This is a genomic window from Nocardia sp. NPDC056541 (assembly GCF_042794235.1).
Classification (GTDB): domain Bacteria; phylum Actinomycetota; class Actinomycetes; order Mycobacteriales; family Mycobacteriaceae; genus Nocardia.
This window is the reverse complement of record NZ_JBHTUD010000021.1, coordinates 1-107,010: the sequence shown is the minus strand read 5'-3', so window position 1 is coordinate 107,010 and position 107,010 is coordinate 1. Positions and strand designations below refer to the sequence as shown.

General features: G+C 67.7%; 97 protein-coding genes. 59 read left to right on the top strand and 38 right to left on the bottom strand.

Features of this window, described 5'->3' with window-relative positions:
* Positions 1-196 precede the first annotated feature (196 nt).
* The gene (locus ACFQ9R_RS29540; protein ID WP_378995177.1) at positions 197-616 is read right to left on the bottom strand and encodes an SRPBCC family protein; all 420 of its coding nucleotides are present in this window, start codon (positions 614-616) and stop codon (positions 197-199) included.
* A gap of 115 nt (positions 617-731) precedes the next feature.
* On the opposite strand from ACFQ9R_RS29540, the gene steA reads away from it, so the two are divergent.
* The 11 genes from steA to der all read left to right on the top strand — a co-directional run bounded on the left by steA (position 732) and on the right by der (position 12,534).
* Positions 732-1,931 (top strand): putative cytokinetic ring protein SteA, encoded by a 1,200-nt coding sequence (gene steA / locus ACFQ9R_RS29535; protein ID WP_378995175.1) that lies wholly within the window; start codon positions 732-734, stop codon positions 1,929-1,931.
* Entirely contained in the window at positions 1,928-2,869 is a 942-nt protein-coding gene (locus ACFQ9R_RS29530; RefSeq protein ID WP_378995186.1) for a copper transporter, read from the top strand. The genes steA and ACFQ9R_RS29530 overlap by 4 nt, the downstream gene beginning before the upstream one ends.
* A 91-nt stretch (positions 2,870-2,960) precedes the next feature.
* A complete protein-coding gene (locus tag ACFQ9R_RS29525; protein ID WP_378630070.1) occupies positions 2,961-4,685 on the top strand; it encodes a CTP synthase in 1,725 nt (574 codons plus the stop codon).
* Positions 4,686-4,706: 21 nt separating this feature from the next.
* Complete coding sequence (locus ACFQ9R_RS29520; protein WP_378995173.1) at positions 4,707-5,366, top strand: NUDIX domain-containing protein; 660 nt, start codon at positions 4,707-4,709, stop codon at positions 5,364-5,366.
* 38 nt (positions 5,367-5,404) lie between these two features.
* Complete coding sequence (gene xerD / locus ACFQ9R_RS29515) at positions 5,405-6,337, top strand: site-specific tyrosine recombinase XerD (RefSeq protein ID WP_378995171.1); 933 nt, start codon at positions 5,405-5,407, stop codon at positions 6,335-6,337.
* A gap of 250 nt (positions 6,338-6,587) precedes the next feature.
* Positions 6,588-7,421 (top strand): ParA family protein, encoded by an 834-nt coding sequence (locus ACFQ9R_RS29510; protein WP_101463778.1) that lies wholly within the window; start codon positions 6,588-6,590, stop codon positions 7,419-7,421.
* A gap of 17 nt (positions 7,422-7,438) precedes the next feature.
* Positions 7,439-8,302: a segregation and condensation protein A gene (locus ACFQ9R_RS29505; protein WP_378995169.1), complete on the top strand. Its 864-nt coding sequence runs from the start codon at positions 7,439-7,441 to the stop codon at positions 8,300-8,302.
* The gene (scpB, locus tag ACFQ9R_RS29500; protein ID WP_101463266.1) at positions 8,299-8,955 is read left to right on the top strand and encodes an SMC-Scp complex subunit ScpB; all 657 of its coding nucleotides are present in this window, start codon (positions 8,299-8,301) and stop codon (positions 8,953-8,955) included. The genes ACFQ9R_RS29505 and scpB overlap by 4 nt, the downstream gene beginning before the upstream one ends.
* Before the next feature lie 8 nt (positions 8,956-8,963).
* Complete coding sequence (locus ACFQ9R_RS29495) at positions 8,964-10,379, top strand: pseudouridine synthase (protein ID WP_378995167.1); 1,416 nt, start codon at positions 8,964-8,966, stop codon at positions 10,377-10,379.
* A gap of 38 nt (positions 10,380-10,417) precedes the next feature.
* The gene (cmk, locus tag ACFQ9R_RS29490) at positions 10,418-11,122 is read left to right on the top strand and encodes a (d)CMP kinase (RefSeq protein ID WP_378995183.1); all 705 of its coding nucleotides are present in this window, start codon (positions 10,418-10,420) and stop codon (positions 11,120-11,122) included.
* Entirely contained in the window at positions 11,119-12,534 is a 1,416-nt protein-coding gene (der, locus tag ACFQ9R_RS29485) for a ribosome biogenesis GTPase Der (RefSeq protein ID WP_378995165.1), read from the top strand. The genes cmk and der overlap by 4 nt, the downstream gene beginning before the upstream one ends.
* 53 nt (positions 12,535-12,587) lie before the next feature.
* Here der and ACFQ9R_RS29480 read toward each other — a convergent pair whose 3' ends face one another.
* Positions 12,588-13,184, bottom strand: coding sequence for a TetR/AcrR family transcriptional regulator (locus ACFQ9R_RS29480; protein ID WP_378995163.1), 597 nt, complete (start codon positions 13,182-13,184; stop codon positions 12,588-12,590).
* A 90-nt stretch (positions 13,185-13,274) separates the two neighbouring features.
* Between ACFQ9R_RS29480 and ACFQ9R_RS29475 the strand changes: the two genes are divergently transcribed.
* The 3 genes from ACFQ9R_RS29475 to ACFQ9R_RS29465 all read left to right on the top strand — a co-directional run bounded on the left by ACFQ9R_RS29475 (position 13,275) and on the right by ACFQ9R_RS29465 (position 15,185).
* Positions 13,275-14,162, top strand: coding sequence for an alpha/beta fold hydrolase (locus ACFQ9R_RS29475; protein ID WP_378995161.1), 888 nt, complete (start codon positions 13,275-13,277; stop codon positions 14,160-14,162).
* Positions 14,163-14,339: 177 nt separating this feature from the next.
* Complete coding sequence (locus ACFQ9R_RS29470; protein ID WP_378995159.1) at positions 14,340-14,615, top strand: YggT family protein; 276 nt, start codon at positions 14,340-14,342, stop codon at positions 14,613-14,615.
* A 159-nt stretch (positions 14,616-14,774) separates the two neighbouring features.
* Positions 14,775-15,185, top strand: coding sequence for a hypothetical protein (locus ACFQ9R_RS29465; RefSeq protein ID WP_378995157.1), 411 nt, complete (start codon positions 14,775-14,777; stop codon positions 15,183-15,185).
* Positions 15,186-15,340: 155 nt separating this feature from the next.
* Here ACFQ9R_RS29465 and ACFQ9R_RS29460 read toward each other — a convergent pair whose 3' ends face one another.
* Complete coding sequence (locus ACFQ9R_RS29460) at positions 15,341-15,475, bottom strand: hypothetical protein (RefSeq protein ID WP_378995155.1); 135 nt, start codon at positions 15,473-15,475, stop codon at positions 15,341-15,343.
* Between the two features lie 112 nt (positions 15,476-15,587).
* On the opposite strand from ACFQ9R_RS29460, the gene ACFQ9R_RS29455 reads away from it, so the two are divergent.
* Both ACFQ9R_RS29455 and ACFQ9R_RS29450 read left to right on the top strand, forming a co-directional pair.
* Complete coding sequence (locus tag ACFQ9R_RS29455) at positions 15,588-16,844, top strand: aspartate kinase (RefSeq protein ID WP_378630092.1); 1,257 nt, start codon at positions 15,588-15,590, stop codon at positions 16,842-16,844.
* A 69-nt stretch (positions 16,845-16,913) separates the two neighbouring features.
* Positions 16,914-17,759 carry an alpha/beta fold hydrolase gene (locus ACFQ9R_RS29450; protein WP_378995153.1) on the top strand — a complete coding sequence of 282 codons (846 nt, stop codon included), beginning with the start codon at positions 16,914-16,916 and terminating at the stop codon, positions 17,757-17,759.
* Between the two features lie 4 nt (positions 17,760-17,763).
* Here the strand turns inward: ACFQ9R_RS29450 and ACFQ9R_RS29445 are convergent, their stop codons facing one another.
* Positions 17,764-18,486 carry a GNAT family N-acetyltransferase gene (locus tag ACFQ9R_RS29445; RefSeq protein ID WP_378995151.1) on the bottom strand — a complete coding sequence of 241 codons (723 nt, stop codon included), beginning with the start codon at positions 18,484-18,486 and terminating at the stop codon, positions 17,764-17,766.
* A gap of 199 nt (positions 18,487-18,685) precedes the next feature.
* Entirely contained in the window at positions 18,686-19,501 is an 816-nt protein-coding gene (locus ACFQ9R_RS29440) for an SAM-dependent methyltransferase (protein WP_378995149.1), read from the bottom strand.
* Positions 19,502-20,086: 585 nt separating this feature from the next.
* Here ACFQ9R_RS29440 and ACFQ9R_RS29435 point away from each other — a divergent pair.
* Together ACFQ9R_RS29435 and ACFQ9R_RS29430 are read left to right on the top strand one after the other, a co-directional pair.
* Positions 20,087-20,377 carry a hypothetical protein gene (locus tag ACFQ9R_RS29435; protein ID WP_378995146.1) on the top strand — a complete coding sequence of 97 codons (291 nt, stop codon included), beginning with the start codon at positions 20,087-20,089 and terminating at the stop codon, positions 20,375-20,377.
* Positions 20,378-20,694: 317 nt separating this feature from the next.
* Positions 20,695-22,269, top strand: a complete 1,575-nt coding sequence (locus ACFQ9R_RS29430; RefSeq protein ID WP_378995144.1) for a sugar porter family MFS transporter — start codon at positions 20,695-20,697, stop codon at positions 22,267-22,269.
* Between the two features lie 19 nt (positions 22,270-22,288).
* Here the strand turns inward: ACFQ9R_RS29430 and ACFQ9R_RS29425 are convergent, their stop codons facing one another.
* Entirely contained in the window at positions 22,289-23,218 is a 930-nt protein-coding gene (locus ACFQ9R_RS29425) for a TetR family transcriptional regulator (RefSeq protein ID WP_378995142.1), read from the bottom strand.
* Between the two features lie 129 nt (positions 23,219-23,347).
* Between ACFQ9R_RS29425 and ACFQ9R_RS29420 the strand changes: the two genes are divergently transcribed.
* Together ACFQ9R_RS29420 and ACFQ9R_RS29415 are read left to right on the top strand one after the other, a co-directional pair.
* Positions 23,348-24,556, top strand: coding sequence for an acyl-CoA dehydrogenase family protein (locus ACFQ9R_RS29420; RefSeq protein WP_378995140.1), 1,209 nt, complete (start codon positions 23,348-23,350; stop codon positions 24,554-24,556).
* A gap of 11 nt (positions 24,557-24,567) precedes the next feature.
* Positions 24,568-25,572, top strand: a complete 1,005-nt coding sequence (locus ACFQ9R_RS29415; protein ID WP_378995138.1) for a phosphotransferase family protein — start codon at positions 24,568-24,570, stop codon at positions 25,570-25,572.
* 37 nt (positions 25,573-25,609) lie between these two features.
* Here ACFQ9R_RS29415 and ACFQ9R_RS29410 read toward each other — a convergent pair whose 3' ends face one another.
* The gene (locus ACFQ9R_RS29410) at positions 25,610-26,257 is read right to left on the bottom strand and encodes a TetR/AcrR family transcriptional regulator (protein WP_378995136.1); all 648 of its coding nucleotides are present in this window, start codon (positions 26,255-26,257) and stop codon (positions 25,610-25,612) included.
* Between the two features lie 102 nt (positions 26,258-26,359).
* Here ACFQ9R_RS29410 and ACFQ9R_RS29405 point away from each other — a divergent pair, with 102 nt between their 5' ends.
* The 4 genes from ACFQ9R_RS29405 to ACFQ9R_RS29390 are packed head-to-tail and all read left to right on the top strand — an operon-like array spanning position 26,360 to position 30,172.
* Entirely contained in the window at positions 26,360-27,196 is an 837-nt protein-coding gene (locus ACFQ9R_RS29405) for an SDR family NAD(P)-dependent oxidoreductase (RefSeq protein WP_378995134.1), read from the top strand.
* 23 nt (positions 27,197-27,219) lie between these two features.
* Positions 27,220-28,146, top strand: a complete 927-nt coding sequence (locus tag ACFQ9R_RS29400) for a ferritin-like domain-containing protein (protein ID WP_378995132.1) — start codon at positions 27,220-27,222, stop codon at positions 28,144-28,146.
* Positions 28,143-28,691: an NAD(P)/FAD-dependent oxidoreductase gene (locus ACFQ9R_RS29395; RefSeq protein ID WP_378995130.1), complete on the top strand. Its 549-nt coding sequence runs from the start codon at positions 28,143-28,145 to the stop codon at positions 28,689-28,691. The genes ACFQ9R_RS29400 and ACFQ9R_RS29395 overlap by 4 nt, the downstream gene beginning before the upstream one ends.
* The gene (locus tag ACFQ9R_RS29390) at positions 28,688-30,172 is read left to right on the top strand and encodes a flavin-containing monooxygenase (RefSeq protein WP_378995128.1); all 1,485 of its coding nucleotides are present in this window, start codon (positions 28,688-28,690) and stop codon (positions 30,170-30,172) included. The genes ACFQ9R_RS29395 and ACFQ9R_RS29390 overlap by 4 nt, the downstream gene beginning before the upstream one ends.
* Before the next feature lie 36 nt (positions 30,173-30,208).
* On the opposite strand, the gene ACFQ9R_RS29385 is transcribed toward ACFQ9R_RS29390, so the two are convergent.
* Positions 30,209-32,200: a BTAD domain-containing putative transcriptional regulator gene (locus ACFQ9R_RS29385; protein WP_378995126.1), complete on the bottom strand. Its 1,992-nt coding sequence runs from the start codon at positions 32,198-32,200 to the stop codon at positions 30,209-30,211.
* Positions 32,201-32,310: 110 nt separating this feature from the next.
* Between ACFQ9R_RS29385 and ACFQ9R_RS29380 the strand changes: the two genes are divergently transcribed.
* Complete coding sequence (locus tag ACFQ9R_RS29380) at positions 32,311-33,189, top strand: alpha/beta fold hydrolase (protein WP_378995124.1); 879 nt, start codon at positions 32,311-32,313, stop codon at positions 33,187-33,189.
* Positions 33,190-33,206: 17 nt separating this feature from the next.
* Here the strand turns inward: ACFQ9R_RS29380 and ACFQ9R_RS29375 are convergent, their stop codons facing one another.
* Both ACFQ9R_RS29375 and ACFQ9R_RS29370 read right to left on the bottom strand, forming a co-directional pair.
* Positions 33,207-34,676, bottom strand: coding sequence for an alpha/beta fold hydrolase (locus ACFQ9R_RS29375; protein WP_378995122.1), 1,470 nt, complete (start codon positions 34,674-34,676; stop codon positions 33,207-33,209).
* A 128-nt stretch (positions 34,677-34,804) separates the two neighbouring features.
* The gene (locus ACFQ9R_RS29370; RefSeq protein WP_378995120.1) at positions 34,805-35,359 is read right to left on the bottom strand and encodes a TetR/AcrR family transcriptional regulator; all 555 of its coding nucleotides are present in this window, start codon (positions 35,357-35,359) and stop codon (positions 34,805-34,807) included.
* A 74-nt stretch (positions 35,360-35,433) separates the two neighbouring features.
* Between ACFQ9R_RS29370 and ACFQ9R_RS29365 the strand changes: the two genes are divergently transcribed.
* Positions 35,434-36,858, top strand: coding sequence for an MFS transporter (locus ACFQ9R_RS29365; protein ID WP_378995118.1), 1,425 nt, complete (start codon positions 35,434-35,436; stop codon positions 36,856-36,858).
* Between the two features lie 44 nt (positions 36,859-36,902).
* On the opposite strand, the gene ACFQ9R_RS29360 is transcribed toward ACFQ9R_RS29365, so the two are convergent.
* From ACFQ9R_RS29360 to ACFQ9R_RS29350, 3 genes are read right to left on the bottom strand one after another with little or no spacing between them, the layout of a single operon-like run.
* Positions 36,903-37,664 (bottom strand): MerR family DNA-binding transcriptional regulator, encoded by a 762-nt coding sequence (locus tag ACFQ9R_RS29360; protein WP_378995116.1) that lies wholly within the window; start codon positions 37,662-37,664, stop codon positions 36,903-36,905.
* Positions 37,636-38,541: an alpha/beta fold hydrolase gene (locus ACFQ9R_RS29355; protein ID WP_378995114.1), complete on the bottom strand. Its 906-nt coding sequence runs from the start codon at positions 38,539-38,541 to the stop codon at positions 37,636-37,638. Before ACFQ9R_RS29355 ends, ACFQ9R_RS29360 begins: the two co-directional genes overlap by 29 nt.
* A gap of 50 nt (positions 38,542-38,591) precedes the next feature.
* Complete coding sequence (locus ACFQ9R_RS29350; RefSeq protein ID WP_378995112.1) at positions 38,592-40,001, bottom strand: PLP-dependent aminotransferase family protein; 1,410 nt, start codon at positions 39,999-40,001, stop codon at positions 38,592-38,594.
* Positions 40,002-40,080: 79 nt separating this feature from the next.
* On the opposite strand from ACFQ9R_RS29350, the gene ACFQ9R_RS29345 reads away from it, so the two are divergent.
* Positions 40,081-40,419: a cupin domain-containing protein gene (locus ACFQ9R_RS29345; RefSeq protein ID WP_378995110.1), complete on the top strand. Its 339-nt coding sequence runs from the start codon at positions 40,081-40,083 to the stop codon at positions 40,417-40,419.
* A 14-nt stretch (positions 40,420-40,433) separates the two neighbouring features.
* Here ACFQ9R_RS29345 and ACFQ9R_RS29340 read toward each other — a convergent pair whose 3' ends face one another.
* Entirely contained in the window at positions 40,434-41,084 is a 651-nt protein-coding gene (locus ACFQ9R_RS29340) for a hypothetical protein (RefSeq protein ID WP_378995108.1), read from the bottom strand.
* Positions 41,085-41,176: 92 nt separating this feature from the next.
* Positions 41,177-41,794 carry an SgcJ/EcaC family oxidoreductase gene (locus tag ACFQ9R_RS29335; protein ID WP_378995106.1) on the bottom strand — a complete coding sequence of 206 codons (618 nt, stop codon included), beginning with the start codon at positions 41,792-41,794 and terminating at the stop codon, positions 41,177-41,179.
* A 169-nt stretch (positions 41,795-41,963) separates the two neighbouring features.
* Here ACFQ9R_RS29335 and ACFQ9R_RS29330 point away from each other — a divergent pair, with 169 nt between their 5' ends.
* Positions 41,964-43,310 (top strand): lipase family protein, encoded by a 1,347-nt coding sequence (locus tag ACFQ9R_RS29330; RefSeq protein WP_378995104.1) that lies wholly within the window; start codon positions 41,964-41,966, stop codon positions 43,308-43,310.
* Between the two features lie 59 nt (positions 43,311-43,369).
* On the opposite strand, the gene ACFQ9R_RS29325 is transcribed toward ACFQ9R_RS29330, so the two are convergent.
* The 3 genes from ACFQ9R_RS29325 to ACFQ9R_RS29315 all read right to left on the bottom strand — a co-directional run bounded on the left by ACFQ9R_RS29325 (position 43,370) and on the right by ACFQ9R_RS29315 (position 45,721).
* Complete coding sequence (locus tag ACFQ9R_RS29325; protein ID WP_378630144.1) at positions 43,370-43,720, bottom strand: Lsr2 family protein; 351 nt, start codon at positions 43,718-43,720, stop codon at positions 43,370-43,372.
* Positions 43,721-43,808: 88 nt separating this feature from the next.
* A complete protein-coding gene (locus ACFQ9R_RS29320) occupies positions 43,809-44,783 on the bottom strand; it encodes a diiron oxygenase (RefSeq protein WP_378995102.1) in 975 nt (324 codons plus the stop codon).
* Positions 44,784-44,872: 89 nt separating this feature from the next.
* Positions 44,873-45,721 carry an SDR family NAD(P)-dependent oxidoreductase gene (locus ACFQ9R_RS29315; RefSeq protein WP_378995100.1) on the bottom strand — a complete coding sequence of 283 codons (849 nt, stop codon included), beginning with the start codon at positions 45,719-45,721 and terminating at the stop codon, positions 44,873-44,875.
* 90 nt (positions 45,722-45,811) lie between these two features.
* On the opposite strand from ACFQ9R_RS29315, the gene ACFQ9R_RS29310 reads away from it, so the two are divergent.
* The 9 genes from ACFQ9R_RS29310 (at position 45,812) to ACFQ9R_RS29270 (ending at position 54,414) form a co-directional block, all read left to right on the top strand.
* Positions 45,812-46,753: an alpha/beta fold hydrolase gene (locus tag ACFQ9R_RS29310; RefSeq protein WP_378995181.1), complete on the top strand. Its 942-nt coding sequence runs from the start codon at positions 45,812-45,814 to the stop codon at positions 46,751-46,753.
* A 155-nt stretch (positions 46,754-46,908) separates the two neighbouring features.
* The gene (locus ACFQ9R_RS29305; RefSeq protein WP_378995098.1) at positions 46,909-49,104 is read left to right on the top strand and encodes an MMPL family transporter; all 2,196 of its coding nucleotides are present in this window, start codon (positions 46,909-46,911) and stop codon (positions 49,102-49,104) included.
* Positions 49,105-49,152: 48 nt separating this feature from the next.
* Positions 49,153-49,614 carry a VOC family protein gene (locus ACFQ9R_RS29300; protein ID WP_378995096.1) on the top strand — a complete coding sequence of 154 codons (462 nt, stop codon included), beginning with the start codon at positions 49,153-49,155 and terminating at the stop codon, positions 49,612-49,614.
* 48 nt (positions 49,615-49,662) lie between these two features.
* Positions 49,663-50,175: an anthrone oxygenase family protein gene (locus tag ACFQ9R_RS29295; RefSeq protein ID WP_378995094.1), complete on the top strand. Its 513-nt coding sequence runs from the start codon at positions 49,663-49,665 to the stop codon at positions 50,173-50,175.
* Between the two features lie 46 nt (positions 50,176-50,221).
* Complete coding sequence (locus ACFQ9R_RS29290) at positions 50,222-51,058, top strand: alpha/beta fold hydrolase (protein ID WP_378995090.1); 837 nt, start codon at positions 50,222-50,224, stop codon at positions 51,056-51,058.
* Between the two features lie 111 nt (positions 51,059-51,169).
* The gene (locus tag ACFQ9R_RS29285; RefSeq protein WP_378995088.1) at positions 51,170-51,832 is read left to right on the top strand and encodes a hypothetical protein; all 663 of its coding nucleotides are present in this window, start codon (positions 51,170-51,172) and stop codon (positions 51,830-51,832) included.
* Positions 51,833-51,882: 50 nt separating this feature from the next.
* Complete coding sequence (locus ACFQ9R_RS29280) at positions 51,883-52,548, top strand: GNAT family N-acetyltransferase (RefSeq protein ID WP_378995086.1); 666 nt, start codon at positions 51,883-51,885, stop codon at positions 52,546-52,548.
* A 183-nt stretch (positions 52,549-52,731) separates the two neighbouring features.
* A complete protein-coding gene (locus ACFQ9R_RS29275) occupies positions 52,732-52,899 on the top strand; it encodes a hypothetical protein (protein WP_378995084.1) in 168 nt (55 codons plus the stop codon).
* A 243-nt stretch (positions 52,900-53,142) separates the two neighbouring features.
* On the top strand, positions 53,143-54,414 hold the full coding sequence (locus ACFQ9R_RS29270) for a PucR family transcriptional regulator (RefSeq protein ID WP_378995082.1): 1,272 nt from the start codon (positions 53,143-53,145) through the stop codon (positions 54,412-54,414).
* On the opposite strand, the gene ACFQ9R_RS29265 is transcribed toward ACFQ9R_RS29270, so the two are convergent.
* Positions 54,415-55,968, bottom strand: a complete 1,554-nt coding sequence (locus ACFQ9R_RS29265) for an acyl-CoA carboxylase subunit beta (protein WP_378630165.1) — start codon at positions 55,966-55,968, stop codon at positions 54,415-54,417.
* Between the two features lie 139 nt (positions 55,969-56,107).
* On the bottom strand, positions 56,108-57,856 hold the full coding sequence (locus tag ACFQ9R_RS29260; protein ID WP_378995080.1) for an FAD-dependent oxidoreductase: 1,749 nt from the start codon (positions 57,854-57,856) through the stop codon (positions 56,108-56,110).
* 478 nt (positions 57,857-58,334) lie between these two features.
* Between ACFQ9R_RS29260 and ACFQ9R_RS29255 the strand changes: the two genes are divergently transcribed.
* Entirely contained in the window at positions 58,335-63,797 is a 5,463-nt protein-coding gene (locus tag ACFQ9R_RS29255) for a carboxyl transferase domain-containing protein (protein WP_378995078.1), read from the top strand.
* 38 nt (positions 63,798-63,835) lie between these two features.
* Here ACFQ9R_RS29255 and ACFQ9R_RS29250 read toward each other — a convergent pair whose 3' ends face one another.
* Positions 63,836-64,408, bottom strand: coding sequence for a TetR family transcriptional regulator (locus ACFQ9R_RS29250; protein WP_378995076.1), 573 nt, complete (start codon positions 64,406-64,408; stop codon positions 63,836-63,838).
* A gap of 38 nt (positions 64,409-64,446) precedes the next feature.
* Between ACFQ9R_RS29250 and ACFQ9R_RS29245 the strand changes: the two genes are divergently transcribed.
* The 7 genes from ACFQ9R_RS29245 (at position 64,447) to ACFQ9R_RS29215 (ending at position 68,382) form a co-directional block, all read left to right on the top strand.
* The gene (locus ACFQ9R_RS29245) at positions 64,447-64,824 is read left to right on the top strand and encodes a nuclear transport factor 2 family protein (RefSeq protein WP_378995074.1); all 378 of its coding nucleotides are present in this window, start codon (positions 64,447-64,449) and stop codon (positions 64,822-64,824) included.
* A 68-nt stretch (positions 64,825-64,892) separates the two neighbouring features.
* Positions 64,893-65,081 carry a hypothetical protein gene (locus tag ACFQ9R_RS29240; RefSeq protein WP_378995072.1) on the top strand — a complete coding sequence of 63 codons (189 nt, stop codon included), beginning with the start codon at positions 64,893-64,895 and terminating at the stop codon, positions 65,079-65,081.
* Between the two features lie 75 nt (positions 65,082-65,156).
* Positions 65,157-66,116, top strand: a complete 960-nt coding sequence (locus tag ACFQ9R_RS29235) for an Acg family FMN-binding oxidoreductase (protein WP_378995070.1) — start codon at positions 65,157-65,159, stop codon at positions 66,114-66,116.
* Positions 66,117-66,230: 114 nt separating this feature from the next.
* A complete protein-coding gene (locus ACFQ9R_RS29230) occupies positions 66,231-66,521 on the top strand; it encodes a hypothetical protein (RefSeq protein WP_378995068.1) in 291 nt (96 codons plus the stop codon).
* 1 nt (position 66,522) lies between these two features.
* Positions 66,523-67,194, top strand: a complete 672-nt coding sequence (locus ACFQ9R_RS29225; RefSeq protein WP_378995065.1) for a HemK2/MTQ2 family protein methyltransferase — start codon at positions 66,523-66,525, stop codon at positions 67,192-67,194.
* Between the two features lie 13 nt (positions 67,195-67,207).
* Positions 67,208-67,387 carry a CDGSH iron-sulfur domain-containing protein gene (locus ACFQ9R_RS29220; RefSeq protein WP_378995063.1) on the top strand — a complete coding sequence of 60 codons (180 nt, stop codon included), beginning with the start codon at positions 67,208-67,210 and terminating at the stop codon, positions 67,385-67,387.
* Positions 67,384-68,382 (top strand): iron-containing redox enzyme family protein, encoded by a 999-nt coding sequence (locus ACFQ9R_RS29215; protein ID WP_378995060.1) that lies wholly within the window; start codon positions 67,384-67,386, stop codon positions 68,380-68,382. Before ACFQ9R_RS29220 ends, ACFQ9R_RS29215 begins: the two co-directional genes overlap by 4 nt.
* Here ACFQ9R_RS29215 and ACFQ9R_RS29210 read toward each other — a convergent pair.
* The 4 genes from ACFQ9R_RS29210 to ACFQ9R_RS29195 form a co-directional block, all read right to left on the bottom strand.
* Positions 68,357-68,785, bottom strand: a complete 429-nt coding sequence (locus tag ACFQ9R_RS29210) for an ATP-binding protein (RefSeq protein ID WP_378995056.1) — start codon at positions 68,783-68,785, stop codon at positions 68,357-68,359. The genes ACFQ9R_RS29215 and ACFQ9R_RS29210 overlap by 26 nt on opposite strands.
* 77 nt (positions 68,786-68,862) lie before the next feature.
* Positions 68,863-69,282 carry an STAS domain-containing protein gene (locus tag ACFQ9R_RS29205; RefSeq protein ID WP_378995053.1) on the bottom strand — a complete coding sequence of 140 codons (420 nt, stop codon included), beginning with the start codon at positions 69,280-69,282 and terminating at the stop codon, positions 68,863-68,865.
* 136 nt (positions 69,283-69,418) lie between these two features.
* Positions 69,419-70,258: an RNA polymerase sigma factor SigF gene (locus ACFQ9R_RS29200; protein WP_378995051.1), complete on the bottom strand. Its 840-nt coding sequence runs from the start codon at positions 70,256-70,258 to the stop codon at positions 69,419-69,421.
* Positions 70,259-70,355: 97 nt separating this feature from the next.
* On the bottom strand, positions 70,356-70,793 hold the full coding sequence (locus ACFQ9R_RS29195; RefSeq protein ID WP_378995049.1) for an anti-sigma factor: 438 nt from the start codon (positions 70,791-70,793) through the stop codon (positions 70,356-70,358).
* 311 nt (positions 70,794-71,104) lie between these two features.
* Here ACFQ9R_RS29195 and ACFQ9R_RS29190 point away from each other — a divergent pair, with 311 nt between their 5' ends.
* Together ACFQ9R_RS29190 and ACFQ9R_RS29185 are read left to right on the top strand one after the other, a co-directional pair.
* A complete protein-coding gene (locus ACFQ9R_RS29190) occupies positions 71,105-73,252 on the top strand; it encodes a catalase (protein WP_378995047.1) in 2,148 nt (715 codons plus the stop codon).
* A 172-nt stretch (positions 73,253-73,424) separates the two neighbouring features.
* Positions 73,425-73,928 (top strand): hypothetical protein, encoded by a 504-nt coding sequence (locus ACFQ9R_RS29185; RefSeq protein ID WP_378995046.1) that lies wholly within the window; start codon positions 73,425-73,427, stop codon positions 73,926-73,928.
* 55 nt (positions 73,929-73,983) lie between these two features.
* On the opposite strand, the gene ACFQ9R_RS29180 is transcribed toward ACFQ9R_RS29185, so the two are convergent.
* On the bottom strand, positions 73,984-74,670 hold the full coding sequence (locus ACFQ9R_RS29180) for a PAS and ANTAR domain-containing protein (RefSeq protein ID WP_378995044.1): 687 nt from the start codon (positions 74,668-74,670) through the stop codon (positions 73,984-73,986).
* A gap of 124 nt (positions 74,671-74,794) precedes the next feature.
* Between ACFQ9R_RS29180 and ACFQ9R_RS29175 the strand changes: the two genes are divergently transcribed.
* The 3 genes from ACFQ9R_RS29175 (at position 74,795) to ACFQ9R_RS29165 (ending at position 76,736) form a co-directional block, all read left to right on the top strand.
* Positions 74,795-74,968 (top strand): CsbD family protein, encoded by a 174-nt coding sequence (locus ACFQ9R_RS29175; RefSeq protein WP_378995042.1) that lies wholly within the window; start codon positions 74,795-74,797, stop codon positions 74,966-74,968.
* Positions 74,969-75,047: 79 nt separating this feature from the next.
* Positions 75,048-76,151: a glutamate--cysteine ligase gene (locus ACFQ9R_RS29170; RefSeq protein WP_378995040.1), complete on the top strand. Its 1,104-nt coding sequence runs from the start codon at positions 75,048-75,050 to the stop codon at positions 76,149-76,151.
* A 144-nt stretch (positions 76,152-76,295) separates the two neighbouring features.
* Complete coding sequence (locus ACFQ9R_RS29165) at positions 76,296-76,736, top strand: anti-sigma factor antagonist (protein ID WP_378995038.1); 441 nt, start codon at positions 76,296-76,298, stop codon at positions 76,734-76,736.
* Between the two features lie 27 nt (positions 76,737-76,763).
* Here the strand turns inward: ACFQ9R_RS29165 and ACFQ9R_RS29160 are convergent, their stop codons facing one another.
* Entirely contained in the window at positions 76,764-77,549 is a 786-nt protein-coding gene (locus ACFQ9R_RS29160) for an alpha/beta fold hydrolase (RefSeq protein ID WP_378995037.1), read from the bottom strand.
* Between the two features lie 184 nt (positions 77,550-77,733).
* Here ACFQ9R_RS29160 and ACFQ9R_RS29155 point away from each other — a divergent pair, with 184 nt between their 5' ends.
* From ACFQ9R_RS29155 to ACFQ9R_RS29140, 4 genes are all read left to right on the top strand, one after another.
* Entirely contained in the window at positions 77,734-78,972 is a 1,239-nt protein-coding gene (locus ACFQ9R_RS29155) for an alpha/beta hydrolase family protein (protein WP_378995035.1), read from the top strand.
* A 194-nt stretch (positions 78,973-79,166) separates the two neighbouring features.
* Positions 79,167-79,670: a 2Fe-2S iron-sulfur cluster-binding protein gene (locus ACFQ9R_RS29150; protein ID WP_378995033.1), complete on the top strand. Its 504-nt coding sequence runs from the start codon at positions 79,167-79,169 to the stop codon at positions 79,668-79,670.
* Positions 79,667-80,653: an FAD binding domain-containing protein gene (locus ACFQ9R_RS29145; protein ID WP_378995031.1), complete on the top strand. Its 987-nt coding sequence runs from the start codon at positions 79,667-79,669 to the stop codon at positions 80,651-80,653. The genes ACFQ9R_RS29150 and ACFQ9R_RS29145 overlap by 4 nt, the downstream gene beginning before the upstream one ends.
* Complete coding sequence (locus ACFQ9R_RS29140) at positions 80,650-82,716, top strand: xanthine dehydrogenase family protein molybdopterin-binding subunit (RefSeq protein ID WP_378995030.1); 2,067 nt, start codon at positions 80,650-80,652, stop codon at positions 82,714-82,716. The genes ACFQ9R_RS29145 and ACFQ9R_RS29140 overlap by 4 nt, the downstream gene beginning before the upstream one ends.
* On the opposite strand, the gene ACFQ9R_RS29135 is transcribed toward ACFQ9R_RS29140, so the two are convergent.
* Genes ACFQ9R_RS29135 through ACFQ9R_RS29125 form a run of 3 tightly spaced genes read right to left on the bottom strand, consistent with a single transcriptional unit; the run spans position 82,717 to position 86,023 of the window.
* Positions 82,717-83,904: a lipase family protein gene (locus tag ACFQ9R_RS29135; protein ID WP_378995028.1), complete on the bottom strand. Its 1,188-nt coding sequence runs from the start codon at positions 83,902-83,904 to the stop codon at positions 82,717-82,719.
* Between the two features lie 24 nt (positions 83,905-83,928).
* Complete coding sequence (locus ACFQ9R_RS29130) at positions 83,929-85,101, bottom strand: lipase family protein (RefSeq protein ID WP_378995179.1); 1,173 nt, start codon at positions 85,099-85,101, stop codon at positions 83,929-83,931.
* Positions 85,102-85,126: 25 nt separating this feature from the next.
* Complete coding sequence (locus ACFQ9R_RS29125; RefSeq protein ID WP_378995027.1) at positions 85,127-86,023, bottom strand: oxidoreductase; 897 nt, start codon at positions 86,021-86,023, stop codon at positions 85,127-85,129.
* A gap of 236 nt (positions 86,024-86,259) precedes the next feature.
* Between ACFQ9R_RS29125 and ACFQ9R_RS29120 the strand changes: the two genes are divergently transcribed.
* From ACFQ9R_RS29120 to ACFQ9R_RS29105, 4 genes are read left to right on the top strand one after another with little or no spacing between them, the layout of a single operon-like run.
* On the top strand, positions 86,260-92,736 hold the full coding sequence (locus ACFQ9R_RS29120; RefSeq protein ID WP_378995025.1) for a type I polyketide synthase: 6,477 nt from the start codon (positions 86,260-86,262) through the stop codon (positions 92,734-92,736).
* A 24-nt stretch (positions 92,737-92,760) separates the two neighbouring features.
* The gene (locus ACFQ9R_RS29115; protein ID WP_378995023.1) at positions 92,761-95,958 is read left to right on the top strand and encodes a type I polyketide synthase; all 3,198 of its coding nucleotides are present in this window, start codon (positions 92,761-92,763) and stop codon (positions 95,956-95,958) included.
* Positions 95,955-96,944, top strand: coding sequence for an AfsA-related hotdog domain-containing protein (locus tag ACFQ9R_RS29110; RefSeq protein WP_378995021.1), 990 nt, complete (start codon positions 95,955-95,957; stop codon positions 96,942-96,944). The genes ACFQ9R_RS29115 and ACFQ9R_RS29110 overlap by 4 nt, the downstream gene beginning before the upstream one ends.
* Positions 96,941-98,239 (top strand): protoporphyrinogen/coproporphyrinogen oxidase, encoded by a 1,299-nt coding sequence (locus tag ACFQ9R_RS29105; RefSeq protein ID WP_378995018.1) that lies wholly within the window; start codon positions 96,941-96,943, stop codon positions 98,237-98,239. The genes ACFQ9R_RS29110 and ACFQ9R_RS29105 overlap by 4 nt, the downstream gene beginning before the upstream one ends.
* A 25-nt stretch (positions 98,240-98,264) precedes the next feature.
* Here ACFQ9R_RS29105 and ACFQ9R_RS29100 read toward each other — a convergent pair whose 3' ends face one another.
* From ACFQ9R_RS29100 to ACFQ9R_RS29090, 3 genes are all read right to left on the bottom strand, one after another.
* Positions 98,265-99,515, bottom strand: a complete 1,251-nt coding sequence (locus ACFQ9R_RS29100) for a PucR family transcriptional regulator (RefSeq protein ID WP_378995016.1) — start codon at positions 99,513-99,515, stop codon at positions 98,265-98,267.
* 149 nt (positions 99,516-99,664) lie between these two features.
* Positions 99,665-100,930 carry a YhgE/Pip domain-containing protein gene (locus ACFQ9R_RS29095; protein ID WP_378995014.1) on the bottom strand — a complete coding sequence of 422 codons (1,266 nt, stop codon included), beginning with the start codon at positions 100,928-100,930 and terminating at the stop codon, positions 99,665-99,667.
* Between the two features lie 92 nt (positions 100,931-101,022).
* A complete protein-coding gene (locus tag ACFQ9R_RS29090) occupies positions 101,023-101,301 on the bottom strand; it encodes a hypothetical protein (protein ID WP_378995012.1) in 279 nt (92 codons plus the stop codon).
* Positions 101,302-101,455: 154 nt separating this feature from the next.
* Here ACFQ9R_RS29090 and ACFQ9R_RS29085 point away from each other — a divergent pair, with 154 nt between their 5' ends.
* Positions 101,456-102,367: a hypothetical protein gene (locus tag ACFQ9R_RS29085; protein ID WP_378995010.1), complete on the top strand. Its 912-nt coding sequence runs from the start codon at positions 101,456-101,458 to the stop codon at positions 102,365-102,367.
* Positions 102,368-102,374: 7 nt separating this feature from the next.
* Here ACFQ9R_RS29085 and ACFQ9R_RS29080 read toward each other — a convergent pair whose 3' ends face one another.
* From ACFQ9R_RS29080 to ACFQ9R_RS29060, 5 genes are all read right to left on the bottom strand, one after another.
* Positions 102,375-104,045 (bottom strand): DUF885 domain-containing protein, encoded by a 1,671-nt coding sequence (locus ACFQ9R_RS29080; RefSeq protein WP_378995008.1) that lies wholly within the window; start codon positions 104,043-104,045, stop codon positions 102,375-102,377.
* An 89-nt stretch (positions 104,046-104,134) separates the two neighbouring features.
* Entirely contained in the window at positions 104,135-104,803 is a 669-nt protein-coding gene (locus ACFQ9R_RS29075; RefSeq protein ID WP_378995006.1) for a DNA alkylation repair protein, read from the bottom strand.
* Positions 104,804-104,837: 34 nt separating this feature from the next.
* A complete protein-coding gene (locus ACFQ9R_RS29070; protein ID WP_378995004.1) occupies positions 104,838-105,479 on the bottom strand; it encodes a class I SAM-dependent methyltransferase in 642 nt (213 codons plus the stop codon).
* 136 nt (positions 105,480-105,615) lie between these two features.
* On the bottom strand, positions 105,616-105,897 hold the full coding sequence (locus ACFQ9R_RS29065; RefSeq protein ID WP_378995002.1) for a hypothetical protein: 282 nt from the start codon (positions 105,895-105,897) through the stop codon (positions 105,616-105,618).
* 170 nt (positions 105,898-106,067) lie between these two features.
* Positions 106,068-106,646 (bottom strand): hypothetical protein, encoded by a 579-nt coding sequence (locus tag ACFQ9R_RS29060; protein WP_378995000.1) that lies wholly within the window; start codon positions 106,644-106,646, stop codon positions 106,068-106,070.
* Positions 106,647-107,010 lie beyond the last annotated feature (364 nt).

The following is a 107,010-nucleotide window of genomic DNA, read 5'->3' as shown; positions in this document are numbered from 1 at the left end:
TTTTATTCTTGTCGTCTGTGGGGAGGGCCGGGGGCGGCCGGGCGGGTCGGGGGGGGGGGCTTGGTCCTCAAAGGAGCAAGCCCCGGTGCCTGACCGGCGGGCCAATCAGGGCCGCGGACACGCGCGCGCCAGCGCGCCAAAAATACAGCCAGTGCCTCCAGGACTACCGATCACCGAGTCCCGAGCCCCACCAACCTCAGCGCAGTGCTTTACGCACCCCGCCGATCAGCTGATTGGTCAGCTGACGCAATCCGAACTCCAGCGCCGGCGCAGGCACCGGCAGCGACGGCTCCGACTCCATCGTGTAGACCACCCGAGTACCGCCCTCACTCGTATCGGCGAAGGTGATCGTGCCGATGTGGCGCTTGACCGGGGCGCCCTTGACGATCTTGTATTCCATCCGCTCACCGGGGGTGAGGGCGGTGATCTCCTCGGTGACGCCGACCTTGCCGAAACCCAGCAGGTGCTGGGCGCCGACGCCGGTGGCCGGATCGCCCGCTTTGATGAGCTTGACCTGGATCGGCAGGTACGGGCTGACGGCCTCACGCTCGGTGAAGAGGCGGTAGACGATGTCGCGAGGTGCGTCGAAGACCGTTTCGACGGTGCTACGTGGCATGGATGTGTCTCCTGTCCGAAATGTCTGTGACCCGGAGCATACGGGTAGTCGGCACCCGTGCTCCGACCGGCGCGCCTCCACCAAAGGTTGAGGGTTTGGCTTCATCATCGGCCTCATGAAGATGCCGGCGCTGTTGTCACGGAACACGGAAACGCTGCCCGGTGTCGCCGGGATCGCCCGGGTGGATCGCGATACCGGACGACTGCTGCGGCGGGTCGGTCCCGGGGACGTGGTCGTCCTCGACGCGACCGACCTGGACCGCCACACCGCCGATCGGCTGGTCGAGGCGGGGGTGCTCGCGGTGATCAACACCTCGCCCTCGATTTCCGGGCGGTATCCCAACCTGGGGCCAGAGGTGTTGGTGGCCAACGGGATCGTGCTGATGGACACGGTGTCCTCCGACGCGTTCGGCAGGATCAAGGACGGGTCGAAGGTCCGCATCGACGGCGGCATCGTCTACGCCGACAGGCTCACCAAGAAGGAACCCGAGGTCCTGGTCGAGGGCATCGAGTTCGACGAGACGGCCATCGCGGACCGGATGATCGAGGCGCGCAACGGACTCGCCGATCACCTCGACGCGTTCGCGGGCAACACCACCGAATTCGTGCGTACCGAGAGCGCGCTGCTGATCGATGGTGTGGGCGTGCCCGATATCGAGCTGGACATGCGTAACCGGCACGTGGTCGTCATCGCCGACGGTTCGGGCCATCTCGCGGAACTACAGCGGCTCAAGCCGTTCATCAAGGAGTACGCGCCGATTCTGATCGGTGTGGGCAGTGGCGCCGATACCTTGCGCAAGCTCAAGTACACGCCCGACCTGATCGTCGGTGACCCCGACGAAATCAGCACGGAGACGTTGAAATCCGGCGCCGAGATGATTTTGCCCGCCGATACCGACGGCCATGCCAAGGGCCTCGAGCGCATCCAGGACCTGGGGATCGGCGCCACGACGTTCCCGTCGTCGGGTTCGCCGACCGATCTCGCGTTGATGCTGGCCGACCATCACGGCGCGTCGCTGATCGTGCTGGCGGGCGCGCCCGCTTCGCTCGAGGACTTCTTCGACCGTGGCCGTCGTGACAGCAATCCGGCTACCTTCCTGACCCGATTGAAGGTCGGCGCGAAGCTGGTCGACGCGAACGCGGTGTCCACCCTGTACCGGCATCGTTCCGCGGGCGCCGCGGTGGCGCTGGTGGTGCTGGCCGCCCTGGTGGCGATCGTGGTGGTGATCTTGGCTTCGCACAACGGTTCCGAGGTGCTGGACTGGGCGATCGAGTACTGGAACAGCTTCGTCCTGTGGGTGCGTGGTCTGCTGTGATCTCGCTGCGTCAACACGCCATCTCGATCGCGGCGATCTTCCTCGCGCTCGCGGTCGGTGTGGTGCTCGGGTCACACACCCTCGCGGGCACCATGATCTCGGGCCTCCGGTCGGACAAAACCGACCTGAACACCCAGGTAGACGAACTGACCGCGCAGAACGCCCAGCTCACCGCCCGCCTCGAGTCCGCCGACCAGTTCATCGCGGGCTCAGCGGCGCGCATCCTGAACGGCACCCTGGCCGATCGCACCGTCGTCGTCCTCACCACCCCCGACGCCGACCCCGCCGACATCGACGGCGTGAGCAACTCCCTGCGCACCGCGGGCGCCACAGTGACCGGCCGCATCGCCTTGACGGAGTCCTTCGTCGACGCGGGGGAGGGCGACCGCATGCGCTCCACCCTGACCAATATCGTCCCCGCGGGGGCCCAACTGAACACCGGCGCCGTAGACCAGGGCAGCCTCGCGGGCGACCTCCTCGGCCTTGCCCTGCTCCAAGACCCCGTGTCCAACCACCCCCGCAGCACCCCCGAGGAACTGTCTCTGATCCTCGAAACCCTCCGGGGCGGCGACTTCCTCACCTACACCGACCCGCCGACGAGACCCGCGCAACTGGCCGTGGTCATCACCGGCAACGGTGTCGAACCCGACACCGGCCAGGGCGCGACTATCGCCCGCTTCACCGCCGCCCTCCGAGCAAGAGCCGCGGGCACTGTCCTCGCAGGTCGCCAAGGGGCCGCCGAGGGCAACGCCCCGATAGCCACCGTCCGAGCCCAGGCCCCCCTCGCGACCACGGTTACCACCGTCGACAACATCGACCGCGAAATCGGCCGGGTGACAACAACACTCGCCCTGACAGAACAACTGACCGGCGGCGCGGGCCGCTACGGAACAGGCCCGACAGCGACATCGCTGACACTGGTAGCCATGCCCCGCTGAGTGAGAACCTCACCACCGCGAACCCAACACGCCGCCCGCTAACGACCGGCAAAATACGCGGAGAGGCGGACTAGCGGTACAGTGGTGGTCCGTGGGTCATCAACGGAATCAGGCTAAAAGTGCCACCAAGCACATCTTCGTGAGCGGTGGCGTCGCCTCCTCATTGGGTAAGGGTCTCACCGCCTCCAGCCTCGGTCAGCTCCTGACCGCGCGCGGCATGCGGGTGACGATGCAGAAGCTCGACCCGTATCTCAATGTCGATCCGGGCACCATGAACCCGTTCCAGCACGGCGAGGTGTTCGTCACCGAAGACGGCGCCGAGACCGACCTGGACGTGGGGCACTACGAGCGTTTCCTCGATCGCGATCTCACGATGGACGCGAACGTGACCACCGGCCAGATCTATTCGACGGTGATCGCCAAGGAACGCCGCGGTGAGTATCTGGGCGATACGGTGCAGGTCATTCCGCATATCACCGACGAGATCAAGAGCCGCATCCTGGCGATGCAGGGTCCCGATCTCGAGGGGCATGTGCCGGACGTGGTGATCACCGAGATCGGTGGCACCGTCGGTGACATCGAGTCGCAGCCGTTCCTGGAGGCGGCCCGCCAGATCCGTCACGATGTGGGTCGCGACAATGTGTTCTTCCTGCATGTGTCGCTGGTGCCGTATCTGGCGCCCTCGGGTGAGCTCAAGACCAAGCCGACGCAGCACTCGGTGGCCGCGCTGCGCAATATCGGTATCCAGCCCGACGCGCTGATCCTGCGTTGCGACCGCGAGGTCCCGCAGGGTCTCAAGAACAAGATCGCGCTGATGTGCGACGTCGATGTGGAGGCGTGCATCTCCACGCCGGACGCGCCGTCGATCTACGACATCCCCAAGGTGCTGCACAGCGAGGGCCTCGATGCCTATGTGGTGCGCAAGCTGGGGCTGCCGTTCCGCGATGTGGACTGGGCGGTGTGGGGCGATCTGCTCGATCGCGTGCATTCGCCGCGTGAGACCGTCGAGGTGGCGCTGGTCGGCAAGTACGTCGATCTGCCCGATGCCTACCTGTCGGTGACCGAGGCGTTGCGTGCGGGTGGTTTCGCCCATCGCGCCAAGGTGAACATCCGTTGGGTGCCGTCCGACGAGTGCGAGACCGAGGTCGGCGCGCAGGCGGCGCTGCGTGACGTCGACGCGGTGCTGATCCCCGGTGGGTTCGGCATCCGCGGTATCGAGGGCAAACTCGGCGCGATCGGCTACGCCCGCCGTCGCGGTATCCCGCTGCTCGGCCTGTGCCTCGGTTTGCAGTGCGTGGTCATCGAGGCGGCGCGTTCGGTCGGTATCGCCGACGCGAACTCGGCCGAATTCGAGCCCGACACCAAGAACCCGGTCATCTCGACCATGGCCGACCAGGAAGACGTTGTCGCCGGCGAAGCCGATCTGGGCGGCACCATGCGACTGGGCGCCTACCCCGCCACGTTGAAGAAGGGCTCGGTCGTCGCGCAGGCGTACGGCACCGAGAATGTGTCCGAGCGGCACCGGCACCGGTTCGAGGTGAACAACTCCTACCGCGATGCCATCGCCAAGAGCGGGCTGGTCTTCTCCGGCACCTCGCCCGACGGGCACCTGGTGGAGTTCGTCGAGTACCCGGCTTCGGTGCATCCGTTCTTCGTCGCCACCCAGGCGCATCCCGAGCTCAAGAGCCGTCCGACCCGGCCGCATCCGCTGTTCGCGGCGCTGATCAACGCCGCGTTGAAATACAAACTGGCCGAACGGCTTCCCGTAGACTTCCCGGAGGAAGAGCTCGCGGAGCAGGCCACCGCGGAAGCCTAGGAAGATCGGCGATAGGAACGCATGAGCGAGCCCGGTAGTCACGACTTCGAGACGGTGTCGAGCCGGGTGCTCTACAGCGGCGCGATCCTGGCTCTGCGCCAGGATCAGGTCAGGATGCCGGACGGGCGGGTCGCCGAGCGTGAGGTGATCGAGCATCACGGTGCTGTCGCGGTGCTCGCGCTCGACGACGACGGCAACGTGGTGCTGATCCGTCAGTACCGGCATCCGATCGGCACCAGGCTGCTGGAACTGCCCGCCGGGCTGCTCGATATCGACGGTGAGGACCCGCTCACCGCGGCCAAGCGTGAGCTGGCCGAGGAGACGGGCCTCGCCGCCGCGCAGTGGTCGGTGCTGGTGGATGTGGCGTTGTCGCCGGGCTTCACCGACGAGGCGCTGCGGGTGTTCTTCGCGACCGGTCTCAGCGCCACCGACCGGCCCGATCCCGAGCACGAGGAAGCTGATCTCGAGCTGGTGCGGATGCCACTCGCCGAGGCGGTGCGGGCCGCGCTGGCGGGGGAGATCGTCAACGCGACCGCGGTCGCGGGAGTGCTCGCCTATGCCGCGGCCGAGGCGAGCGGGGTTCCGTTGCGCGCACCCGACGCACCGTGGCCCGGTCAGCCGACCACGTTCCTGCGGCGCAAGGCCGCCGAGGCGGCATCGACGCACGGCAATCACGCGTGAACACCGCAGCGGTCGGCGGGGACTAGACAGGCGAGGGCGTGCTCGAGCGGGAGATAGCCGCCTATCTCGACCATCTCGCGGTCGAGCGAGGAGCCGCGCGCAACACCCTCGGTGCCTACCGTCGTGACCTCGCCCGCTATCGGGCTTTCTTGACCGGGCGCGGTGTCGAATCGTTGGGCGCGGTGGCCCAGGGCGATGTCGCCGAATTCACCATGGCGTTGCGCGCCGGCGGCGCGGACTATCCCGCGCTGGCAGCGGGTTCGGTGGCGAGGGCGTTGATCGCGGTCCGCGGACTGCACCGGTTCGCCGCCGCCGAGGGACTCACCGATACCGATGTGGCGCATGCGGTGAAACCACCCGCGCCGGGTCGCCGGCTGCCCAAAGCACTGCCCTACGACCAGGTTCTGCGACTTCTCGAATCGGCGGGTGGCGAACCGGACGGTTCCGACGGTGGCCCGCGCGGACTGCGTGACCGGGCGCTGCTGGAGTTGCTCTACTCCACGGGCGCGCGTATCTCGGAGATGGTGGGACTCGACGTCGACGACATCGACGCCGAGCAACGCTGTGTGGTGCTGCACGGCAAGGGTGGAAAGCAGCGCCTCGTCCCGATCGGCCGCCCGGCGCTCGCGGCTGTCGACGCGTACCTGGTGCGCGGTCGACCCGCTCTCGCCGCGAGCGGAAAGGGTTCCGGCGGAGCTCTTTTCCTCAACGCCCGCGGCGGCAGACTGTCGCGGCAGAGCGCGTGGCAGGTCTTGCAGACTGCCGCCGAACGCGCCGGAATCGGGGCGACGGTCTCGCCGCACACCCTGCGTCACTCCTTCGCGACCCATCTGCTCGACGGCGGCGCCGATGTGCGGGTGGTGCAGGAACTGCTCGGCCACGCCTCGGTGACCACGACCCAGATCTACACGCTCGTGACGGTGAGCACCCTGCGTGAAGTGTGGGCCACTGCCCATCCCCGTGCGACGTGAACCGGCACCTCCGATACCCGCTGAGCAGGTATCGTGCGAACACGCCCGGCGTTGCCATGCTGTACCTCACCGGTCCGAGCGGTAGCGTCTACCCAGAGTTGGACCGTACGAAAGCGAGCCGGTCCCGGATCGGCCTCGCTACCCTCGACAGGGGTTACCGGCAAGGAAAACGTATAAGGAGCAGCGGATCGTGACGACAGCGGAAACACCGTGGGACGGTGGACCGGAAGAGGTCGCCGAGGCCGTCGAGATGGGCCCGACAGGGCGCCCGCTGCGACTGGTGCCCGATCCACCCCAGGTCCAGCGACACGGCGACGCACTCGTCGTCGCCATGTGCAACCAGAAGGGCGGGGTCGGAAAGACCACCTCGACCATCAATCTCGGTGCGGCACTGGCCGAGTACGGTCGCCGGGTGCTGCTCGTAGATCTCGACCCCCAGGGTGCGCTCTCGGCTGGGCTGGGGGTGGCACACCACGACCTCGAACTCACCGTGCACGACCTGCTGATCGGCGGCAAGGCCAAGGTCGACGACGTGCTGCAGACCACCAAGGTCGACGGCATGGATCTGTTACCCAGCAACATCGACCTCTCCGCCGCCGAGATCCAGCTGGTGAACGAGGTCGGCCGCGAACAGTCGCTCGGCCGCGCCCTGCACAGCGTGCGCGATCGCTACGACTACATCCTCATCGACTGCCAGCCCTCGCTCGGTCTGCTCACGGTCAACGCGCTGGCCTGCTCCGACGGCGTGATCATTCCGATGGAATGCGAGTACTTCTCGCTGCGCGGGCTCGCATTGCTCAACGACACCGTCGAGAAGGTGCGCGACCGTCTGAATCCGCGACTGAGCCTCTACGGCATCGTGGTCACCATGTTCGATGCGCGCCTGCTGCATTCGCGTCAGGTGATGTCGCGGGTGGTCGAGGTGTTCGGTGACCTGGTCTACGACACCGCCATCTCACGCACCGTGCGCTTTCCCGACGCCAGCGTCGCCGGGGAGCCGATCACCACCTGGTCGCCGAAATCGGGCGGCGCCGAGTCGTATCGAGCGATGGCCCGTGAAGTCATCCACCGGTCTGGCCGGTGATCGGAGCTACACCTGCGGTGCAAGCAGTACCCGAAGACGCGGTGCCGGCCGCGGACAAATCCGGTTTTCATCTGCGGCTCACCAATTTCGAGGGGCCGTTCGATCTGCTGCTGACGTTGATCAGCTCGCGCAAACTCGATGTCACCGAAGTCGCGCTGCACCAGGTCACCGACGAATTCATCGCCTACACCAAGGCCCTGACCGCCGAGCTGGCCGAGAACACCAAGCTGCGCGCGGACAAGATTCTCGATCAGACCACCGAATTCCTCGTCGTCGCCGCCACTTTGCTCGACCTCAAGGCCGCCCGGCTGCTGCCCTCGGGTGAGATGACCGACGCCGACGATCTCGAACTCCTCGACGCGCGCGACCTGCTGTTCGCGCGATTGCTGCAATATCGCGCGTTCAAGCAGGTGGCCGAACTGCTCGCCGAGCTGGAAGCCGCGGCCCTGCGCCGGTATCCGCGCTCGGTGGCGCTCGAGGAACAGTTCGAAGGACTGCTGCCAGAGGTCACCCTCGGGGTGGATATCGCCGCGTTCGCCGAGATCGCGGCGGCGGCCTTCCGGCCACGTCCGGTCGCCGAGGTCGGGCTCGGGCATCTGCACATGCACACCATCTCGGTCGCCGAGCAGGCCGAGCTGGTGCTGGCCCTGTTGAAGGAACGCGGGCCGGGCGGCTGGACCACCTTCGCCGAATTGGTGGTCGACTGCACAGTCCCGGTGGAAATCGTGGCGCGGTTCCTGGCGTTGCTGGAGCTGTACCGCGGTAAGACCATCGCCTTCGACCAACCCGATCCGCTCGGGCCGTTGGCTGTCAGCTGGCTCGGCGAGCTCGACCCTGACGCGGAAGCAGCGGCGTTGACGTTCGAGGAGGATTACGGATGACAGAGGCAGTGGCGGAATTCACCTCCGAGCCACTCGACGACCTCGAATTGCGGTCGGCACTGGAGGCGATGCTGCTCGTCGTCGACGCCCCGGCACCCACAGAACAGCTGGCAGCGGCCTTGGACGACACCAGCGAGCGGGTCGAAACCGTCCTGCGCGCGATGTCGGCGGAACTGAGCGCGCGCGGCAGCGGCATCGACCTGCGTTTCGTCGGTGACGGATGGCGCTTCTATACTCGACAGGAGTACGCGCCCTATGTCGAGCGGGTACTGCTCGACGGGGCCCGGACGAAACTGACCCGGGCCGCCTTGGAAACCTTGGCGGTAGTGGCCTATCGCCAGCCGGTGACCCGCATGCGGGTCAGCGCGGTCCGAGGGGTGAACGTCGACGGAGTGATGCGCACACTGCTGGCCAGAGGCTTGATCGCGGAAGCGGGTCAGGACCCCGAAACCAACGGCACGCTGTACCGCACCACCGAGTTGTTCCTCGAACGGATCGGGCTCGCCTCTCTCGGCGACCTGCCACTGCTGGCGCCGCTGCTTCCCGGCGTCGATCTGATCGACGAGATCAGCGAGAGCCTGGAAACCGATCCCCGGTTCACCAGGCTGAAAAAACCCGCCGAGTCCGACATGGACCTCGGCACCGACGATTGACAGGACAGATGAATAATTCCGCTCGCCGAGATGGCACACCGGATCGAAGAAATCGCAGCGACCAGCCCCGCAGTGGCGCGAATCGAACCGCGGGCAACCGCGGCGACAGTGCGCGCACCGGGCAGGGTGGCTCCCGCGCAGCGGCTCCGGGCCGGCGCGGCACCGGCGCGGGTGGCTTCCAGCGCGGCAATCAGACAGCAGCCCGGTCCGCAGGCAGTTTCCAGCGTGACGCCGAGTCCGGCGGTCGTCGTGGATCCACCGGCGGTGGGTACCAGCGTGATGACCGTCGTGGCGCGTCCACCGGTGGTGACCGTCGCGGCAGTTCGAGCGGTGGCTTCCAGCGTGACGATCGACGCGGCGCCCCGGCCGGTCGCGGCGCGTCCGCCGGTGGGTACCAGCGTGACGACCGTCGAGGTGGCCCCGCAGGCGCAGGTCAGCGTGATGACCGTCGCAGCACCGGTGCCTCCAGCGGTGGCGGCTACCCGCGTGGTGACGCCGACCGCGGCCAGCGTGGAGGCACAGCTGGTCAGCGCAGCGGCGCTTCGGCCGGCACTCAAGCCTTCGCGGCTCGCAAGAAGACCACGAAGCCGCAGAAGAAGGTCGTCGCTCCGACGATCCTGAACAACGCCAAGCCCGCGCGGCACCAGCACGCCGATGTCACCGAGGGGCCCAAGAAGCTTCCCTGGGGCGAAGGCGAACGGTTGCAGAAGGTTCTCGCCAAGGCGGGTGTGGCCTCGCGTCGCGCCGCCGAGGAGATGATCGCGGCCGGTCGCGTCGAGGTCGACGGCAAGATCGTGCGTGAGCAGGGTCTGCGCATCGACGCCGAGAACGCGGTCGTGCGCGTCGACGGCACCCGTGTCGTGGTCCGCGACGAGCTGGTGCACCTGGTGCTGAACAAGCCGAGGGGCTGGCAGTCCACCATGTCCGACGACCTGGGGCGCCCCTGCGTCGGCGATATCATCGCCGAGCGGATCGCCGCTGGTCAGCGCCTGTTCCACGTCGGCCGTCTCGATGCCGACACCGAGGGCCTGCTGCTGGTCACCAATGACGGCGAGATGGCGCATCGACTGATGCACCCCTCGTTCGAAGTTCCCAAGACCTACTTGGCCACCGTCGACGGCGAGGTGAACTACCGCCTGGTCGGCAAGCGCTTGCGCGAAGGCGTCGAGCTCGAGGACGGACCCGCCAAGGTCGACAAGTTCATGGTGCTCGAGGCCTACCAGGGCCGGTCGCTGGTGAAGCTCGTGCTGCACGAGGGCCGCAAGCACATCGTGCGTAGGCTGCTCGACGAGGTCGGCCACCCGGTGATCCGGCTGGTGCGCACCCACCTCGGCCCGGTGGCACTGGGCGACCAGCGTCCCGGCACGCTGCGGGTGCTCGGCCGCGACGAGATCGGCAAACTCTACGAGGCGGTGCAGCTGTGAACGGTGTGGACTTTCCCCTGGAATTCACCGGCGACCGGATGACCGGTGACGCGACGCTCGTCGTCGCGATGGACGGTCCTTCCGGCACCGGTAAGTCCAGCGTGTCGCGTCGGCTCGCCGCGCGGCTCGGCGCCCGCTACCTCGACACCGGTGCCATGTACCGGGTCGCGACCCTGCGTGTGCTGCGTGCGGGTGTCGAGCTGACCGATTCGGCTGCGATCGCGGAAACCGTAGCGGCACTGCCGCTTTCGATCGGTACCGACCCCAGCCACGAGGTGATCGAACTCGACGGTGAGGACGTCTCGGCGGAGATCCGCGGCGACGCTGTCACCAAGGCCGTCTCCGCTGTTTCCGCGGTGGCGCAGGTGCGCGAGCAGCTCGTCGCCCTGCAACGCGAGATCACGGCGATGGCCGGACGCATCGTGGTCGAAGGCCGCGATATCGGCACCGTCGTACTCACCGGCGCCGACGCCAAGATCTATCTCACCGCCTCCGCGGAGGCACGCGCCGAGCGGCGCAACGCACAGAACATCCGCGAGGGCCGCGGCGACGATTACGCGGCCGTGCTGGCCGACGTGCAGCGCCGCGACACCCTCGACTCCACCCGCACAGTGTCGCCGTTGCGCCCCGCCGCCGACGCGGTGCTCGTCGACACCAGCGACCTGACGATGGCACAGACCATCGAGGAGCTGTATCGCGTGGTGGCTCAGCAGCTTTCGGCCACGACAGGAGGTCCGCGATGATCGAAGAGATTCTCGTAGGCGACGGAACCTGGACCGACGAGTCCGAATGGGAAGTCCTCGACATCGACGGGGACGGCGAAGGCGAACAGCACGTCGCCATGCCCACGCTGGCCGTGGTCGGACGCCCGAATGTGGGCAAGTCGACCCTGGTCAACCGCATTCTCGGCCGCCGCGAAGCAGTGGTCGAAGACGTTCCCGGTGTCACCCGTGACCGCATTTCGTACGAGGCCAACTGGGCCGGGCGCCGCTTCATGGTGCAGGACACCGGCGGTTGGGAACCCGACGCCAAGGGGCTGCAGCAGCACGTCGCGCGCCAGGCCGAGGTGGCGATGGAAACCGCCGACGCCATCCTGCTCGTCGTCGACGCCACCGTCGGAGCTACCACGACCGACGAGGCCGCGGTGCGCAAGCTGCGCCGCTCCAAGATCCCGGTGATCCTGGTGGCCAACAAGGTCGACGATCAGAAGGTCGAAATCGAGGCGGCCTCGCTGTGGTCGCTGGGCCTGGGCGAACCGCGCATGGTCTCGGCCGCGCACGGCCGTGGCACCGGTGACCTGCTCGACGACGTGCTCGGCGCGCTGCCCGAGACCCCGCGCGAAGGTACCGCCGTCGCGGGACCGCGTCGCGTGGCACTGGTCGGCAAGCCGAACGTCGGCAAGTCCAGCCTGCTCAACAAGCTGGCAGGCGACGAGCGTTCGGTGGTCCACGATGTCGCGGGCACCACCGTCGACCCGGTCGACTCGCTGGTCGAGCTGGGCGGCAAGACGTGGAAGTTCGTCGACACCGCCGGTCTGCGCCGCAAGGTCTCCAACGCCACCGGCACCGAGTTCTACGCCTCGCTGCGGACGAAGTCGGCGCTGGAAGCCTCCGAGGTCGCGATCATGCTGATCGACGCCTCGGTGCCGATCACCGAACAGGACCTGCGCGTGATCAGCCTGGTCGCCGAGTCCGGTCGTGCGCTGGTGCTGGCGTTCAACAAGTGGGACCTGGTCGACGAGGACCGCCGCTACATGCTCGAGCGCGAGATCGATCGCGATCTGGTGCGCGTGCCGTGGGCGCAGCGGGTCAACATCTCGGCTCACACCGGCCGCGCCGTGGCGAAGCTGGTACCGCAGATGGAGACCGCGCTCGAGTCCTGGGACAAGCGCATCTCCACCGGCCGCCTCAACACCTGGCTCAAGGAAGTCATCGCGGCCACCCCGCCGCCGATGCGTGGCGGTCGTCAGCCCCGCGTCATGTTCGCCACCCAGGCGAGCACCCGCCCGCCGACGTTCGTGCTGTTCACCACCGGGTTCCTCGAGGCAGGCTACCGCCGCTTCCTGGAGCGCCGCCTGCGTGAGGAGTTCGGATTCGACGGTTCGCCGGTGCGCATTTCGGTGCGTGTGCGCGAGAAGAAGGAACGTAAGAAGTAGTTCGAGTGTCAGACGAGTGAGCCCCGGCGAATATCGCCGGGGCTCTTCGTTTTTCAGGCGTCGAGTACGCGGTCGAGCAGATGGTCGACCAAGTGTGTCGCGCGCGCGGCATAGTGGTCGTCGGTGAGCATTCCTTGCGTCAGCCCGCCGACGGCGAGCAGGATCACCTCGGCATCGGCGATGAGCGTCTTCTCGTCGGCGTCAGGACCGCGCAGCTGCCGTAGTTGTCCCGCGACCGCGTCGATGATGTAGTTCGGGGCGCCCGCGGTATCGGCGGATTCGACGTCGGGGCCGGTGAGTGTCGCGGCGTGGAAGATGCCGAGAATGACGGCGTCGCGCCGACTTGCCTCGTCGAGGGGCAGGACCGAGATCAGGATCGTGCGCACGATATCGCGGGGACCGGCGTCCGGCCCGAGAGCCGCGAATCCCTGTGCCATCCGGGCGCCGGAATCCTCGACGACAGCACGGTGCGTGGCGAGCAGGAACTCCCGTTTGGTGCCGAAGTAGTACTGCACCGACCGCACCGAGACCCCGGCTTCGGCGGCCACGGACTGGAAGGTCGCGGCTTCCAGTCCGCCCCGGGCGATGACCCGTCGAGCAGCACCGGTGATCGATCTGCGCCGTTCTTCGTGGTCGGCCAAACGTGGCATCGCTCCTCCTACTGTCCTGGCGGATTTTCATGGTACGCCCATACCATCTATGTGGTACGGTGATATCACCAACGAGAAACAGGGGTGGTCATGGCCAAGATCGGGCGATTCAAGAACGACAAGGCACGCGAGGAGTACCTGCGGACCTATCGGGAACTGGAAAAGCAGTGGACGGTGCCGTCGACCCTGCTCGAGGTCTCCACTTCTTTCGGTTCCACTCGTGTCCGTAAATCTGGTGCGGGAGAGGGTGTCCCGATCGTGCTCATGCACTCACTCGGCGCCAACAGCCTGTCCTGGAACCACGTCATCGAGGATTTCGCTCGTGACCGCGTCGTCTACATGCCCGAAATGATCGGCGCTCCCGGCCTGAGCGTGCAGACCGCACCGATCGACGAAAACGGCTTCGGTACCTGGTTCGGCGAGGTTCTCGACGGGCTCGGCGTCGACCAGGTCCACCTGGTCGGTTACTCGCAGGGCGGCTGGCAGGCGATGGCGATCGCCACCACTACGCAGCGCCGCCTGGCGAGCCTGACCGTGCTCGAGCCGGGCGGCACGCTGACGAAGATCAAGTGGAGCCTGCTGTGGACGATGATCCGAGTCGGTGCCCGGCCCACGGACAAGAACCTGCGTGCGATGAACGCGCGGCTCAACCCTGGCGTCACCCTGACCGACGCGGAATTCGACGGGGTGAAGGCAGCGCTGGGATACGCACCCTCGATCGGCTACCCGAAGATGTTCACCGACGAGCGGCTGGCCACGATCACCATGCCGACGCTGGTACTGCTCGGGTCGGAGTCGTTGGTGGTCGACTCGCAACTTGCCGAACAACGCCTGCGCGACAACGTGCCCACCTGTGAAGTCGAGATCTTCCGCGGGGCCGGGCACGGCCTGTTCCACGAGATCCCGAAGCCGGTGACTGCCCGCATTCTCGACTTCACCAGTCGCTACGAGCCGACGGACGCCCGCCACGGAGAATAGGCGTCGCCGCTCGCCATTACCGCTCGGACGCACCACGCCGCGCCCGCGATCACCACGAAGAACGTGTCCGCGGGCCTGATAATCGACTGAGAACAACCGGGTGGTGGACACCTTGGCAATGTCGGGCACGTTGAGAGCGGTAAGAGGTCCTCTGAGGCCTCCGCGAGGGAGTGCGTCATGAGTCTTGTGGGAACCCTGGTCGGCTACGCGCTGACAGTCTTTCTGGTGCTGCTGATCGCCCGGATGGTGGTGGACTGGATCGATGCGCTGGGCAACGGTCCCCAGTGGGCCCGCAAAGCCAGGGAGGTGACCCACGCCGCGACCGAACCGGTGATCGCCCCGGTACGCAAGGTGCTCAAGCCGATCCGGATCGGTGACTTCTCCCTGGACCTGGCCTTCACCGCCGTGTTCATCGCCGTCCTGATCCTGCGAGCGATCGCCTTCAGCCTGTAGTCGAGGTGGCGCTGCCGAGGGGTCAGCGCGCCGGCGAGCTCGCGGGCGCGGCGTCGACGGGCAGGCCCGTGTGGCGATCCGGTTCATCCGTTTCGGGTGAGGCCCTCGCGGCTGCCATCGGGAAACGTTGGTCGTCGGTCTTCTACGGAAGGATTCATGATGGCTCACTTATCGGAAACCGAGCATCCGGTCCAGCAGGGTTTCGCCGCAGGCACTTCCATCGGCGCCGCGATCCTGCTCCTGGTCGTCGCCGTGTTGTCCGTTCTGCAGGGCATCGCCGCGGTGGCCAAGGACGACCTGTTCGTCGTCGGCATCGACTACGTCTATGAATTCGACACCACGACATGGGGCTGGATCCACATCATCGGCGGGATAATACTCGCGCTGAGCGCGCTGGGGCTGATGGGCGGCGCGACCTGGGCGCGGATTGTGGCGGTCGTCATCGCGTCACTGTCGATCATCGCGAATTTCCTGTGGCTGCCCTACTATCCGGCGTGGTCGATCCTGATCATCGTGCTCGATGTGGTGGTCATCTGGGCCGTCACGACTTGGAATCCGCGCACGGTCTGATCCGCAGCCCGGGATTGCTGCTCCGAGGATGGCCAACGGTCCGCCACTCCGAGGGCGACCCGAATACGCCAGAAACCTGAAAATGCCCGGTGGCAGCGGTCCGCCGCCGCTGCCACCGGGCGGCGGACCAGTCGGGTACCGAACAGCGCCGCGGCTCACACCACGTACGTGATCGCCGCCGCCACCGCGGTGATCCAGTTGTCGTAGAGCGAGACGAGCAGCGCGTCCTTTTCGCCGGCGGCCAGGACGGTCCCGGCGCTCACGTGATCGAGGGCTGCCGCCGAAACCATTCGGCGGCAGTCGTTTTCGTTGCCGAATTGGTACGGCCGTGCCCGGATTGCCTGGATACTCGAAGGGGTCACCCGCGGATCGCGTGCGGGGGAGCAGGGGAGAGGACTCGGGATGGCCCTGGTTGTGCAGAAATTCGGCGGTTCGTCGGTAGCCACCGCGGAGCGGATCCGGCGGGTCGCCGAGCGGATCGTGGAGACGAAGAAGCAGGGGCACGATGTGGTGGTGGTCTGCTCGGCAATGGGCGATACCACCGATGAGCTCCTCGAATTGGCGGGCCGGATCGCCTCCGCGCCGGAACCGCGCGAGTTGGACATGTTGCTCACCGCCGGTGAGAGGATTTCGAATGCCTTGGTGGCCATGGCGATTCATGCACTCGGTGCGGAAGCGCGATCGTTGACGGGCTCGCAGGCCGGCGTGATCACCACCGGCGCCCACGGCCGCGCCAAGATCATCGAAGTCGACCCGGGCCGGGTGCGCCGCGCACTCGACGACGGCGAGGTGGTGCTCGTGGCCGGGTTCCAAGGTGTGAGCCAGGACAGCGACGATGTCACCACGCTGGGCCGTGGCGGCTCCGACACCACCGCGGTCGCGCTGGCCGCGGCGTTGAAAGCCGATGTCTGCGAGATCTACACCGACGTCGACGGAGTCTTCACCGCCGACCCGCGCATCGTGGCCGACGCTCAGAAACTCGACCAGATCTCCTACGAGGAGATGCTGGAAATGGCTGCCTGCGGGTCGAAGGTCCTCATGCTGCGCTGCGTCGAATACGCGCGCCGCTACCAGGTGCCGGTGCATGTGCGCTCGTCCTACACCGACGCGATCGGCACCACCGTCTTCGGCTCGATGGCCGATATCCCCGCCGACCAGGCCGTGCTCACCGGCGTCGCGCACGACCGCAACGAGGCCAAGGTGACCGTTGTCGGCCTGCCCGACGAGCCCGGTTACGCGGCCGAGGTGTTCCGCGCGGTCGCCGACGCCGAGATCGGCATCGACATGGTCGTGCAGAACACCGGGACCGGCCGCACCGACATCACCTTCACCCTGCCCGCCGCCGACGGCGCGCGGGCGGTCGCCTTGCTGCGCGACCGCCGTGCCGAGATCGGCTTCGCCGATGTTCGCTACGACGATCGCGTCGGCAAGGTCTCGTTGATCGGCGCGGGCATGCGCAACAATCCGGGCGTCACCGCGAGCTTCTGTGAGGCGCTGGCCGCGGCGAACATCAACCTCGACCTGATCGCCACCTCGGAGATCCGCATCTCCGTGCTCGTCCGCGACACCGACCTCGACGAAGCCGTGCGCATCCTGCACCGGGCCTTCGACCTCGGTGGTGCGGAAGTCGCCGTCGTGCACGGGGGAACAGGACGGTGAGCGCTGTTGACGCCAGGCACGGGCCCCGAGTAATTTACCGATAAGTAAGTTACTGGATCGGAGGGTTCGTTGAGCACCCAGTTGACCACTTTCACCAGGGCTGGACTCGAGTTCGACGTCGTCGACTCCGGACCGCCCGATGGCCCCGTCGTCGTTGCGCTGCACGGCTTCCCGCAGACCGCGACCTCGTTGCAGCCACTCACCGCGTTGCTCAACGCGCGCGGCTACCGCACCGTCGCTCCGAACCAGCGCGGCTACTCACCCGGTGCTCGGCCGTCCGGCCGCCTCGCCTACCGCGTGCCCGAACTCGTCGACGACGTGGTCGCGTTGATCGAAGACATCGACCGCGGTCCGGTGCATCTGGTCGGGCACGACTGGGGCGCGATGGTCGCCTGGTCGGTGGCCGCGGCCCGCCCCGAACTCGTCCGCACGCTGGTGACCGTGTCGGTGCCGCATCCCGGCGCCTTCGCCCGCTCGATGATCAGCAGCGATCAGCTCCTTCGCTCGTCCTACATGGCGCTGTTCCAGCTGCCGGCGCTCCCGGAGCGCCTGATTCGCGCGCGGCCCGGCGTCTTCGACCAGATCCTGGCCACATCGGGCATGTCCGCCGACGCGATCGACCGCGTGCACACCGAGATCATCGACACCGGAGCTCTCACCACCGCGTTGAACTGGTATCGCGCGTTGGCGCTGATCACCCCGCGCGCGGTGACGGCACGCGTCACCGTGCCGGTGACGCACGTGTGGAGCACCGGCGACGCGGCGCTGACCCGTCGTGGTGCCGAGCTGACCCGCGGATTCGTCACCGGTGACTATCGCTTTGCCGTGCTCGACGGCTCGCACTGGCTGCCCGAGGAGCGTCCGGACGAACTCGCCGACCTGATCGTCGACCGCATCGAGTCGCTGCCGGGCTGAGACCTCAACCGATCGGCGAAGAAGCCAACGGCCGCAACGCCGCCGCGGTCGCCGGGATCAACGGCGCGCCCCGCAGGGCAGCGCGGGCGGCCAGTTGTTCGATGATCCGTCCGCGCACCCCCGGCCATTCGTCGTGCAGGATCGAATAGAACGCGGTGTCGCGCACCGCGCCGTCGAGCCCACGCGAATGTGCCCGGCGCACACCGTCACTCACCGCGCCGAGTCGTTCGATCGCCGCCCGGGAGCGCAGGTTGCGGGCGTCGGCGCGCAGGGTCACCCGCCGCACGCCCCAGCTGTCGAAGGCGTGGGTGAGCAGCAGCAGCTTGGAGTCGAGATTCACCTGACCGCCCCGCACCGCGGGGGTGAGCCAGGTATTGCCGATCTCGACGGCGTCGGGGATCGCCCCGCCGGGCACCGAGGTGACCGGTTCGGCGGACAACGGCCAGGTCAGTGGTCCCTGCCAGTAGTCGAGCCGGGCGAATCGAGTCGCCCCGACCACACACTCGTCGGCGACGGTGACGATCGCGAAGGCCAGCGTTGTGCCTGCCAGCTGCGCCGCTTCGGCCTGGAAGACATAGGTGCGCGCCTCCTGGTCACCGTGCGGGACGACGGTGAACCCGGCCGGTCCGTCGAGCGCCGCGGCCGCGGCGCTCAGTCCGGGAACGTGGTGAGGTGCGAGCGGCTCCAGCCGTGCGATGCGGCCGTGGAGGATAACGGGTGCGGGCATGGTGACCGGCGTCCCTTCGTCTGAGAGGGTCGCCGACAGCGCGAGGCGTGGATCTCACGCGGCACGCGATTTCGGCGAAGCGACACGAACGATCCAGCAGCATCGAAAAACTAGATCAAGATAGCCGACGTGACGCGTTCCCTCGTTCGAACCCACGCAGAAGTCGCGGCCGGAAAGTTTCGAGCCTCGGCGATCGGTCCTACCGCTTCTCGGCGATCGCCGAGACGATCAGTTCCTCCCAGACCGACAGGTCCCGATCGGGTGCGCCGATGTGTGCGGAATTCTCGTTCACCTGATGCCAGCGGGCCGCGGCGACCACGCCGGGGGCCTGCACGCGCAGATCACCGAACAGTGCGGTGATCTCCGCGTCGGTGCGCCACCGGCCGCGCCCGAAGGTCGACTGCAGCTTGGACTCGGCCTGGATGGTCTCGGCGTTGTCGCCGGAGCGGAAGTGGGAGATGAATACGCGCGAGCCGACGGGAATCTGTTGCGCCCAGTACGCGACCACCGACTGCGGGTCCTCCTCGTCGTTGAGGTGGTGCAGGATCGCGCTGAAGATGAGCCCGACCGGCTTGTCGAAGTCGATCAGCCGGGCGACCTCGGGATCGGCCCTGATCGCCGCGGAATCGCGGACGTCGGCGTGGATCACGGTGGTGTGGTCGTTGGTCGCCAGCAGTGCGCGACCATGGGCGAGCACGATCGGGTCGTTGTCGATGTAGACCACGCGGGTGTCGGGGTCGATCGACTGGGCGACCTGGTGCACGTTGTCGGCGGTGGGCAGCCCGCTGCCGAAGTCGAGGAACTGGGTCAGCCCGGCCTCGGCCATGGCCCGCACCGCACGGGTGAGGGCTCGGCGGTTGGTGGACGCGATGTCGACCGAGCCGGGCAGGTTCACCTTGAAGTGGTCACCGACGGCGCGGTCGACCTCGTAGTTGTCCTTGCCGCCGAGTAGATAGTCGTAGACACGGGCGATGCTCGGCTTGGATTGGTCGATCACATGCGCGTTGTCGCTCATCCTCGACGACCCCTCGTACGGTGCTGCGGTGCGGGACGTGGCCCATGGTAGGAGAACTTCCGCGTCTCGGCACGGTTTCTGTGTGGCGTCGACACCGAAGTTGTTCGGGGCGTGGTGGTTTCGGGTGGAGGAGGGCGTTCGCTAAGCGGTTTCCGTCACGGTGCCGTGTCGGTGGCTCGTGGAGGTACCAACTGGATCGCGGGGGGCGGAAGTGTGTGTTTTCCCACGTCAGGGCCGTAACGGTTCGATAAATGACAGCAGTGTCGGCTTGTTGAACAGATGCCCAGGTGCGTGGGGTTTTCACCAGTTCCGGCCCGTATTTCGACGAAATGTAACGCACGTTATCGGACCGTGTCGCACAAGAGTTCGATGTGATGCAGATCACATCGTCTGTTGTCCGCTCGGCCTGGCTGGCAAGCTTGTAATTGCTGAACGTTAACCGTTCGTGATCATGGACCGGGTCGACGTGGATCCGAGGTCGCGAATTACCCGCACTTCCGCTGCGGCGTGACGGTCATCGAAAGATCCGGTACGGATCACTTATCGGCCGTGTCGGGGCGGCTGTCCGGAAGGGGACGTGTTGTCGTGAGCAGCATCTACTTCGAATCGAACAGCAATCTGTCAGTTACCGAGCGACGCCGCCGCGTCGCCGCGACCTCCGCCATGGAATCGCCCATCGCGCCGCTGGCGATGCCGGGGCTGATCCTCGGGCTGATCCTGCTCGGCCTCGGTGTAATCGGCCTGCTGCGACTGAGTGACTGGGTAGGCAATTACGGGTCCGTCCTGGTTGTGCTGGCCTACTTCCTCTATATGGCCGCGGCCGCGAGCCTGATGCTCTGGGGTGCGGCCACCGTCCGGTCGCTACATCGTCGATAACCGAGCGTCGACGAGATTCGTGACAACCCGGCAAAAGCGGCATCCGGTGATTGCGGTTTGACGGATGGATGGTGTCGGATAGCTACGCGACACTTTCTCCGATCCGGGCAAACGGTGAGTATTCCGGTCGGCGGCGATTCCGATAAGAGTGTGTTGATCGGGGAATGTATCCCACGCAGGGGGTGGGATACATTCCCCGATCGCCCCTTACCGCTGATCGGCGGACGAAAATATCCATGGATTTCGAGCTATCGCGAGTCTTCCGCGCTCGATTAAGGTGCAGGAATCGACCTACTCCATCCGGCGGAGGTGTGGACATGCCCGATTCCCCTCGTGGATCCACCGATAAGGAGCCGGAGCGGCGCGGCACCGTCTTGAACTCCACCGTTCCTGTAGCGCAGGTTTCCGGCGGACGCCTGATCGGGCCGGATATCGATACCTCGGTCCGGGTACCGCACACCGTCCAGGACGGACCGGAGACGGTGATGGTGTCCCCTGCCACCGAATCAGCGGTCGAGACGCCACCCGATTCGCCGGAGCGGGCGGCGATGCGGGCCAGGATCAAGAAGTTCGTGCTCACTGTCGTCGTCATCGCCGCGCTCGGCGGCGCGCTGTTCGGCTACGACACCGGCGTCATCTCCGGCGTGCTCGTCTACCTCACGCCTGATTTCGCACTGAGCCAGACCCAGGTCGGCGTCATCACGAGTTCGCTGCTCATCGGCGCCGCGATCGGCTCGATCACCGGCGGCTGGATGGCCGACCGGTGGGGCAGGCGGACGACGCTGCTGTTCGCGGGCGCCCTGTTCTTCCTCGGCGCGCTCGCCCAGGCGCTGGCGCCCGATGCCACGGTCATGATCATCACCCGCCTTGTCCTCGGCGTCGCTGTCGGTACCGCCTCGCTGGTGGTCCCCATGTACGTTTCCGAGATCTCCCCGCCGACCTATCGCGGGCGCCTGGTGTCGATGAACTCGCTGATGATCGCCAGCGGGCAGTTGCTCGCCTACATCGTCAACGCGCTGCTCGCCCCGACCGGGAACTGGCGGCTCATGCTCGCGATGGCGGCGATTCCGGCGGCGGCGCTCGTGATCGGCATGTATTTCATGCCCGATTCACCACGGTGGTATCTGAAACAGGGTCGTACCGCCGATGCGAAGAAAGTGCTCGAACGGTCTTATTACCCGGAGAATGTCGAGCCGACGATCGCCGAGATCGAACAGTCCGAGGCCGCCGATGCGGCGGTCAAGGACAGTTTGAGCGACCAGTTGCGGAAACCGAAGGTGCGTGCGCTGTTCTACACCGGAATCGGATTGGCGTTGATTCAGCAATTCGTCGGCGTCAATACCGTCATCTACTACGCACCGTCCACTCTCGCTCAGGCGGGGATGGGTGACAATGCGGCGATCACCTCGTCGATCGGCATCGGTGTCGGCGCGGTGATCGGCGTGATGCTCGGCATGAGCCTGGTCGACAAGATCGGCAGGCGCCCACCGATGTTCCTCGGTCTGGCGATCATGGTCGTCGCGTTGGTCGGTATGGGTCTGATGGAACGTCTCACGCAGAGCACTGCCACCGGCTATGTGCTGGTGACATTGATGATCGTGTACGTCTGTGCCTTCCAGCTCGGCGTCGGGGTGCCCACCTGGTTGCTGATCTCGGAGATCTTTCCCGCCCCGATCCGCGCCACCGCGATGAGTATCTGCACCTTCCTCATCTGGATGGGCAATTTCACTGTCTCCCTGGTGTTCCCGCCGCTGGGCGAACTCTGGGGGGCGTCGACGATGTTCTTCCTCTTCGCAGTCGTTTCCGCGCTGTCGCTGGTGTTCTGCTATCGCCGGGTGCCCGAGACCATGGGCGAGTCCCTCGACGACATCACCAGCAAGGCGGAGAGCTGAAGCCTGTCGCGCCGTTTCGCTATCGGTGCCGGCCGTCCACGCCGAGCAGTCCGAGGGCGAAGTCCGCGTAGGCGGCGGCGATCTGTTCGGGAGAGGACGGGCCGTCGAGCCGGAACCACTGGGGCAGTGCGGTACACATCGTCGCGATGGCACGTCCCGCGTGGCGGGCCTGGGCGGTCGATCGGTTCGCCTCGGTCAGCGCGGCGTCGATGTCGGCATCGAGAAGGTATTGGATCTCGTTGCGGGAGGCGGTGATCCGATCGCGATCGGCGGAGTTCAGGCTGCGCATCTCGCTGGCACCGATGAAGGCGAGTTCGCGGTGGTGCGTGTGGAACAGGGCGAGCGCTTCGACGACACGGCTCACTCGTTCGCGGCCGTTCGTGCCGTCGAGGCGTGCCGCGCGCACCCGCCGGTGCAATTCGTCCATGGTCAGGTCGAGTGCGCGGACCAGCAGGTCTTGTTTGTCGCGGTAGTGGTGGTAGACACCGGGCACGCTCATGCCCGCCCGCGCGGCGATCGAGCGCATCGTGGCGCCGTGATACCCGGTCTCGACGAAGGAATCGATGGCGGCGGCGAGCACCGGGTCGAGATCCAGGGGCGGGAACTCACGCCAGGAGTCCGGTGCGCCGGAGTCGGGCGATCCGGTTTCGCCGGGGGCGGGGCTCCCGGCGAGGTGGGTGGGGCGCGAATCGGTCGCGCGCGGTTCGGGGGGAGCAGCGCCGGTGGTGCGCCGGTCGCCGATCAGCCAGGCCACCGTCGTGCCCAGTTCGGCGGCGAGGGATCGCAGGCGCGGAACCGACGCGCCGGTCTTGCCTGTCTCGATGGCGCTCAGCGTGGCCGCGCTGACCCCGATTCGCTGGGCGGTCGCCCGTAGTGACAACCCCGCCGCGGTCCTCGCCTGACGCACCCGCGCTCCCACCGCCTGCTGTTCGGCTGCCGTCGAATCCATGATGTTCAGAATAGCTGAACATGCATCTTGGCTTTACCGGGCTTGTTGACAGCATGAATACGCGCGTGCGACTGTCGTAACAGATATTTGCCGAGCGATCGTTCGGCAACCGAGCCGAGGAGCGGACCCGTGCCGATCGACCTGTCCTATCCGTCCGAGGTGCAGCGGCTGGCCGACCGCACCCGCACCTTCGTCCGCGACCACGTGCTCCCGGTCGAAGACGCGCACGACGGCGACATCGCCGCGGCCGGTGGCGAGAAGCTGCGCCTCGAACTCCAGCAGGCCGCCCGTGACGCCGGTGTCTTCGCCCCGCACGCGCCGCTCGAATACGGTGGCCACGGTCTGGACATGTCGAACCGTGCCCCGGTGTTCGAGGAGGCGGGCTACTCGCTGTTCGGCCCGACGGCCCTCAATATCGCCGCCCCCGACGAGGGCAATGTGCACATGCTCGCCCATATCGCCGACCCGGAGCAGAAACAGCAGTTCCTCGCCCCGCTCGCTCGCGGCGAGGTGCGCTCGGCCTTCGCCATGACCGAACCGGCGCCGGGTGCGGGCTCGGACCCCTCCGCGCTGAGCACCCGCGCGGTCCGTGCCGACGGCGGTTGGCGCATCACCGGCCACAAATGGTTCATCACCGGCGCCGACGGGGCGGGGTTCTTCATCATCATGGCCCGCACTTCGGGCGAGCCGGGCCGGCGCGGCGGCGCCACGATGTTCCTGGCACCCGCCGACAGCCCGGGCATTCGCGTCGGCCGCCATCTGGACACCCTCGACAAGTCGATGATCGGTGGCCACTGCGAGGTCTTCTTCGACGACCTTCTCGTCCCGGAGTCCGCGGTACTGGGCGAAGTGGACCGAGGCTTCGAATACGCCCAGGTGCGGCTCGGCCCCGCCCGCATGACCCATGTGATGCGCTGGCTCGGCGCCGCGCGTCGCGGTCATGACGTCGCGGTCGCGCACGTGGCGCACCGCGAGGGCTTCGGTTCGCGCCTCGGCGACCTCGGCATGGTCCAGAAGATGATCGCCGACAACGAGATCGACATCGCCGCCACCCGCGCACTGCTGACCCGTGCCTGCTGGGAACTCGACCGTGGCGAGCCCGCCGCGAATGCCACCTCGATCGCGAAAACCTATGCCGCCGAGGCGATCTTCCGCATCGTCGACCGGAGTATGCAGATGTGTGGCGGGCTCGGCGTCTCCGCCGATCTGCCGCTGGCGCGACTCTCGCGCGAGGTTCGCCCGTTCCGGATCTACGACGGTCCTTCCGAGGTGCATCGCTGGGCCATCGCCAAACGCGCGGTGAGCGCCGCCAAGCGGACGAAGCGGGACTCCGAATGACACTGCCGGGCATGGACATCGCCGCACTGGAACAGTTCCTGCGCGCCAACGGCGTCGAGGTGGAAGGCGAGCTGCGCGTCGAACTGATCAGTGGGGGCCGGTCGAATCTGACCTTCGCCGCCGCCGATGACGTCTCGCGCTGGGTGGTGCGCCGCCCGCCGGTCGCCGGGCTCACCCCGTCCGCGCACGATATGGCCCGCGAGTACACCGTCACCAGCGCGTTGCAGACATCGGCTGTGCCCGTGGCGAGAACGATCGCCTTCGACGCGACCGGATCCGCGCTGGGCGCACCGATGACCGTCGTCGAGTTCGTCGACGGGACGGTGTTTCGCGACCAGGACGACCTGGCCGCGCTCACCGATGAACAGGTGGATTCGAGTGTGCGCGCGCTGGTCCGCGTCCTCGCCGATTTGCACGCGGTGGACCCGGGCGCTGTCGGTCTCGAATCATTCGGCAGGCCGACCGGTTTCGTGGCCCGGCAGGTCAAGCTCTGGGCATCCCAGTGGGAGCGGGTCAAAACCCGCGAGCTCGCGGATGTGGCAGCCCTGCATGCCGCACTGGCCGCCGCGATCCCGCCGGAGACATCGGCCTCGATCGTGCACGGGGACTTCCGCATCGACAATACGATCCTCGACAGCGCCGACCCGGAAAAGGTTCGTGCCGTGGTCGATTGGGAGCTGTCCACCCTCGGTGACCCGCTCACCGATGTCGCCCTGATGTGCGTCTACCGGTCGCCGATCTTCGACGTGATCCTCGGGACCCGTGCGGCGTGGACCAGCCCGCGCCTGCCGAGCGCCGACACTCTCGCCCAGGCCTACGCCACCGCGTCCGGGCACGAGCTCGACAACTGGGGCTTCTACCTCGCGCTGGCCAACTTCAAACTCGGCATCATCGGCGAGGGCATCACCCATCGCGCCCATCAGGGTTCCGACACCGGTTCCGCCGCCGACCGGGCCGCCGAGGCCACCCCGGAGTTCATGGCGGCCGGCTTGCGCGCGCTGAAAGGATCCGCGTAGCACCGCCGCGCCGAACGCTGCCCGGCGGGCGCGCGAATCATCCGATGATCTCCGGGGGAAGGAACATCGCGCCGAGTTGCGCCGCGATCGCGCTGGTGTGATCGACGATGCGCTCGGCGTCCACGTCGAGCACACCGGAACGCCATGCGGACAGTAGCTCGATGAAGCCGCCGATGCCGGCCAATGTGCTCATCCGCATGGCGGTTTCGTCGACGTCGGGGCGCAGGTAGGGCCACGCGGCGGCGATGAGCAGATCGGTCGCGTCGGTGAGCATGGTCTTGCGGCGCTGTTCGAGCACGGCGCTGCCCGCGTGATCGGCCAGCAGAATCCGGGCACGACCGCGCAGATCGGTCTGCAATCCGACGGCGCAGGCGATGGCCGCGCGGGTGATCTCGAGGGGGGTCCGGTCGGCGTTCTCGGCGACGACGCTCGCCAGTTCGGCGAACACCCCGGCGCACACCTCGTCCCAGACCTCGGCCAGTAGTTCGTCGCGGTCGGCGAAGTGCTCGTAGAAGTAGCGATCGTTGAGCGAGGCCCGCTGGCAGACACCGCGCATGGTCACCGCGGCCCAGCCGTGGTCGAGCCAGATATCGAGGGCGGCCTCGACCAGGCCGATCCGCCGCTGCGCCCTGCGCTCCTCGGCGGTCCGCCCGCCCCAGGTCCGTGCCGGTGCGCGCACATCCATGGTTGACAAAGTACTCCTCCGCGCGCCTAATTGGTGTCAGGTGCGGCCAATGGTGGCAGATGCCACCAATTAGAGCCTCGCTGGGTCGACCCGGGAGTTGCCATGCGATTGTTCCCCTTCAGCGGACACCGCCGAACCGCTGCCGCCGATGCTGTGGTGACCGGCGCGGGCAGCGGAATCGGACGTGCGTTTGCCGTCGAACTTGGTCGTCGAGGCGGGCGCGTCGTGTGCTCCGATATCGACCCCGACCGTGCGGCCGAAACCGCTGAACTGGTGGAGGCGGCGGGCGCCGAGGCGATCGGTGCCCGTTGCGATGTCACCGTGATCGACGAGGTCGAACAGCTGGCGGCCACCGCGCAGGATTGGTTCGGCGGCCCGCCCACCGTTGTCGTCAACAACGCGGGCATCGGCGCGGGCGGACCGGTGGTCGGCGAGTTCGCCCTCGACGACTGGCACCGCACGCTCGGGGTGAATCTCTGGGGCGTGATCCACGGCTGCCATGTCTTCGCGCCGATCCTGCGTGCGGCTGGGCGCGGGTCGCTGGTGAACGTCGCCTCGGCGGCCGCGTTCGGCGCGGCACCGCGGATGGCCGCCTACAACGTCAGCAAGGCGGGTGTGCTGGCGCTGTCGGAGACGATGTCGGCCGAGCTGGCCGGCACCGGCGTCGGCGTCACGGTGCTGTGCCCGACCGGCGTGAAAACCAACATCATGACCGCGGATTCGCCGATGGACGACACCGCCGAGCGGCTCGGCGGGCTGCTGCTGCGCTGGACCGGCCGCGCGCCCGCCGCCATCGCCCGCACCACGCTGGACGCGGTGGACCGCGGCGAGCTGTATGTGGTGCCGCAGCTCGAGGCCAAGGTGCTGTGGCAGGCCAAACGCTGGCTACCCGCGACCTACACCCGTTCGGCGGGCCTGCTGGAGCGGGTCGTGCGCTGATCCACACCGAAGGAGATCGAACAATGACGTTCGCCTACCCCGACATGCTCGCCACGATTCGCGCCAAGCAGTGGGCGCTGGCCGATATCGACTGGGACGCACCGGGCGCCGACACCATCACCGACGAGCAACGCCCGCGATTGGCCACCTTCATGGCCGACCTGGTGTGGATCGAACACGTCGGCGCGCGCGGCTTCGCCGCCCTGACCCGCCAGGCGCCACCCGGCCCACTGCGGGAGATCTACCGGTACTTCCACGCCGAGGAACAAAAGCACGCCAACGCGGAACTGGCGCTGATGCGCCGCTGGGGCATGCTCCCCGACGGCGAGGCGATGCCGGTGCCCAACAAGAACATTCGCCTCGTCATCAGCTGGCTCGACCGCTACGCCGACCAGCTGACGCTGCCCGTGCTCGGCACCGTCATCCCGTCACTGGAGACCGCCCTCGACGGCGCGCTGGTGAAGTTCCTGCTCGACGAGGTCGACGACCCGGTGTGCCACGAGGTGTTCCGGCACATCAACAGCGACGAATCCCGTCACCTCGCAGTAGGTTTCCAGGTTCTCGAACAACTCGGCGCGGGACCGCTGCGCCAAACCGTCATCGAGACAGCCGGTTTCGCGGTGCGCCCCTCGTTCGTGCTCGGCGCGTTGCTGTACGCGCCACTGCTGTCACGGATGTCGACCAACATCATGGCGCTGGGCCTCGACGAGGAGAAGCTGTGGCAGGCGGTGCGCCGTTTCGAGAACGTGGGGCAGCGCAGCCCGGCCATCCGCAAGCTCCCGCTCTACCACGTGGTGAAGATGCACGGGAAGGCCACGATTCACCGTCGTCAGCCGTTCCAGTTACTGGCCGATGTGTCCAACGCCTGCATCGATCGGTTCCCGATCCGGGTGCTCGGCCGCAGACCGTCCTGGTCCGACGAGCTCACCTACGAACCGGTGGCGAAATGACGACGCTGCGTTTCGCCGACACCTTCACCGGTTCCCAGGTGCACCGCACAGCCTTCGCGCCCCGGCACGAGTTCACCGGTCAGCGGGTCGCGATCATCGGTAGCGGGGCGGCCGCCGCGCGCCTGCTGCCCGGCATCGCCGCCGAGGCCGCACGGGTGACGGTGTTCCAGACCGAGGCGGTGTGGGTGCTCCCGCGCGTTCCGCTGCCTGTCGCGGCGATGCCGCAAAGACTCCTGCGACTCATCGCCGGTGTCAATCTGCGTGTCCAGGTGCGTGATTCGTGGTTGCGCCACCGCCTGACACCGGACGACGCCGCGGGCGTCGCGGTGCACAACAGTTACTACCGCACCCTGCGGCAACCGCACTGCACCCTGGTGACCTGGCCGATCGCACGGTTGGTGCCGCTGGGCGTGCGCACCGTCGACGGCATCGAGCATCAGGTGGACAGCATCGTCTACGCCGAGGACGCGGGCTGTGTCGTGCGCACCGTCGCCCGGCCCCGCCGCCTGCATCCGTCGGCCGCACTCGTGAAGGAGATCGCATGAGCACCAAGGGAATCGACCACGAGATCGTCATCGTGGGCGCCGGCTTCTCCGGCATCGGCGTGGCGATCGAGTTGCGCAAGGCCGGGTTCGACGACTTCGTGATCATCGACGAGGCCGACGGCGTGGGCGGCACCTGGCACTGGAACACCTATCCCGGTGTCGCCGTGGATATCCCGTCGTTCAGCTACCAGTTCTCCTTCGAACAGCGCACCGATTGGTCACGGGTCTACGCGCCGGGTCGCGAACTCAAGGCCTATGCCGAATCGTGTGTGGACAAGTACGAACTCCGCCCGCGCATCCGCTTCGGTACCACCGTGGTCGGCGCGGATTTCGACGAGCGGGCCGACCGCTGGGTGTTGCACACCACCGATGGCGACGACCTGACCGCACGGTTCGTGATCAGCGCGACCGGTGTGCTCACCCGCCCCAAACTGCCCGATATCCCCGGCATCGAAGGCTTCGCGGGCGCGACCATGCACACCTCGCGCTGGGATCATCGCCAGGACCTGCGGGGCAGGCGGGTGGCGATCATCGGCACCGGCGCCTCGGCGGTCCAGGTGATTCCGGAGATCGCCTCGCAGGTGCAACATCTGACGGTGTTCCAGCGCACGCCGATCTGGTGCCTGCCGCGCCCGGACCTGCCGCTGCCGCTCGCCGCCCGGCTGGCGCTGAAGGTCCCCGGCGGACGGACCGTGACCCGCCTGGTGAGTCAGACCTACGTGGAGGTCACCTTCCCGCTCGCCGCCCACTATCACCGCTCGCTGCCCACCGCCGCCATCGGCGAACGCGCGGGCCTGGCCCACCTGCGGCGTCAAGTGAAAGACCCCGTCGTCCGGGACGCGCTGACCCCGCGATACGCCCTCGGGTGCAAACGGCCGAGCTTCTCCAACGACTATCTGTCGACCTTCAACCGAGCGAACGTGACCCTGGAAACCGCGGCGATCAACGAGATCACCGCCACCGGCGTGCGCACCGCCACGGGTGCCGAACATCGCGCCGACGTGCTGATCCTCGCCACCGGCTTCAAGGTCATGGAATCGGGCAATATGCCGACCTATGACCTGCACGGCGTCGGTGGCCGCGATCTGGAGACCTGGTGGGACGAGAACCGGCTGCAAGCCTACGAGGGTGTGAGCGTCCCCGGCTTCCCGAACTTCTTCTCCATCATCGGCCCCTACGGCTACAACGGGGCCTCCTATTTCACCCTGATCGAGAACCAGACCCGCCACATTTTGCGCTGCCTGCACCACGCCAGGGCCAACGACGCGGACCGCATCGAGGTCACCGAGGAAGCCAACGACCGCTACTTCCGTGAGATGCTCGCCCGCCGCGGCGGCCAGGTGTTCTGGGACGAAAGCTGCGTCACCGCCAACAGTTACTATTTCGACAAACACGGCGACGTCCCCCTACGGCCCACCTCCACCATCGAATCTGCTTGGCGCAGCAGTCATTTCCCACTCACCGACTATGTCTTCTCCTGATCGCATCGGCCGGCTCGGGCGGCGCGCAGTTCGGCCTCATCCGGCCGGCGATCGCAGCAGCGCCGCATCGATCTCGTCGAGGTAGGTGCGAACCGGGCCTACGCTGAGAAGTCCACTCTGCGCTGTTGTTTCGGCCGCCGCGGGGGCCAGCTGGGTCCGGGCTCGGCGCATGGTCTCGCGATCGCCGACGGCGGTGGCCGCGTGTGCCACGATGGCCCACAGTGCTTCGAACAGCAGGTCGCGCGGCGGGGATGTCATGGTGCGCAAGGACTCTCGCGCGCCGGAGAGCTCGCCCCGCGTGACGAGGAGGATGGGTTCGACCCAGGTTTTATAGGGACCCCAGTCCGTCTCGGGGTCGATCGTGGCGATCCTGCCGGTCTCGCGCCGCCGCAGAGCCAGGCTCAGCCGCGCCAGTGGCAACAGGCCACGGTCGAGTCCCGGCATGCCTGCTCCGGTGAGTGAGGCGGCCGCCGTTGCGTACGCGGCTTCCGCAACCGCGAGGTCTGTTGTCGCACTGGCCCGTAAGGCGCGGTACCAGGTGGTGAACACCTCCACCAGCGGCAATTCATAACGCCGCGCGAGCGCGTCCGCGGCATCGGCGTGTCGGTCGGCGCCCGTGTAATCCGCTGAGGCGCATCGTGTTTGGATGAGGATGAGGTGGCCGAGAACCTCGTAGGTCGCGAGTTTGCTGGTGGCCGCCACCGCGATGATCTCGGTGCCGACAGCGTCGCGCCGGTGCGCCAGTCCCGCTCGCTGGAAGCTCTGCATGAACACACCGTTGAGTGCGAAGGCCAGCAGGGCTGGGTCGTGCAGACGCCGGGCGATCTCCTCGGCCTGACGGGCGGCACGCAGCGGGCGCAGTCCCGCCTCGGTCGGATCGTCCACCGGCAGAGCGCCGCGCGATTCGACAGCGATGGTCGCCAGCAGCCTGGCTCGATCGGCATCATCGTGGGCGGGCAGGCGCAGGAGCGTCTTCTCGGCGATACCCACGAGGCGTCGATCCTGCGCCGGGTCGTCGGAGCGGGTCCAGATCGCGGGGACGTCGTAGATGCCGATCACCCGCGCGGTCAGCTCGGCGTCACCGAGGTCGTCGGCGGCGACCACCGCCGAAATCCGGTGGGCGCGTGCGGCCGCCAGACCGCCGCCACCCGTGACCGCGAGATCGCGCATCAAGCCCGCGGTCGATTCCAGCCGCGTCCTCGTACGCGGTGGGACCGCGCTGTCGTAGGCGGCACGCGCCTGTTCCCACACCCGTACCGTGGGGTCGGTCGCGACCGGGTCGAGGTAGTCGGCCTGGCGGAGCAGGTCGTGTTCGAGGCGGCGCAACGCCGGTCCGGGGTCGATGCCCAGATCCTCGGCCAGCATCCGCCGCGCCCTGGCGAGGACCGCGAGCGCGTCGGCCTGGCGGCCCGAACGGTAGAGGGCCGTGGCCAGCAGCCCCCACGCGTCTTCACGCCAGGGATGTTCGGCGACGTGCGCGTCGAGGTCGGGAACCGCCGCGGCGGCGGCACCCAGTGCCAATTGCGCCGCACCACGACGTTCGACGGCCAGCAACCGCTGCTCGGTGAGTCGCGACCGTTCGGCCTGTGCCCATCCAGCGTCGGCGAAGTCGGTATAGGCAGGCCCCTGCCACCAGCTCAGTGCGGCGGTGAGCAGCGAGAACGACGCTTGCGGCGGCAGGGTTGCCGCCGAACGCACCGCATCGTCGAATCGCCACGCGTCGACATCCGCCGGTTCGGGTCGCAGCGCGTAACCGAGCCCCTCGGTGACGAGCAGTCGTGGCGGGGTGCGGGGCGGACGATCCGGTTCCAGTGCGCGCCGCAATCCGGCGACGAAGGTACGGACCGCACCCACCGCGTTCGGGGGCGGCTCGTCCCACAGATCCTCGACCAGGCGACCGACCGGAACGACCCGCCGGTGCGCGAGGATCAGCCGTGCCAGCACCTCGCGGTAGCGCGGACCGCGCAGCGCGACCGGCGCACCGCGGTCGTCGTGCGCGATGACCGGTCCGAGCACCTGAAACCGCATCAGGCCAATGTAGTGCGCGTTCATCGGCTGCTCATCGCGACACCGCACGCTCGAACTCGATCCGCGCAGACCCCGCGGAACACCCTTCGAACGAAGCGAGAGCCCACGCGATGACCCGCACCATTCCCGGTTTCGACTACCACCGCGTCCCGGTCGCCGACGATGTCGCCCTCAACGTCGCCGTCGCCGGTGCGGGAACCCCGATCGTGCTGCTGCACGGCTTCCCACAGACTCACCTGATGTGGCGTCACGTCGCCGCCGACCTGGCGGCCGACCACACAGTGATAGTCCCCGACCTGCGCGGCTACGGCGACAGCGACAAACCCGCAGCATCCGGCACCGGCACCTACTCCAAGCGGAGTATGGCCGCCGACATCGTCGCCGCCGCCGCTGTCTTCGGTCACGACCGCTTTGCGCTCGCCGGTCACGACCGCGGCGCCTTGGTGGCCTTCCGCGCCGGGCTCGACCACCCCGCCACGGTCACCCATCTCGCCTGCTTGGACGTGCTGCCTACACTCGACATGTGGGACGTGCTGCACGGCTCGACCGCCGCCGTCGGATTCCACCTGTACCTGATGGCGCAGCCGCCCGGACTGCCAGAACAGATGATCGCCGCCGGCGCCGACGCGTTCTTCGCCTACTTCCTCGACCAGTGGGCGAAGACTCCGGACGCGATCCCCGCGCCCGTGCGCGCCGCGTACCTCGACGCCTGTCGCGGCGCGGTCCCCTCGATCGTGGCCGACTATCGTGCCTCGGCAACGATCGATATCGACCACGACCGCGCCGACCGCGCGGCAGGCGCCAGGCTGTCCATGCCCGTCACGGTCATGCAGCAGGACTGGGGCGCCGCGCTGGGATACGAAGCGGCGGCGCTGTGGTCGAGCTGGGCGCCCGACCTCGACCACCGCACCGTCGACGCGGGTCATTTCATGGCCGAGGAGGACCCCCGGACCGTCACCGCCGCCCTGCGCGAGCTTCTCCGGCGCTGAGGTCGGCGCGGCACCGCTCAGTACGAGACGGTGAAGCGCAGGCCGACGAAAGTGTTGTCCTCCAGCGCGTCGACGATCGCGCTCGCGTAATCGCCCACGCTGATCCGGCTTTCACCAGCGGCGTCCACGATCGGGGTGTCGCGAGCCTCGGCCCGATAGACGCCGGTCGCCTCGCCGGGGACCAGGTGCACCGGCGGCGGGCTGACGTAGGACCACCGGACCGGGGAGTCGGCGGCACGCAGAATTTCCAGCGCCTCGCTCTGGTCACGGGCCGTCTCCAGGTACTGGGCGGGGAACTCGGCAGAATCGAGGAAACGCTGTCCCGGTGCGTATTCGAGGCTGCCGCCACCGCCGAGGAACACCAGGCGGTCGACCCCGGCGAGGGGCAGGGCAGCCAGGAGGGTCTCGGCGCCACGCGGCACCAGTCGGTCATCGCCCTTGACCGCCGCGACGACGGCGTCGTGTCCCGCGACGGCATTCTTGACCGAGGCCGCGTCGGTGACATCCACCGTGTCCCGGCCGAGCGCGGTGACCTGCATACCGCGAGCGGTCGCCGCGCGGACAACCGCACCGCCGAGATTGCCCGTGGCGCCGATGACAGCGATCCTCATCGGCTGGCGCCGGCGCAGACCGTCCACGAAATCACTGATGAGCGGGGCGATTTCGGGAAGGTTCTCCTCGAGCGCGAAATGGCCGGTCTCGAAGAGGTGGATGGTGGCGTCGGGGAGATCGCGGAGGTAGGCGTTGGCGCCCGCCTCGGGGAAGAAGGCGTCATTGCGACCCCACAGCACCAGCGTCGGCGGCCGGTGCTCGCGCAACCACTGCTGCCACACCGGGTAGAGCGCCACATTGGTGTGGTAGTCGAGGGCCAGGTGTACCTGCGCGTCCTTGCGGCCGGGGAGGTCGAGAAAATGCTGGTCCAGGGTCCAGCCGTCGGGTGCGACGAGTTCGAGATCGGTGGTGCCGCCCTCGTATTGGCCGCGGGTGACGGGCAGTTCGAGGATCTGGCGAACGTTGTCCTGTGCGCCCGGCTGGCCCGGCTTGTTCGCGGTCATCGCGCGTGCCATGTCGGACAGGCCTTCGTCGTAGGTGTTCGCGTTCTGCACGATCAGACCTGCGATCCGCGCGGGGCGGCGGGTGGCCAGACGCAGGCCGACCGGTCCGCCGAAGTCGAAGACGTACAGCACGAATCGGTCCAGGCCGATCGCGTCGACGAAGCCTTCGACGATGTCGGCCAGCCGTTCGAAGGAGTAGACGAAACCGTCGGGGACCTCGGTGTGCCCGAAACCGGGATAGTCGGGGGCGATCAGCCGGAATCGGCCACCGAGGGCGTCCATGAGCCGTCGGAACTGGTGTGAGGACGACGGAAAGCCGTGCAGGAGAAGCAGTGTCGGTGCGTTCGCGGGTCCGGTCTCTCGATAGAAGACCCGCACCCCGTCGACCTCGACGACCCTGTGCCTGATATGCGGGACGGTCACTACCGCCATGTCGAAACCGGCCTCTCTGAACATATTTCGTAGACGGATCCATGATCAACTGTTCGCCGGGCGTGATCAACGCCGAACTGGCCGGGCGTGGCGTCCAGGGCACCGTGCGGGACGGCGTGTGGCCTCGGCTATCGCGGCAGAAGTTGAAGGATGCCCCGGGTGGCCCGGCGAAATGGTTCGCTCGACTGTGCGCCGCGAGCAAGGACATAGGCGCCCTGTCGGACAGCGAGAATCGTGGCGGCGAGGTCGTCGACATCGAGGTTCGGGTCGAGTTCCCCGTTTCGTCTGCCCTCGGCGAGGACTTGCCGGATCTGATCCTGGATCCAGTCGAACGTCGTGGCTATCGGTTCTCGTAGCGAATCGTCGTCCACCACCGCCGCGTCTTGGACGAGCCGCCCGAGTCGGCAACCGCGCAGCACATTTTCGTCGAGGGTCAAGAATGCCGAGACTTTCTCGCGGGTGGTGGACCCGCTGTCCAGCCGGGCGGTGATCTGGTGTTTCAGCTCGTCGCTCATCTGCAGCTCGGCAGCGACGGCCAGGGCCGCCTTGCTGCGAAAATGGTGGTACATGCTGCCTTGTCCGGCACCGGCGAGCTCTTGGACCGCTCGCGGACTCGTGCCCGAGTAGCCGCGTTCCCACAGCAGGGTGTGCATGCTCTCGATCAATCGCTCGGACGCGGTCATCGCCCAACTGTACCTATCAGTAGGTACAGTGGCGATCTGTACTCATAGGTACAGGATCGACGAAAGGCGGCGCGATGGGGGCAGCGGGTTCGGAACGGGCGTCTGTGACAGCGGACGAGTCCGCGCAATCGGGCAGGAGTCGCGAGCGGTCGCCGAACACAACCGCCGCCCTGGCCGCACTCTGCCTGGGGTTCTTCATGATTCTGCTGGACGGCAGCGCGCTGAATATCGCGTTGCCGTCGATTCGGGCCGAGACAGGCGGGTCGATGGTGGCCGTGCAGTGGTTGGTGAACGTCTACACAATTCCGCTGGCCGCGCTGCTGCTCAGCGCGGGAACGCTGGCTGATCGGCTCGGCGCCCGCCGGGTGTTCGCCTGGGCGCTGGGCGGATTCACCGTCACGTCGCTGATCTGCGCTGTGAGTGCGACCTTGCCGGTGCTCCTCGTCGCGCGGTGCGTTCAAGGGATCTTCGCCGCCGGAGTCCTGCCCACCACGCTGGCGATCATCGCCCGGATGTATCCGGACGCGACGCAGCGCGCACGCGCGATCACCGTGTGGGGCGCGACCGGCGGTGTCGCACTGGTTGCCGGGCCGATCGGTGGCGGACTGCTCACCGAGGTACTGGGCTGGCGATCCATCTTCTTGCTCAACGTGCCGATCGGAGCGACGGCGCTGTGGCTGACCTGGCGGCACATCGCCGAAACCGCACGCCGTGACGACGGATCCTTCGACTGGACGGGCCAACTCCTGGCGATCGCGGGTCTGGGGGCACTCGTCGGCGGTCTGATCGAAGGTGGTGAACGGGGCTGGTCGTCGCCGTTGACGCTGGTACTCCTTGCCGCGTCCGCCCTGTTCCTGTCGGGGTTCGTCGGGGCCGAATCGCGGGTTGCGTCGCCGGTCCTGCCGTTGACGATGTTCCGCAGCGCACCCTTCTCCGCCTCGATCGTGAACGGGTTCGCCTTCCAATTCGGTGCCTACGGGCTGCAATTCATGCTCGCTGTGTTCCTGCAGACACAGTGGGGCTACGACGCCCGCACCACTGGATTGTTCTTCCTGCCGTTCGCTGTTCTGTGGACGTTCGCGACCCTGGTACTCAACCGCCGGTGGGCGGACCGTGGGATGAGGTGGTTGCTGATCACGGGGTCCCTCACCGCTGGGGTCGGGGCTGTCATGTGTTCGGCGGTGGGAGAGCCGGACAGGTGGCCCGCCGTGCTGTTCGGCTCCGCGGTCGTCGGATTCGGCTGCGGACTGTTCGGGCCCAGCTGCAACGGTGCGGCGATGGCCTCCGCGGAGCCGCGCTGTGCCGGTCTGGCATCCGGAGTCCTCAACACCTCGCGTCAGGTCGGAATGGCGATCGGGATCGCACTGTTGGGTGGGTGCCTGGCTGCTCCGGATCCGATCATCGGTGCGCGCATCGGGATCATTCTGACAGCCGTGTGTTTCGTCGCGATCGCCGTGCTGAGCTCGCGCTACGTGCCGCGTCGCAGCGCGGCGCAGTGATCCGACGCGGTCCGGACCAGCGTGATACCGACCGCGCAATCGGGTCAGGTTCCGGAGGCTCGGTGTTCGGCGCGGTGGGTGAGTGCGTCGACGATGCGTTGCCAGGCGGGGGAGGACTCCGCGATGTGGGAAGCGACCAGTTCGGTGGAGCGGGTGGGGCCGCGGGTGTGGGCGATTTCCCAGGCGTCGAGGTCGTCGATGAGGCGGTCGAGGCGTGGGTCGTGGGGGTGCCAGTCGACCGATTCATCGACCGCGCGGTACAGGCGGATGGTTTCCGGGTCGTCGAATTCGGCGTTCTTCTCCCGGACCCGGTGCGGGATCGCGTCGGCGTCCAACGCGTGCAACAAGATCCAGGCGTCACGCTCGAGGCGCATCCGTTGGTCGCTGATGCCGAGACCGCGCATCCGGTTCAGCAGGGTGACCACCTCGCCGGGGAGGAAAAGGCTTTCGCCGCTTGCCAGTTCGGCGATCCGGTGGCGGTACTCGGCGAGCTGATCGATCTTGCGCCCGAGCGCGGTGTCGATCTCGCTGATGGCCGTGGCGAATTCGGCCGGTTGGGCGTGGAGCAGCGCGTCGATCCGGGACAGCGGAACGCCCGCGTCGGCGAGGGTTCTGATCCGGATGAGATCGACCGCCGCCTGCGCGGGGTAGCGGCGATAGCCGGAGGCGTCGCGCTCGGGCTCGGGCAACAGGCCGACCTGGTGGTAGTGGCGTACCGTGCGTACGGTCACGCCGGCGGTCGCCGCGAGTTGGCCGATGGTGAGCACCGCGCCGATCCTAGCGGCGACGAACCTGGTCGATGACATCGCGGATCGCCTCGACCACGGCATCGGGGCGATCGAAGCAGAGCCGGTGGTGCACGGTGTCGGAGAGAATGCGCTGTTGCCCCTGGGAAACCCCGCGTACCATCGCCGCGTCCATTCGCCGCCTGCCGTCGTGGATCTCGGCCAGCGCCTCGGGCGGCTGGTGCGGGTCCGGGCCCAGCACGCTGAGCGCCACCAGCGGAATATCGGGAATGTTGGGCCCGGCGTGCAATTCGGCGGCCAGTTCCGGCAACCCATTGCGCTCGGCGAAGCCCGCCCGGATCCACTCGTCGCTCGCCTTCGCCTCCGTCAATGCTCGCCGCACCGGTTCCGGGTAGTCCACGAGCAGCCCGGCGGCCATTTCGCGAAGGGTTGTACGCAGGCGTTCGAGCTGCTCGGCATCGGGTGCGGGCGTCGCGGCCGCGGCCAGTCCCATCGCCGGTGGCATGAACTGGTCCCAGTCTCGGTGCAAGCCGTCCATCCAGACCAGTCCGGCCACGTGCTGCGGGTACAGCTGCGCGAACCGGTGCGCGTAGAGGCATCCGAGTGAGTGGGCAGCGAGAACATAAGGGCCCGAGAGTTCGTCGAGAGTGCCCAGCAGCTGGTGCAATTCTGTGGCGACCGCGGTGGCGGTACGGGGCAGGGGCAGCGGATCGCTGTAGCCGGTGCCGCCGCGGTCGTACACCACGGCGCTGGTGAACTGCGAAACCTGCTGCTGCACACCGAAATAGTCGAGGCCGACCGCACTCGCGCCGGGCAGGAAGACCACCGCCGGTCCACCACTGCCCGACCGATGGACGAAAAGGCGATTGCCGTCGATCTCGGTGAACCCGCCGACCGGCGGTGCGGGCTTCGTCGAGGAGATGTCGTTGTTCGTCATGCGACAAGGGTGCAACCCTGACGCTGCGTCAAGGTCAACCTCTGCGTCGGCTACAGCGCGAGCGGAGGCGCGGCGGCAGTGAGTGTGGTCGGCGGGCGGTAGGTACGCCACGCTTGCGCGAGGCGATCGGCTGCGGTGGTGAGGGTCTCCAGCGGATGCAGGAAGTGGATCCGCAGATAACGGTCGCTGCCGCCGGTCGGATCGAGCCCGCCGCCGGCCAGGATCGAAATACGGTGTCGCAGTGCGGCTTGTGCGAAGGAGGCGCCATCACCGTGCGGTAGCCGGATCCAGAGCGTCTGTCCGCCCCGGACCCGCGCCACGTCCCATTCGGGAATCCGGCGCGCGAGCTCGGCACACAGGTGGTCGTGGCGGCGCTCGCGTTCGGCGGCCTGGGTGTGCAGCATGGCGTCGCGGCGGGGGAGTAGCTCGGCCGCGGCCAGCTGGGCGGGAAGATTGCCGCCGAGATCGTGCACCGCGCGCAGTCTGGCGAGCTTGGCCACGACGGGGGTCGCCGCGCGTATCCAGCCGATACGTAGTCCGCCCCAGACGCTCTTGCTCAGCGAACCGACGGTGATCACGGTGTCGGCGAACACGGCAAGGGGCGGCGGAGTCTCCTGGCCCGGGAAACCGAGTTCGGCGAGCACCTCGTCATCGATCAGCGGAATCCCTTCTGCTGCTGATTTTTCCGCGAGACCGCGGCGCACGAGCGTGGAAAGCACCGACCCTGTCGGGTTCTGAAAGGTGGGGATCACGTAGGCGAGTGCGGGCCGACGGTCTCGGATCGCGCCCGCGAAACCGTGCAGTCCGGGCGGCAGTCCGGAGACGACCGCTGCCTCCGCGCGAAAGGCTTCCAACGCCCCCGGGTAGGTCGGGGCTTCCACGAGGACGTGATCGCCGGGCCGAAGGTAAGCCCGGGCGAGCAACGACAGTGCTTGTTGCCCACCGGCGGTGACGAGGATCTGCCCGGCCTCGGTCGGCAGCCCGCGCCCTCGGTAATACGCGGCGACGGCCTCCCGAAGCGTCGGATGGCCCGACGGGTAGTAGCCGATGTCGTCGGTCGTCGCGGCCAACGCGGGCAGCATCGCCGCGTAGGACTCGGCCAGTTCGACCGGCGGCCGGTCCGGTGCCGCGCAGGCCAGCGAGATCACGTCGGATCGCGGCTCGAGCAGGTCGAGAAACATCGGCTCACTCGTGGTCGCCGGCGGATCGATCCTTGGCGTCCCCGCGACGCGGGTGCCACTGCCCTGCCGCCGCACGATCCGGCCTTCGTCCTGCAGCAGGTCGTAGGCCGCTACCACGGTGCTCCGCCCGACCGACAAGGCGACGGCGAGTGTCCGATCCGGCGGCAGCAGCACCCCCGGCGCCAGTTCGCCGTCCTCGATCAGCGCGCGCAACCCCGCCGCGAGCAGGGCATACAGCGGCCCACGCCCCGCCGACCAGCGGCCGAGCCGATCTGTCACGTCAATTGGTTCCATAGGCAGACCAATTATGCTCGATTGGCGCTGGATCGTCGCCCCGCGCGGCCCGACGATGATCACCATGACAGCCTCGAGCACCACCGGTTCCGTCTCGATCCCCGCGGCCATCGCAGCCCTGCCCGGCCCGTTCCAGCAGCACGAGCTGGCAACGGTCAACGACACCGTCGTCCGCGTCGCCCGGCTGGCGGGTGAGTTTCCCTGGCACCACCACGACGAAGACGAACTCTTCCTCTGCTGGGACGGCACGTTCCGCGTCGAACTGGCAGACCGCGCACCCGTGATCCTGCGACCCGGCGAATTGTTCGTGGTGCCCAGGGGAATTCGGCACCGGCCGGTCGCCGACGAGGTCGCGCACGTGCTCTTGATCGAGCGCCCGGAGACCGCGCAATACGGCAACTGAACGCCGTCCGCACGTCACACCCGCGAGGTCACCGTCCCGGCTTCGACGGGCACCGTGCGAAGGAGTTCGGCCACCTCGGTGGGTGTGGCGGAGGGAAAGAGCTGCCGCACACCGATCATCGCCAGGAGCCGATCCTGATCGGCACCGACGCCCATCCGCGACACCACATCGTGGGCGGCACGGTTGGCCTCGGCGATCTCGTCGGCTTTGCTCAAGCGGGTGAGGTTCTCGCCCACGATCTTGTCGAGGTCGGTGGAACGCTTGTAGAACAGCGCGGTGATCCCGACCGGCACCGCGCCCATGATCGAGGTCGCGGCGGCGGCGTCGCGATTGCCGAACGCCACCATCGACGCCGCGGCGAGAACCACCACCACGCCGCAGCAACCGCTGATCATGTACGCCCAGAAGAACGCCGTGCTCTGCACCATCGCGCTGCGTACCTGGCGAAGGTATTCCTCTGTTCGACGACGCGGCGTCCCGGTGTCGCCGGTGGCCGGATCCGCCGGTTCCGAGACGACCGGGGCAGCGGTGTCGCCGGTCATGGTGACTTCGATGGCCCGCTTGCTGACGCGGCGACTGAATGTCGCGGAGAACCACGCAGACACCGCGGCGATCATCGTGGGGATCAGACCACCCACCCCGATCAAGGCCAAGACTTCGTCCACCGTATTCCCCCGAATCGAGCGCCGACACCCCTGTAACGTTCACGCGCACTCTACCCCGCGCCGGTTGTCCACTCGCACAAGGTGATCGGTGTTCATCGTTCGGCTGTCGGCTTGGTTGCCGGGTCGAAGAGGAACGAGATCCGCTCCATCCTGGGCTGACGCTGGGTGTTGTGGAAGGCCGCGATGCGCCACTGGTCGTCGGGTTCGCGCACCAGGGTGTAGGTCTGGGTCTTGGACAGTTCGGCGGGCTTGTCGTCGTCGTAGCGGTCGCCGCGGCTGGTGACGATGGCGACGTCGGCGCCGTAGAAGCGGGCATCGAGGAAGGAATCCGCGAGCTTGGAGCCTTTCAGGAAGCCGTTGAACAGTGCGCGATGCGCCTCGGTCAGATCCGCGCGGCCCTGGTAGTGGGTGCCGATAAACGTTGTGTAGGTGGCATTTTCGGTGAACGTGGCGCCGAAGGCATCGGCGTCGTTGCGGTCCCAGGCGGCGGTCATCGCGCTGAGCGTGGCGCACACCGCACGCAGATCGGATTCGGTGCCGCCGTCGGGGACGAGGCTCGCGCACTCGGTGACGCCGATGTTGCGCACCTCGGAGGTGTAGCCCAACCACAGGTAGCCGGCGGCGCCGGCAAGGCCGAGCACGAGGGTGGTGGCACCGAGTGCTCGCCCGATGGTGCGCCGTCGGGATTTGGTGGGGGCGATGGTGGTCATGGGGGCGCCTCTCGATTAACTCTGCCTGAAAGAAGTATCTGCGTATAGGAAGAGAGTATTGGCACGATTGATCGCTTGTCAACGGCGAGTGGTGAACATGTGAACAAGAAATCTTGTTAGAAACAAGTCACCGTGCTGTAATCAGCGTCACCTAGACAGAGGAGACGCCATGCAGCGCAGCGCGGCAGCCACCGTTCGCCCGGGGTGGGGACGCAGGCTCGGAACGAGGTGGGCGGCGGTGCCCTTGGCGGCGGTGTGCCTGGCGATATCGAGCGTCGGCACCGCCGCCGGTGACCCGTATCCGAGTTTCCCGCCGGATCAGAACCAGCTCCCGCAGCTGCCCGCCGAACCCCAGCTCTACGACATGCTGCCGATCCCGGTGCCCGCCGAGGATCCCTGGTACGACGACCCGGCGGACCTCGATTCCTATGCGCCCGGACAGATCATCCGTTCCCGAACGGTGCAGACACGCCTGCTCGGCCTACCCTTCCCGGTGCATACCGAACAGCTGCTGTTCCGGAGCAACGACGTGCACGACAACCCGATCGCGACCGCGACCTCGGTGATCGTTCCCGGTATCCCGTGGTCGGGCAGTCCGCGGCCGGTGGTGTCCTTCCAGGAAGCCATCGACGCGACCGATTCGTCGTGCAACCCGTCCTACACATTGCAGACAGGCACGATGAAAGAGGCTGCGCTGGCGGTGTATTGGCTCGCGCAAGGGTTCGCGATCAATGTCGCCGACTTCGACGGCAAGTTCAACACCTTCAACACCTACGACGAAGGCAAAATGGTGCTCGACAGCCTGCGCGCCATGAAGAACTCGGCATTGGGCCTGACGGACTCCGGGATCGCGCTCTACGGGTACTCCGGCGGCGGCTCCGGTTCGATCCGGGCGGCTGAACTCCGCGAGAGCTACGCCCCCGATGTGCGGTTGCTCGGCACCGCGGTGGGTGGATTCCCCGCCGATCTGCGAGCCCAGGCCCAGTACGCGATCGCCCAGCGGCCGGGCCTTACCGGCGCCGGTAATTTCACGATGTGGCTCGGGTTCGCCGCGTTGTCGCGGGAATTTCCCGATCAGTTCGACGCGAAGGAATTGCTGACCCCGGAAGGGCAGGCGATCGTGGCGGATATGCGCAGTCGTTGCGTTTACACGATCGCCGCCGCCGGCGCGTACCGGCCGATCAGTGCCTATTTCCAGCCGGGGAAGACACTCGAAACGGCACCGGGGGTGATGGAGGTTCTCGCGGACCAGAGTCTGGGACACCATATTCCGGACAGCCCGATCTTCTGGTGGCACGGAATCTGGGACGAACTGATCCCGACGTCGGCGGTACTACCGACGGTGCACGACTACTGGAACCGGGGCGCGGATCTGCGGTTCTACACGATGCCGCTGCCGGAACACATCGTCAATGCCGTCGCGGGCTGGCCGCCCGCGGTCGCCTGGACCAGTGCGGTGCTGCGCGGTCTCCCGCCGGGCGAGCGATTCAAAGCCGATATCCCGCTGCCCAACTGAAACGAAAACAGCACGGCGCGCGGAGGGAATGCGCGCCGTGCTGTCGACGAACCGAAACTTTACGCCGAGGCCTGCTCATAGGCCGAGATGACGTCCGCCGAGATCCTGCCGCGGCTGGACACCGTGTGTCCGTTCTGCGAAGCCCACGCCCGGATCTCGGTGAGATCGTTGCGACGGGTGGATTCTGCCGCCGGTGCCGCGCCGAGACGACGTGCAGCGCCTGCCTTCGCGCGGCCGGTGCGACGCGCGTACGGAACCCACTGTTCGAACACCTCACGCAACTGTGCCGCGTTGGCATCCGACAGGTCGATTTCGTAGGCCGCCCCATCGATTCCGAATGTGACAGTCGCATCGGCAGCGGACGTGCCATCGAAATCATCGACAAGTGTGACAACGACTTTGCGCGCCATGGGAGTCCTGTTCGTTCGGGTGCCGAGAATTACCGTCGTTGATCTTAGTTGACGACGACGCGGGTTATTCGCTCGGCATCAGTGGCGATCAGCTCGCCCGGCGTTGCGGCTCACCGCGGTAGCGGGTGTAGCCGCCGTCGACTTTCAGTAGCTTCCACAGCTGTCGGGTCACCGGGTTCATCATGCCGAGTTCGTCGACCAGCGTTCGGATGTCGCCGAAGAATCCGCTGAGGATCTGACGGGAGGTGGGGCTGCGCCAGAACGCGTCGTCGAATACCTCGTCGGGGATGTCGAACTTGGTGGCGAAGGATTTCGACGGCTTGACCAGTTCGTCGGCCAGCCAGCGCATCGCGATCGGGAACGCCACCGCACAGACCGCGGTGCGCACCGGGCCCATGCGGGCGATGTGGGTGCGCAGGAACTCGTTGGCGAACGAGATGTGGCGCGCCTCCTCGGCGATATGGATCTGCATGATCCGCAGGAGGGCGGGCTGGGTCTCTTTGTCGGAGCGGATCAGCGCCTTCTGATAGTGATCGATCGGCTCCTCACCGCCGAGGATGCCGATGAACAGAATGGCCCAGAAGTAGCCGCCCGCGACACCGATGAACGGTGACATCACCCGGAACATCGGCCGCATGCCCGGCACATCGTCGCCGATGCGATTGACCAGCTCCTGGAACATCTGGATGTGGTTGCACTCCTCGGTCATCTCGTGGAGGCAGTACCGGAATTCGGGAGAGCCGTTGGGCAAGGTCATGGCGTACTGCATCATCCCGCGGATCAGGATGGATTCGAATGCCAGCCCGACCTTGGCCGCGTTGGCTTGTCGCCACCGCCCTATCTCGATCCGGCGCTCCAGCGGCAGGTTCTGATACCAACTCGTGGCGCCGAGCGGGTCGAGCTCGCCGGAGAGCTCCCAGCGCGGATCGTCGCGATCGATCGCGAGTTCCGGTGCGTCCCAGTCGATGTCGAGGTAGGGGTCGAACCGGCGATGGACCGACCCTTCCGACAGTGTGTGCAGGGTTTCGGCGTACTCGGCAGCCGCGGTTTTCGAGAACGTCATTGTTTCTCTCCGTTGTCACCTGGACAGCCATCGAGCGGCTGATCCTCAATGTAAATGTAACGCACTGTCGCAGGTAATTCTAGGGGGAGTCAGTCGGCGCGCGGGATGCGTCCGTCGACGTCGGTGAATCCGTAGTCCTCGGCGAGGTCGGCGACTTTCCAGGACTTCCCGGAGCGAGTCGACCGGCCCGGGTCGGCGGCCAGTGCCACCACGGCGCGCCCGGGGAATCGCGGGGTCTCGGCGGCGTCGAGATCGAAGGAGCCCTCGCCGGGCAGGGTCACCCGGCGGTGACCGTGTTCGTCTGCCGGGACCAGTTGCAGCAGTTCGGTATCCACGATTCCCGGCCAGATCGAGACGGCGGTCGCACCGGTGCCGTTCAGGTCGTGGGCGAGGTCGGCGGTGAGGCGATCCAGCGCGGTCTTGCCGACGCCGTAGACGGCATTGTGCATGTACCGCCGCGCGCCGGGGGAGGAGACATTGACGATGAGCCCGGCCGACTCGATCAGCAGTGGCGCGGCGAAAACGCTGGCCACGTAGTGCGATCGCACGCCGATTTCGAAGGTCTCGTCCCAAGCCTTGGGCGGCACGTCCCAGAACTTGCGGCCCAGCCAGCGGGCGGCGGCGGGGGAGTTGTAGACGTTGTTGACCAGCACGTCGAGACGGCCCTGTTCCTCGCGGACCCGTGCGAACAGCTTTTCGACCGCATCGTCGTCGCGGTGATCGCAGACCGCCGCGACACCGTGCCCGCCGAACTCGGTGACCATCGCGGCGGTCTCCTGCACGGTGCCGGGCAGTCTGCCCGGCTCGGTGGTGCGCCCGGTGACGTACACGGTCGCGCCGGCCGCGCCCAGTTCGAGGGCGATGCCTTTGCCGATGCCACGACTTGCCCCGGTGACGACCGCGACGCGCCCGGCCAGAATCTTGGGTGTTCCGCTCATGACCTCCGGACACTACCGTCAAATCAGAACACGTTCTAGAAATTGGAGGCGGTAGTGGAGCAGAGATTCCTCGACACGGGCGGAATCCGGATGCATGTCACCGAGCAGGGGCAGGGCTACCCGGTCGTGTTCTGTCACGGCTTTCCGCACACCGGGTTCATCTGGCACCGGCAGATCGACGCCGTGGCCGAGGCGGGATACCGGGCCATCGCGCCCGACCTGCGCGGGTACGGCCGAACCGAGGCGCCCGCTGATGTCGCCGCCTATACCAATGCGGCCGTGATCGGCGACCTGCTGGCGCTCCTCGACGACATCGGCGCCGAGAAGGCCGTGTTCGTCGGCCTCGATTTCGGTGCCCAACTGGTGTGGGAACTGTCGCTCCGCGCTCCCGAGCGGGTCGAAGCCGTTGTGGTGCTGAACAATCCGTACTCGCCGCGCCCGCCGCGCCCGCCGTCGGCGTTCTGGACCAAGGCCGCCCAGCGTCACTTCCTGCACCTGTCCTATTTCCAGCAACCCGGCGTCGCCGATGTCGAACTCGCCGCACGGCCGCGGGAATTCCTGTCCCGCGTCTACTTCTCCCTCTCCGGCGACTACCACTATCTCGACACCTGGAAGAACCCGCCGGGTCTGGGTTACCTGGATGTGCTGCCCCAGGCGCCCGCGCTGCCGTGGGCCTGGCTCACCGAGGACGAATTCGACACCCTCGCCACCGAATTCGAACGGACCGGTTTCACCGGAGGCTTGAACTGGTACCGCAACCTGGATCGCAACTGGGAGCTCTCCGAGCCTTTCGCCGACGCCCGGATCGAGGTCCCGACGTACTTCCTCTACGGCGAGAACGATCCCGACATGGAGGGCTTCAGCGGTCGTGACCCCCTCGCCACGCTGCGTGCCAATGTCACCGACCTTCGCACAGTCGTGGAACTTCCGGGGGCGGGCCACCTCGTCCACCTCGAGCGAACCGACGCGGTCAACGACTTCCTGATCGCCGCGCTGCGGGAGGTCGGCGTCGATCAGCGCGCGCGGTCGTAGGTCAGGAAATCTCGCGGTGAGCCTGCTCGCGTAGTCGTTCGGTGGAAAACCGCGAAGTGGCGGTACTTTTGATGGGAGGCAGATCAGGCGAACCACGGGAAAGGACGCGGCCTCTTGGAGATTGCGCTCGGAGCCGATGAACGGACGGCGAGCTAGTGTTCGCGCGCTGGGGCGATCTGGTCCATCGATTCCGCTTCGCGGTACTCGGCGTCGTCGTGGCCGCATTGCTGGCGCTCGGCGGGTACGGCCTGGGATTGCACGATGAGCTGAGCTCGGGCGGCATGGACGATCCCGGCTCGGAATCCGCGCTGGCAGGGCGCTTGGCGGACAGTGCCTTCGGTCGCAACCACGACCTCGATGTGGTGGTGCTCTACACCGCGCCGCCCGGCCGGACCGTCGACGATCCCGAGTTCAGCCGCAAGATCGTCGACAACCTCAACAGCCTGCCTCGTGCGTATCCCGGCGCGATCTCCGGCGTCAACGGGGCCTACTGGCCGACGGAAACGGGCCGGGCGAGTGGTTCGCTGTTCGCGACCCCTGACCGCACCCGTGCGGTCGCCGCCGTGGCCATCGTCGGCGACAACGACACCGAGATGCTGCGCAACACCAGAAAGGTGAAGGACGCCTTCACGATTCCCGGTGTCGATGTGCAGGTGGGCGGCCTGCAGCCGGTGGCGGGAACACTCAACGACACCCTGTCCGACGACATTCGGCGGATGGAAGTCCTCGCCTTCCCGGTGGTCGCCCTGCTGCTGTTCTTCATCTTCGGCGGTGTGGTCGCGGCCGCGCTGCCGTTGATCGTGGGTGGGTTGACGATGGCGGGTGCGAGCGGGATCGTGCGCACCTTCACCTACGTCACCGAGGTGAACTCTTTCGTCGCGCCGGTGGTGTCGATGATCGGCGCCGGATTGGCCATCGACTACGGGCTGTTCATCGTGAGTCGCTTCCGTGAGGAACTCGCCGAAGGCTACGACACCGCGTCGGCGGTGCGGCGCACGATGACGACGGCGGGGCGCACCGTGGTGTACTCCGCGACGATGATCATCGCCAGCGCGGGCGGCATGCTCTTGTTCCCGCAGGGGTTCCTGAAATCCATCGCCTACGGCGCCATCGCGACTGTGTCGCTGGCGGCGCTCACCGCGATCACCTTGCTGCCCGCGATGCTCGCGATCCTCGGTGCGCGCGTAGATCTGTGGGGCAGCAGACGGCTCCGGCGAACGAAGTCCGCGCACGAGGTGGAGAACGGTTTCTGGGGTCGGAGCACCCAGTGGGTGATGCGGCATCCGGTGAAGGTCGCGGGTGTGCTGTGCGTGGTGTTGGTGCTGCTGATTCTGCCCGCCCGCAACCTCGCCTTCGGTGGCTTCAGCGAACGATATCTACCGCCGGACAACAGCACTCGCGTCGCGCAGGAGCAGATCGACGCGACCTTCCCCGGCCGCCGATCGGATCCGATCGACCTGATCTTCGTCTCCGACGACAGCGTCGCGATCGGTGCGGCCCTGAAACTGGCCAACCGGGCACCCGGGCTGGCGGCGAAGTTCGAACTGCCGTCGCGCTCGCCGGTGCAGTCCGATGTCTACCGCACCACAACGACGCTCACAGACTCCGATGCGGCCGGTGACACCATCGAGTACCTGCGCGGCATCGAACTTCCCGACGGGGTCCAGATGCTCGTCGGCGGTGTCCCCACCATCCAGAAGGACAGCATCGACGCGCTGCTCGAGCGCATCCCATGGATGATCGCCCTCGTCCTGTTCGTCACCACCTTGCTGATGTTCCTGACCTTCGGTTCGCTGGTCCTGCCGATCAAGGCCGCCCTCATGAGCGCGCTCGGCCTCGGCTCGACGCTGGGCATCCTCACCGTGATCTTCATCGACGGTCACGGCGCGAGTCTGCTGAACTTCACCCCGCAACCCATCCAGGCCAACATGCTGGTGATGATCATCGCCATCATCTACGGCCTGTCCACCGACTACGAGGTCTTTCTGCTCTCGCGGATGGTCGAAGCGCGGGCCGCGGGTGCCTCCACGACGGAGGCTGTTCGCATCGGCACCGCCCACACCGGCCGCATCATCACCGCCGCCGCCCTGATCCTGCTCGTCGTCACCGGCGCCTTCGCCTTCTCCGACCTCGTCCTCATGCAATACGTCGCTTACGGCATGATCGCCGCGCTCATCATCGACGCCACCGTGCTGCGCATGCTCCTGGTCCCCGCGACGATGAAACTGCTCGGCGACGACTGCTGGTGGGCTCCCACCTGGATGAAGGCCGTCCACGCCAGATTCGGACTGGGCGAATCACCGTCCTCGGCAACGACAGCGGCAGATTGTCGGACCTCTGACATACGGTGACCGAAGATCTGTCACGCCGTGTGTTCGGTTGCCATGAACGGAGTACTGATGAGCCGCCATATTCAGATCACCTTCGACGCGCACGATCCGGCCGCGCTGTCGACCTTCTGGCGGGATGCGCTGGGATACGTGCATCCGGGGCCGCCGGGCGTCGAGGTGCCCGCCGGGGTGGACCCGCTCGTGGTGTGGGATCAGTTCCTCGCACGGATCGGGGTTCCGGCGCAGGAGCGGAACTCGAAATCGGCGATCGAGGATCCAGAGGGTCACGGTCCGCGGGTGTTCTTCCAGCGGGTACCCGAGGGCAAGGTCGCGAAGAACCGGGTTCACCTCGATGTGCGGGCGGCGCCCGGGCTGCAGGGGGACGAGCGGATGGCGGCGTTGGAGACCGAGTGCGCGCGACTGGTCGCGCTGGGTGCGCAGCGGGTCGAGCGCTTCGAGCCCGAGCCGCCGATGAGTGCCGGGTGGATCGTGATGACCGACCCCGAAGGCAACGAGTTCTGCCTCGATTAAATTTGACAGTCTTGTCAGAGCTAGAGGCGGGCGGCTAACTTCGACCTCATGAAACACGCTCCGATACGCGCACTGGCCCTGCTCACCACCGGTCTTCTCGCCGGTGCGTTCGGCTACGGTGCCGCGAATCTGGTCCCGACTTTTCATCGGGTCCCGCTGCAGATGCGCCTGGAATTCCACACCGAGCTCATGCAGAACAACAGCATCAGCATGCAACTCACCATGGCCGCCGCCGCGCTGAGCTGCCTCGTCCTGGCCGTCGTGCAGACGGGCAGGGACCGGGCGCTCGCCGCGGCGGCCGCGCTGCTCGTCGTCGGATCGTTCCTCATCACCCGGCTCGGCAACGTGCCGATCAACCACAAGATCAACGCCTGGGCTGTCGACGGCGCGCCCGCCGATTACGCCGACATCCTCGCGCGGTGGGATCTGTTCCACTTCCTGCGGACCGGGACAGCACTGGTCGCGTTCGCGCTGATCATCGCCCTGGTGGTGTGGCGTGCCGAGGAGCAGAAGCGAGAGTTTCGCCGTGCGGACGAGGGGGTCGGGGCTACCGTGGGTTGACCACGACGGCGTGGTCACGTGGCTGCCACCGGAAGGAAGCCCGGGGATGCGGTATTTCGACTTTCGCGGAACTTCGATCGCCTATGACGAGGCGGGTGCGGGGCCCCCGATCGTCTTCCTGCACAACCTCGGCGGCGATCGTCACATCTGGCGTGCGCAATTCGACGCCCTGCGGCAGACGCATCGGGTGTTCGCGATCGACCTCATCGGCTACGGCGATTCCGACGCTCCCGACAACGGATACACCGTCGAGAACTATCTGGCCATGGTCACCGCGTTCTTCGAGGAGCAGGATCTGCGTGATGTGACGCTGGTCGGCCACTGTTTCGGCAGTGCGCTGTCGCTGCTCTACACACAGCGCAATCCCGACCGGGTGCGGTCACTGGTGCTGAGCAGCCCGCTGACCCCGGCCACTCTGCGGCCGACCCGCACCGCGTGGGCGGCGCGACTGGGTCGGCGCGTGCACATCGACGCACTGCTTGCCCGTGTGCGCATTCCCGGCCCGCTGGCGGGACTGATCGTGGCAGAACAGCTGGGCTCGGAGAAAGCGCCGCACGCGGCGGACATCGTCGCGCACCTACGCGAGAGCTGGACCGAACCCCGCCGGCTGATGGTCACCGCCGCGATCTCCCGGGAGATCCCGCGGCTCGGCGAACTGGACGAGTTCGTGCCGCCCCCCGGCTTTCCGCCCATCACCACGGTCTGGGGCAGCCGCAATCGAGTGCTGTGCGCTCGCGCCGGCGCCATGCTGAACCGCACGTTGGCGCCGTCTCGGGCGATCGTCGTGGAGGGTGCGGGGCACCTGGTGATGGTCGAGGCGCCCGATCAGGTCACCGCCGCGGTGCGCACCGCGACGACAGGCGCCCGCGTCGTCGATTCCTAGGACGAACGAACCACCGCCGGGCGTGAATCCCGCTCCGCCGCGACATGCGGCGGAGCGGGCGCTGTTGCTCGGTGAACCGAACTTGTCGGTGCGCGAAGTTAGTCTGCTCTCATGGACGGACCGGACTCTGCGCTACGCCGCTTGACCCGCGAGGCGGGAAAGCTGTTGCGGCCATATGGCTTTCACGGAACGGAAGCATCCTGGACCCAGGTCACCGAGGGCGGGGTCGCCTCGATCCGCCGCACCCGCGTCCAGCGGACCTGGACAGACGGTCAGCAGGCGCTCGGATTCGGTCTCGAGCTCAGCGCGACGCCGACCGCCTGGTGGGAATACTGCGCGTGGCGTGACGCTGTGCGCGACCTCCCGCCGGCGGCGCTCGAGCAAGCCACCGGTCCCGGCGTGATCGACAACCACGGCCTGAGCGCGGAGCTGACCGAGTTGTGGTGGCTGCGCGTCGATCCGGCCCACCGGGAGCGCCCCGCACTCCAGGCCGACGTCGACGCCGTGCGCGCCGACTTGCCGGTGCGCGTCCATGCCTACGCGCGCCGGGCACTGCGATTGCTCGAACCGGACGCCTATCTGGACGAACTACTGGCGGACCCGAATCCACGGCCTGCCGTGCTGGAGGCGATCATCGTTCTGCTCGCCGAACACGGGCCGGGACCGCGACTAGACGATGCGGTGACCCAGTTCCGATTATCCGTAGCCGACCCGAACGAGTCGGGCGCCGAGGACGTCATCGCCTACCTGCGCGGCCGAGCCGTTCCGGTCTGATCGCCCTGCTCGAGCAGCCGGACGGACGGCTCGCCATTATCATTCCGCCCGTGGGAGATGCGGTACAGGAAGATGCTCGGCGGGTTCGCCCCGGCAACCGGAAGGACTTCGGTGTCGCCGCCGAACTCTTGGCGGCCTCCTTGGCGAATGATCCGGCGAGCCTGTGGCTGCACCCGAAGGAATCCAGCCGCAGAACCCGGCTCGTCCGCTCGTTTCGATTCTCGCTCGATGACGCCCGCGATTGCAGCGACGGCGTCGACCTCGCGCTCGACAGCACCGGCGCGATCGTCGGCGTCGCGGTATGGCTGGCCACCTTTCACATCCTGCCGCGAGCGACGCTGGGTCGACAGCTGAGATCGATCCACACCTACGGTTCGCATGCCGGACGTGCCAGTGCCGGTGCGCGCGCGACCTACGCGGCAGGTGTGCAGGAGCAGCATTGGCACTTGCTGGCCGTGGGCGTCTCCGCGTCGGCGCGTGGACACGGACACGGACGGGATCTGATCGCGGCGGGAATGTACCGAGCTGCCGCGGACGGCGTCCCCGTGCACCTGGAAACGACGAATCCCCACAACCTGTCCTTCTACGAACGCCTCGGATTCGAGACGACCGGGGTGCTCGACCTTCCGGGTGGCGGCCCGCGCAGATGGCTCATGCGTCAAGTGCCGCAACCGATCCCGAATCCCGCTCGGGACCGGCGGCCGCGCAATACCTGAAGGCGCTACGAAACGCGAGAAGTTCGCGATGGAAATTGTTGTGGAAATCCATGACAATTCCGCGGAAAGGGAATTGGAACGTCAAAACCTGTGCACGGTGATAGCGGTCCGCGTGGTGGCCGTGATCTGATCGAGATGTCCCGAAGCTGGGATGCTTCACAGAGTGCAAATAAGGATGACCGTATGAACTCCAGAATTTCCCGTCCGCTCGCCGTCGCCGCGATCGCGCTGTCCGCCGGTGCGATCGGCGCAGGCACCGCCACGGCCGCGGCGCCTGCGCCCGTCTCGGGTTCGGTGGAAGTGTGTGTTCCCCTTCCGCTCCCGGTGCTCGAGGTCAGCTTCTGCCTGTAACCGACTGACACGGCTAAATGCGGCGGTGGCGACACCGTTCACGGAGTGAAGATGTGCGCGGCTCCGGTTCGGATCCGCCACCGCCGCACCGTTGTGGACCCGCAGGCCCGCGGGTTTCTTTGTCGGAAAGCATCATTGATCCAGCCTTCTCTTACTCTTTGTCACAAGTGAAGGTTGGACGGGGGATTGTCGTTCACGGTAGTTTGGGGGCTTGCCCAGTGATCTGGGTGGGAAGGATTCATCATGGCTGGCGCAACGTCCATCGAGCCGTTCCTGACCGTTTCGGGGCGGCCGGTGTCGAACCCCTTGAAGGATGTACGGACGATATCCCGCCAGATGGTGGTGCATTTCATCGAGAATGTCGTGCCGTGCGGCACGCTGCCCGGCGAAGCACTCGACGGAGACGTCACCACGGTGACCCGCGTCTGTCTCGAGCTGACCAGGAGCATGCTCGACGGCCGCGATATCCCGGGACGGGTCGAGCGAGTACAGGCCGCCGCCGCCGATTGGGCGCGCGAGGGAATCCCGATCGACACCATTCACGACGCCGTGCACGAGGGCTTCAAACTGGGCTTCGATCTCGTCATCACCAACGTCACCAATCATGACTACGACACCGTGGTCGGGGTGGCTCGGCGGCTGATGGACGCCCAGAAGATGATCACCTCGGCGGTCTCGGTGGCCTACGTCCGCGAATTGCGATCGGTGGACAGTGAGCACCACACCGCGGTGCACACCCTCACATCGGCGCTGCTCGGCGGCCAGAACACGTCGACGATGGCGCGCGAATGTGGCATCGAGGTCGCCGATCGCTATCACGTGATGGCGCTCGAACTCCCCCCGCACGCAGAGGAATTCGATCCCACTCTGGACGCGAAAGTCGTCGCGCGACGGAAATTGCGCCGCGTGCAGGCAGAACTGGCGGACCGCTGTGACGGGAAGGTGCTGTCGCTGTTGAGCGTGGACGGCGGCACGCTACTGTTGCCCGCGCACGAATTCACCCAGGTGGAATTGGATGAGCTGATCGTGCACCTGTCCGCCGCGGCGCAGGTGCCGGTGCGTGCGGTGGCGACGTCGGCGACGCCGTCCGAAATCCCGCACGCCGCCGAGCAAGTCCATGAACTCGTCGAAATCGTGCATCGGTTCGGTGGTCCGAGCAAGGTATATCGCCCGCACGAATTGGCCTTCGAATATCAGCTGACCCGGCCGGGCCCCGCGCGCGATTATCTGAGTTCCATCGTCGATTCCCTCGAAGCGCATCCGGAACTACTACGCACGCTCGAGGTGTACATGTCCACGAATATGCAGCGGTCACGGACCGCGCGCATGATGTTCATCCACACGAACACCGTCGACTACCGATTGAAAAGGATCGGCCAGATGACCGGGTTCGACCTCAACGACGTGTCCGGTCTGTGTCATCTGCGCGCCGCTCTGTTGATCCGGGCCCACCGCGGGTCCGGATCAACAGAGCTCTATCGGCCTCCGAGCGAAACCAGTTCGCGCGCGGGCTGATCACATGGGGTAGAGCGGGTGCTTACGCGGGTTGAACTCCGGCTTGACCGGCGGCTTGTCGCGCAGCAGGCGCAGTGCGTGCCGGATCTCGAGGCGGGTGCGTGAGGGCTCGATCACCGCGTCGATGTAGCCGCGCTCGGCGGCGACCCACGGGGTGGCGATGGTCTCGTTGTACTGGTTGATCATGAAATCGCGCGCCGCGGCGCGGTGTTCCTCGGGGACAGCGGCCAATTGGCGTTTGGCGGCGAGGTCGACCGCACTTTCGGCGCCGATCACGGCGATCCGGGCGGTCGGCCAGGCGAAGCTGACGTCGGCACCGACCTGACGGCAGCCCATCATTCCGTAGGCGCCGCCATAGGACTTGCGCACCACCAGGCTGATGATCGGTACTGTCGCCTCGATGATCGCGCGCGGCATCCGGCCGCCCCGGATGATCACGCCCGCGTCTTCCTGATCGAGGCCGGGCAGCACGCCGGGAGTATCGGTGACGAAGATCAGCGGGATGTTGAAGGCGTTGCACAGCCGGATGAAGTAGGTGCCTTTGTCGGAGCACGCGGCGTCGACGGACCCGCCGAGGACCAGTGGCTGATTGGCGATCACGCCGACCGGATAGCCGTCGACCCTGGCGAACCCGGTGATCAGGTTCGGGGCGAAAGCCGCCCGGATCTCATGGAATTCACCATCGTCGAACAGGCGCAACAGGACGTCGTGCATGTCGTAACCCGCACGATCGGAATCCGGGATGATCGTCTCGAGTTCCAGGTCGTAGGCGGTGATGTCGGGTTCCAGGCCGGGATTGACGACCGGCGGCTGTTCGAGGCAGCTCGACGGCATATAGCTGAGATAGTTGCGGGCCCAGTCGAAGGCTTCCTGCTCGTTGTCCGCGACGTGATGCAGGGTGCCACGTTTGGCCTGCACCTCCGCGCCGCCGAGCGCCTCGGCGCTGATGTCCTCACCGTTGACGGCCTTGATTACGTCGGGCCCGGTGACGAACATGTAGGTGTCCTTCGTGCCGACGAGCACGTCGGTATTGATCGGTCCGTAGACCGAGCCCGCCGCGCATTTGCCGAGCATGATCGACACCTGCGGCACATAGCCCGACAGCTTCTCCAGAACCCGGGTCATATCGCCGAACGAGGCGAGTGAACCGGCCGCGTCCTGCACCCGCGCGCCGGGGGATTCGTTGATCGTCACCACCGGGCAACCGTTGTCGAACGCGAGTTTGAGCGCCTGCATGAACTTGCGCGCCGCCGTGATACCGACCGACCCGCCGTACACGGTCGGATCATGAGCGATCACGATCACTGTCCGGCCATGGATCAGCCCACGACCGGTCACCAGTCCGTCGCCGTAGAGGGCATCGGGCTGTCCGGGCTGACGTGCCAACGCTCCGATTTCGATGAATGTCCCAGGGTCGAGCAGCATGTTCATCCGCTCGCGAACGCTCGGAACGCCCTTCTTCGCTCGCTTCGCTACGGCGGCCTCACCTGCTGGTTCCGCGGCGATCGCCAGAATCTCGGCCAGCCCGTCGAGCTTCGCCTTGGTACTTACCACGCTTACTGCCACCTTCCAACCAACTCAAATGCTGTGCGCGACGGTAGTCGAATCACGGTGTGGCAGCGCGATAAGCGGGGGAGGCGGGAGAGGTCACAAAGTCTCGGCCGGCGATCTCATCGCATTCTCTACACCGAGCTCAGCGGTCCTCGTGGGTGGACGCGGTGACCGGCCAGATCGGCAGGCGAAGGGCGGCGGTGGCGGTGGCGGGCACGACGGGGTCGTTCGGTGCCACCGCGGCGATCCGCTGGTAGGGATCGCCGGGTGCGGGGCGTGGATCCGGTTCGCCCTTGTTGGGCCACAGCGCGGCCGCGCGTTCGGCCTGGGCGGCGATCGTCAGTGACGGATTGACGCCGAGGTTGGCCGAGATCGCCGAACCGTCGACGACGCTGAGACCGGGGTAGCCGTGGACCCGGTGATAGGGGTCGATGACGCCGTCGCTCGCATCGGTACCGATCACGCAACCGCCGATGAAGTGCGCGGTCATCGGGACGTTGAACACATCGGGCCAGGTACTGCCCGGTGTGGCACCGAGTTTCGCGGCGACGTGCCGGGTCGCCTCGTGCCCGGGCGGGATCCACGACGGGTTGGGTTCGCCGAAACCCTGCTTGCTGGTGAACCGGCGGCCGAACACCCCGCGCCGGGTGTAGGTGGTGATCGAATTGTCCAGGCTCTGCATCACCAGCAGGACCAGCGTGCGCTCGCTCCACCGGGTGGTGCGCAGCAGTCGCACGGTCTGCACCGGGTGTCGCCCGGCGATGAGCAGCACCCGCGACCATCGCGGCAGGCGCTGATCGCCGTCGACCAGATAGGTGTTGAGCAATCCCATGGCATTGGACCCCTTGCCGTAGCGCACGGGTTCGACGTGGGTGTTCGGCGTGGGGTGGAACGAGGACGTGATCGCCACGCCCTTGGTGATGTCGACGGCGGGGTCGACCTCGGTGCGTCCGGCGCCGAGGATGGCTTCGGAGTTGGTGCGCGTGAGCACACCCAGTCGCGGTGAGATCCCGGGAAGCACCGCGGTGTCGCGCATGCGGAACAGCAGATGCTGGGTGCCCCAGGTACCCGCGGCCAGGACGACATGTCGCGCCGACCGGGTGGCACGGTGTTTGCGGATCCAGCTCCCGGTGCGTTCGGTGTCGACCAGCCAGCTGCCGTCGGGTCGGGGCCGGATCGCGGTCACCGTGGTCATCGGCGAGACCACGGCGCCGGCCCGCTCCGCCAACCCGAGGTAGTTCTTGACGAGGGTGTTCTTGGCGCCGTGACGGCAGCCGGTCATGCATTCCCCGCACTCGATGCAGCCGGTGCGCTCGGGACCGACGCCGCCGAAGTAGGGGTCGGCAGCGGTCCGGCCGGGTTCGCCGAAATACACCCCGACCGGGGTCGGCACGAAGGTGTCACCGACTCCCATCTCGTTGGCTACCGACTCGATGATCGTGTCGGCCGGAGTCATGTGCGGATTGCGCACGACGCCGAGCATGCGGCGGGCCTGGTCGTAATGGGGGCTGAGCTCGGCGTCCCAGTCGGTGATATCGGCCCACTGCCGGTCGCCGAAGAACGCCGATCCGGGTTTGTACAGGGTGTTGGCGTAGTTGAGCGAACCACCGCCGACCCCGGCGCCTGCCAGGATGAAGCAGTCGCGCAGGCGGTGAATGCGCTGGATGCCGTAGCAACCCAACCGTGGGGCCCACAGATACCGGCGCAGATCCCAGTTGGTCGCGGCGAAGTCCGCGTCCGCGAACCGGCGACCGGCTTCGAGGACACCCACGGTGTATCCCTTTTCCACCAGGCGCAGGGCAGTGACGCTGCCACCGAACCCGGATCCGACGATCAAGACGTCGTAGTCATAGGAAGGGGCGGCGGCGTTGCCGGGAGAGTCTGCTGACACGGACCCGACGGTAGAAGCCCGCGTGCCGACGCGACTGATTCGGCGCGCCGACTGGCAGAACTCACGATCTCGGGCGCGTAGTTATGGCACGGATGACAGCCGAAGGCCCGCCCACGTCCCGCACCTGGTGGGACGGGTGGGATGCCACCTCGAATATGTTGTAGGTCAACATGATTGATAGGATTTCGCAGTGAGTGGATGGTCCGGGACCGCAGACCTTGGCCGTCCACTCACTCGGGGGTGATACTTGTTCAACCAGCGGGCATCGCGACGCCTGCCAGCGGTCATCTCAGCGCCTCCGGCCGCTCGCGTTCGTCAGGTTGTATGGTGCTCGGCGGCCGCTCGTGCCTTGGCTACGTGCCGGTAACCCGCGCACGGTGCTTGTATATGGGGCACGGGGGTGCAGACTGCGCACGGACCGGGAGTTGCAAATCTCACCCGCAGGACGATGTCCTGGGTAAATGGAAGGAGTCGGCGAGTGTTCAGCCGTATCGCCATCGTGAATCGGGGCGAGGCCGCTATGCGCCTCATCCATGCCGTCCGTGATCTGGCGGCGGCAACCGGGCTACCGATCGAAACCGTAGCCCTGCACACCGACGTGGACCGGAACGCCACCTTCGTCCGGGAAGCCGATATCGCCTACGACCTCGGTCCGGCCTCGGCACGCCCGTATCTCGACCTCAAAGCCCTCGAGAATGCCCTCGTGGCCACCAAAGCCGACGCGGCCTGGGTCGGCTGGGGCTTCGTCGCCGAGGATCCCGCGTTCGCCGAACTGTGCGACCACATCGGCGTCACCTTCGTCGGGCCGAGCGCCGAGGCGATGCGCAAGCTCGGTGACAAGATCGGCGCCAAGCTGATCGCCGAGGAAGTCGGCGTGCCGGTCGCGCCGTGGAGCCGGGGCGCGGTCGACACCGTCGAAGACGCCATCGAAGCGGCCACCGCGATCGGCTACCCGCTGATGCTGAAGGCCACCGCCGGTGGTGGCGGTCGCGGCATCCGCGTGATCACCAACGAGGCCGAACTCGTCGACGCCTACGAGCGCACCAAGCAGGAGGCCGCCCGCGCCTTCGGCAGCGGCGTCGTCTTCCTGGAGCGCCTGGTCACGGGCGCCCGGCACGTCGAGGTCCAAGTGATCGCCGACGGTCAGGGCACCGCGTGGGCGCTGGGCGTGCGCGATTGCTCGGTGCAGCGACGCAATCAGAAGGTGATCGAGGAATCCTCCTCTCCCGTGCTGAGCGCCGAGCAGACCGCTGAACTCAAGGGCTCCGCCGAGCGCCTGGCGATCGCGGTCGGGTACTGCGGCGCGGCGACCGTCGAGTTCCTCTACCACCCCGGTGACCAGCTGTTCGCCTTCCTCGAGGTCAACACCCGCCTGCAGGTCGAGCACCCGATCACCGAGCTCACCACCGGTTTCGACCTGGTGCACGCGCAGCTGCGGGTTGCCTCGGGCATCAAGCTCGAGGGTGTGCCGCCCGTCGAGCGCGGCCACGCCATCGAAGCCCGCCTCAACGCCGAAGACCCCGACCGCGACTTCGCGCCCGCCCCAGGCCGCATCGTGCGACTCGATCTGCCCGCGGGCCCCGGTATCCGCGTCGACACCGGCGTCAGCCAAGGCGACACGATCCCCGCCGACTTCGACTCGATGATCGCCAAGATCATCGCCTACGGCCGCGATCGCGACGAGGCCCTCGGCCGGCTGCGCCGGGCCATGGCCCAGACCCGCGTCGTCATCGAAGGCGGCGCGACGAACAAGAGTTTCGTCCTCGATCTGCTCGACCAGCCCGAGGTCATCGACGCCAGCGCCGACACCGGCTGGATCGACCGGGTACGCGGCGAAGGCCGCCTGGTGACCCATCGGCACTCCACCGTCGCGCTGGCGGTGGCCGCGATCGACGCCTACGAGGAAGACGAGCGGGTCGAGCGGCACCGACTGCTCTCGACCGCGTCCGGCGGGCGTCCGCAGGTACAGCACGAGAGCGGACGGCCGCTGGATCTGAAGCTGCGTGGCGCGGGATATCGCGTGCGCGTGGCCCGGATCGGCGCGCACCGCTTCCGCGTCGGCATCGAGGCCGGTGGCGAATTGCGCACCGCCGATGTCGATCTGGAGCGTTTCGATCACCACACCGGCCAGATCGTCGTCAACGGCACCCGCTACCGCCTGATCACCGGCACCCACGGACCCACCCATGTGGTGGACGTCGACGGCGTGACTCACCGGATCAGCCGCGACGAGGGCGGTGTCGTCCGCTCGCCCGCCCCCGCGCTGGTCGTCGGCACGCCGCTCGAGGTCGGCGCCGAGGTCGAGGCCGGAGCGCCGGTGCTGGTGCTGGAGAGCATGAAGATGGAAACGGTGCTGCGCGCACCGTTCCGGGCCCGGCTGAAGGAATGCGCGGTCTCGGTCGGCACCCAGGTCGAAGCGGGCGCCCCGCTGCTGCGGCTCGAGCCGCTCGCCGACGACGACGAAGCCGCCGAGGCCGAGACCACCGGCACCGTCGAGCTCGATCTGCCCAGCGCGGCAACACCATTGCGCGCCCACGAGCGCGTGGCCCGCGGCCTGCAGGACCTGAGCAGCCTGCTGCTCGGCTTCGACGTGGACCCGCACGACGACCGCCGCGTCCTCGACGACTACCTCACGGCCCGCCGCGAAGCCGTCGCCGACAGCCTGCGCCCGCTCGCCGAAGAGCTCGAACTGGTGCAGATGTTCGCCGATCTCGCCGAGCTGAGCCACAATCGGTCGGCCGACGACGATCACGTCCAGGGTCACGTCCACAGCGCCCGTGAGTACTTCCACACCTACCTGCAGAGTCTCGATGTCGAGCGGGCCGGGCTCCCCGAGTCGTACCAGGCCAAACTCGGCACGGCGCTGCGCCACTACGGCGTCACCGAGCTGGACCGCACGCCCGACCTCGAAGCGGCGGTCTTCCGGATCTTCCTCGCTCAGCAGCGGCCCACCGACACCGTCACCGTCGTCACCGCGCTGCTGCGCGAATGGCTGACCGAGCCGATGCCCGACCAGGTGCTGCGCGAACCCGTCGGCCTGGCGCTCGAGCGTCTCGTCGCGGCGACGCAGGTGCGTTTCCCGGTGATCGCCGATCTCGCCCGCGGTCTGGTCTACGCCTGGTACGGCCAGCCGCTGCTGCGCCGCAACCGCGCTCGCGTGTACACCAACGTCCGCAAGCACCTGAGCTACCTGGACGCGAACCCGGCCGCCGACGATCGCGGCGCCCGGATCGCCGAAATGGTGCGCAGCACCGAACCCCTGGTGCGGTTGCTCGGCCAGCGGCTCGAGCGCGACAAGCCCGACCACACCTCGATGCTCGAGGTGCTGACCCGGCGTTACTACGGCAACAAGGGCCTCACCGGCGTCCGCACCGAACAGGTCGGCGACACCACGTTCGTCGTGGCCGAACGCTACGGTTCGACGCTGGTCTCGACCGCCGTCGGCTTCGACAAGCTCGACGCCGCACTGGACGGGCTCGCCGAACTGGCGAGCGGCGCCGTCTCCATCGACGCCGACATCTACCTCAGCTGGGAATCGCAGCCCGAGGACTTCGACGCGATGGCCGCGGCCCTGCAGGAGGTGCTGGGCGCGCACCCGGTACCGAATCAGGTGCACCGGATCACCGCCACCGTCGCGGGCAGCGGCGGTTCGGTCATGCACCACCACTTCACCTTCCGTCCGTCGGTGACGGGGATGGCCGAGGAACGGCTGATCCGCGGACTGCACCCCTACATCGCGCAGCGGATGCAGCTGGAGCGGTTGCGCAAGTTCGACCTCACCCGGTTGCCGTCCTCGGACGAAGAGGTCTACCTGTTCCGCGGCGTGGCCAAGGAGAACCCCTCCGACGAGCGCCTGATCGCCTTCGCCCAGGTCCGTGACCTCGCGGCATTGCGCGATCACGACGGCCGGTTGGTCGCCCTGCCCACCGCCGAGAGCGCCATTGCCACCTGCGTCGACTCGATCCGGCGGGCCCAGTCGCGGTTCCCCTCGGCCAAGCGGCTCAACACCAACCGCATCGTGATGTACATCTGGCCGCACATGGATGTCACCCGCGCGGAGCTCGAGACCATCGGCGGCCACGTGCTGCCGACGGCCGCGGGCGCCGGGCTCGAGGAGATCCTGCTCATCGCCCGCCAGCGCGATCCCGAGACCGGCGAGCTCACCAAGGTCGGCGTGCGGATCTCGTTCCGTCCCGACGGCGGATCCGAGGTGACGGTCGGCGAACGGACCGACGAACCCGTCGAGCCGTTGGACGAATACCGGCAGAAGGTGCTGCGCGCCGCGGCCCGCAACACCGTGTACCCGTACGAACTGACGTCGCTGCTGGGCGATTTCGCCGAATACGATCTCGACGCGAACCATGCGCTGGTGCCGGTCGATCGGCCCAAGGGCCACAACACCGCGGCGATCGTCGCCGGTGTGGTGACCACAGCGACCGCGCAGCATCCGCAGGGCGTGACCCGAGTGCTGCTGCTCGGTGACCCCACCAAGTCCCTCGGCGCGCTCTCGGAGCCGGAATGCCGCCGGGTGATCGCCGCGCTGGATCTGGCCGAGAGCCTGCAGGTGCCGCTCGAGTGGTACGCGCTGTCCTCGGGCGCGCGGATCTCGATGTCCTCGGGTACCGAGAACATGGACTGGGTGGCGGCCGCGCTCAAGCGGATCGTCGAGTTCACCCAGGACGGTCGCGAGATCAATATCGTGGTCGCCGGCATCAACGTCGGCGCGCAGCCGTACTGGAATGCCGAGGCCACCATGCTCATGCACACCAAGGGTGTGCTGGTCATGACGCCCGACTCGGCCATGGTGCTCACCGGAAAGCAGTCGCTGGACTTCTCCGGCGGTGTCTCGGCCGAGGACAACTTCGGCATCGGCGGCTACGACCGGGTGATGGGCCCGAACGGGCAGGCGCAGTACTGGGCGCCGAACCTGTCCGCCGCCCGCGATGTGCTGATGGCCCATTACGACCACACCTACGTCGCCCCGGGGGAGCAGGCGCCGCGCCGGGCCGCGACCGGCGATCCCGTCGACCGCGACATCTCGAGCTTCCCGCATGTGCTGGCGGACAGCAGCTTCGCCACCGTCGGCGAGATCTTCTCCGCTCACGCCAACCCGGATCGCAAGAAGCCCTTCGACATTCGCACGGTGATGCGGGCACTGGCCGACCAGGACCACCCGGTCCTGGAGCGCTGGGCCGGGATGGCAGACGCCGAGACCGCGGTGGTGCACGACGCGCACCTCGGCGGAATCCCGGTGTGCCTGTTGGGAATCGAGTCACGCAATGTGGCGCGACGCGGCTTCCCGTCCACCGACGGACCCGACACCTACACCGCGGGCACCCTGTTCCCGCGTTCGTCGAAGAAGGCAGCACGGGCCATCAACGCGGCCAGCGGTAACCGGCCGCTGGTGGTGCTGGCGAACCTGTCCGGCTTCGACGGCTCGCCCGAGTCGATGCGCAAGCTGCAGCTCGAGTACGGCGCCGAAATCGGCCGTGCCATTGTGAATTTCGACGGACCCATCGTGTTCTGCGTGATCTCGCGCTACCACGGCGGTGCGTTCGTGGTGTTCTCGAAGGCGCTGAACCCGAACATGACGGTGCTCGCGCTCGAAGGATCGTTCGCCTCGGTGCTCGGCGGCGCGCCGGCCGCCGCGGTGGTGTTCGCCGGTGAGGTGAAGGCCAGGACCGCGGCCGATCTGCGCGTGCGGGAGCTGGAAAGCCGGGTGGCCAATGCCGTCGGCACCGACCGCGCGACGCTGAGTGCCGAACTCGACGAGACACGGTCCTCGGTGCGCGCGGAGAAGCTGGGCGATGTGGCCGCGGAATTCGACCGCGTGCACAACATTCAGCGCGCGGTCGAGGTGGGTTCGGTGGACGCCATCGTCAGCGTCGCGGATCTGCGTCCGCGGATCATCGACGCGATCGAGGCGCGACTGCCCGCGTAGTACTCGGCGGACCGGGCTCGGTATTCGACCGAGCCCGGTCAGTCGGCGCCGTACAGGCGCAGAACCGACGATCGGAACTGAGTGGCCGCCGTGGCCGCGTCGACCCGGCCGCCACGCAGCTGCTGTCCCGCCGCGTGGCCGAGCGCGATCGTTGCGGCGACGAGCCATTCGGTGGACAGATCCGTCGTGAATTCTCCGGTCTCGCGGCCGCGCCGGATCAGCGCGTCGAGGTTTTCCTCGACCGGTACGTGGCGTGCGGCGTCGGCCGCGGAGTCGCTGTCGGAGAAGTCGAATCGCGTCTGTTCGGCCAGCATCGTGGCGACGGCGGCGAGGAGCCGGTCGAGAGCCGCCGTGGCGGTGCCGGTGCCGAGGTCGGCGGCTTCCAGCACGTCGAGCGCGCGTCGGCTCTGTTCGTCGCGCACCGACGCGAGCAGCATCTCCCTGGTACCGAAGTGCGCGTACGCGGTCTGGCGGGTGACCCCCGCCGCGGCGGCGATCTCGGCCATGCTCGCCTCCGGATGCTCGCCCAGGACCCGGATCGCGGCGGCGACCAGCGCCGACCGGTTGCGCCCTACCTCTACGCGCTGACGGCGCCGCCTTATCTCTGACACGATTGACAACGATAACAGCCCACTTAAAATTGTCAGGTATGTCAGAGATAACTGAACGCGCAGCCCGTCGACTCGTGCTCGACTACACCCGCGACATGGCCCTGTCCGACGAGGACCCCGCCGCGATCGTGGATCGCACCCTGACCGAGGACGTGATCTGGCAGACCGACGGCACCGAGCTCGACCGCGACCGGTTGATCGCGCACGCGTCGCCCGCCCGCAAGAACGTCACCGCCGTCGATGTCACGATCGACGATCTGCTCGTCGACGGCCACCGATTCGCCGCGCGGTGCCGCCTCGACGCCGAACATCGCAAGCTCGGGCACATGCGGATCGAATGGATCATGATCGGCAGCGTCGCCGGCGACGGACGCGTGCGGCGGATTCATCAACTCGCTGTGACCCCGAAGTCGTAGGAGTGGTCCTGACCACATCGAATGCCCCTATATCCTGGTCTCTTCGCATCACGAGTAGGAGCGTTCCGATGGCCTTGGCTCGACACTGCGACCGCGATGGTTGCGATAGCTGGCAGCGCATCGATCACGACGTCAACCACCGATGGATCACCGTCGACCTCGGTGCCGGCGACGTGCGGCACTTCGATACCCGCGACTGCCTGCTGCACTGGGCAGCGGCCACCAGCGTCCCGACCGAGGTCTCTCCGGCTGTGTAATTTCTCAGATTCGCCACCTAGGGTCGAGTCCAGCCGCAGTACGCCGACCTGCACAGGAAGGAAGACTGGCGAGACATGCCGAGCATCACAACGTGCCGAGACGCACTCGAATTGGCGGTGCGTGCGCCCTCGGTGCACAACACCCAACCGTGGCGCTGGCGGATCCAGCGCGGCCGCGTCGATCTGTTCGCCGACTTCGGGCGTCAGGTCACCGCGACAGACCCCTTGGCACGCGCTCTCGTGGTGAGTTGCGGCGCCGCGCTGCATCATCTCGAGGTGGCGTTCGCCATGCTGGGCTGGCAGGCCGAGATCGATCGGCTGCCCGACCCGGATCGACCCGACCACCTCGCGAAGGTGAGGTTCACCCCGCGTCCGCCGTCGGATCGCGATATCCGGCTGGCCGCCGCCATCCACCTGCGCCAATCCGATCGGCGCCGCTATCCCGGCGCGCCGGTGCCCACGCGCGACCTGCGTGCGGTGTCGCGATGCGCGGCCCCGTTCGGGGCCGCGGCCCGGCACGTCCCCGACAGCATGCTCTCGCAACTGGCCGCCCCCATGCACCGAGCCGCCGCCCGGCACGCGACCGACACGAATTACCTGGCGGAACTGGAGCAGTGGAGCGGCTGCCACGGCGAGCCCAACGGCGTACCCGCCCGCAACGCACCCGTCGCACGCTCATCGGACGAACTACCGGTGCGGGTGTTCGCCGAAGCGGAACTGTCCGAGTACACCGACGAGCCCGACTCCGCCCACTGGCTGGTCGTGTGCACCCCGCACGACAACCGCGTCTCCCAACTGCGCGCGGGTCAGGCAACGAGCGCGATCCTGCTGCAGGCCACCTACCTCGGCCTGGCGACGAGCCTGCAATCCGAACCTCTCGGCATGCTGGATCTCCGCGACCAGATCCGCACCACGGTCCTGCAGGAATGCGCCTATCCGCACGTCATGATCCGAGTCGGCGTCATGCCGCACGCCGCGGCACCCTTGGAATCCACCCCGCGCCGCCCGGTGACCGAGGTCATCGAAACGAACTGAATCACCTGGTCGATCGGTGTTTCGACGGCGTCGGCGCGAGGTCGGCTGATTGCTTCGATGGATTGCGGGCATGTCCACCACAGGGCGGTCTCGTCCTCGAAAAGGAGCTGCGCGATGAATCAGTCAGAGAAACAGTTTCCCGATGACGCTCGGACCACTCGAACCCATGCCGGCGAGTCGATCAGGGACACCAGGAATTGGCCCGGATTGATTCTTGCCGCTGTCGGGCTGGTGCTGCTCGGTCTCACGCTCACCGCGGCCGGGTACGGCTTCGGCGGCTGGGCTGTGCTCGCGGGTGTGGCGTGCGCGGTGTGTCTGGTGGTGGGGATCGGGCTCGTGGTCGCCGAGCACCGACGGGTGAAGGCGCAGGAGGGTCTCGCCTTGGGCGAGCCACGGGGACACTGAGATGGTCGTCCTGCGGGCGCCGCGGGTCTACCGGCCGCAGGCCGATACCTGGCTGCTCAGTCGTGCGATGCGTGAAGTGCCGTCGCTGTCCGGCGGGCGGGTGCTCGACGTCTGCTCGGGGACCGGCGCGCTCACCATGGCCGCCGCCGCGGCGGGCGCGAGCAGTCTGACCGCCGTCGACCTGTCCTGGTCGGCGCTGATGTCGACATGGATGAACTGCCGGTTGCGCGGCATCGCGGTGGAGTTGCTGCACGGCGATTTCGGATCCGCGCTGCGGCTGCCGCGCTTCGACGTGGTGGTCGCGAATCCGCCCTATGTTCCCGCGGGCCGGGCGACCGGTCGCGGTGCGGCGCTGGCCTGGGACGCGGGCGCCGACGGCCGAAGTGTGCTCGACCGGTTGTGCGCGATGCTGCCGGACCTGCTCACCGAGCGTGGCGTCGGGTTGATCGTGCATTCGGCGATCAGCGACCCCGAGCGCAGCCTGTGCCAACTGCGTGGAATCGGCGCGAACGCCCAGGTCGCGGCGACCGGAACGGTGCCGTTCGGACCGGTCATGCGGTCTCGCGCCGGATGGTTGGCCGCCAACGGCTTCATCCGGCCCGGCCAGCGCGAGGAGGAACTGGTGGTGATCCGTGTCGACCGAACATCGTCTCCCGTCGCCGACCTCGCCTGAGGCGCGGCGGGTCGTGCTCACCGACGGCGGGCCCGCGCTCATCGACGGTCCCGTCGACGTGGTCACCCCCGACGGGACGGTCCTGCACTGCGACCGTTTCGTGGTGGCGCTGTGTCTGTGTCGCCGGTCGAGCACCTACCCGCTGTGCGATACGAGCCACCGGCGCCGGCGTCATCCGAGGAGTACCGAATGACGGCTCTGCGATCACTGCCGCGCCCGCGTGGCGAGTTGTCTGCCGCGGTCACCGAATTGCTCACGCGGACACCGGGTTCGGCGGTTCCCGAGGTCGGCGGACTCGACCCCTACGGCGAGGATCTCCTGCTGACCCTGCACACCTGTTACGAACTGCACTATCAGGGATTCGCCGGTGTCGACGAGAACTGGGAGTGGGATCCCGACCTGCTGCGACTGCGCCGCGACCTGGAGAACCAGCTGCTCACAGCCCTGCATGCCGATGTCCCCGGCGGCGAGGACGTCGAGGCAGAACTCGACCGTCTCCTCGAACCGACCCGTGACACCGACGGCATCGCGGGATTCCTCGCCGAGCGGGGGACGGCCGATCGGTTGCGCGAATACTTCGTCCACCGGTCGATCTATCACCACATCGAAGCCGACCCGTACGCCTGGGTGATCCCGCGCCTGCGCGGACAGGTGAAAGCGTCGCTGGTGGCGGTCGAGTTCGACGAGTTCGGCGCCGGCCGCGGCGAACGCGTGCACGCGCGACTCTTCGCCGATCTCCTGTCCGGCGCCGACCTCGAGCCGGGCTACCTGCACTACCTCGACACCGTGCCCGCGCCGATGCTGGCGCTGGTGGACATGATGACGTTGTTCGGCCTGCACCGTGGCCTGCGCGGCGCGCTGATCGGCCATTTCGCGACCGCCGAGATCACCTCGCCGCCTGCGTCGCGCCGGTTGGCCGAGCTCGCCCGCACGCTGCTCCCGCATCCCGCGTGCGCGCACTTCTACACCGAACACGTCGAAGCCGACGCCGTGCACGAACAGGTGATGCGGCGCGATGTCATCGCCGGATTGCTGGCCACCGAACCCGGCCGAGCTGCCTCGGTCGTGTTCGGCATCCAGGCGACGAACCTGCTCGAGGATCGCTTCGCCGATCACGTCCTGACGTGCTGGAACGCGGATCGCAGCTCGTTGCGCGAGGCACTCAGTGCACCCGCCGCACCTGCGTGAAGGTGATCCCGACGGGGTAACCGCCCTGTTCCCGGTCGTAGGCCTCGTGGTCTGCGGTGAGATGGTCGGTGATCGAGTGCATCACGTGCCAGCCGAATCCGGTCGTGTCGACCGGGTGGTCGCTGTCGCAGACCGCGGCAACCGCGACCCGGATCCGGAATCCGTCGGCGGTGACCTCGCAGTGGATCTCGGACTCGGGTACCGCGTCCAGGATCAGGCACGTGGCCGCCTCGTCGAGCGCGACGCGGATATCGGCTACCTCGTCGACCGTGAAACCGGCGATCAAGGCGACAGTTTCGGCGACCGCCCGGAGCATGACAACCTGGCTCAGATCGGCGTCGATCTGGACGCGGGTCGATGTCGCACGGGTCGAGTCGGTGATGATCCGGTCGCTCGAATCCACGATGTCCTCCTCCCGAGCGTGCGCCGGAGTGGCTTCATCGAGCGCATACCCAGGATCAGGGTGATCGAAACGGCCTGTCAGTGACCTGGTTCCGATCGGGAGGCTTCGTCGATCGACAGGTAACACCGGAACAGCGGCCGCACACCGACCAGATCCAGCGCTCGCTCCACCTCACGGGTGCCGGTGAGCAGGCGAATGTCGACCCGGTGCGTCCACGCCTCGACCTTGGCGTCGCGCAGCATCGCCGCGACGCGGATACTCAGGAATTCGGTGTCGCGCAGGTCGATGACGACGACGCGTGCGCCCGAACGCACGGAGCGATCGAGGAGCGAACGGAATCGCGGCATGCGCGCCGCGTCGAGCTCGATGCCGCCCTGCAGTACCCAGCAGCCAGGTCGTCCCGGGTCGCGCAAGGCCGGCTCGGCCGCGGTATCCGCGGAGCAGCCGCGGTACCAGCGCAGCCGACTCGAATGCCGACGATCCGTGACGACAGACATGAAACCTCCTGTGCGACAGGAATGACCGGTCGTCGCTGCCGACAGGCGTCTACCGGCTCGGGGGAGCGGTAGACGAGGACCGGGGTCGGCTGGAGGTCTCAACCTGGAACAATTCTGGCACGTGTCGCCGCCGCTGTCACTGGGTCGACGTCGGCTCGGCGAGCGCTTGCTCACGCAGAAAGGTCAAGGTCCGCGACAGGATCCGCGAGACCTGCATCTGCGAGACACCCAGGTGCTCGGCGATCTGGCCCTGCGTCTGGGACTCGTAGAAACGCATGATCAGCACCTGCCGTTCCTCGGCGGGCAGCGCGGCGATCAGCGGGCGTACCGCCATCGCATCCTCGGTGAGTTGGTAGCAGGGCTCGTCGCTGCCGAGCGTGTCGGTGATCGGCTGGGTGGAGTTGTCTCGGCCGTCGTGGGTGACGCCGTCGATGGAGTTGGTCTGATAGCCGTTGCCCGCGACCAGCGTGCGGGTCACCTCGACCAGGTCGACATCGAGTTCGTCGGCGAGTTCGTGCGCGGTGGGGAACCGGCCGAGCCGCTGCGAGAGTTCCTCGGTGGCGGGCCCGATCCTGAGCTGGATCTCCTTGAGCCGGCGCGGCACCCGGACCGCCCACGTGCGATCACGGAAGTGCCTGCGCACCTCACCCATGATCGTCGGGATCGCGAAGGACAGAAATGAGGAGCCGCGGGTGACGTCATAGCGATCTACGGCGAGCACCAGGCCCACCCTGGCGGTCTGCTCGAGGTCGTCGAACTGCTCGCCGCGGCCGTTGAACTTGCGCGCGATGTGATCGGCGAGCGGCAAGCACAGTTCGATGACCTGCGCGCGCACGGTGTCGTGGTGTTCGTCGCCGGGCTCGAACGCCCGCAGCTTCTCGAACCACGGTTCGATGTTGTCGTAGCTGTCGCCGTGCGAATGCGATCGCCGGGCGGTCGAACGGTCGGCCGAAACTGTCGTTGATTCCCATGTCATCGCTACTTGCCTCACTTCCAGGCGGTTGCAGATGTGTTCATGGGGTACCCACCGGGACCCGGGGCTATGCCCTACCCACGAGGCTAGCGCGCAATGGTCACGACTTGGCAGGTCCGTGCAATCGCCGGATCCAGCCGAATTCGACCGTGGTGGGGTAGCCGCCGCGGGCCGCGTCGAACCCGGCGTAGTCGGTGCGCAGCGCGTCGGTCAGCGTCGCGACGACATGCCAGCCGAAGGACTGCTCATCGAGGGCGGCGGGCTCTCGTGCCACTGCGCTCACCCGGGCGCCGAGCGCTCCGTCCCCGCCGGTGAACGCGCAGTCGAGCAGGGAGTCCGGCGTCGCGATCAGCATCAACGCGGTGGCGACCTCGTCGAGGGCCAGCAGCAGGTCGGTGACCTCGTCGAGCGCGAAACCACCGACGAGCAGCACTGTCTCGGCGAGGGCGTGCACCATGCTCAGCTGGTCCAGTTCGGCGGGCACCTGGAACCCGACAGTTCTCGAGCGGGGAGCGGTGTCGCGATCTCGAGCCCGCACGCCACCTCCCTCATCCACTACCGTTTGTCGGAGGTTACCCCGTAACCGCCGGGTCACGCCTCGAGCTCATTTCGGGTCGTTGCCCGTCGACTCCGGTTCTCCCGGTCGCCTGCCCCGGGTCTTGCGCATCACCAGCACCACCGCGACGAGGGCAACCAAAGCCACGATCGCAATTATCTCCATAGGCGCCGCTTACCCCACGAGCCGAGTCCGAACCGCTGTTTGCCCCGCCGATAACGCGGTAGTCCGTCGAAGAAGTGGCAGGCCGTTCTCCGAATTCCCCGCGCGCGACGAAGGGACGACGAAATACCATGACCGACCGCGATATTCCGTCCGAATTCACCCATCCGCCGACTCCGCCCGACGAGGACGCCGCGACACCGTGTGAGCAGGCGGGTCCGGCAGCCGACCAGCAGGGGCCCGCGCTGCGCAGCCCCACGGGTGCGCCGATTCCCGGTGACGCGAGCGTGCGCGCCCAGCAGGGGCCTCGGCTGACCACCCCGCAGGGCGCGGGGGTGGCCGACACCGATCACGCGCTCAAGGCGGGACCGCGCGGCCCGACGCTGCTGCAGGACTTCCACCTGCGCGAGAAGATCACCCACTTCGATCACGAACGCATCCCCGAGCGGGTCGTGCACGCTCGGGGCACCGCCGCTCACGGTGTGTTCGTCGCCAACGGCGCCGCCGCGTCGCTGACCCGCGCGAAATTCCTGGCCGCCGACGCGCGCACGCCGGTCTTCGTACGGTTCTCGACGGTGCTCGGCTCACGCGGGTCGGCCGACACGGTGCGCGACACCCGCGGTTTCGCGGTGAAGTTCTATACCGGCGAAGGGGTCTACGACCTGGTCGGTAACAACATTCCGGTGTTCTTCATCCAGGAAGCGATCAAATTCCCCGATGTGATCCACGCAGGCAAGCCCGAGCCGGATCGGGAGATCCCGCAAGCGCAATCCGCCCACGACACTTTCTGGGATTTCGTCACGCTGCACACCGAGGCGACCGCCCATACCTTCTGGAACATGTCGGACCGGGCGCTGCCACGGTCGTTGCGGATGATGGAGGGATTCGGCGTCCACACCTATCGCCTCGTTGCCGAGGACGGCACGACGAGTCTGGTGAAATTCCACTGGAAGCCGCGCCTTGGCGTGCATTCGATGCTGTGGGAGGAAACACAGCTCACGGCCGGTTTCGACCCGGACTTCCATCGCCGGGATCTGGCCGACACGATCGCGGCGGGCTACGCACCGGAATGGGATTTCGGTGTGCAGGTATTTCCCGACACTCCCGATCACCTCTTCGAGGGCATCGATCTGCTCGACCCGACCAAGATCGTCCCCGAGGAACTCGCGCCGGTGCGGACCATCGGCACCTTGCGGCTCACCGCGAATCCGGAGAATTTCTTCGCCGAAACCGAACAGGTGGCCTTCTGCCCCACACATCTGGTTCCGGGCATCGAGGTCACCGACGACCCACTGCTGCAGGGCAGGCTGTTCTCCTATCTCGACACCCAGATCAGTCGGCTCGGCGGCCCGAATTTCACCCAGTTGCCGATCAATACGCCGCACGCCGACGTCAACGACCTCTTTCGGGACGGGATACACCAGGGTGCCGTCCACCCCGGAGTCGCTGCCTACAAACCCAATTCGCTCGGCGGCGGGTGCCCCTACGCGGCGAGTTTCGCCGGCGAAGCCTTCGTCGAATCGCCGACACCCATTCCGCCGCCGACCGCGAAACTGCGGACCTCCGCCAACAGTGCGGGATCGGTGTCGTTCGCCGACCATTACTCGCAGCCGCGCATGTTCTATCGCAGCCTGACCACCGGCGAACAGCAGCATCTCGCCGATGCGTTCTCCTTCGAACTCGGGAAATGCCAGTCCGAGACGATTCAGCGGCGCGCTCTGCAGATGCTGGTCAATGTCGACGACGGGCTGGCCGACTACGTCGCCGGTCAACTCGGTCTCGACAAGCCCGCCCCGAACAGCGACCATGTCGACCTCGCGCCGAGTCCCGCGTTGTCGCAGCGACACGGCAGTTTCCCGGTGGACGGGCGGACGGTGGCGCTGCTGGTCGATGACACCACCTCGGGCGACGCGATACGGGAGGTCTCGACCGCGCTGGAAGAGGCCAGGGTCCGGCCGATGGTTGTCGCGGTGCGCGGCGGTGTCATCGACGGTGTGCCGGTGGCGCGGACTTTCGCCACGATGCGATCGGTCGAATTCGACGGCGCGCTGTTGCTGGCCGCGCCGGCGGACTCCCGCGTGAACCTGCTGGTCGAGGAGATGTGGCGGCACGGCAAGGCGATCGCCGCGGTCGGCACCGCGGCCTCGGTGCTGCAGCGCAACGACATCGAACCCGATGCACCCGGCATCACCGTCGCCGACGCGGCGGCAGCGACGAGCGCGCTGCTCACCGATCTGGCCGAGCATCGTGCGTGGGCGCGCATCGAAGCCGGCTCCTGACCCACACCGACACTGCGCGCGTCCGTCGTTTCGAGTGCGAATGCGCGGGCATCCCACGAGTGTGGCGATCAGCCGAATGTGGAACGGGCGCCGAAGAAACGGCTCAGCCACGCTTTCGTAGGACGGTGTCGACACCGGAGTTACCTCGGGGCAGGTCGAGCGCACCATCACGATGCCAACGACGTCATCGCGGTGCGCGCTCGACCTGCGTCGCGGCCTTTCGCGGGTGCCCAACGGCGTGCGCCCGCCGCAACACCGACGACAGGAGGCGATGATGTTCGCGATCGAGCGCACCGAGTCGAACCCGGTGCCGACGCCGCCGGAACCCACACCACCAGGCCCGCCGCCGGACCCGTTCCTGCCGAACCCGGGCGATCCGGTGCCCGCTCCACCCAGCCCGCCGAGCCCGCCCGGCCCGGATCCGATTCCGCGCCCGCCGAGCCCGCCCGGCCCGGATCCGGTGCCCCCGCCGCCGAGCCCGCCCGGTCCCGATCCGGTGCCCGCCCCGCCGACTCCGCCCGGTCCCGGTGACCCGGTGCCCGTTCCGCCGGAGCCGCCGGGCCCCGACGTTCCCCCGCCGCCGATCCTTCGAGGTCTCAGCGCGGCACTAGATCTCGGCTCGGCTCGGACCGCGTCCTCGGTGTCACCGCGCCTCGAACTCGCGGCGCGGCCATAGGGAATCAGGGAGGTCGGTTCTCTGGACCACCGCCCGGCCCCGCTGGGTGTCGCCACTAACCGTTGCGGTCCACCTGGGCGCCTTCGTGCGCGGTCAGCAGGACGTGGTCGAGCCGGGTGCGCAACCGCACCTCGTCACCGGCCACCGTCGGCAGCGCGGCGACCACGCGTTCGGCGATGGCGCGTAGCTTCACGTTGGTCTCCTGCGAGCGCCACTGGAGTACCCGGAACGCCTGGTCGGCGCTGACGCTGTAGGCGAGCATCAACGCGCCTTTGGCCTGTTCGATCACCATGCGCGCCTCCAGCAGCACCGGCAGGGTGCTGTCGAGCGCCTCGCGCCGGTATTCGGCCGCGGTGTCGGACAGGTCGATGTAATAGCCCTCGGTGCCGATCACCGTCCCGTCCACGTCGGCGAGCGGCTCCGACACGACCAGCACATCGCGCACCCGGCCGTGCGTATCGATGATGCGGTGGTGGCTGGAGAACGCGCCGCTGTCCTCGACCGAGGTGATCATGGCCGCGACCCGATCACGATCGTCGGGATGCTTGTGCGAGAGCAGCATTTCGGTCGTCGGCACGGTGCCGGGCTGGTAACCGTGCATCCGCGCGACCTCATCGGACCATTCCCATTGCCGGGTGGCGAATCGAAACCGGAATCGGCCGACCGTCAACGAGTCGCCGACCCCGACCACGCGTTCGACAAGCGCGCGCTCTGCGGTGGATGCGTTGTCCAGTTCGGTCATGTGTTGATTATTCACCCTGGACGCCGAGCCTGTTTGCACCTGACAGACCCGGGTAGGCCGTCGATGGGTCCCCAGGACGGCCCACGGCCACCGAGTGGCCGAGAAACAGCCTGAAAGGAATGTCATGGGTATCGCTGACAAGGCGAAGAACAAGGCCGAAGAGCTGGCAGGCAAGGCCAAGGAGGCCACCGGCCGCGCCACCGACGATCGCGATCTCGAGAACGAGGGTCGCGGCGAGCAGGCCAAGTCGAACCTGAAGGACGCAGGCGAGAAGGTCAAGGACGCTTTCCGCGACTGACCGGCCACGCCGCCGGGGTCATCGGTCCTTCACCGGGCCGATGACCCGGGCCCGCTCCGCAGGTGCTGGAGGTGAGCAAGTGTCCGCGCATGTACCGACGGTCGGCGTCGAGGAAGAGTTCCTGCTGACCGATCCCGCGTCCGGCGCGCCCGCGCCGAAGAACACGCTGGTCGCCGAGACGGCGAAGAAGGCCGGGATCGATCTGCAGCTGGAGCTGACGAGCTGTCAGGTCGAGACGAGTAGCGCGGTGCACTCCGAGATCGGCGCCTTGCTGGCGGAATTGCGGACCGCACGGCGCCGGGTGGCCGAATGCGCGGCCGAGCACGGCACCCGGTTGCTGGCGGTCGCGGTTCCACCGACCGTCCCCGAGGGATACCCGGTTACCGATACGCCGCGCTATCAGCGGATCGCGCACTCTTTCGGCATGATCGCCCACGAGCAGGGGCTGTGTGGGTGCCACGTGCACGTGGCGGTGCCCGACCGCGAAACCGCGGTGCTGGTGAGCAATCATGTCCGGCCACGATTGCCGGTACTGCTCGCCTTGACCGCGAATTCGGCGATCTACCGCGGCAGCGAGACCGGCTACGCGAGCTGGCGCAGTATTTTGTGGCGCCGGTGGCCCAGCGCCGGTCCGCCGCCGTATTTCGCGTCGCTGCGTGACTACGAATCGATGGTCGCGATGATGCGATCCAGCGGCAGCATCCTGGACAACAAGATGGTCTATTGGGATGTCCGCCCGTCGGAATCCTTTCCGACTGTCGAGATCCGCGTGAGCGATGTCCCGGCGACAGCCGAGGAATCCGCCTTGCTGGCCGCCCTCATCCGCGGAATCGTCGCTACCGCGCTCGACGCGATCGCGCAGGACATTCCCGCTCCCACGGTGCCCGGCGAAGTCCTGCGCGCCGCCTATTGGAACGCCGCGCGATCCGGGCTCGACGGCAACGGCCTCGACCTCGTCGCGGGTCGCGTCGTTCCCCACCAGGACCTGCTGGCCGGGCTGGTCGAGGACATCGCGCCGGCATTGCATCGTTGTGGTGACCACGACTTCGTCACCGATGCGGTCAGGGCGCTCGGTGAGCGCGGAAACGGCGCGCGCCGTCAGTTGGCGGCGATGAACCGGCGACGCGAGATCGCCGATGTGATCGGTGAACTCGCCGACGCCACCCTCGAGGGCTGCCGCTGATCGCGAGGCCGCGCGCATCAGATCCATCACATCCGCAGACACCATCGATTCGGCGTGCTGAAATGGGATCACCAGCCGATTTTGAGCCACCAGGACCGGCTGGGGCAGTGTGTATGCCTGCCGGTGTCGAGGGATCGGGCACTCGTGAACACCCATTCCGGCCATGGCGACCAACCGTCGCGGATCGATGAATCCGACTCGGCACTGCGGGCGGAGGTCACCCTCCATCACACGGCCACTGTTCTGCATGTGCACGGCGAGATCGACGCGTGCAACCTGCCTCGATGGCGCGCCGTTCTCGACGCAGCCATCACGGCGGAGGGCGAGTCGGGCCACCTGGTGATCGACATCAGAGACGTGACGTTCATGTCCTGCCGGGCAATCCTCGACATGGCGACCCGCGCCCAGCAGAGCCGGCTGCGGATGAGTGTGGTCAATCTCGTGCCGTCGGTCACCAACCGGATCATCGTCGCGGCCGGTCTCACCGAGTGGCTACCCGTCTACCCGAGCCGAACCGAGGCTCTGGCCGCCGCGCCCGCGCAGCCCACCCGAACGATTCCCCCGGCGTCGTGGACGCCGACGTAGACCTGGGCAGGCAACCCAGGCCCGGGTTCAATCGTTCGCAACGGAGTCGGTGAGAATCGGCAGCAACGCCTTGGCGCTGACCATGTGGTCCTGCCCGGCGAGCACCCGATGCGACGCCTGGGGAATCGCCGCGGCGAGCTCCCGGGACACCTGATGCATCCCGGTCGGGTTCTTCTCCCCGACAACGACTTTCACGGGAACCCGGATCTCCTCGAACCGTTGCACCGGAGGCAGTGTTTCGGTGATCGCGATGTCGTACATCAGGGTGGGGGCGAGGGCCTTCATCGTTGTCCACCCGGGAAACAGCGGCAGCAGCGCGACGAACGCGCCCGGCATCCCGATCCCGCGCAGAAACGCCTTCAGCGCTCGCGCGTTCTTCGCCTGGTCGAGCAGCGCCCGCACCGTGGCGGCCAGCTCGGCGTAGGACGCCTGTTCGGTCTCGTCGTGCACATAGGGGGCGTCGTAGATCACGACCCTGTCGATCTTGTCCGGCATCCGTACCGCCGCTTCGAGCGCCAGCGCGGCACCCGAGGAATGTCCGTAGAGAATCGCGCGCCCACCGGCGGCGTCCACCATCGCCTCGATGTCGTCGACTTCCCGCTCGATCGCATACGGCTGCAGGTCCCCGCTGTCCCCGCGCCCGCGCCGGTCGTAGTTGTAGACGGTGAAGCGCGTGGCGAACACCCGCACATCGCCGGCGATCGGCCGAAACCGCCGGAAACACGTCGCGCCGGTGATGTACACCAGCGCGGGCCCGTCACCGGACACGTCGTAGGCGAGTTCGGTGCCATCTTTCGACGTAGCGATCCTCATAGCTCGTTCCTTTCGGTGCCCGGCGCGCGCGGATCCCGATCGATCCACTGTCTACCACTACGACGATGTCGCCCCCGCGAACTCATCGGTGCGCCACGGGAGCCCGGCCCGGCGGAGCGGTATATTGCGCCGCGGCCCGACCGGGAACGTGTTCGACGCGACGAATCAGGAGGATTCAGTGGTGATGGGATCAGGCACGGAGTCGGCGTCGATTGTCGTGCGTCGATGCGCACGGGCGGTCGCGGTGGTGCTGGCCGTCTGCGCTTCGGCGGTCCCAGCCGCCTCCGCCGATCCCGCGGCAGCCGGTCTCGAATTCTATTCTCCGGCACCGGATTCGGTGGCCGGCGAGCACGGATCGGTGATCTCGTCACAGCCGATTGCCGGGGAGCCGGGCTTGCCTGGGGCGCGCAATTTCCTTGTGCTCTACCGGTCGGTGGATGTGCACGGTCAGCCGGTCGCCGTCTCCGGTACGGTCGCTGTTCCCGAGGGAACGCCGCCGCCCGGCGGTTGGCCGCTGATCTCCTGGGCACACGGCACCACCGGCACCGCCGATGTGTGCGCACCGTCGCGGGACACCGGTACGGGGTTCCCCGCTCACGACTACACCTCGTTGACGCGCGCGACCCTGGCACGATGGATCGCCGCCGGATACGCGGTGGCGCAGACCGACTATCAGGGTTTGGGTACGCCGGGCCCGCACGGGTATCTGATCGGGGAGGCCGAGCAGCGTGCGGTCGCGGACATGGCGCTGGCGGCGCGGGTGATCGCGCCCGAGATCGGGACTCGCTGGGTGGCGATGGGACATTCGCAGGGTGGTCAGGCCGCCGTCTACGCCAACGCGCGCTCGCAGCAGTGGGCGCCGCAGTTGCGCTTGCTCGGTGCGGTGGCGATGGCACCCGCCTCGCATCTGGGGCCGGTCGTGCAGGCTTTCGCCCTCGCCCAGCGAACCGGCATCGCGGCGAAGGTGGACGCACCGGCGGGCTCGGTGTCGTTCATTCCGTTGTTCATCCGTGGCGCCCAGACCGTCGCCGACATCGATCCGTCGGCCTTTCTTACCGCCGAAGCTGATTCGATGGTGGGCCAGGCCGATGACCGCTGCATCGGACAGCTGCGTGAGCGGGATTCCTGGGGCGGGCTCGGCGCGGGTGACACGTTCTCCGCCGACGCCGATCCCAGTGCGCTGGTGCGAGTTCTCGACGGCAACGACCCCAGCGGGCTGGCGCTGACCACTCCGATGCTGGTGTTGCAGGGCAAGGCCGACACCGTCGTCCTGCCCGCCGGCACCGACGCCATGGTCGCTCAGCAGCAGCTGACCGGCCAACCCGTGGAATACCGCACCTACCCCGGCGTCGATCACCGCGCCATCCTCGGCGCGAGCAACGACGACGCCCTCGCCTGGGTGAACGCCCGCTTCGCCCGCTGACTCACAGCGCGCACGTCCCGGTGATCCCGCCGGTCGTGATGTCCGGTGAAACCACGGCGGATGTGGTCGAGGTCCACGATGGCCCACGGCCGGATTGGTAGCGTGGCCGAGGTACGCCCAGTGGTTGCGTACGTGCTGGTAGCGGGCCCGGAGGGTCTGTGCGGAGTCGGTGTCCCACGACGAGAGGCCGTTCGATGCGAGCGCGGATCAAGGTGACTGTCGATGGGCGGACGCGGGTGGTGGACATCGACACCCGCACCACCCTGTTGGATGCCCTGCGTGAACAGCTGGGCGTCACCAGCCCGAAGAAGGGCTGCGATCGCGGGCAGTGCGGGTCGTGCACTGTCCTGCTGGACGGCCGACGGGCGACGTCGTGCCTCGCGCTGGCCGTCGCACACGACGGGGCGACAATCGTCACCGCCGACGGACTGGCCGACGGTGACGACCTGCATCCGGTCCAGCGAGCATTCCTCGAACACGACGGCTTCCAGTGCGGCTACTGCACGCCGGGCCAGATCTGTTCGGCGGTCGGCATGCTCGACGAGGTGCGGGCGGGCGCCCCGAGTCACGTGACGGCGGACCCCGCGGGCGAGATCGTGCTGAGCGCCGACGAGATCCGGGAACGAATGAGCGGCAATCTGTGTCGCTGCGGGGCGTATCCGAACATCGTCGCGGCGATTCAGGAGGTCGCTCGATGAGGGAGTTCGCCTACGAACGCGCCACTGATGCGGGGCAAGCGGTAGCGGCGGTACTCGCCGACCCCGACGCCGTATTCCTCGGTGCGGGAACCAATCTCGTCGATCACCTCAAACTGGGGATCATCGCGCCGGGCAAGCTCGTCGATGTCAGCGGACTGCCGTTCGATCAGGTGACCCCGCTGCCCGACGGCGGTGTCCGCATCGGGTCGGCGGTGCGCAATGCCGATCTCGCCGCGCATCCGGTCATCCGGGCGCGGTACCCGATGCTGTCGGCGGCACTGTTGGCGGGCGCGTCGGCCCAGTTGCGCAATCTCGCCACCACCGGCGGAAATCTGTTGCAGCGCACCAGATGTCCCTACTTCCAGGATTCGACTGTGCCGTGCAACAAGCGCGAACCGGGCAGCGGATGCTCGGCGATCGGCGGGTTCGATCGCGACCAGGCCATCCTCGGCGCGTCCGATCAGTGCATCGCCACCCATCCCTCCGACATGGCGGTGGCGATGGCCGGGCTGGGTGCGGTCGTGCGGGTGCTCGGCGCCGTCGGTGAGCGCGAGATCCCACTGGCCGACTTCTACCGGCTGCCCGGCGACGAACCCGACCGGGACACGGTCCTCGACCACGGTGACCTGATCACCGCCGTCGACCTGCCCGCGCTCGAGTGGGCGAGCACCTCCACCTACCGCAAGGTCCGCGATCGTGCGTCGTTCGCGTTCGCCCTGGTGTCGGTGGCCGCCGCCGTCGACATCGCCGACGGCCTCGTGCGAGATGTGCGGATCGCGTTCGGCGGTGTCGCTGCCAAACCATGGCGGGCATTCGCCGCCGAGGCCCGACTGCGTGGCCGGGCCGCCACCGAGGAGAACTTCGCCGCCGCGGCCGATGCCGAACTCGCCGACGCGCGCGCACAGCGTCAGAACGGTTTCAAGATCCCTTTGGCGCGCAATGTGCTGGTCGCGACCCTGCGCGAGCTGAGCGAGGTGCGATGAATTCGCCGGCGATCGGCAGCTCACCCACCCGTGTCGACGGACCGGCCAAACTCCGTGGTGTCGCGCCCTACGCGATGGAGCATCCGCAGCGGGATCCGTTGTACGGCTTCGTGATTCAGTCGACGATCGTCCGCGGGCGCATCCGCGAGATCGACACTTCCGTGGCCGCACGGATGGACGGCGTCGTCACCGTGCTGACCCACCACAATGCTCCCCGGCTGGCCGTCGACGACGACAACGAACTGTTCATCCTGCAAAACGGCGAGGTCGCGTTCCGTGGGCAAGTGATCGGCGCCGTCATCGCGACGAGCCTGGAAGTCGCCTGCGAAGCCGCCGCCCAGGTGCGCGTGACCTATGACGAGCAGCCCGCCGCCGTCACCCTCGACGCCGACCTCTACACCCCGCAGGAGGTGAGCGGTGGCTTTCCCACCGACACCACGATCGGTGACGTCGACGCCGCCATGGCGATCGCCCCGGTCACCATCGACCACACCTATACGACCGCGATGGTCCACAACAACCCGATGGAACCGCATGCCACCATCGCGCACTGGACCGACGACACCTTGACGCTGTTCGACTCCACCCAGGGCCCGCACGTGGTGCGCGCCGAGATCGCGGCCCTGTTCGGCCTGGCGCCCGAGCGGGTGCGGGTGATCGCGCCCTTCGTCGGCGGTGGCTTCGGATCCAAAGGTGAGCCGCACGCCAATATCGTGCTCGCGGCGATGGCCGCGAAACTCTGCGACGGGCGACCCGTGAAACTGCCGCTGACCAGGCAACAGCTGTTCTCTCTCGCCGGTTATCGGACGCCGACCCGCCAGCGGGTCCGGCTCGGCGCGCACCCCGACGGCACCTTGACCGCCATCGCCCACGACGCGATCGCGCAGGTCTCCACGGTGAAGGAGTTCGCCGAGCAGACCGCCGTGGCGACCCGCGTGATGTACTCGGCGGCCAGCCGATCGACCTCGCATCGTTTCGCGGCACTGAATGTTCCCGTCTCGTCATGGATGCGGGCGCCCGGGCACTGTCCGGGCATGTTCGCCGCGGAGACGGCGATGGACGAACTCGCGGTCGCCCTCGGTATGGACCCGATCGCCTTGCGCATCCACAACGAACCCCAGGTCGACCCGGAATCAGGGCGCCCGTTCTCCACCCGTGGGCTGGTCGAATGCCTGGGTGCCGGGGCGCAGCGCTTCGGCTGGGCAGAGCGTGACCCGGCACCGAAGTCGCGCCGCGATGGCCGATGGCTGATCGGATCCGGGGTCGCCGCGGCGACCTACCCGGCCGACACCGCCGGGGGCAACAGCGCCCGCGTGCGCCACAGCGGCGACCGCTACGAAGTCGCCATCGACGCCGTCGATATCGGTACCGGCACCTGGACCTCCCTCGGCCAGATCGCCGCCGACGCCCTCGGGGTCGACACGGATCGCATCGATCTGCGCATCGGCGATTCCGACCTCCCCCAGGGGACGGTCGCGGGCGGTTCGGCCGGCATGGCGTCGTGGGGTTCGGCCGTGGTGGCCGCCGCGCGAGCGTTCCGTGACCGCTTCGGGCCGGAACCCGCCGACGGTGCCGAGATCACGGTCGAGGCGCCCGAATATCCAGGGAGAGAGAACTTTTCGACTCATGCGTTCGGCGCGCACTTCGTCGAGGTCCGCGTGCACACCGACACCGCCGAGATCCGGGTTCCGCGCGTGGTCAGCGTTTTCGGCGCGGGCCGCATCATCAATCCACGGATGGCCCGTTCCCAGTTCATCGGCGCTGTCACCATGGGTCTGTCGATGGCGCTGTGGGAAGAGAGCGAGTTCGATCCGCGCCTCGGCGCCGTGGTCAACCACGATCTCGCCGGGTACCACATCCCGGTCAACGCCGATATCGGCGAGATCGACGTCAGCTGGATCGACGAACACGATCCGCATCTGAACCCGATGGGCAGCAAGGGAATCGGCGAGATCGGCATCGTCGGCTCGGCGGCCGCGGTCGGCAACGCGATCTACCACGCCACCGGCGTGCGCGTTCGCCGCGTCCCCATTCACCTCGAAGACCTGCTCGGCGCGCTCTGATCAGCAGCGGGTCGGCGCGGGTTCGCCGCGGAACCTGGCTTCGATGAAGTTCCAGGCCTCCGGCAGACCCGCTACCGCGGTCGTCATGTGCTCGGCGATCTGATAGCGGGAGAACGTGACCGGCGCGCCTGCCGCGCAGTAGCGGGTGGCTACGTCCTCGACGGCGTCGAAGGGTGTCAGTTCGTCGAAGACGCCCTGCCAGATCAACATCGGCGTCTCGGGCACCTCGGGGTCGTAGCGCAAACTGTTCTCCCGCAACACCGCTCGTGCCTCGGGGCTGTCCATCAGGGACTTGGTCGCTGCCAGCTGTTCGGCGCTGCGGGCTATACCGTGGAACAGCAGGAAGCGCCGGCATTCGTCAGCGGTGAAATCACGGAACCACAGGCCCTCGCCGTTGAGCTGGTCGGAAATGGGCAGACGCTGGGGGTATTCGCGCTCCAGACCCATCGCCGCCGCCCAGGCGAGGCCGAAACCGGGATGGTGCCCGAAGCCGATCCCGAGGGCCATCTGTTCGAGGTCGGCCGGGATGCCGCCGGCGGCGACGCCCGCGAGCGTCAATTCCGGTGCGTAGGTCGGTTGCAGCGCGGCCGCCCACGCGGTCGCCAGCCCGCCGCCGGAGTACCCGGCGAGTGCGATGGGGGACTGGCCGAGGCCGAGTTCGGGCGCGCGCTGGAGCGCTCGCACACTGTCGAGGGTGACCATGCCGCTGAGCCGGGCGGCGCCGTAGGCGACATTCGGCCCGAGGTAGTCCGGCAAGGCGACCGCCCAACCGCGGCCCAGCGGCAGAGCCGCGCCGAACGCGTCGGGGGTCTCGTCGTTGATCAGCGAGGTGGAAGGGTTGCATTTGGTGCCGAGGGAATTGATCAGCGCCTGGTAGGACACCAGCGGCGGGTTCGTGACACCGGCGGGGATCAGGACCGTGGTGACGCCCATGATCGGGTCACCCGCGGAGTTGGTCGAGCGGAAGGCGACGTGCCAGATATCGGTGCCCTGGTAGTGGCCGAGGTCGAACTTCCGTTGCCGCACCACATCACCGGGCGTGAAGTCGCCGATATCGGCCGGTGCGGTGAAGAAGGGATCGGGGTTGGGTGTGGGGTAACGAGGCTCCGGCGTCGCCGCGGGAGCGAAGATGGCGACGGTGAGGCCGTAGAACAGCACCGTGAGTGCGGCCGTCAAAATCCGGCGCATGGTGGATCCTTATCTCTCGGGAGGTCAGCAGTTGCTCGGCGCGGGCTCGCCGCGGAAGCGGGCGTCGAGCCACGCGACGGCAGACGGGAAACCCATGACCGCGGTGGCCAGGTGGTCGGGGCTCGGATAGAGCTCCGAGTGCACCGGTGTCCCGGCCTCGCAGTAGCGCTGGTTCGTGCGATCGACCGCGTCGACGGGGATGAGTGGGTCGATGGGGGTGTGCCACTCGAAGATCGGGATCGTCGGCACGGGCTCGAACAGTTCCAGGCTGTTGGCGTCGCCCACTTCCCACGCCCGGGGGTCGTCGATCAGTGAGACGGTCGAGGCGAGGTCGGAGGCGCTGTGCATGGCTCCGGCGGCGATGAGTTCGACCGTGCACCCGTTGGCCATGGCATCGCGTACCGCCAAGCCGGTGTCGTTGAGCTGCCCGCTGATCGGGAGGCGGTCGGGGTACTCGCGTTCGAGGCCGAGTGCCGCGGCCATCGCGAGACCGAACATGGGATGCGGGGCGAAGCCCAGGGCGCGCGCCATCGTGGTGATGTTCATCGGCACCCCGCCCTGCGCGGCGCCGACCAGGCGTAGTTCGGGCGCGTACTGCGGTGCGAGCGCGGCCGCCCAGCCGGTCGCCATGCCGCCGCCGGAGTACCCGAGCATGGCTGCCGGGCTGTCGGCGAGACCCAGTTCCGCGACCCTGGTCGCGGCGCGGATGCCGTCGAGGGTGATCTGTCCGCCGAGTCTGGCCGCGCCGTAGGCGGCGTTGGGGCCGAGATGGTCGGGCAGCGCGATGCTCCAGCCGCGCAGCAGCATCGTGTTCAGCAGCGGCACAGCGCGATAGAGCAGATTCGGATCGTAGGCGTAGAGGGCCCGCGAGACCGCGCACTGGGTACCGAGACCGTTGATGATGTGCTGGTAGGACAGCAACGGCGCGCCGGGGCGATGGTCTTTCGGGGTGAGGATCGTGGTGGTCGCGGCGATCGGCCTGCCCTGGGAGTCGTTGGACCGGAACTTCACCAAAGTGACTGTGGCGGTGGGGAAGTAGGGCAGTGGTTCCTGGACCCGGACCGCCAGTACGGCCCCGGGTTCCTTGCTCGCGATGTCGGCGGGCGCGGCGTAGAAGGGGTCGGGGTCGGGAGCCGGATACACCGGTGGTGCCCCGGTGGCCGCCGGCGGGCCGGAGGCGGTGACCAGCCCGACCATGACGGCGCAAGCCAGGGTGCGCAGGCTAATTCTCACGGATCACCGCCGACGCGGGGTAGCGAACACCGGTGGCGCGTTCGGATGCCGTCCACAACTGCTGCCAGAGGGCCCGATCCTGCGACAGCGCGCTCGACGGGCAGGCGCTGACCGGTCCCCGGGTGTTGAACAGCTTGGTCGGGCCCCAATAGATATCGGGATCCGCATCCGGGGCGGTGGCGGCGTAGAGCATCGATTGTGCTGCCGCGGTCCGTGATTGGCCTACCAGGCGGATGAACGGCTCGGCGACATAGTCGAGTGGCGTCTGCGTCTTGGCGACGAGTCCGGTCGGTGCGACGCCGGGGTGCACGGCGTAGGAACGCAGCATCGACCCGGATTCGCGGAGCCTGCGCTGTAGTTCGCGGCCGAATATCAGGGTGGCCAGCTTCGATTCCGGATAGGCCGCGTGTCGACTGTATCGGCGGTGTTCGAAGCGCAGATCGTCGAGCGGCAGTGCCTTGGTCCACCCGTGGGAAATGCTCGACAACGAGATGACCCGGTCCTGGATCCGATCCAGCAGCAGGCCGGTCAACGCGAAGTGACCGAGATGGTTGACGCCGAATTGTGTTTCGAATCCGTCGGCGGTACGGGCGAACGGCACATTCATCAATCCGGCATTGTTGATCAGCACATCGAATTCGCCGCACTCTTGCGCGAAGCGCCGTACATCGGACAGATCGGCAAGATCCAGGGCCGCCACGGAGATATCGCCGGCCAGCCGATCAGCGATGGCGCGACCCCGTTCGGTATCACGGCACGCCATGATCACCGTGGCGCCACGGGCTGCCAACGTGCGGGTTACCACCTCACCGAGGCCGCCGTTGGCTCCGGTGATCACGAATCGTCGGCCGTGCTGATCCGGTATCGGATCGGGAGTCCTTGCCATGGCGCATGACCTTACGAATCGTGGTCACCGGGTGGCAATGCGTTTGGAAAATGTCAGGGACGACGCGAGGACCGTTGGTCGTTTCCCAAAGAGGCCCGGCGCGCGAGGAATTCGGTTGCCCGCTGTCGTAGCGTGGCGCCGGTCAGTGTTGTCGAGTGGATTGCCGGGCGAATACCCGATCCCGCCGCACTGCTCGATTCCCTGTCGATACCTCTGATGCAGGAGATGTTTGCCCTATGGCTCGCGAAGACGAACTACGCACTTACATGAAGAAGGCGATCCGGGAACTGCAGACCACCCGCGCGCGCCTCGATGATGTGGAAGCGCGGGCGACCGAGCCGATCGCCATCGTCGGCATGGCGTGCCGTTATCCGGGTGGGGTCACCTCGCCGGAGGAGTTGTGGCAGGCGGCGGTCGAGGGGCGCAGTCTGGTGTCGCAGTGGCCGGCCGATCGCGGCTGGGATGTGGAGGGCCTGTTCGATCCCGAGCCGGGTGTGCCGGGCAAGTCGTATGTGCGCACGGGCGGATTCCTCGACGGCGCTACCGGATTCGACGCGAACTTCTTCGGGATCAGCCCGCGTGAGGCGCAGGCGATGGATGCGCAGCAGCGACTCGTGCTCGAGACGGCCTGGGAGGCCTTCGAGCGGGCGGGCATCGACCCGACGACTGTTCGCGGTAGCGCCACGGGGGTCTTCGTCGGCTTGATGCCCGACACCGAGGGCCCGTCGTCGCGCGATATCGACGAGCGGGTGCGCGCGACGATCGAGCAGTTCCTGATGACCGGTCAGGCGTCGAGTATCGCCTCGGGCCGGGTGTCGTATGTGCTGGGGCTGGAAGGTCCGTCGGTCACCGTGGACACGGCGTGCTCGTCCTCGCTGGTCGCGATTCATCAGGCGGTGCGATCGTTGCGCTCCGGCGAGTCGACGATGGCGCTGGCCGGCGGTGTCACCGTGATGGCGACGCCCGCCGCGTTCGTCGCGTTCTCCACCCAGCGTGCGCTGGCGGCCGACGGCCGATGCAAGTCGTTCGCCGCGGGCGCCGACGGCACCGCGTGGGGCGAGGGCGTCGGCATGCTGCTGCTCGAGCGCGTCTCCGAGGCCAGGCGCCTCGGGCACAAGATCCTGGGCCTGGTGCGTGGCACCGCGGTGAATTCCGACGGCGCGTCCAACGGTCTGACCGCCCCGAACGGACGGTCCCAGCAGCGGGTGATCCGATCCGCGCTGGCCGATGCCGGGTTGAGCACGACCGAGGTGGACGTCGTCGAGGCGCACGGCACCGGTACCCGCCTGGGTGACCCCATCGAAGCGGAGGCCCTGCTCGCGACCTACGGCGCCGAGCGCGAGGGCGGGGAGGCGCTGCTGCTCGGGTCGCTCAAGTCGAATATGGGGCACACGCAAGCCGCCGCCGGGGTCGGTGGGCTGATCAAAATGGTGATGGCGATGCGGCACGGGGTGGTGCCGCCGACACTGAACGTCGACGAGCCGACGCCGCATGTGGACTGGTCGTCGGGCTCGGTCCGGTTGGTCACCGAGGCGCGGGCATGGCCCGCGACCGGGCGGACGCCGCGCGCCGCGGTGTCGTCGTTCGGGATCAGCGGCACCAATGCGCACGTCGTCATCGAGCGGGGCGAGTCCTCGCCGGAGATCGAGCGATCGGCCGCAATCGTTGCACCGCCGGTGATTGCGTGGGTCCTCACCGCGCGGTCCGACGCGGCGGTGGCCGCGCAGGCAGGCGCGCTGCTCGGTCGGGTCGAGGCAGAACACGGCGCCGACCCGGTCGATATCGGTGTCGCGCTGCTCGACACCCGCGCCCGGTTCGAGCATCGCGCCGTGATCGTCGGCCACGATGCCCAGGAGCTGACAGCCGGGCTGCGAGCACTCGCGGACGGGCAGGGCGCACCGAATGTGGTGCGTGGCAGCGCCATCGCGGCCGTCACTGCGGCGATGTTCCCCGGTCAGGGCGCGCAACGCGCCGGGATGGGGCACGAACTGTACGAGGGTTACCCGGTCTATCGCGCCGCTTTCGACGAGATCTGCGCGGAATTCGATCAGCATCGCGAAACGCCGCTGCGCGAGATGATTTTCGACGATCGGGCAGACACGACCTCGCTCGACCGAACCGAGATCGCCCAGATCGCGCTCTTCGCTACCGAGGTGGCGATGTACCGGCTGGCCGAATCCTGGGGATTGCGACCGGCATTCGTGCTCGGTCACTCGATCGGTGAGATCGTGGCGGCCTATGTGGCCGGGGTCTGGTCGCTGCCGGATGCCTGCACCCTGGTCGCCGCCCGTGGTCGGCTCATGCAGTCCGCGCCGCCGGGTGGGGCGATGGTCGCGGTCGCCGCGGACTCCGAGACCGTCGCCGAACTCGTGCGTCGATACGACGACGTGAGCATCGCCGCGGTGAACGGGCCCGCGTCCGTGGTTGTTTCGGGTGCGCACGCGTCCGTGACAGCCATCGCCGAGCAGTTGGCGGCCGACGGCGTGCGTACCCACCGATTGCGGGTGAGTCATGCGTTCCATTCGCCCCAGATGGACGCGGTGCTGGCCGAATTCGGTGAAGTCTGCCGGGGTCTGACCTATCGCCCGCCGACCGTGCCGGTGATCTCGGCGCTCACCGGCAAGGTGGCCGAGGCCGCGCAGTTGTGCTCGCCGGAATACTGGGTGAGCCACCTGCGCGAGCCGGTTCGCTACCTGGACGCGGTGCGGTGGGCCCGTGAACAGGGCGGGGTCAACTGCTTTGCCGAGCTGGGGCCGGGGGCCGCGCTGACGGCGATGGTGCACGAGATCGTCGACGACGGTGCGGCGATGGCCGCCGTCGCGTTGCAGCGGCCGGGCATCGCGGGCGACCTCGCGTTCGTCGCAGGGCTGTCCACTCTGTATTCCCACGGGGCAGCGCTGGATCCGGGCTCGCTCTTCGAAGGCGCCGACGCCCGCCCGGTAGACCTGCCGACCTATGCCTTCCAGCGCGATCGGTACTGGCTCGAGGTGAGCGAGGGCAGCAATGTGCGTGGCGCCGGGCTCGACGCCGACGACCATCCGCTGCTCGGTGCGAAGATCAGCCTCGCTCAGGACGGTGGACTGCTGCTGACCGGGCGACTGTCGCTGCACTCGCACCCGTGGCTGGCCGGACACCGGATCGGTGGCGCGGTGCTGCTGCCCGGTACCGCGTTCATCGAACTCGCTTGGCATGCAGGTCAATTCGTTCAGTGCCCGACCGTCGGCGAACTCGTGCTCGAAGCCCCGCTCGTGATTCCCGAGACCGGCGCGGTGGAACTACAGGTGCTGGTCGGACCGGCCGGGGAATCCGGGCATCGGACAGTCGGGGTGTACTCGCGCCTACAGACAGCGTCGGTGGAGGAGCTGCCGTGGACCGGACACGCCACCGGCACCGTGCAACCGTCGGACGAGATCGCGGTGCCGGCCGGCGGGGCCTGGCCGCCGGTGGGTGCGGTGGCGGTGGCCGTCGGCGACCCGTACGAGGCGATGGCCGCGGTCGGTTACGACTACGGCTCCGCTTTTCGAGGCCTGCGCCAGATCTGGCGCCACGGCGACGAGGTCTTTGCCGAGGTGGCACTGCCCGAATCAGCCATCGGGGAGGCCGCCGAGTTCGGTCTGCACCCCGCGCTGCTCGACGCCGCACTGCACGCGATGATCGCGACCGGCACGGTCGGCCCGACCGAATCCGGCAAGATCCGGCTCCCGTTCGCCTGGGAAGGCGTCTCGCTGCATGCGGTCAGCGCGTCGTCGCTGCGGGTTCGCCTCACACCGGTCGGCACCGACCGCATCGGTCTCGAACTCGCCGATTCGGCAGGTAGGCCGGTGGCCAGTGCGCGATCACTGGCGCTGCGCGAGATCTCCCTCGAAGCGCTGGGTCAGCGCCCGGCGTCCTCGGACGGCGGACTGTACGAGATGAACTGGGTGACCGTACCCTCGCCCGAACCCACTGCGGGACCGGGCGAATGGTCCGAGCTGGACTCTGTGGACGGCAGGGTAGCTGTAGAGCGCTGCGCACGCGCTGATCGCGATCTCGTTGTCGTGCGCGTGCACAGCGATGTCACCGCGTCCGTTCCCGCCGCCGTGCGCGAGCAGGTGATCGCCGTACAGACGGTGGTGCAGCGATTGCTCACCGACGACGAATTCGCCGAGGCGCTGGTGGTTTTCGTGACCAGCGGCGCGGTGGCGATCCACGGCGCCGAGGATGTCGGTGACCTGGCCGGCGCGGCGGTGTGGGGTCTGCTGCGGTCCGCGCAGAACGAGAACCCCGGCCGCATCGCGCTGCTCGATCTCGATGATCGCAGCGACTACCGCGAGGCGGTGCGCAGCTGTGCCGCACTCACCACCGAGCCGGAACTGGCGATCCGGCACGGGGAGACACACGCGCCGCGCCTGGTGCGCGCGGGTGCGGACACGGTCGGGTCGGCTGAGCTGCTCGGTGCGCACGACTGGCGATTGGTCGACCACGGGCGCGGAACCCTCAACGGCGACAACATGATTCTGGCGCCGGCCGAAATCGAGCCGCTCGGACCCGGACAGGTGCGGATCGCGGTGCGGGCGGCGGGTGTCAACTTCCGCGATGTGCTGATCGTGCTCGGGATGTACCCGATCCCGAACACCGCCATCGGTGGTGAGGGTGCGGGGGTGATCGTCGAGGTCGCTCCCGACGTGGTGGACTTCGCGGTGGGCGATCGGGTGATGGGCATCTTCACCGGCGTCAGCGCCACGGTGGTGGCCGACCGGCGCACGGTCATCAAGATTCCGGAAGGCTGGTCTTTCGACGAGGCGGCGGCCGCACCGATCGTGTTCGCGACGGCCTACTACTCGCTGGTCGACCTGGCGCGGGTGCGGTCGGGGGAGTCGCTGCTGATCCACGCCGCCACCGGCGGTGTCGGCATGGCCGCGGTCCAGTTGGCCCGCCATCTCGGGTTGGACCTCTACGTCACGGCCAGCCCCGGCAAGTGGGATGTGCTGCGCGCGAACGGCTTCGACGACGAACGGATCGGCAATACGCGAACCACCGAGTTCAAGGCGAAGTTCCTCGAAGCGACCGGCGGACGCGGTGTCGATGTCGTGCTCGACTCTCTCGCGGGCGACAAGGTCGACGCGTCGCTGGACCTGTTGCCGCGCGGCGGTCGGTTCATCGAGATGGGTCTGACCGATCTGCGTGACGCCGACGAGATCGCGGCAACCCACCCGGGCGTCCGGTACCAGAACTTCATCCTGATGGAGGCAGGCCCGGACCGGCTGCACGAGATTCTGACCGAACTGCGCAAGCTGTTCGAATTCGGTTACCTGCAACCACTTCCGGTGACCCGGTGGGACGTGCGGCGTGCGCCCGAGGCATTCCGTCAGCTGAGCCAGGCACGCCACATCGGCAAATACGTCCTGACCGTGCCGACCCCACTCGACCGCGACGGCACCGTTCTGGTGACCGGCGGCACCGGCGGCCTCGGCGCGCTGGCCGCCCGGCATCTGGTGGCCACACACGGAGTTCGGCACCTGCTGCTCACCAGTCGTCGCGGACCCGACGCGGACGGCGCGAGCGAACTCGCCGCCGAGCTGACCGCGCTCGGCGCCCAGGTCGACATCGCCGCCTGCGATGTCGGCGACCGCGACGCTCTCACCGCACTGGTGGCGGCGATCCCCGCCGCGCATCCGCTCACCGGCGTCGTCCACACCGCGGGCGTCGTCGAGGACGCGCTGTTCAGCGAGCACACTCCCGAACACATCGCTACAGTGTTGCGCCCCAAGGCCGATGCCGCCTGGCACCTGCACGAGGTGACCGGCGGGCACCCGCTGGCGATGTTCGTGATGTACTCCTCGATCGCGGGCCTGCTCGGCAACCCGGGCCAGGCGAACTACGCCGCGGCCAACGGGTTCCTCGACGCGCTGGCCCAGCACCGCAGACACCGTGGCCTGACCGCCACCGCGATGGCGTGGGGGCTGTGGGAGCGCGGGACCGGCATCACGGGGCACCTGACCGAGCGCGACCTGCGGCGAATGCGCCGCGAAGGGCTGGTCCCGCTCACCGACGACGACGGGATGGCCCTGTTCGACAACGCCCTGTCGACCGGCAGAGCACTGGCCGTACCCGCACGCCTCGACCTCACGGCACTGGGCTCGCTCGGCGATGTCGACGAGATGCCCGCGATGCTGCGGTCGCTGCTGCGCGGCCCGCGCCGGGCGGCCGGCGGTGGCTCCGACGAGTCGGCGAAGCTGCTGTCGAGCCTCACCGGTCAGGAGCCCGCCGAACAGGAGCGGATCATCCTCGGCGTCATCCGGTCGCACGCGGCGGCCGTCCTCGGTCACGCGTCGGCGGAGGCGGTGCCCGCCGATACCGCGTTCACCGACCTGGGTTTCGACTCGTTGGGCGCCGTGGAATTCCGCAACCGGCTGGAGGCGGCCACCGGCGCGAAGCTGCGCACGACGATCGTCTTCGACTACCCCAACGCCACCGCGCTGGCGAGCTACCTGCGCACCGAGATCGCGCCCGTGGACGACCCGGGCGCCCGCATCGTCGGACAGCTCGACGCAGTGGCGGCGGGATGCGCCGGTATCGAGCTGCCACCGGAGCGGGTCGAGGAACTGCTGCTGCGGATCAACGACCTCGTGCGCACCCTGCGCGGCGACTCGGCGCGCGATCTGGTCGACAACATCGACGGTGCCGACGACGACGCCCTGTTCGATCTCATCGACCAGGTCCGTTCGGTCTGAGCCGAGACAGAAAGCGAGAGGCCGATGGCCACCGAAGCGGAACTTCGCACGTATCTCAAACGCGCCACCCGGCAGTTACAGGAGACCAGACAGCAGCTCGAGGACGAGCAGGCACGCGCACGGGAACCGATCGCGATCGTGGGGATGTCGTGCCGGTTCCCCGGCGGGATCGAATCGCCCGAGCACCTGTGGGAGGCGCTGATCGAGGGGCGCGACCTGATCTCGGAGTTCCCGGCGGATCGCGGCTGGGACGTGGACGGGTTCTACGATCCCGACCCGGACAAGTTCGCCAAATCCTATGTGCGAGAGGGCGGTTTTCTCGAAGGTGCGGGCGAGTTCGACGCCGGATTCTTCGGGATCAGCCCGCGCGAGGCCGAGGCGATGGACCCGCAGCAGCGCCTGCTGCTCGAGCTCGCCTGGGAATCGATCGAACAGGCCCGCGTCGACCCGACGACATTGCGCGGCACCGATACCGGTGTGTTCGTGGGATTCAGCGATCAGGGTTACGGATTCGGCGCCACGCAGGCCTGGGATGGGGCGGAGACGTACTACTTCACCGGCAACCATGCCTCGATGGCGGCGGGTCGGGTCGCGTACCTGCTGGGTCTGGAAGGACCGGCGGTCACCGTCGACACCGCCTGCTCTTCGTCGCTGGTCGCGATTCATCAGGCGATGCAGTCGCTCCGGCTGCGCGAATGCGGCATGGCGCTCGCCGGCGGCGTGACGGTGATGTCCACCCCGATGCCGTTCGCGCTGTTCTCGCGTCAGCGTGCGCTGGCGCCGAACGGTCGATGCAAGTCCTATGCCGCGGGCGCGGACGGCACCGCCTGGGGTGAGGGCGTCGGTGTCGTTCTCCTGGAACGTCTGTCGGAAGCGCAGCGACACGGGCACCGAGTGCTCGCGGTACTGCGCGGTTCGGCGGTGAACAGTGACGGCGCCTCCAACGGGCTCACCGCACCGCGCGGACCGGCACAGCAGCGGGTGATCGGGTCCGCGCTGGCCAACGCTGGTCTGCGCGCGTCCGACATCGACATGGTGGAGGGCCACGGCACCGGCACCGTACTCGGTGACCCGGTGGAGGCGCAGGCCCTGCTGGCCACCTACGGGCAGCGCGACGGTGCGCCACCACTGCTGCTGGGATCGGTGAAATCGAATATGGGACACACGCAGTCGGCCGCGGGCGTGGCCGGACTGATCAAAGCGGTACAGGCGATCCGGCACGGCATGGTTCCGCCCACGCTGCACGTGGACGCGCCGACCTCGCACGCCGACTGGACCGGAGATCGAATCCGGCTGGCGCTGCGGCCACAGCCATGGCCGACCACCGAACACCCACGCCGGGCCGCGGTGTCGTCCTTCGGCATCAGCGGCACCAACGCCCACCTGATCATCGAGCAAGCACCGGAATCCGAAGCTCCCGCGGTGATTTCGGCCGACACCCGCCACGCTGTGTCGCCCACGGTCGCCTCCCCGCAGACTGTCGCCCCGGCGCAGGCGAGGCCCACGCCCTCGCCGACTCCGTGGCTGCTCTCGGCACGCACCGCCGCCGCACTGTGTGACCAGGCGGCCCGCCTGCGCGCGGCAGTCACGAATTCCCCGGACGATCTCGCCGACATCGCGCACTCCTTGGCAACCACGAGAACGAGATTCGACCATCGCGCCGTCGTCGTGGCGAACACCCGCGGCGAGTTCCTGGACGGACTCACGGCCATCGCCGAGGAACGCACCGCCCCCTCGGCAGTCCTGTCACGCCGTGGCACCGGCGGCAAACTGGCGATGATGTTCCCCGGTCAGGGCGGGCAACTCGCGGGCATCGGCCGCGGGCTCTCTGACACGTACCCGGTGTTCGCCGAGGCGCTCGACACGATCTGCGCGGGTTTCGACGCCTATCTCGAGCATCCGTTGCGTACCGAGATGTTCGGGACGGGTGAGTTGCTCGCGCGAACCGACTACACCCAGCCCGCCGTGTTCGCCGTGCAGGTGGCTCTGTTCCGGCTGCTCGAATCCTGGGGCTTGGTGCCGGATTTCGTTGTCGGTCACTCGGTCGGTGAACTCTGCGCCGCGCACGTCGCGGGTGTGCTGTCCCTGGACGACGCGATGGCCGTGGTCGCCGCGCGTGGTCGGCTGATGCAGCGGATGGGCCCGGGAGCGATGGTGTCCGTACGGGCATCCATGGCCGAGGTCGCGGCCTCCATCGCCGGTCGCGAGGCCGAGGTATCGGTCGCCGCGGCCAACGGGCCGAACGCCACCGTGATCGCCGGCGATGTCGCCGCGGTGGGTGAGCTCGCCCGGCACTGGCGCGAACGCGGCCGACGAGTAGCCAGGCTCGGCGTAGACCGGGGCTTCCACTCGCCGCACGTGGATGCGATCGTCGACGATTTCCGCTCGGTCGTCGCGACCGTTCGCCTCCAGGAACCGCGCATCCCATTCCTCTCCACCGTGACCGGCACGGAATCCACACCGGGACAGCTCACTTCGATCGACTACTGGGTACGTCAGGCCCGCGAGCCGGTGCGTTTCCACGAGAGTGTGCTGCGGCTGCACGAATCCGGCGTCGTCACCTATCTCGAACTCGGCGCGGGAGACACCCTGTCCGGCCTGGTCTACGAGACACTCGCCGATACCGGCAGCACCGCCGTTCCGGTGCTGCGACCCGGCGCCGACGAAGCCGGTTCGGCGATCGAAGCCGTTGCGGGAGCCTGGGTGGCCGGTGCCGAGGTCGGCTGGTCGGCACTGTGTTCCGGCGACACCACCAGGGCCGTGGATCTGCCGACCTATGCGTTCCAGCATCGCCGCTACTGGGTCCACACCGACAGCGCCGTCCTCGAAAGCATGATCGGCGTCGCCGGCGCCGAACTCGCCGGTGACCGGATCGCCGGTCGGCACGACGCACCGGCAGGGGAGACACCGTCCACGCGTTCGGACCTGCTGACCGTTCCCGAGGACCGGCGCCGCGATGTCGCGGTCGGCCTGGTGGTCGATCAGATCCGCGAGATCCTCATCGACCTCACCGCGGACGAGATCGACCTCGACGCCACCGTTCTCGCGATCGGGCTCACCTCGCTGTCCGCTCTCGAACTGCGCGGAAGGATCAATGCCGCTGCGGGCACCCAGCTCTCGCTGGGGGATCTGTTCACCCACCCGACGCCACGGGCACTGGGTGCCGTACTCGCCACCAGGATCTGGAGCGACGCGCCGACCCACGAGGCGGTGCTCGCATGAGCGGGGGACTGTCGCCGGTACGCGGCACCCTCGGGTTCGAACAATTGGTGCCCGCCGCGCTGGCTCACCGGCGCGGACTCGCCGAGGTCTACGTCGCCGACACCGCCGTCGTCGGCAGCTCGGAATACCTCGCCGCCGTGCAGGTGCCGCGGGCGCACTCGCTGTGGTTCGATCGGCTCGTCGCCTACCACGATCCGTTCTCCGCCGTCGAGGCCGTCCGCCAGGCACTGCTCGTCGTCGGTCAGCGACACCTCGGTGTGCCCGCCGACGCGCCGGCCAGCCTGCAACGGATGGCGTTCGCGGTGGAAGACCTGAGCCTGTTCCGCGACAGTGAACGAGACCCGCTCGAGGGGGTGGTGCGCCTGCGTCCCGGCGCGGCGGGCACCGGGCGCGGGTACTACCACGACGTATCCTTCGACGCCACGCTGTCCGTCCACGGGGCACTGGCCATGACGCTGCGCGGCAGCGGAATCACCTTTCCCCGTGACGCTTACGACGAGTTCCGCGAACTCCAGCAGGGCAAGCGCTCCACCCTCGCCGCGGTCGGTCCCGACTCGGTGCGGCGATTGCCACCCGAACTCGTCGGCAGGCGCGACCCACGCAATGTCGTGCTGGCCCGCACCACGGCGCAGGACCTCGTCGTGGTGGTGGACCGCGGCCATCCGAGCTTCTTCGACCATCAATACGACCATGTCCCCGGCCCGTTGCTGCTCGAGGCGTTCCGGCAGGCAGCGGTGCTGTCCGCGACCTCGGCGGGACTGCTCGGCTCACCGGTCGCCGCGGTGATCGACCTCGAAGCCCAGTTCACCGACTTCGCCGAACTGGACGCCCCCATCACCTGCACCACCGCCGCCGTCGGCGATCTCGACCTGGACGAGATCACGGTCGAGGTGGCGCTGCACCAGTACGGCAACCGCATCGCCCTCGCCCACGTCGAGTTGGCGCACTATCCCGTGTCCACGCAACGACAGGAGCTCGGATCATGACGACAGCATCGGCGAAACGGTACGCGGTCATCGGCGGCGGCTTGTCCGGCATCGGCGCCGCGTTCGCGCTGCACCGGGCAGGCCACACCGTCGAACTGCTCGAGCAGGACGCGGTGCTCGGCGGCCGCTGCGGCTTCGATTCCCTCGGCGGTCGGCCGATCATGATGGGCGGCAAGAACATCGGCCGCCACTACCACGAGCTGCGTGGGTTCGTCGCCGCGTCCGGGGGACGGGCGTACGAGCCCTTCGGGATCAACAGCTCGCAGATCATCAACGGCGAACTGGTGACACTCGACAACCCCGGCATCGCCGGATTCCTTCGCCATCTGCTGCGGATGGGTTCGCCGATCGACGCGGCGCGCATGCTCTACTACGGTGCGCGCGTTCGATTCGACGAACGCAATCGCTACCTGGGGTCGGACTGGTTCGGGCGAGCGGGCACCGCCAACGACAGCGTCGCGCTCGGCGCGCATTTCGGCGCCGAGTTCGGACGTACTGTGTTGCGACCGTTGACAGTTCGGCTCAACGCCGCCGAGCCGGACGAGGTGTACCTCGGCGCGTTCGGGGTGAGCCTGGGCATGGTGCAGGATCGCTACGACCAGCTCGTCGACGGCATGCAGCCGGTCCTGGACTGGTTCGCCGGACAGGTGCCGGTCCGGCTCGGCACCCGCGTGGATCGCCTCGTGGTGCGCGACGGCCGGGTGATCGGGCTCGATACCGCGGAAAACGGTGGTGCCACTACCTTTTCCGCCTACGACGGTGTTGTCCTGGCGACCCCGGCGCACGCCGCGGCCGGCCTGCTGGAACCCGTGGTTCCCGCGCTGAGCAAGGCATTGAGCGAGGTGGCCTACTACCCGTCCACGGTCGCGGTGGTGCAGTACGAGCGGCCCTTCTTCGGCAGCACCGTTCGCTCGATCGCGTTCGACTCGGGGCCGTGCAGTGCCGCGGGGGTCTACGGGGTGAACGATCTCGATATCGTCCGCTACACCTTCAGCGGGCGCGATGCCCGGCCGAGTCCGGATGCGCAGCTCTTGGCGACGTGGATCGACGACGCCGAGGCGAAGGTGCGCGGTCATCTCGGCGGCCCGGCGATCGAGCGGGTGCGGACCGAAACGCGCAGCTGGGCCGCGGCGCATTGCGCCTACCTCCCCGATCACGCCGGTTTCCGCACAGTGGTGCGCGAACAGACCGAATCCGTTGCGGGACTCCAGCTTGCGGGTGACTACCTGCTGGGCGCCCAGTTGGAGGCCTGCTACCGATCCGGCATCGCCGCGGCCCGGGCATTGATCGCGTGAGCCAGGTCCGGGGCGCCACGCGAGATCACGCGGCGCCCCGGGTGTGCACCATATCGTCGGCGAGCAGTGCGATACGGGCCCGCAGAATGCCCTCCGCGGTCGTCAGGTCGAGGTCGGTCAGCCCGCTCACTCGACGCAGCCGGTAGTCGATGGTGTTGGGGTGCACATGCAGCCGCCGGCCGGTGGCTTTGCGATTGAGGCCCGTGGCCATATAGGTCCGCAGCGTTTCCAGCAGCTCGGGATGGGTGGCGAGTGGGGCGATGACACCGGCCAGATGCTCGCGCGCCGGACCGGGGCGGGTGAGCTGATATTCGATCGCCACATCCGAGAGCTCGTACAGTCCAGCGGGTTTGGCGATGCCACGCACCAGCTCGAGCAGCTCGTGTGCCTCCTCGGTGGCCTGCGGGATCTGCTCGGTCGGGGCGGGTACCAGGGTCGCGGTGAGCTCGACTCCCGAGGTCGCGCTGATCGTGGCGAGGACATCGCCGGTCATGCGCACCAGCTCGGGTTCATCGCTCGGGATCAGCAGAGTGCCACCGTTGGTGCTCAGCAGGGCCAGTGATCGTGAGGCGAAGGCATCGGCCAGCGCCGCCTGCACCCGCCGCAGTTTGCGGCGCGCCACCACCTGCGCGTCCACGCGCGGGTCGTGCTCCTCGGCCAGCTCCGGAATCATCAGCGCCACCACCTGATAGGAATCGGCGACTCTGATCCCGGTCTGCCGGGTGAGCGCGCCGACGCCGTGGCCGCTCAGCAGCGCCGACACCATCGTCTGCGCACCGGTCTGGTGTTCCTTGGCGACCTGGCGCTGTTCGTCGAGATAGGCGCTCGTCACCGTCGCGTTGATGACCTCGAGCGTGCGCAGCAGCAGGCGGGTACCCGCGACGACCTCAGCGAGGTCGGCTGCGGTCACCTGCCCGACGACGAGCTCGAAGCCGATCCGGAACCCCTCCGCGTAGGCGCGCAACAAGGTGCCGACGGGCACGCCCTCCCGCGCGTGCTGGGCGGATGCCGCGCGCAGCGCCACCAGTTGCTGCTCGGACGGCGTGGTGCGCTTGTCCAGCATCTCCATCGCCAGCGCCAGGCAGCGGCGGGTGAACTCGGTGACGTCACCGCGCATCGCCTCGCTCGGCAGTGCTTGGCAGGGCATCACGTTCTCGGCGAAATAGGAGACCAGCTGCGAAACCAGCTCGTCGGCGTTTCCCAGAAAACTCGACGCGGCCCGGCCGCCCGCGATGGTGAGCGGATTGGGTATCCGGTCCATGGCTTGAGAATTCATCGAGTGCACTCCGGTGTGGCAGACAGCGAATGGGGCTGGTCGTGGGACTTGTGTGAATCGCAACATAGCCACATCGGAGGTCGTAGTCGCCGGTCCCATGGAATGGCCTGGTGGGATCACGACGGCCTCACAGCCGGGGTTGTGCGGACTCACAAGCGCGTGGGGTCACCGTTCGCTGCACGGTTGCGGTGCAGGCCGACGCGGTCATAGACCGACGTGCTCGCCGCGCCGAGTACCAGTCCGACCGCCAGGCCCAGCGCGGTCATCCAGAAACCCCTCGCGAGCCCGGACCCCAGATCGGCGTCGAAGTACAGGATCGCGCGGACCGCCGTGTACACCTGATGCAGCGGTTCGAACGAGGCCAGCACGCCGAAGTAGCGAGGGGTGGCCTCGATCGGCACCGAACCGGCCGAGGACGGCAGCCCGAGAATGACGAACACGATCAAGTTCACCAGTAGCCCCGCCGAGCCGAGCGCGGCGAGCACCGACAGGCCGGTGACACCGACGGCGATCATCGCGAACGCGCTGTAGAGAAACAGCGGAAGGGGCTGCGCGATCGGCATTTCCAGCACGCGCGCGACGACGAGCAGTACCGCTGCCACGAGGTGCGCCGCGACGATGAGCACGCCCCATTTGAGCAGCAGTGTGCGCCATCGGGAGATCCGCGCGGGTCGCACGTGCGGTGACCACGGCCCGTACTCGGTCGGCACGAATCCCAGTGCGCCGTCGACCATCGTGTGGACGATCATCGCGCCGAGCGTGCCCGCGAGCAGGAGTACGAGAGCGTAGAAGAACGCGCCGAGCCCAGCCCCGCTGCCGTCGGGCAGTGGATGGAACTCGGTGTGGATCACCTCGACCGGGTTGCGCAGTGTCACTGCGGTCGCACCCGGCAGTGCGTAGTCAGGACCGAGTGACCCGGTCACGGTATCGAGTAGTTGCTCACCGATCCGCGTGTTCACCTCGGTCAACGCCCGGTCGCTGAATCGCTGCACGATCGCCGAGGCGAACGCGCCGGTGCGTGGATTGGTCCGCACGGTGATCGTGGGACGTTCGATCTCGCCGGGAATCACGCTTCCCATGCCGAGATTGCCGAGTCGTTTGGTGAAGTCGCCCGCGATGATGATCGCGCCGTAGAGTTCGCCGCTGCGTAGCTGTCTTTCGGCCTGGGCAATTCCCAGTACGCGCAGGTCGATCTTGTCCGCGGGGACACCGTCGCGCAATGCTGTGGTGATCTCGTTGCCGATATCGCGCCACTGCGGCGGTGAACCGAGCGTATCGCCCACATCCTGGTCGACCAGCGCGATCGGGAAGTCGTGCAGATTCTTCTCGGGGTCCACGATGTAGCCGAGATACATCGTGGCCATCAGCGCACTGAGCAAGGTCAGGACGATCGTCGGGAACAGCCAGATACGCACCGCCGCACGCTAACAGCGGCCGAGGCCGCGCGGCGGTGCGTTGGAATCTGTCCAACGCCGGTGATCGAGCGTTGGCGCCGGTCCGAAAAAGCTCACACGCCGGGTAACGGTTTCGCGTCGGACGGTACATTCATGAATGCCGAAATCACGTGATCGCTGAGGTAGAGCCTCAGTTCTGAACGCCACTCGGCGGGGATGCCCGCCGGGACCATGTCGAGTGCGTCTTCGACCTCTTCCCATATTCGGGGAAAGGGGATTCCGTTGCGCGAACAGGATTCGACGGCGACCATCAGCTGTTGCGTCAGGCAATCCATGTGGACGGTCGGTGTCACAGTGAATGCCGTGTCGAGTAGCAGCTCGAGATCGTCCATTGTTTTCCCCTTACCGGTTTCGCACCCCTGCTGTGCGCTCAACGTAGGTGACCGATTCACGGTGTGGGAAATCGTGCGGGGGTTACTGGTGGTTCAGATATCTTTCGGCTGCCGACTTGTGATCCGCACCGACCGGCCGGTGTAGGTTCGACCGATGACCTCCACCGCCCTGTATTGCGGCACTCGCTGGGACGAGCAGGGTCGATGGTTCTACGAGCTGCTCGGCGACGACGGGACCACCGAGCTGCTGCCCGGGATCGGCACGCGGCTGGCGTTCCGGATCACCGATTCGGGACGATTCTGCTTGGGCTACAACGGATTCGGTGCGGGACGTCGCGGGAAAGTTGCGTGTCCCCGTCGCGCACGGGTCGAGACCGGGCGCCAGTGCGAGCAGTGCCGGGTCACCGAGGGGTGGTCGGTGGTGCACAGCCACCGGGGCCCGCTCACGGCATTGCCCGAACAGGTCCGCGCTTATCTGTCGCAGCCGCACCATCTCTACATCGCGTATTTCGGGGACGGGATGACCAAGGTCGGTACGGCCTCGGCGTCGCGGCGCAATCGCCGTCTCTTCGAACAGGGTGCGCTGGTCGCCCGGTTCATCACCGATTCCCCGGACGGGCTGCACGTTCGAGATCTGGAGCGGACGGTGACCGAGCGAGCCGGGATCGGGCAGGCGGTCGCCGGGGTCACCAAGACCCGCATCCTCACGAAACCGCTGCGCCCCTGGGCGGTGCTGGAATCCGCGGTCGCCGACGCGGCCGAGCACGCCGCGGGCACGCTGCCCGCCGACATCACGCGCACCGACATCGCCTGGTCGGGCGGGCGGGACTTCTACGCCACGATCCAGGCGTACGGCCGATTCCCGGTCGCCACCGAAATCGCCGGGGAGCCAGGCGAATACGTCCTCGACGCGGTCACCGCGCACGGCCACACCATCGCCTGCCGCGACACCGCGGGCGCGAGCGAACTCGTGTTGGTCAACGACACCCGCCTGGTCGGTCGCCGCATCGAACTCGACTCCGCGATCACGGCGACGCCGGAACCCGCGCAGACCAGCCTGTTCTGAAGTCCGCTCACTCCATGGCGGCGAGTTGTGCCCGCATCGTGTCCAGTCCCATACCGCCCAATCGCAACGCGCGGGTGTGGAATCGCCGCATGTCGAACGACGCTCCAGCGCGCGCCCGGGCTTCCTCGCGAGCCGCCAGCCAGAGGCGTTCACCGATCTTGTAGGCGGGCGCCTGTCCGGGCCAGCCCAGGTAGCGGTCGATCTCGTCGCGAGCGGTGGTCTCGTCTTCGAGGGTCCGCGTCAGCAGGAACTCCAGGCCGAGATCGGGAGTCCACCGCTCGCCCTCGTGGAAGTCGGCGCCGGCCGGAATCTCCCATTCGAGGTGCATCCCGATGTCCACGACCACCCGGGCGGCGCGGAACAGCTGCTGGGAGAGCATCCCGAACAGGTGGCCGTCGTCGTCGAGGTAGCCGAGTTCCTGCATGAGGCGTTCGGCATAGAGCGCCCACCCCTCGCCGTGCCCGGAAGTGAACGACATCAACCGCTGGTAGGTGTTCAGCGAATCCGCCTCGTACACCGCGGTCGCGATCTGGAGATGATGGCCCGGCACACCCTCGTGATAGACCGTGCTGACCTCGCGCCAGGTCGTGAAATCCTCTTTGTCCGGCTCCACCGACCAGGTCATGCGTCCGGGTCGGCGGAAATCGGCGGTCGGGCCGATGTAATACGCACCGACGACTCCGCCCGGCGGCGCGATGGTGCATTCCAATCGCATGAGCTCGTCGGGGATCTCGAAGTGCCTCTCGCGCAACGATGTCAGGGCTTCGTCGGACATCTTCTGGAGCCACGCCCGGAGTCCGGCCCGCCCGCGCACCCGGTATTTCGGGTCTGCGTCGAGCGCTGTCGCGGTCTCGGTGAGGGAGGCACCCGGCGCGATCCGGGCGGCAACGGCGATCATCTCGGCCTCGAGCCGGGCGAATTCCGCCCAGCCCCAGTCGTAGGCTTCCCGCAGGTCGAGGTTCGCGCCGGTGAAATAGCGTGACCAGAGCCGGTAGGTCTGCTCGCCGACGGCATCCTTGGCGGGCGCGCTCGCCATGAGGTCGGCGCGCAGGAACTCGGCGAGAGCGGCATAGGCCTGCTCGGCCGCGTGCGCGCCCTGTCGCAGCCGCGCCAGCGGCGCACCCTCGACACCTTCCGCGGCGGCGACAAAAGTGGTGAAGAACCCGGTGTTTGCGCCGGAACCCGCCCAGGTGTCCGCCTGCTCGGCGACCTTGATGATCTGGCGCAGCGCACTGACCTGCCCGCGCTCGGCCGCGACCAGCAGCGAAGCCCGCAGACCTGCCAGCGCCTCGGGCACCCCCGCGAGACGCTCGGCGATCACCGCCCAGTCCTCGGCAGTCTCGGCGGCCATCACGTCGAACACCATCCGAATGTGCTGTACCGGACTTTCGATCACATTGAGCGCGGCGAGGGGGAGCCCGGCGTCGTGGATCTCCACGTCGAGCCCCACGCGCTCGGTGAACACGGCTTTCGCTACGCGTTCGCCGTCATCAGTAGGTTGTGCGGCGAGCATGGCGTGCAACGCATTTCGCGCTATCCGCGCCCGAATATCGTGCCCGGCAGGCGAATAGTCGGTCAGGCGATCGTCGTGTCCCGCGATGCCGAACATGGTCGCCGTGACCGGATCAGCGGCCGCGTAGTCCTCGACGAACCGATCACAGATCTCATCCACACCCATGCGGACACGCTAACGGCCATCGGCCGCCCGCGGGCAACCTACGATCGCGAGCACGGCCACCGCGGTGTGAGCGCGCCGCACCGGAACCGCTAGGCGCTCTGCCGACGCACGATCTCGGTGATCCAGGTGGGTGCGAACGGGGAGGTGCAGCCAGGGGGAGTGGGGTAGTCCTTCAAGACCTGGAGGCGTTCGCCGATGTCGAGGGCGCGGGCGCGGTGGCCGGGGTGGTCGATACCGATCTGGGCGAGGCAGTGGTTCATCGCCCACTGCAGGCGATCGGGTGCGGTTTTCAGCTGCGCTTCGATGAGGTCGAGCAGACCGGTGAGGTCGAGGCCGTCGGGCTTCTTCGCGACTCGTTCGGTGGTCAGTGCCCAGCCCGCGCTCGCGACCACGGGGTCCGGGTCGTCGAACCAGGCGACACGCAGTTCCTCGGCGTGCGGGTTCTTCTTCACGACATAGTTGACGAGCCAGTCGTGGACCTTGGGTGTGCGTGCCTGGCGGATCATGGCGTCCAGTTCGTCACGCTCGAACATCTTCGGCCGGCAGATCAGCAGGCCGAGGAGTTTCGCCGCGGTGTCGTCGGTGTCCCAGAGTTGCCGGGCAAGCGCCGGTTGTGTCTTCAGGCGTTTGGCGAGCGCGCGCAGCTCGGTGAGGTTGACGCCGTGATCGTCGCCGTGCTTCTCGTTCACCGCGCGCATCTTCGGGTTGTCGAGGGCGGCCAGTTCGGCCAGCACCTCGTCCACCGTCGTTTCCGGCACCTGCGCCTCCTGGTCTAGTGCTCCTCGGAGACCATCATGCGTCGGACCGTGTCGAGGTGCCAGGGCTGGGTGCTCGGGAGAACACCGCGACCAGGAAGTCGGAGTCGTCGGTGAAGGGCCGAAGATCCCAGGTCGACAGCAGCAGGTCGACGGTGAGCCCGGCGGATCCGGCGTCGGTCAGGAACTCGGCGAACTCGTAGCCGCGGTCCGCACCGAATCCGATGATCGCCCGCCCGCCCGGCGCGAGATGCCCGGCGAATCCCGCCAGCACCGCCGACCGGGTGGACGGGGCCAGGAACGTCATCACATTGCCCGCGCATACGATGGCGTCGAAGTCGGCGACGGGCAGGTCCAGCTCGGCGAGGTCGCCGACCAGCCATGTCGGACCGGGATGGTCCGCGCGTGCCGCGTCGATCAGCACCGGGTCGACATCGACGCCCACCACCGTGTGCCCCACATCGTGCAGGTATCCACCGGTCCGCCCCGGCCCGCACCCCGCGTCGAGCACCCGGCTGCCACGTCCGAGCATCGCGTCGACCAACCGCGCCTCACCCACGATGTCGGTCCCCTGCGTGGCAAGCGTCCGGAACCGCTCCACATACCGGCTCGAGTGCGCCGGATCCGCGGCGACGATGTCCTCCCAGCCACTGGGTGTGCGCTCGTTCGACGCGTTCATGATCGCTCCCTCGATTCGGCCGCTATGCCAACCTTGCCGACCTTAGCCGCGATGGTGAGAAGTCCGAGCCGGCTGATCGGACGAGCGGCCGGCTGAGAACTGCCGCGAAGGCATCTGCCCTGCGCCGGAGCGTTGTCTAGATCGTTGGAGGCATCGCGGGCCTGAATCCGCTTGCCGGTGGTCGCTGGGCGCGGCTGCGGCGGATGAGGGTGACGATCAGAATGGCGATACCGAGAAGGATCGGGCCTGCGAGGGCGGAGCCGAGGTCTTGGCCGACGGCTAGGGTGATGCCGGGGCCGCCCACGATCACGAGTACCGCCGCCACGATCCACCCACCCGACGGCTGCTGCGGCCGCGCGGGGAGTTGGTGAAATGTCCGGCCCTGATGAGCGGTCGGATAGCGTGCGGGGTCGGACACAGCGGAGCCTCCTGAGCGCCGCGCGGTCTCACGGCTTCGCTGCTCAACTTATCTTGTCCCACAGACAGTTTCGTTGAACACTCGTGTGTCCTCCGGTGCCTACCCTGTGGTGGCGACCCGGCGACGGTCCGAGTGGTGGCCGCGCGAGGCCGGCCACCACTCGGGACCCGTTACGGCGTCGAGTAGCCGATGAGGGCGCCGATGCCCGCACCGATCGGGATGGTCACCAGCGCGCCGACTCCGCCGAGGAAGAAGCCGAGCACTGCGCCGATGCCGGCGCCGATGAGCGCGCCGATGCCCGCGTTGTGCTGCTTGCGGGCCTCGGTGTCACCGGCCGCGTCGACGAATTCGGCCATGTTGGCGGTGACGACAGCCGGTGCGGCGGTGGGGGTCAGCGTCGCTGACCTGCCGTCGGCGGAGATCCCCGCGACCAGGTCGAAATCGCCTGCTCCGGTGATGATGCGGGTCGGCACAGCCGCGACCACGTTGCCCTCCCTGTTCGTGAGCGTGACCGCACCGCCGACGACCCGGAACGTGCCGTCCGGGGCGGACACCGTGAGCCCGGAGCCATCGGCCAGCGGACTCGCGGTGAACGCCACGCCGCTGTCGACACCCTGCACGATCGGAGCCGCGGCTGATGGTGCGGCCTGCGCGGTGGTGGTGGCCGCGAGGCCGACAGCACCTGCCGCGAGAGCGGCGATCACGCCGAGTCGTTGTGCGCCCGAATTTGTTCGAGACGAGAAATGCATCCTGCCCCTCCAGTCTGCCCGCCAGATCCGGCGGAACATCCTCTGCCGGACCGGATCTCGGTCCGAGGACATTTTCGCATCGACGGCGATTCCGTGGAACCCACCAGCGGTGATACCGGAAAAACATCATCACTTCGACATAAATGATGAATTACATTGCCACACCGTAGATATCGGTACGGTTACCGGAAATATTCCGGTCCTACGGGACGGTCGACGGTCCCGGCTCGTCTTCGGGCTCCTGGACGACGACCAGGTTCGCCGACAGCGCCGCGGAATCGATACGGGTGATCGAGTCCAGCATCAACTGCGAGACATCGACAACCTCGACACCCTCGCCCTGACCCTGCTCCTGACGCGCGGT

Excerpts from the sequence above, each read along its gene's own strand:
- ACFQ9R_RS29540 (WP_378995177.1), bottom strand. The coding sequence starts at position 616 with ATGCCACGTAGCACCGTCGAAACGGTCTTCGACGCACCTCGCGACATC.
- steA (WP_378995175.1), top strand. The coding sequence starts at position 732 with ATGAAGATGCCGGCGCTGTTGTCACGGAACACGGAAACGCTGCCCGGT.
- ACFQ9R_RS29520 (WP_378995173.1), top strand. The coding sequence starts at position 4,707 with ATGAGCGAGCCCGGTAGTCACGACTTCGAGACGGTGTCGAGCCGGGTG.
- ACFQ9R_RS29510 (WP_101463778.1), top strand. The coding sequence starts at position 6,588 with ATGGGCCCGACAGGGCGCCCGCTGCGACTGGTGCCCGATCCACCCCAG.
- scpB (WP_101463266.1), top strand. The coding sequence starts at position 8,299 with ATGACAGAGGCAGTGGCGGAATTCACCTCCGAGCCACTCGACGACCTC.
- ACFQ9R_RS29495 (WP_378995167.1), top strand. The coding sequence starts at position 8,964 with ATGAATAATTCCGCTCGCCGAGATGGCACACCGGATCGAAGAAATCGC.
- cmk (WP_378995183.1), top strand. The coding sequence starts at position 10,418 with ATGACCGGTGACGCGACGCTCGTCGTCGCGATGGACGGTCCTTCCGGC.
- der (WP_378995165.1), top strand. The coding sequence starts at position 11,119 with ATGATCGAAGAGATTCTCGTAGGCGACGGAACCTGGACCGACGAGTCC.
- ACFQ9R_RS29480 (WP_378995163.1), bottom strand. The coding sequence starts at position 13,184 with ATGCCACGTTTGGCCGACCACGAAGAACGGCGCAGATCGATCACCGGT.
- ACFQ9R_RS29475 (WP_378995161.1), top strand. The coding sequence starts at position 13,275 with ATGGCCAAGATCGGGCGATTCAAGAACGACAAGGCACGCGAGGAGTAC.
- ACFQ9R_RS29470 (WP_378995159.1), top strand. The coding sequence starts at position 14,340 with ATGAGTCTTGTGGGAACCCTGGTCGGCTACGCGCTGACAGTCTTTCTG.
- ACFQ9R_RS29465 (WP_378995157.1), top strand. The coding sequence starts at position 14,775 with ATGGCTCACTTATCGGAAACCGAGCATCCGGTCCAGCAGGGTTTCGCC.
- ACFQ9R_RS29460 (WP_378995155.1), bottom strand. The coding sequence starts at position 15,475 with ATGGTTTCGGCGGCAGCCCTCGATCACGTGAGCGCCGGGACCGTCCTG.
- ACFQ9R_RS29455 (WP_378630092.1), top strand. The coding sequence starts at position 15,588 with ATGGCCCTGGTTGTGCAGAAATTCGGCGGTTCGTCGGTAGCCACCGCG.
- ACFQ9R_RS29445 (WP_378995151.1), bottom strand. The coding sequence starts at position 18,486 with ATGCCCGCACCCGTTATCCTCCACGGCCGCATCGCACGGCTGGAGCCG.
- ACFQ9R_RS29440 (WP_378995149.1), bottom strand. The coding sequence starts at position 19,501 with ATGAGCGACAACGCGCATGTGATCGACCAATCCAAGCCGAGCATCGCC.
- ACFQ9R_RS29430 (WP_378995144.1), top strand. The coding sequence starts at position 20,695 with ATGCCCGATTCCCCTCGTGGATCCACCGATAAGGAGCCGGAGCGGCGC.
- ACFQ9R_RS29425 (WP_378995142.1), bottom strand. The coding sequence starts at position 23,218 with ATGGATTCGACGGCAGCCGAACAGCAGGCGGTGGGAGCGCGGGTGCGT.
- ACFQ9R_RS29415 (WP_378995138.1), top strand. The coding sequence starts at position 24,568 with ATGGACATCGCCGCACTGGAACAGTTCCTGCGCGCCAACGGCGTCGAG.
- ACFQ9R_RS29410 (WP_378995136.1), bottom strand. The coding sequence starts at position 26,257 with ATGGATGTGCGCGCACCGGCACGGACCTGGGGCGGGCGGACCGCCGAG.
- ACFQ9R_RS29405 (WP_378995134.1), top strand. The coding sequence starts at position 26,360 with ATGCGATTGTTCCCCTTCAGCGGACACCGCCGAACCGCTGCCGCCGAT.
- ACFQ9R_RS29400 (WP_378995132.1), top strand. The coding sequence starts at position 27,220 with ATGACGTTCGCCTACCCCGACATGCTCGCCACGATTCGCGCCAAGCAG.
- ACFQ9R_RS29395 (WP_378995130.1), top strand. The coding sequence starts at position 28,143 with ATGACGACGCTGCGTTTCGCCGACACCTTCACCGGTTCCCAGGTGCAC.
- ACFQ9R_RS29390 (WP_378995128.1), top strand. The coding sequence starts at position 28,688 with ATGAGCACCAAGGGAATCGACCACGAGATCGTCATCGTGGGCGCCGGC.
- ACFQ9R_RS29385 (WP_378995126.1), bottom strand. The coding sequence starts at position 32,200 with ATGCGGTTTCAGGTGCTCGGACCGGTCATCGCGCACGACGACCGCGGT.
- ACFQ9R_RS29380 (WP_378995124.1), top strand. The coding sequence starts at position 32,311 with ATGACCCGCACCATTCCCGGTTTCGACTACCACCGCGTCCCGGTCGCC.
- ACFQ9R_RS29375 (WP_378995122.1), bottom strand. The coding sequence starts at position 34,676 with ATGGCGGTAGTGACCGTCCCGCATATCAGGCACAGGGTCGTCGAGGTC.
- ACFQ9R_RS29370 (WP_378995120.1), bottom strand. The coding sequence starts at position 35,359 with ATGACCGCGTCCGAGCGATTGATCGAGAGCATGCACACCCTGCTGTGG.
- ACFQ9R_RS29365 (WP_378995118.1), top strand. The coding sequence starts at position 35,434 with ATGGGGGCAGCGGGTTCGGAACGGGCGTCTGTGACAGCGGACGAGTCC.
- ACFQ9R_RS29360 (WP_378995116.1), bottom strand. The coding sequence starts at position 37,664 with ATGTCATCGACCAGGTTCGTCGCCGCTAGGATCGGCGCGGTGCTCACC.
- ACFQ9R_RS29355 (WP_378995114.1), bottom strand. The coding sequence starts at position 38,541 with ATGACGAACAACGACATCTCCTCGACGAAGCCCGCACCGCCGGTCGGC.
- ACFQ9R_RS29345 (WP_378995110.1), top strand. The coding sequence starts at position 40,081 with ATGACAGCCTCGAGCACCACCGGTTCCGTCTCGATCCCCGCGGCCATC.
- ACFQ9R_RS29335 (WP_378995106.1), bottom strand. The coding sequence starts at position 41,794 with ATGACCACCATCGCCCCCACCAAATCCCGACGGCGCACCATCGGGCGA.
- ACFQ9R_RS29330 (WP_378995104.1), top strand. The coding sequence starts at position 41,964 with ATGCAGCGCAGCGCGGCAGCCACCGTTCGCCCGGGGTGGGGACGCAGG.
- ACFQ9R_RS29325 (WP_378630144.1), bottom strand. The coding sequence starts at position 43,720 with ATGGCGCGCAAAGTCGTTGTCACACTTGTCGATGATTTCGATGGCACG.
- ACFQ9R_RS29320 (WP_378995102.1), bottom strand. The coding sequence starts at position 44,783 with ATGACGTTCTCGAAAACCGCGGCTGCCGAGTACGCCGAAACCCTGCAC.
- ACFQ9R_RS29315 (WP_378995100.1), bottom strand. The coding sequence starts at position 45,721 with ATGAGCGGAACACCCAAGATTCTGGCCGGGCGCGTCGCGGTCGTCACC.
- ACFQ9R_RS29310 (WP_378995181.1), top strand. The coding sequence starts at position 45,812 with ATGCATGTCACCGAGCAGGGGCAGGGCTACCCGGTCGTGTTCTGTCAC.
- ACFQ9R_RS29300 (WP_378995096.1), top strand. The coding sequence starts at position 49,153 with ATGAGCCGCCATATTCAGATCACCTTCGACGCGCACGATCCGGCCGCG.
- ACFQ9R_RS29295 (WP_378995094.1), top strand. The coding sequence starts at position 49,663 with ATGAAACACGCTCCGATACGCGCACTGGCCCTGCTCACCACCGGTCTT.
- ACFQ9R_RS29290 (WP_378995090.1), top strand. The coding sequence starts at position 50,222 with ATGCGGTATTTCGACTTTCGCGGAACTTCGATCGCCTATGACGAGGCG.
- ACFQ9R_RS29285 (WP_378995088.1), top strand. The coding sequence starts at position 51,170 with ATGGACGGACCGGACTCTGCGCTACGCCGCTTGACCCGCGAGGCGGGA.
- ACFQ9R_RS29275 (WP_378995084.1), top strand. The coding sequence starts at position 52,732 with ATGAACTCCAGAATTTCCCGTCCGCTCGCCGTCGCCGCGATCGCGCTG.
- ACFQ9R_RS29270 (WP_378995082.1), top strand. The coding sequence starts at position 53,143 with ATGGCTGGCGCAACGTCCATCGAGCCGTTCCTGACCGTTTCGGGGCGG.
- ACFQ9R_RS29245 (WP_378995074.1), top strand. The coding sequence starts at position 64,447 with ATGTCAGAGATAACTGAACGCGCAGCCCGTCGACTCGTGCTCGACTAC.
- ACFQ9R_RS29240 (WP_378995072.1), top strand. The coding sequence starts at position 64,893 with ATGGCCTTGGCTCGACACTGCGACCGCGATGGTTGCGATAGCTGGCAG.
- ACFQ9R_RS29235 (WP_378995070.1), top strand. The coding sequence starts at position 65,157 with ATGCCGAGCATCACAACGTGCCGAGACGCACTCGAATTGGCGGTGCGT.
- ACFQ9R_RS29230 (WP_378995068.1), top strand. The coding sequence starts at position 66,231 with ATGAATCAGTCAGAGAAACAGTTTCCCGATGACGCTCGGACCACTCGA.
- ACFQ9R_RS29225 (WP_378995065.1), top strand. The coding sequence starts at position 66,523 with ATGGTCGTCCTGCGGGCGCCGCGGGTCTACCGGCCGCAGGCCGATACC.
- ACFQ9R_RS29215 (WP_378995060.1), top strand. The coding sequence starts at position 67,384 with ATGACGGCTCTGCGATCACTGCCGCGCCCGCGTGGCGAGTTGTCTGCC.
- ACFQ9R_RS29205 (WP_378995053.1), bottom strand. The coding sequence starts at position 69,282 with ATGTCTGTCGTCACGGATCGTCGGCATTCGAGTCGGCTGCGCTGGTAC.
- ACFQ9R_RS29200 (WP_378995051.1), bottom strand. The coding sequence starts at position 70,258 with ATGACATGGGAATCAACGACAGTTTCGGCCGACCGTTCGACCGCCCGG.
- ACFQ9R_RS29190 (WP_378995047.1), top strand. The coding sequence starts at position 71,105 with ATGACCGACCGCGATATTCCGTCCGAATTCACCCATCCGCCGACTCCG.
- ACFQ9R_RS29185 (WP_378995046.1), top strand. The coding sequence starts at position 73,425 with ATGCCAACGACGTCATCGCGGTGCGCGCTCGACCTGCGTCGCGGCCTT.
- ACFQ9R_RS29180 (WP_378995044.1), bottom strand. The coding sequence starts at position 74,670 with ATGACCGAACTGGACAACGCATCCACCGCAGAGCGCGCGCTTGTCGAA.
- ACFQ9R_RS29175 (WP_378995042.1), top strand. The coding sequence starts at position 74,795 with ATGGGTATCGCTGACAAGGCGAAGAACAAGGCCGAAGAGCTGGCAGGC.
- ACFQ9R_RS29160 (WP_378995037.1), bottom strand. The coding sequence starts at position 77,549 with ATGAGGATCGCTACGTCGAAAGATGGCACCGAACTCGCCTACGACGTG.
- ACFQ9R_RS29155 (WP_378995035.1), top strand. The coding sequence starts at position 77,734 with ATGGGATCAGGCACGGAGTCGGCGTCGATTGTCGTGCGTCGATGCGCA.
- ACFQ9R_RS29150 (WP_378995033.1), top strand. The coding sequence starts at position 79,167 with ATGCGAGCGCGGATCAAGGTGACTGTCGATGGGCGGACGCGGGTGGTG.
- ACFQ9R_RS29145 (WP_378995031.1), top strand. The coding sequence starts at position 79,667 with ATGAGGGAGTTCGCCTACGAACGCGCCACTGATGCGGGGCAAGCGGTA.
- ACFQ9R_RS29140 (WP_378995030.1), top strand. The coding sequence starts at position 80,650 with ATGAATTCGCCGGCGATCGGCAGCTCACCCACCCGTGTCGACGGACCG.
- ACFQ9R_RS29135 (WP_378995028.1), bottom strand. The coding sequence starts at position 83,904 with ATGCGCCGGATTTTGACGGCCGCACTCACGGTGCTGTTCTACGGCCTC.
- ACFQ9R_RS29130 (WP_378995179.1), bottom strand. The coding sequence starts at position 85,101 with ATGGTCGGGCTGGTCACCGCCTCCGGCCCGCCGGCGGCCACCGGGGCA.
- ACFQ9R_RS29125 (WP_378995027.1), bottom strand. The coding sequence starts at position 86,023 with ATGGCAAGGACTCCCGATCCGATACCGGATCAGCACGGCCGACGATTC.
- ACFQ9R_RS29120 (WP_378995025.1), top strand. The coding sequence starts at position 86,260 with ATGGCTCGCGAAGACGAACTACGCACTTACATGAAGAAGGCGATCCGG.
- ACFQ9R_RS29115 (WP_378995023.1), top strand. The coding sequence starts at position 92,761 with ATGGCCACCGAAGCGGAACTTCGCACGTATCTCAAACGCGCCACCCGG.
- ACFQ9R_RS29110 (WP_378995021.1), top strand. The coding sequence starts at position 95,955 with ATGAGCGGGGGACTGTCGCCGGTACGCGGCACCCTCGGGTTCGAACAA.
- ACFQ9R_RS29105 (WP_378995018.1), top strand. The coding sequence starts at position 96,941 with ATGACGACAGCATCGGCGAAACGGTACGCGGTCATCGGCGGCGGCTTG.
- ACFQ9R_RS29100 (WP_378995016.1), bottom strand. The coding sequence starts at position 99,515 with ATGAATTCTCAAGCCATGGACCGGATACCCAATCCGCTCACCATCGCG.
- ACFQ9R_RS29090 (WP_378995012.1), bottom strand. The coding sequence starts at position 101,301 with ATGGACGATCTCGAGCTGCTACTCGACACGGCATTCACTGTGACACCG.
- ACFQ9R_RS29085 (WP_378995010.1), top strand. The coding sequence starts at position 101,456 with ATGACCTCCACCGCCCTGTATTGCGGCACTCGCTGGGACGAGCAGGGT.
- ACFQ9R_RS29080 (WP_378995008.1), bottom strand. The coding sequence starts at position 104,045 with ATGGGTGTGGATGAGATCTGTGATCGGTTCGTCGAGGACTACGCGGCC.
- ACFQ9R_RS29070 (WP_378995004.1), bottom strand. The coding sequence starts at position 105,479 with ATGAACGCGTCGAACGAGCGCACACCCAGTGGCTGGGAGGACATCGTC.
- ACFQ9R_RS29060 (WP_378995000.1), bottom strand. The coding sequence starts at position 106,646 with ATGCATTTCTCGTCTCGAACAAATTCGGGCGCACAACGACTCGGCGTG.